The 115343-nt window shown below is 35.4% G+C and carries 107 protein-coding genes and 1 pseudogene (1 of these 108 running past the window's edge); 82 read left to right on the top strand and 26 right to left on the bottom strand.

Annotated elements, in window-relative coordinates:
* Together CIL05_RS17355 and CIL05_RS17350 are read left to right on the top strand one after the other, a co-directional pair.
* A protein-coding gene (locus CIL05_RS17355; protein WP_095656809.1) for a pyridoxal-phosphate-dependent aminotransferase family protein crosses the window boundary here: on the top strand, nt 1-931 show its 3' portion. 242 nt of this gene lie to the left of the window's left edge; 931 of the gene's 1173 nt are visible here — the last part of the coding sequence; its start codon lies off the left edge, out of view; the stop codon is at nt 929-931.
* Nucleotides 932-1155: 224 nt separating this feature from the next.
* Complete coding sequence (locus CIL05_RS17350) at nt 1156-2562, top strand: hypothetical protein (protein WP_095656808.1); 1407 nt, start codon at nt 1156-1158, stop codon at nt 2560-2562.
* A 96-nt stretch (nt 2563-2658) separates the two neighbouring features.
* Here CIL05_RS17350 and CIL05_RS17345 read toward each other — a convergent pair whose 3' ends face one another.
* Nucleotides 2659-4074, bottom strand: a complete 1416-nt coding sequence (locus tag CIL05_RS17345) for a sigma-54 interaction domain-containing protein (protein ID WP_095656807.1) — start codon at nt 4072-4074, stop codon at nt 2659-2661.
* Nucleotides 4075-4288: 214 nt separating this feature from the next.
* Between CIL05_RS17345 and pruA the strand changes: the two genes are divergently transcribed.
* From pruA to CIL05_RS17290, 11 genes are all read left to right on the top strand, one after another.
* A complete protein-coding gene (gene pruA, locus CIL05_RS17340) occupies nt 4289-5836 on the top strand; it encodes an L-glutamate gamma-semialdehyde dehydrogenase (protein WP_095656806.1) in 1548 nt (515 codons plus the stop codon).
* A 93-nt stretch (nt 5837-5929) separates the two neighbouring features.
* Complete coding sequence (locus CIL05_RS17335) at nt 5930-7132, top strand: ornithine--oxo-acid transaminase (RefSeq protein ID WP_095656805.1); 1203 nt, start codon at nt 5930-5932, stop codon at nt 7130-7132.
* A gap of 822 nt (nt 7133-7954) precedes the next feature.
* A complete protein-coding gene (locus tag CIL05_RS17330; protein WP_095656804.1) occupies nt 7955-8296 on the top strand; it encodes a hypothetical protein in 342 nt (113 codons plus the stop codon).
* Between the two features lie 171 nt (nt 8297-8467).
* Nucleotides 8468-9526 (top strand): SIS domain-containing protein, encoded by a 1059-nt coding sequence (locus CIL05_RS17325; RefSeq protein WP_165769162.1) that lies wholly within the window; start codon nt 8468-8470, stop codon nt 9524-9526.
* 24 nt (nt 9527-9550) lie between these two features.
* Complete coding sequence (locus tag CIL05_RS17320) at nt 9551-9979, top strand: PTS sugar transporter subunit IIA (RefSeq protein WP_095656802.1); 429 nt, start codon at nt 9551-9553, stop codon at nt 9977-9979.
* Nucleotides 9980-10002: 23 nt separating this feature from the next.
* Nucleotides 10003-10488 carry a PTS sugar transporter subunit IIB gene (locus CIL05_RS17315; protein ID WP_095656801.1) on the top strand — a complete coding sequence of 162 codons (486 nt, stop codon included), beginning with the start codon at nt 10003-10005 and terminating at the stop codon, nt 10486-10488.
* 25 nt (nt 10489-10513) lie between these two features.
* A complete protein-coding gene (locus tag CIL05_RS17310; protein ID WP_095656800.1) occupies nt 10514-11305 on the top strand; it encodes a PTS mannose/fructose/sorbose/N-acetylgalactosamine transporter subunit IIC in 792 nt (263 codons plus the stop codon).
* Nucleotides 11298-12116, top strand: coding sequence for a PTS system mannose/fructose/sorbose family transporter subunit IID (locus tag CIL05_RS17305; RefSeq protein WP_095656799.1), 819 nt, complete (start codon nt 11298-11300; stop codon nt 12114-12116). The genes CIL05_RS17310 and CIL05_RS17305 overlap by 8 nt, the downstream gene beginning before the upstream one ends.
* Nucleotides 12117-12186: 70 nt before the next feature.
* A complete protein-coding gene (locus tag CIL05_RS17300; protein ID WP_095656798.1) occupies nt 12187-14106 on the top strand; it encodes a BglG family transcription antiterminator in 1920 nt (639 codons plus the stop codon).
* A 23-nt stretch (nt 14107-14129) separates the two neighbouring features.
* Nucleotides 14130-14978 (top strand): YitT family protein, encoded by an 849-nt coding sequence (locus CIL05_RS17295; protein ID WP_439144847.1) that lies wholly within the window; start codon nt 14130-14132, stop codon nt 14976-14978.
* Nucleotides 14979-15345: 367 nt separating this feature from the next.
* On the top strand, nt 15346-15903 hold the full coding sequence (locus tag CIL05_RS17290; RefSeq protein WP_095656796.1) for an HAD family hydrolase: 558 nt from the start codon (nt 15346-15348) through the stop codon (nt 15901-15903).
* Between the two features lie 346 nt (nt 15904-16249).
* Here CIL05_RS17290 and CIL05_RS17285 read toward each other — a convergent pair whose 3' ends face one another.
* The 7 genes from CIL05_RS17285 to CIL05_RS17255 all read right to left on the bottom strand — a co-directional run bounded on the left by CIL05_RS17285 (nt 16250) and on the right by CIL05_RS17255 (nt 22166).
* Nucleotides 16250-17104 (bottom strand): MurR/RpiR family transcriptional regulator, encoded by an 855-nt coding sequence (locus CIL05_RS17285; protein WP_095656795.1) that lies wholly within the window; start codon nt 17102-17104, stop codon nt 16250-16252.
* Between the two features lie 282 nt (nt 17105-17386).
* Nucleotides 17387-18574, bottom strand: a complete 1188-nt coding sequence (locus CIL05_RS17280) for a M20 family metallopeptidase (RefSeq protein ID WP_095656794.1) — start codon at nt 18572-18574, stop codon at nt 17387-17389.
* Nucleotides 18575-18615: 41 nt separating this feature from the next.
* The gene (locus CIL05_RS17275; protein WP_095656793.1) at nt 18616-19470 is read right to left on the bottom strand and encodes a PTS system mannose/fructose/sorbose family transporter subunit IID; all 855 of its coding nucleotides are present in this window, start codon (nt 19468-19470) and stop codon (nt 18616-18618) included.
* 1 nt (nt 19471) lies between these two features.
* The gene (locus CIL05_RS17270; RefSeq protein WP_095656792.1) at nt 19472-20221 is read right to left on the bottom strand and encodes a PTS mannose/fructose/sorbose/N-acetylgalactosamine transporter subunit IIC; all 750 of its coding nucleotides are present in this window, start codon (nt 20219-20221) and stop codon (nt 19472-19474) included.
* A 21-nt stretch (nt 20222-20242) separates the two neighbouring features.
* Complete coding sequence (locus CIL05_RS17265; RefSeq protein ID WP_095656791.1) at nt 20243-20749, bottom strand: PTS sugar transporter subunit IIB; 507 nt, start codon at nt 20747-20749, stop codon at nt 20243-20245.
* A gap of 87 nt (nt 20750-20836) precedes the next feature.
* On the bottom strand, nt 20837-21259 hold the full coding sequence (locus CIL05_RS17260) for a PTS sugar transporter subunit IIA (protein ID WP_206207800.1): 423 nt from the start codon (nt 21257-21259) through the stop codon (nt 20837-20839).
* 250 nt (nt 21260-21509) lie between these two features.
* Nucleotides 21510-22166, bottom strand: a complete 657-nt coding sequence (locus tag CIL05_RS17255) for an HAD-IA family hydrolase (RefSeq protein ID WP_095656789.1) — start codon at nt 22164-22166, stop codon at nt 21510-21512.
* A 322-nt stretch (nt 22167-22488) separates the two neighbouring features.
* Here CIL05_RS17255 and CIL05_RS17250 point away from each other — a divergent pair, with 322 nt between their 5' ends.
* The 8 genes from CIL05_RS17250 (at nt 22489) to CIL05_RS17220 (ending at nt 28145) form a co-directional block, all read left to right on the top strand.
* On the top strand, nt 22489-22719 hold the full coding sequence (locus tag CIL05_RS17250) for a helix-turn-helix domain-containing protein (RefSeq protein ID WP_095656788.1): 231 nt from the start codon (nt 22489-22491) through the stop codon (nt 22717-22719).
* 136 nt (nt 22720-22855) lie between these two features.
* On the top strand, nt 22856-23386 hold the full coding sequence (locus tag CIL05_RS17245; protein ID WP_095656787.1) for a sigma-70 family RNA polymerase sigma factor: 531 nt from the start codon (nt 22856-22858) through the stop codon (nt 23384-23386).
* Nucleotides 23387-23453: 67 nt separating this feature from the next.
* The gene (locus CIL05_RS17240; protein ID WP_095656786.1) at nt 23454-23801 is read left to right on the top strand and encodes a hypothetical protein; all 348 of its coding nucleotides are present in this window, start codon (nt 23454-23456) and stop codon (nt 23799-23801) included.
* The gene (locus CIL05_RS17235) at nt 23782-24441 is read left to right on the top strand and encodes a DnaD domain-containing protein (protein WP_095656785.1); all 660 of its coding nucleotides are present in this window, start codon (nt 23782-23784) and stop codon (nt 24439-24441) included. The genes CIL05_RS17240 and CIL05_RS17235 overlap by 20 nt, the downstream gene beginning before the upstream one ends.
* Before the next feature lie 202 nt (nt 24442-24643).
* Nucleotides 24644-24805 (top strand): hypothetical protein, encoded by a 162-nt coding sequence (locus CIL05_RS22325; RefSeq protein WP_165769161.1) that lies wholly within the window; start codon nt 24644-24646, stop codon nt 24803-24805.
* Nucleotides 24806-24822: 17 nt separating this feature from the next.
* Nucleotides 24823-25116 carry a hypothetical protein gene (locus tag CIL05_RS17230; RefSeq protein WP_095656784.1) on the top strand — a complete coding sequence of 98 codons (294 nt, stop codon included), beginning with the start codon at nt 24823-24825 and terminating at the stop codon, nt 25114-25116.
* 283 nt (nt 25117-25399) lie between these two features.
* Nucleotides 25400-26470: a dsDNA nuclease domain-containing protein gene (locus CIL05_RS17225; RefSeq protein WP_165769160.1), complete on the top strand. Its 1071-nt coding sequence runs from the start codon at nt 25400-25402 to the stop codon at nt 26468-26470.
* Nucleotides 26463-28145: a hypothetical protein gene (locus tag CIL05_RS17220; protein WP_095656841.1), complete on the top strand. Its 1683-nt coding sequence runs from the start codon at nt 26463-26465 to the stop codon at nt 28143-28145. Before CIL05_RS17225 ends, CIL05_RS17220 begins: the two co-directional genes overlap by 8 nt.
* 204 nt (nt 28146-28349) lie before the next feature.
* On the opposite strand, the gene CIL05_RS17215 is transcribed toward CIL05_RS17220, so the two are convergent.
* Nucleotides 28350-28631, bottom strand: coding sequence for a hypothetical protein (locus CIL05_RS17215; RefSeq protein ID WP_095656782.1), 282 nt, complete (start codon nt 28629-28631; stop codon nt 28350-28352).
* Nucleotides 28632-29272: 641 nt separating this feature from the next.
* Between CIL05_RS17215 and CIL05_RS17210 the strand changes: the two genes are divergently transcribed.
* From CIL05_RS17210 to CIL05_RS17085, 26 genes are all read left to right on the top strand, one after another.
* On the top strand, nt 29273-29983 hold the full coding sequence (locus CIL05_RS17210; protein WP_095656781.1) for a GntR family transcriptional regulator: 711 nt from the start codon (nt 29273-29275) through the stop codon (nt 29981-29983).
* A 16-nt stretch (nt 29984-29999) separates the two neighbouring features.
* Entirely contained in the window at nt 30000-30488 is a 489-nt protein-coding gene (locus tag CIL05_RS17205) for a TRAP transporter small permease (RefSeq protein ID WP_165769159.1), read from the top strand.
* A complete protein-coding gene (locus CIL05_RS17200) occupies nt 30489-31787 on the top strand; it encodes a TRAP transporter large permease (protein WP_095656779.1) in 1299 nt (432 codons plus the stop codon).
* A gap of 21 nt (nt 31788-31808) precedes the next feature.
* Nucleotides 31809-32798, top strand: coding sequence for a hydroxyacid dehydrogenase (locus tag CIL05_RS17195; protein ID WP_095656778.1), 990 nt, complete (start codon nt 31809-31811; stop codon nt 32796-32798).
* Entirely contained in the window at nt 32788-33654 is an 867-nt protein-coding gene (gene dapA / locus CIL05_RS17190) for a 4-hydroxy-tetrahydrodipicolinate synthase (RefSeq protein WP_095656777.1), read from the top strand. Before CIL05_RS17195 ends, dapA begins: the two co-directional genes overlap by 11 nt.
* Before the next feature lie 23 nt (nt 33655-33677).
* Nucleotides 33678-34709: an Ldh family oxidoreductase gene (locus CIL05_RS17185; protein ID WP_165769158.1), complete on the top strand. Its 1032-nt coding sequence runs from the start codon at nt 33678-33680 to the stop codon at nt 34707-34709.
* A gap of 56 nt (nt 34710-34765) precedes the next feature.
* Nucleotides 34766-35824, top strand: coding sequence for a TRAP transporter substrate-binding protein (locus CIL05_RS17180; RefSeq protein ID WP_095656775.1), 1059 nt, complete (start codon nt 34766-34768; stop codon nt 35822-35824).
* Nucleotides 35825-36368: 544 nt separating this feature from the next.
* Nucleotides 36369-37241, top strand: a complete 873-nt coding sequence (locus tag CIL05_RS17175) for a DUF5677 domain-containing protein (RefSeq protein WP_095656774.1) — start codon at nt 36369-36371, stop codon at nt 37239-37241.
* 486 nt (nt 37242-37727) lie between these two features.
* Nucleotides 37728-37862 carry a hypothetical protein gene (locus CIL05_RS22830; RefSeq protein WP_276245355.1) on the top strand — a complete coding sequence of 45 codons (135 nt, stop codon included), beginning with the start codon at nt 37728-37730 and terminating at the stop codon, nt 37860-37862.
* Nucleotides 37863-37868: 6 nt separating this feature from the next.
* Complete coding sequence (locus tag CIL05_RS17170) at nt 37869-38099, top strand: hypothetical protein (RefSeq protein ID WP_095656773.1); 231 nt, start codon at nt 37869-37871, stop codon at nt 38097-38099.
* Between the two features lie 12 nt (nt 38100-38111).
* Nucleotides 38112-38339, top strand: a complete 228-nt coding sequence (locus CIL05_RS17165; RefSeq protein WP_095656772.1) for a hypothetical protein — start codon at nt 38112-38114, stop codon at nt 38337-38339.
* A gap of 498 nt (nt 38340-38837) precedes the next feature.
* A complete protein-coding gene (locus tag CIL05_RS17160) occupies nt 38838-39089 on the top strand; it encodes a hypothetical protein (protein ID WP_133065307.1) in 252 nt (83 codons plus the stop codon).
* A gap of 343 nt (nt 39090-39432) precedes the next feature.
* Nucleotides 39433-39951: a sigma-70 family RNA polymerase sigma factor gene (locus CIL05_RS17155; RefSeq protein WP_095656770.1), complete on the top strand. Its 519-nt coding sequence runs from the start codon at nt 39433-39435 to the stop codon at nt 39949-39951.
* 309 nt (nt 39952-40260) lie between these two features.
* Nucleotides 40261-40449, top strand: coding sequence for an AbrB family transcriptional regulator (locus CIL05_RS17150; protein ID WP_276245352.1), 189 nt, complete (start codon nt 40261-40263; stop codon nt 40447-40449).
* Between the two features lie 303 nt (nt 40450-40752).
* Nucleotides 40753-42363: a PucR family transcriptional regulator gene (locus CIL05_RS17145; protein WP_095656769.1), complete on the top strand. Its 1611-nt coding sequence runs from the start codon at nt 40753-40755 to the stop codon at nt 42361-42363.
* Nucleotides 42364-42505: 142 nt separating this feature from the next.
* Nucleotides 42506-43705, top strand: a complete 1200-nt coding sequence (locus tag CIL05_RS17140) for a M20 family metallopeptidase (RefSeq protein WP_095656768.1) — start codon at nt 42506-42508, stop codon at nt 43703-43705.
* 149 nt (nt 43706-43854) lie between these two features.
* The gene (locus tag CIL05_RS17135) at nt 43855-44904 is read left to right on the top strand and encodes a DctP family TRAP transporter solute-binding subunit (protein WP_206207799.1); all 1050 of its coding nucleotides are present in this window, start codon (nt 43855-43857) and stop codon (nt 44902-44904) included.
* Between the two features lie 81 nt (nt 44905-44985).
* Nucleotides 44986-45480: a TRAP transporter small permease gene (locus CIL05_RS17130; RefSeq protein ID WP_095656767.1), complete on the top strand. Its 495-nt coding sequence runs from the start codon at nt 44986-44988 to the stop codon at nt 45478-45480.
* Nucleotides 45477-46748: a TRAP transporter large permease gene (locus CIL05_RS17125; protein ID WP_095656766.1), complete on the top strand. Its 1272-nt coding sequence runs from the start codon at nt 45477-45479 to the stop codon at nt 46746-46748. The genes CIL05_RS17130 and CIL05_RS17125 overlap by 4 nt, the downstream gene beginning before the upstream one ends.
* Before the next feature lie 14 nt (nt 46749-46762).
* Entirely contained in the window at nt 46763-47059 is a 297-nt protein-coding gene (locus CIL05_RS17120; RefSeq protein WP_095656765.1) for a UxaA family hydrolase, read from the top strand.
* Between the two features lie 24 nt (nt 47060-47083).
* Nucleotides 47084-48283: a UxaA family hydrolase gene (locus CIL05_RS17115; RefSeq protein WP_165769157.1), complete on the top strand. Its 1200-nt coding sequence runs from the start codon at nt 47084-47086 to the stop codon at nt 48281-48283.
* Nucleotides 48280-49086, top strand: coding sequence for a sugar phosphate isomerase/epimerase family protein (locus tag CIL05_RS17110; protein ID WP_095656763.1), 807 nt, complete (start codon nt 48280-48282; stop codon nt 49084-49086). The genes CIL05_RS17115 and CIL05_RS17110 overlap by 4 nt, the downstream gene beginning before the upstream one ends.
* Before the next feature lie 25 nt (nt 49087-49111).
* Nucleotides 49112-49864 (top strand): fumarylacetoacetate hydrolase family protein, encoded by a 753-nt coding sequence (locus CIL05_RS17105; RefSeq protein WP_095656762.1) that lies wholly within the window; start codon nt 49112-49114, stop codon nt 49862-49864.
* 262 nt (nt 49865-50126) lie between these two features.
* Nucleotides 50127-50276, top strand: coding sequence for a hypothetical protein (locus tag CIL05_RS22320; RefSeq protein WP_165769156.1), 150 nt, complete (start codon nt 50127-50129; stop codon nt 50274-50276).
* A 588-nt stretch (nt 50277-50864) separates the two neighbouring features.
* The gene (locus tag CIL05_RS17090) at nt 50865-51182 is read left to right on the top strand and encodes a DUF2442 domain-containing protein (protein ID WP_095656759.1); all 318 of its coding nucleotides are present in this window, start codon (nt 50865-50867) and stop codon (nt 51180-51182) included.
* Between the two features lie 106 nt (nt 51183-51288).
* Nucleotides 51289-51540, top strand: coding sequence for a hypothetical protein (locus tag CIL05_RS17085; RefSeq protein ID WP_095656758.1), 252 nt, complete (start codon nt 51289-51291; stop codon nt 51538-51540).
* 473 nt (nt 51541-52013) lie between these two features.
* On the opposite strand, the gene CIL05_RS17080 is transcribed toward CIL05_RS17085, so the two are convergent.
* The gene (locus tag CIL05_RS17080) at nt 52014-52940 is read right to left on the bottom strand and encodes an ROK family protein (protein ID WP_095656757.1); all 927 of its coding nucleotides are present in this window, start codon (nt 52938-52940) and stop codon (nt 52014-52016) included.
* 59 nt (nt 52941-52999) lie between these two features.
* Entirely contained in the window at nt 53000-53902 is a 903-nt protein-coding gene (locus tag CIL05_RS17075) for an AraC family transcriptional regulator (RefSeq protein WP_165769155.1), read from the bottom strand.
* A 310-nt stretch (nt 53903-54212) separates the two neighbouring features.
* Between CIL05_RS17075 and CIL05_RS17070 the strand changes: the two genes are divergently transcribed.
* Nucleotides 54213-55130: an ROK family protein gene (locus CIL05_RS17070; RefSeq protein ID WP_107505460.1), complete on the top strand. Its 918-nt coding sequence runs from the start codon at nt 54213-54215 to the stop codon at nt 55128-55130.
* A gap of 83 nt (nt 55131-55213) precedes the next feature.
* On the top strand, nt 55214-56458 hold the full coding sequence (locus tag CIL05_RS17065) for an ABC transporter substrate-binding protein (protein WP_095656754.1): 1245 nt from the start codon (nt 55214-55216) through the stop codon (nt 56456-56458).
* A gap of 13 nt (nt 56459-56471) precedes the next feature.
* On the opposite strand, the pseudogene CIL05_RS23030 reads toward CIL05_RS17065, so the two are convergent.
* Nucleotides 56472-56774: pseudogene (locus CIL05_RS23030) on the bottom strand (DDE-type integrase/transposase/recombinase); the annotation flags it as partial.
* Nucleotides 56775-56828: 54 nt separating this feature from the next.
* Here CIL05_RS23030 and CIL05_RS17060 point away from each other — a divergent pair.
* The 14 genes from CIL05_RS17060 to CIL05_RS16995 all read left to right on the top strand — a co-directional run bounded on the left by CIL05_RS17060 (nt 56829) and on the right by CIL05_RS16995 (nt 72731).
* The gene (locus CIL05_RS17060; protein WP_206207798.1) at nt 56829-57719 is read left to right on the top strand and encodes a carbohydrate ABC transporter permease; all 891 of its coding nucleotides are present in this window, start codon (nt 56829-56831) and stop codon (nt 57717-57719) included.
* Nucleotides 57720-57729: 10 nt separating this feature from the next.
* On the top strand, nt 57730-58563 hold the full coding sequence (locus CIL05_RS17055; protein WP_095656753.1) for a carbohydrate ABC transporter permease: 834 nt from the start codon (nt 57730-57732) through the stop codon (nt 58561-58563).
* A 32-nt stretch (nt 58564-58595) separates the two neighbouring features.
* Entirely contained in the window at nt 58596-61085 is a 2490-nt protein-coding gene (locus CIL05_RS17050; protein ID WP_240510224.1) for a glycoside hydrolase family 38 N-terminal domain-containing protein, read from the top strand.
* A gap of 156 nt (nt 61086-61241) precedes the next feature.
* Entirely contained in the window at nt 61242-62975 is a 1734-nt protein-coding gene (locus CIL05_RS17045; protein ID WP_095656751.1) for a class I mannose-6-phosphate isomerase, read from the top strand.
* A 276-nt stretch (nt 62976-63251) separates the two neighbouring features.
* Nucleotides 63252-63938 carry a GntR family transcriptional regulator gene (locus CIL05_RS17040; protein ID WP_095656750.1) on the top strand — a complete coding sequence of 229 codons (687 nt, stop codon included), beginning with the start codon at nt 63252-63254 and terminating at the stop codon, nt 63936-63938.
* Nucleotides 63939-64045: 107 nt separating this feature from the next.
* Nucleotides 64046-65053: a C4-dicarboxylate TRAP transporter substrate-binding protein gene (locus CIL05_RS17035; RefSeq protein ID WP_095656749.1), complete on the top strand. Its 1008-nt coding sequence runs from the start codon at nt 64046-64048 to the stop codon at nt 65051-65053.
* A gap of 12 nt (nt 65054-65065) precedes the next feature.
* Nucleotides 65066-65548: a TRAP transporter small permease gene (locus CIL05_RS17030; RefSeq protein ID WP_095656748.1), complete on the top strand. Its 483-nt coding sequence runs from the start codon at nt 65066-65068 to the stop codon at nt 65546-65548.
* A 31-nt stretch (nt 65549-65579) separates the two neighbouring features.
* Nucleotides 65580-66860: a TRAP transporter large permease gene (locus tag CIL05_RS17025; RefSeq protein ID WP_095656747.1), complete on the top strand. Its 1281-nt coding sequence runs from the start codon at nt 65580-65582 to the stop codon at nt 66858-66860.
* A gap of 67 nt (nt 66861-66927) precedes the next feature.
* Nucleotides 66928-67998 (top strand): mannonate dehydratase, encoded by a 1071-nt coding sequence (gene uxuA / locus CIL05_RS17020; protein WP_095656746.1) that lies wholly within the window; start codon nt 66928-66930, stop codon nt 67996-67998.
* A gap of 2 nt (nt 67999-68000) precedes the next feature.
* Entirely contained in the window at nt 68001-68849 is an 849-nt protein-coding gene (locus CIL05_RS17015; RefSeq protein ID WP_095656745.1) for an SDR family oxidoreductase, read from the top strand.
* A gap of 41 nt (nt 68850-68890) precedes the next feature.
* Entirely contained in the window at nt 68891-69832 is a 942-nt protein-coding gene (locus tag CIL05_RS17010; RefSeq protein ID WP_095656744.1) for a sugar kinase, read from the top strand.
* A gap of 26 nt (nt 69833-69858) precedes the next feature.
* Entirely contained in the window at nt 69859-70518 is a 660-nt protein-coding gene (locus CIL05_RS17005; protein WP_095656743.1) for a bifunctional 4-hydroxy-2-oxoglutarate aldolase/2-dehydro-3-deoxy-phosphogluconate aldolase, read from the top strand.
* Between the two features lie 78 nt (nt 70519-70596).
* Complete coding sequence (yiaK, locus tag CIL05_RS17000; RefSeq protein WP_095656742.1) at nt 70597-71604, top strand: 3-dehydro-L-gulonate 2-dehydrogenase; 1008 nt, start codon at nt 70597-70599, stop codon at nt 71602-71604.
* A 110-nt stretch (nt 71605-71714) separates the two neighbouring features.
* Nucleotides 71715-72731 (top strand): zinc-binding alcohol dehydrogenase family protein, encoded by a 1017-nt coding sequence (locus CIL05_RS16995; RefSeq protein ID WP_095656741.1) that lies wholly within the window; start codon nt 71715-71717, stop codon nt 72729-72731.
* 216 nt (nt 72732-72947) lie between these two features.
* Here the strand turns inward: CIL05_RS16995 and CIL05_RS16990 are convergent, their stop codons facing one another.
* A complete protein-coding gene (locus tag CIL05_RS16990) occupies nt 72948-74885 on the bottom strand; it encodes a sucrose-specific PTS transporter subunit IIBC (RefSeq protein WP_095656740.1) in 1938 nt (645 codons plus the stop codon).
* Nucleotides 74886-75086: 201 nt separating this feature from the next.
* Here CIL05_RS16990 and CIL05_RS16985 point away from each other — a divergent pair, with 201 nt between their 5' ends.
* Together CIL05_RS16985 and CIL05_RS16980 are read left to right on the top strand one after the other, a co-directional pair.
* Nucleotides 75087-76586, top strand: coding sequence for a sucrose-6-phosphate hydrolase (locus CIL05_RS16985; RefSeq protein ID WP_206207797.1), 1500 nt, complete (start codon nt 75087-75089; stop codon nt 76584-76586).
* A 21-nt stretch (nt 76587-76607) separates the two neighbouring features.
* Complete coding sequence (locus CIL05_RS16980) at nt 76608-77588, top strand: LacI family DNA-binding transcriptional regulator (RefSeq protein WP_095656739.1); 981 nt, start codon at nt 76608-76610, stop codon at nt 77586-77588.
* A gap of 109 nt (nt 77589-77697) precedes the next feature.
* Here the strand turns inward: CIL05_RS16980 and CIL05_RS16975 are convergent, their stop codons facing one another.
* The 4 genes from CIL05_RS16975 to CIL05_RS16960 all read right to left on the bottom strand — a co-directional run bounded on the left by CIL05_RS16975 (nt 77698) and on the right by CIL05_RS16960 (nt 82351).
* Nucleotides 77698-79299 carry an extracellular solute-binding protein gene (locus CIL05_RS16975; protein WP_095656738.1) on the bottom strand — a complete coding sequence of 534 codons (1602 nt, stop codon included), beginning with the start codon at nt 79297-79299 and terminating at the stop codon, nt 77698-77700.
* Nucleotides 79300-79388: 89 nt separating this feature from the next.
* The gene (locus CIL05_RS16970; RefSeq protein WP_095656737.1) at nt 79389-80243 is read right to left on the bottom strand and encodes a Gfo/Idh/MocA family oxidoreductase; all 855 of its coding nucleotides are present in this window, start codon (nt 80241-80243) and stop codon (nt 79389-79391) included.
* The gene (locus CIL05_RS16965) at nt 80240-81295 is read right to left on the bottom strand and encodes a Gfo/Idh/MocA family protein (RefSeq protein WP_095656736.1); all 1056 of its coding nucleotides are present in this window, start codon (nt 81293-81295) and stop codon (nt 80240-80242) included. Before CIL05_RS16965 ends, CIL05_RS16970 begins: the two co-directional genes overlap by 4 nt.
* A 39-nt stretch (nt 81296-81334) precedes the next feature.
* Complete coding sequence (locus CIL05_RS16960; RefSeq protein ID WP_095656735.1) at nt 81335-82351, bottom strand: AraC family transcriptional regulator; 1017 nt, start codon at nt 82349-82351, stop codon at nt 81335-81337.
* 419 nt (nt 82352-82770) lie between these two features.
* Between CIL05_RS16960 and CIL05_RS16955 the strand changes: the two genes are divergently transcribed.
* Together CIL05_RS16955 and CIL05_RS22435 are read left to right on the top strand one after the other, a co-directional pair.
* On the top strand, nt 82771-82977 hold the full coding sequence (locus CIL05_RS16955; RefSeq protein ID WP_165769154.1) for a PfkB family carbohydrate kinase: 207 nt from the start codon (nt 82771-82773) through the stop codon (nt 82975-82977).
* 66 nt (nt 82978-83043) lie between these two features.
* On the top strand, nt 83044-83601 hold the full coding sequence (locus CIL05_RS22435) for an Ltp family lipoprotein (protein WP_206207796.1): 558 nt from the start codon (nt 83044-83046) through the stop codon (nt 83599-83601).
* Nucleotides 83602-83710: 109 nt separating this feature from the next.
* Here the strand turns inward: CIL05_RS22435 and CIL05_RS16945 are convergent, their stop codons facing one another.
* Genes CIL05_RS16945 through CIL05_RS16925 form a run of 5 tightly spaced genes read right to left on the bottom strand, consistent with a single transcriptional unit; the run spans nt 83711 to nt 88721 of the window.
* Nucleotides 83711-84892 (bottom strand): MalY/PatB family protein, encoded by a 1182-nt coding sequence (locus CIL05_RS16945; protein ID WP_095656733.1) that lies wholly within the window; start codon nt 84890-84892, stop codon nt 83711-83713.
* A 37-nt stretch (nt 84893-84929) separates the two neighbouring features.
* A complete protein-coding gene (locus CIL05_RS16940) occupies nt 84930-85940 on the bottom strand; it encodes a PTS fructose transporter subunit IIC (protein WP_206207795.1) in 1011 nt (336 codons plus the stop codon).
* An 18-nt stretch (nt 85941-85958) separates the two neighbouring features.
* Entirely contained in the window at nt 85959-86264 is a 306-nt protein-coding gene (locus CIL05_RS16935; protein ID WP_095656731.1) for a PTS fructose transporter subunit IIB, read from the bottom strand.
* A gap of 18 nt (nt 86265-86282) precedes the next feature.
* On the bottom strand, nt 86283-86741 hold the full coding sequence (locus tag CIL05_RS16930; protein ID WP_095656730.1) for a PTS sugar transporter subunit IIA: 459 nt from the start codon (nt 86739-86741) through the stop codon (nt 86283-86285).
* Nucleotides 86742-86756: 15 nt separating this feature from the next.
* Nucleotides 86757-88721 (bottom strand): BglG family transcription antiterminator, encoded by a 1965-nt coding sequence (locus tag CIL05_RS16925; RefSeq protein WP_095656729.1) that lies wholly within the window; start codon nt 88719-88721, stop codon nt 86757-86759.
* Nucleotides 88722-89426: 705 nt separating this feature from the next.
* On the opposite strand from CIL05_RS16925, the gene CIL05_RS16915 reads away from it, so the two are divergent.
* From CIL05_RS16915 to CIL05_RS16875, 9 genes are all read left to right on the top strand, one after another.
* A complete protein-coding gene (locus CIL05_RS16915; RefSeq protein ID WP_095656727.1) occupies nt 89427-90095 on the top strand; it encodes an aspartate/glutamate racemase family protein in 669 nt (222 codons plus the stop codon).
* 79 nt (nt 90096-90174) lie between these two features.
* On the top strand, nt 90175-91530 hold the full coding sequence (locus tag CIL05_RS16910; protein ID WP_095656726.1) for a hypothetical protein: 1356 nt from the start codon (nt 90175-90177) through the stop codon (nt 91528-91530).
* A gap of 175 nt (nt 91531-91705) precedes the next feature.
* Nucleotides 91706-93049, top strand: coding sequence for a hypothetical protein (locus tag CIL05_RS16905; protein ID WP_095656725.1), 1344 nt, complete (start codon nt 91706-91708; stop codon nt 93047-93049).
* Between the two features lie 55 nt (nt 93050-93104).
* Complete coding sequence (locus tag CIL05_RS16900; RefSeq protein WP_095656724.1) at nt 93105-94259, top strand: NAD(P)/FAD-dependent oxidoreductase; 1155 nt, start codon at nt 93105-93107, stop codon at nt 94257-94259.
* A gap of 25 nt (nt 94260-94284) precedes the next feature.
* Nucleotides 94285-94605, top strand: a complete 321-nt coding sequence (locus CIL05_RS16895; RefSeq protein ID WP_095656723.1) for a (2Fe-2S)-binding protein — start codon at nt 94285-94287, stop codon at nt 94603-94605.
* On the top strand, nt 94595-95806 hold the full coding sequence (locus CIL05_RS16890; protein ID WP_095656722.1) for an NAD(P)/FAD-dependent oxidoreductase: 1212 nt from the start codon (nt 94595-94597) through the stop codon (nt 95804-95806). The genes CIL05_RS16895 and CIL05_RS16890 overlap by 11 nt, the downstream gene beginning before the upstream one ends.
* A complete protein-coding gene (locus CIL05_RS16885) occupies nt 95803-96057 on the top strand; it encodes a (2Fe-2S)-binding protein (RefSeq protein ID WP_165769153.1) in 255 nt (84 codons plus the stop codon). Before CIL05_RS16890 ends, CIL05_RS16885 begins: the two co-directional genes overlap by 4 nt.
* Before the next feature lie 363 nt (nt 96058-96420).
* Nucleotides 96421-97194: a transposase gene (locus CIL05_RS16880; RefSeq protein ID WP_095656720.1), complete on the top strand. Its 774-nt coding sequence runs from the start codon at nt 96421-96423 to the stop codon at nt 97192-97194.
* Between the two features lie 122 nt (nt 97195-97316).
* Entirely contained in the window at nt 97317-99023 is a 1707-nt protein-coding gene (locus CIL05_RS16875; RefSeq protein ID WP_095656719.1) for a sigma-54 interaction domain-containing protein, read from the top strand.
* A gap of 71 nt (nt 99024-99094) precedes the next feature.
* Here the strand turns inward: CIL05_RS16875 and CIL05_RS16870 are convergent, their stop codons facing one another.
* Complete coding sequence (locus CIL05_RS16870) at nt 99095-99556, bottom strand: S-ribosylhomocysteine lyase (RefSeq protein ID WP_095656718.1); 462 nt, start codon at nt 99554-99556, stop codon at nt 99095-99097.
* Nucleotides 99557-99892: 336 nt separating this feature from the next.
* Here CIL05_RS16870 and CIL05_RS22315 point away from each other — a divergent pair, with 336 nt between their 5' ends.
* From CIL05_RS22315 to CIL05_RS16865, 3 genes are all read left to right on the top strand, one after another.
* Nucleotides 99893-100045, top strand: a complete 153-nt coding sequence (locus tag CIL05_RS22315; protein WP_165769152.1) for a hypothetical protein — start codon at nt 99893-99895, stop codon at nt 100043-100045.
* A 327-nt stretch (nt 100046-100372) separates the two neighbouring features.
* Nucleotides 100373-100528, top strand: a complete 156-nt coding sequence (locus CIL05_RS22310; protein WP_165769151.1) for a hypothetical protein — start codon at nt 100373-100375, stop codon at nt 100526-100528.
* An 84-nt stretch (nt 100529-100612) separates the two neighbouring features.
* Nucleotides 100613-101539: an LCP family glycopolymer transferase gene (locus CIL05_RS16865; RefSeq protein WP_095656717.1), complete on the top strand. Its 927-nt coding sequence runs from the start codon at nt 100613-100615 to the stop codon at nt 101537-101539.
* Nucleotides 101540-101627: 88 nt separating this feature from the next.
* On the opposite strand, the gene CIL05_RS16860 is transcribed toward CIL05_RS16865, so the two are convergent.
* Nucleotides 101628-102461, bottom strand: coding sequence for a DUF6574 domain-containing protein (locus CIL05_RS16860; RefSeq protein WP_095656716.1), 834 nt, complete (start codon nt 102459-102461; stop codon nt 101628-101630).
* Between the two features lie 21 nt (nt 102462-102482).
* A complete protein-coding gene (locus CIL05_RS16855) occupies nt 102483-103901 on the bottom strand; it encodes a TcaA NTF2-like domain-containing protein (protein WP_095656715.1) in 1419 nt (472 codons plus the stop codon).
* A 702-nt stretch (nt 103902-104603) separates the two neighbouring features.
* Between CIL05_RS16855 and CIL05_RS16850 the strand changes: the two genes are divergently transcribed.
* The 3 genes from CIL05_RS16850 (at nt 104604) to CIL05_RS16840 (ending at nt 114149) form a co-directional block, all read left to right on the top strand.
* Entirely contained in the window at nt 104604-106430 is a 1827-nt protein-coding gene (locus CIL05_RS16850; protein WP_095656714.1) for a zinc ribbon domain-containing protein YvbJ, read from the top strand.
* A 586-nt stretch (nt 106431-107016) separates the two neighbouring features.
* Nucleotides 107017-112116, top strand: coding sequence for a S8 family serine peptidase (locus CIL05_RS16845; protein ID WP_095656713.1), 5100 nt, complete (start codon nt 107017-107019; stop codon nt 112114-112116).
* 872 nt (nt 112117-112988) lie between these two features.
* The gene (locus tag CIL05_RS16840; protein WP_095656712.1) at nt 112989-114149 is read left to right on the top strand and encodes a hypothetical protein; all 1161 of its coding nucleotides are present in this window, start codon (nt 112989-112991) and stop codon (nt 114147-114149) included.
* A 677-nt stretch (nt 114150-114826) separates the two neighbouring features.
* Here the strand turns inward: CIL05_RS16840 and CIL05_RS16835 are convergent.
* On the bottom strand, nt 114827-115288 hold the full coding sequence (locus CIL05_RS16835) for an S-ribosylhomocysteine lyase (protein ID WP_095656711.1): 462 nt from the start codon (nt 115286-115288) through the stop codon (nt 114827-114829).
* Nucleotides 115289-115343: the final 55 nt, after the last annotated feature.

Here is a 115343-nt window from a genome sequence, read left to right as displayed (position 1 = left end):
CGTCATCACAGTAGGTGCTTTCGGGGATTATTTTGTTTCGATATGTGAAAAATATGGCTTACATGTCCATAAACTTGAAAAAAATTGGGGAGAAGCCTGTACCAAAGAAGAACTGGTTGAATTTTTGAAACCTTTATCTAATATTAAGGCCGTCTTTGCTACTTACAATGAGACTTCAACAGGAATATTAAATCCTGTAAAGCAATTAGCTGAAGCAGTACACGAGCATTCAAACGCTCTCTTTATCATCGATGGAGTAAGTGGTATTGGGGGAGCTCCTGCTGAAATGGACGAATGGGGTATTGATATTTTAGTAACAGGTTCACAAAAAGCAATGATGCTACCTCCAGGTCTTGCTCTTATAGCAGTAAATGAAAAAGCTTGGAAGGTTATAGAGGATAATAGTTCTACTTCGTATTATTTAAATCTATTAAGTTATCGTGAGTGGGCAGCAAAATCAATGACTCCGAATACACCAGCGATTTCACTTATCATGGGTCTATCTGCTGTGAGTGATTTAATTGAAGAGGAAGGTGGATTTTCGAAAACGATTGAGCGACATGAAGTCATGAAAAATATGGTTCGGGAATCCATGAAGGCTCTGTCAATTGAATTATTAACAAGTGATGAATATGCATCACCAACAATTACAGCAATCCGTACGCCGGAGGGATTGAACCTTGCAGCCTATTTAGGACACTTAAAGAAGAAGTATCACCTTGATTTTGCTGGAGGTCTTGGCCCACTTCAAGGAAAAATCTTTAGATTTGGGCATATGGGATATTGCTTCCCTAGCGACGTCCTTCAAGCGGTTTCTCTTATGGAGGCAGGATTACAAGATTTTTCTTATGAATTTGAACCTGGAGCTGGAGTAAAGGCAGCACAAGATGTTTTCTTATCTTCATTAAAAAAAGTAGCTTATGTAAAATAGCAGCAAGATGGGGAGGGGTTGTAAATTAGAAAAAAGGAGAATAGACTAAGCGATTCCTAATACCCTTTTAATAATTGGTTGCCCTTACCCCTGTACCCACATTTTGATGTGGGTATTCTTTTGAATGTGTGCTTGAACTGTACATTTACTTTCAAGATATTAAATACTAATTGAAATTACAAAGTAGCTTAAGTGGTTTTCAAAGATAAGAGAAAGGATCAATTATGAATTTTTACTTTCCCTTCATATTTTATTATGGTGTTCTTCTATTTCTACTTTTAAATTTTATTGAGCATATTGTAGGTTTTAATCTTCCAAATTTACAATCGTTAATAAGTTTGGTTATATTTTGTTATGCACTTATTACCTTAAGAATAAGAGCAAAACTATTCCCGATTTTATTAATTGTTTTAGCAGGTTTGATATCCTTGTTCACAAATCAAGCCAATATTTGGGAAGTATATTGGATGGGTATGTTGGAATTAGCAGATATAATTGTACTTATTCTCATTGTTCCATTAATTAGTTGGATAATTTTGCACGAAAAATATATTGATTCAATTTTCTCTAAAGCTAGTTTTATCCTAAAAACTCGCGTTAGCTACTTTTCAGGAGTAATGTTGTTTACTCAAGTTCTTTCTCACTTTTTATTAATTGGGTCTATCCCACTTATTTACCAGTTTGTAAAGGAGAATATAAAAGAAACCCATATTGGAATAGAGAAATTAAAAAATTTAAGTATTTTAAGGGGGTTTTCTTTAGGTACATTATGGGTAGTAACTATTCCAAGTTTCTCGTATTCTGTACAGACTTCTAATGCTTCAATACTTACAGTAATAATACAAGGGTTTATCTTTTCATCTATTTCAATTTTAGTATCAATTTATTTCTTTGTTCATAAATACCAATCTGCATGGGTTAACGCAGCAAGTATGATTGATAATAAAATCTCAAGCATTGAACATCAAATAGATAAAGGGTATATGAACAAATGCGTTAAGGAGTTTCTTTTACTATTTATCTTTTTCTTTGGTGTCACTGTTTTAATCCATCTGTTATTAGATTGGGACTTATTAGTCGTTATCCCTCAAGTTACAATAATTTGCGTCCTTGCTTATTTTCTTTTTAAAAAATCACTGATTTTATTAATGAGTCATAGTAAACATTATTTCTTGAATGATATTATGAGAAAAAATGAGGAGTTAAGTATTTATTTTTCTGTAAGTATTTTCATTTATGCCGTTCAAGTATCAGATATAGGTATTTATATCGCTGATGTTCTTAATCTATTAACCTCATCACCTCTGATAAACCTTTATATGTTGCTTCCATTCTTAATGGTTTTATTAGGATTTGTTGGTTTAGGTCCATTGACATCAATGGTTTTGGTAGGGGGGTTAATAAATAGCCTGTCGATAGACTTCATCCCTGAACTGCTTGTTCTTTCACTAACAGTAGGCAGTGCTATCAGCATAATGATGTCGCCTATTGGTGTCTCTGTAATTATGTTAAGCACTGTTAGTAACATTGGAAAGTTGGAATTAAGCTTAAAAAGCAACTACACCTACTGTTTATTTATCTATCTATTTTCTCAAGTTTATATACAAGTTATTTTAACAATTTCAAACTAACTTAAAAAATAGAGTATGTATTTATAAATATAATAATAACTGTAAAGGAAGAACAAGAAAAAACAGGTAAAATTCTGCCCTTTTTACTCGGAACTTCTATAACCCAAACTTCTTCAGCCGGTATTGCAAGCTTTGTCGACTAATGCCAAGTTTTGTTGCAGTTCGGGAAATATTGTGGTTATGTACTTCCAAAACTCGCTGAATATAAGCTTTTTCTAGCTCGTACATTTTTGTTTGTAATGGTTGTACCTCTTCCTTGTTGTTATCAAAATTTATTATATTTCTATCGATAGTTTGAGCGTGTTTCTTATGAAATGGATATCGCTTCAGAAAACTAATAGGTAAGTTTGCTATATCAATGACGTTTTCATCCATAATCATGTTCATCGTTCCTTCAATCGTATGCTCCAATTCCCTTACATTACCTGGCCAGTGGTGCTGATAAAGCACAGCTTTGGCAGCTTCACTAATATGCTCTACGTTCATTTCAAATAATGCATTATACTTATCGATAAAATGGTTGATTAATAGCCAAATATCATCTTTCCGTTCGTTTAATGATGGAATCAACAGGGTAACAACACTAAGCCGGTAATATAAGTCACGGCGTAGACGACGCTCATTGATAGCATCAATTGGATCTTCATTCATCGTTGCAATGATGCGGACATCTATCTTCTTTTCTTGCATATCTCCTACACGTCGAATCGTCTTTTCCTGAACTGCTCTCAACAATTTCGCCTGCAGAGCCAAGTCTAATGAATTAATTTCATCTAAAAGTAGTGTTCCACCATTTGCCTGTTCAAATAAACCAGGTCGATCAACAGCTCCAGTAAATGCACCTTTTTTTGTACCAAACAATAACCCCTCCATCAAACTATCCGGAATTGCGGCACAGTTTTGCGAGATAAAGGGACCGCTTGATCGATGACTGCCATTATGAATACTTTGAGCAAACAATTCCTTTCCAGTTCCTGTATCACCTACAATTAATACGGATGATGCTGTTCTTGTTGCTCGTTTGGCCTCCTCTATAACAGCCTGCATAGGTTCACTATCCCCAATAATTTGATCAAACGTAAAATTACTGTTCTTTTTTTGAAGAACGTTTTCTTTAATCATACGTTCTAGTTGGGTCACATCTTTCGCTATTTCAACAACTGCTACAATTTCACCTTTATTTTTAATTGGAAAGGAATCATTAATTGTTGTAATTTCCTTTCCTTTATTATTAAAATAAGTTTGCTTTTTACGTCTTTTCACTTGTCCTGTATGTAATGTTTCAATAAGTGTACTATTTTGTTTTCCATGAAAAGAAAAAACATCTAATAAGTTTTTATGAAGTACATCATCCCGATCCATCGATTCGATTTCTGCCATTTTTCTATTGTAAACTATAGTTTTGCTGTTCTTATTAATGACATGAATTCCGGTATCAACTTCATCAAGAAGGGTTTTGTATAATTTATTCATGCCCACGATGGTTTCGATATCGTATAATTTATCATTCATCACTCGGCACACTCCTTTTCCCTTTTTTATTTATTGTAATAAATAATCAATAAAGGTGCAAAATTTATTGGCGCAATATATTTTAAAACTGCAAACTAATTTTGCGGTTTTATTTCTGTTTTTATAAGTAAACCTCGCTATGATGCATTTTTAAAAGTTGGCATAATTTTTGCAACAATAAAAGTGAATAGATTAATAGCATAGGAGGAGTTACATGTTAACACCGTACAATCATGAACCATTTACTGATTTTACTGTAGAAGAAAATCGTAAGGAGGTAGTTACTGGTCTAGAAAAGATCCAACCAAAGTTGGGGAAAAACTATGACCTTCTAATTGGTGGAGAAAGAGTTTCAACAGATGAAAAAATTATTTCCTATAATCCAGGAAACAAAGAGGAAGTAATTGGAATTGTATCGAAGGCAAATCAGAAGATTGCTGAAAATGCTATCCAAGAAGCTGATCAAGCATTTCAAACTTGGAGATATACAAATGCAGTTGACCGAGCAAACATATTATTACGTGCAGCTGCAATCATACGTCGTCGAAAAAATGAATTCACTGCATTTCTTATTAAAGAAGCTGGAAAGCCATGGAGGGAAGCAGATGCGGATATTGCAGAAGGTATCGACTTTATGGAGTATTATGCACGTCAAATGATTGAATTGGATAAAGGAAAAGAAATAAATAGTAGGCCTGGGGAATATAATCGTTATCTTTACATACCCACAGGCATTGCAGTAACAATCCCACCATGGAATTTTGCCTTTGCCATTATGGTTGGAACAACGGTAGCACCACTAGTGACAGGAAATACGGTTATCCTTAAGCCTGCAAGTGCCACCCCAGTCGTTGCAGCTAAATTTGTAGAAGTTTTACAAAAAGCAGGTGTGCCAAATGGAGTAATTAATTTTTTGCCTGGTAGCGGTGCTGAAGTTGGTGATTATCTTGTTGACCATCCGAAAACAGCATTAATTACATTCACAGGGTCACGTGAAGTTGGAACCCGTCTGTATGAACGTGCGGCAGTTTTACAAAAGGAACAAAATCACCTAAAACGTGTGATTGTAGAGATGGGAGGAAAAGATACAGTTGTTGTAGACAGTGAAGCAAATATTGATATTGCTGTTGAAGCAATTGTAACCTCTGCATTCGGATTCTCTGGGCAAAAATGTTCTGCTGGATCTCGAGTGGTAGTCCATGAAAATGTTTATGATGAGGTGCTTGAAAAGGTTGTGAAACGCACAAATGAATTAACAGTGGGTGAAACGACTTCCAATGACATCTATATGGGTCCTGTAATTGACGAAAGTGCTTATAATAAAATTATGAAATACACTGAGATTGGAAAAGAAGAAGGTAGACTTGTTGCAGGTGGAGTAGGAGATGACTCTAAGGGGTATTTCATTCAACCAACCATTTTTGCAGAAGTTGATGTAAAAGCACGTATTATGCAGGAGGAAATTTTTGGTCCAGTCGTTGCATTTGCAAAAGCAAAAGACTTCGAACATGCACTTGAAATTGCTAACAACTCCGAGTACGGATTAACAGGCGCAGTTATCACGGAAAATCGTCATCATATTAACAAAGCATCCCAAGAATTCCATGTAGGTAATTTATATTTCAATCGTAACTGTACAGGAGCAATTGTTGGATATCAACCATTTGGAGGTTTTAAAATGTCTGGAACCGATTCAAAAGCAGGAGGTCCAGATTACTTAGCACTTCACATGATGGCGAAAACTATATCAGAAACTTATTAGAATAGATAGCATTATTTTAACGAAAGAATTTACAAAATAGAGTAGGATGTTACAAAACATTCTACTCGAACTATACCTTAGGGAGGAATTCGTATGACAGTAAAAACAGTATCTGAGGAAATTGTTGAATTAACCGAGCATTATGGTGCACATAACTATCATCCACTACCGATTGTTGTTTCAGAAGCGAAAGGTGTTTGGGTAAAAGATCCAGAAGGTAATAAGTATATGGACATGTTAAGTGCCTATTCTGCAGTAAACCAAGGACATCGCCATCCGAAAATCATTGCTGCACTTAAAGCACAAGCAGACAAGGTAACCCTGACTTCACGTGCATTCCATAATGAATTATTAGGTCCATGGACAAAAAGGGTTGCTGTGTTAACTGGAAAAGATAAAGTGTTACCAATGAATACTGGTGTAGAAGCAGTTGAAACTTCTATTAAAGCAGCTCGTCGTTGGGCATATGAAGTAAAAGGTGTAGAAGATAATAAGGCAGAAATCATAGCTTTCAAAGGAAATTTTCATGGACGCACATTAAATGCAATATCTTTATCCAATGATTCAAATGCAACAAAGGATTATGGACCATTTGTACCGAATATTAAAAAGGTGGAATATGGAAATGCCGATGCAATCCGCACTGCAATCACACCAAATACAGCTGCAGTCATAGTAGAACCAATTCAAGGGGAAGCAGGCATCATCATTCCACCAGAAGGTTATTTAAAGGCAATTCGTGAAATGTGTAACGAAAATAATGTATTATTCATTGCAGATGAAGTGCAAACTGGCTTTGCACGTACAGGAAAGATGTTTGCATGTGAGTGGGAAAGTGTAGTTCCAGATATTTATGTTATGGGTAAAGCTTTAGGTGGTGGTGTATTTCCAGTTTCCGCTATTGCAGCAAATAAAGAAATCATGGACGTCTTCACACCTGGATCGCATGGTTCTACTTTTGGTGGAAATCCTTTAGCATGTGCAGTCTCATTAGCTGCACTTGATGTAATTGAAGAGGAAAATTTGGTTGAAAAATCTCTTGAGCTCGGTAAATACTTTGAAAATGCTCTACGTAAAATTGATAACCCAGAATTGAAAGCTATCCGAGTACGTGGCTTGTTCATCGGTGTTGAGTATAATAAACCTGTACGAAATCTTTGTGAAGCATTAAAAGAAGAAGGTGTGTTGTGTAAAGAAACACATGAAAACACAATCCGATTTGCACCTCCATTAGTTATTAGCAAAGAAGAACTTGACTGGGCAATAGAAAAAATTTATAAAGTTCTTTCAAAATAAATTGGTGTTCAGTATGTACCGTTCTTTGATTTAAATAAAAAATATGCGCTAACTAGATCACAGAGCTTATTAAGTATTCTTGGAGACACTAAAAAAGCGATGAAGGAAGTAGAAAAAGCTATGCTCTAATACAATAATCAAGGCAATGTATGTTCATAAACTTTGACAGAGCTAAACGAAATATAGTTTAAGTTCAAACTATAACCGATAAGCGAATTTGCCATAGGGTATTCTGTCTTCTATTGTATATTTAAGAAAAGGGTAATCCTAATAATTCTAACAAAATGCTAACATTTGGCTAACGCAATCTCATGAAAAAAGGTGAAATCCCGTTAATGATATTACACCTTAGATTTCCTGAAATATTGATATTTCGCAGTATTTGCGTATATTGTTAAAGATATTACACACTCTCATCTCACGAGCGGTATGATGTAATAAGAAGCCCGAATCCCTTTAATATCAGGGTTTGAATCCTTAAGTTACTCTTGAGGTTGACATTTTCTGGAGGTCTTTCAACACTTTATTTGATGGGACCTCCTTTTTCTATTTTAAGTGAATTAGGGGAAGCAGCCTGTTTACTAGAAGAAAGAGATAGTTTTTTAATACGCTTAGTATAAGCACATTTATAGGTGCCGTCACTTCACGCTTGTGGGAACAGGCACGGTGGTCTAAATATTTTAGAAGGTTAGTTTGATGAGTCTTCTATTATCTTGGTACAACTTTTTTGAAATATGATTACTGCCACTGAAATGTACCAGTAAATGACAGGCTAATTACACTTTGCCTTCTGATTCGTACATTGAATTAAAGAGAAAATGGATGGTATCTATCCAAGCATTAGCATACCTGTCACAATTTTTACAATTGATTTCATATCAACAATACAGATACTTCAATATTATGCTTAACAGATTAGGGTACAAAGAAATTGACCCCCTTGATCGGGAATTACCAGTGCCACGGCCGGGAAAAATAAGGAGTATACTTCAATTATTGTTTGAAAAGAAATATTTATCCCTAGATGAGTTATTAAATTCATTAGAAGTTGAAATAGGCTTTTTGACGAATTTAACCGGTATAGAGGTAGTCTTTTTTAAGCAATATCAATTTCAAGGTGCTCAGGAGTTTGATGCAAGGGGACGGTTCTTGTGTTGCAAATAGTGCAACACAAGAACCGTCCCCTTGTTTATAAACCTCCCGTCAACAAGCAATTTAATATGACAATATTCCCCAATGCATTTTTTTGCACTATAAATCGTGCAAAATAGAATATGGATATTATGACTTGTCTGACTTATTATGAAACTAATAAAACATTTAGGAAGTGATTTGATGAGTTTGATGGATACAATAGAGCGTATTCCTGTCCAACTAAAGAAGATTGCCGATACCAAAGAAAATCTCAAGAATAATTTGGGAAATATTTTGGAAGCGCATACTGAGTTGAAAAGAATTGTTATTGTTGCATCTGGTACATCTTACAATGCAGCTTTTACGACAAAAAATTTCGCGGAAAATGTAAACGGTTCCCTAGTGGAGGTTATTTACCCGAATATGTTTGTTCAATATTATAATCATGATTTGTTGAGTGAAGAGAATTTATATATTTTTATTTCACAAGGTGGTAAAACAAAACTAGTATATGAAGCTTTAAAACTAGTCAATTCAAAGGGGTTTAGAACCATTTCACTTACCGAAACCTTGGATGCACCTATTGCTGAAGAAGCTGATATTTCACTAGAAATTGGTTCTGAAAATGAAGCGTATATATACAGAACACTTGGATATTCTGCAACTTGTGCAACATTATATTGGCTATACATTTCCATATCAAAGATTTACAGTAAAGTATCTGATAACGAGATTCAAGAATATGTAGAGGATTATAATTTGATGGTTGATAACTTATTTACTGTTAAACAAAACACACTTAAATGGTATAAAGAAAATAAATTCCAATTAATGCGAAAGTCTAACTTTATATTTTCAGGAACGAATGATTTATGGCCGGTAGCTCAAGAAGCAGATATTAAGTTTATGGAGATGCTGCCTATCTTTACAAATAGTTTCGAATTAGAAGAGCTCATCCATGGCCCTCAAAATGCTTTTGATGCTAATATAGGATATTTTATATTAAATAGGACCAACGAGGATTCTGTAAAAGCGGGAAATATTTCTGACTTTATTAACGAGGAAATATCGACCTGTTATTTGATTGGGGATAATTCAAAATCTGATTTTAATATTGATTCGAAAAGTAAGCATTTCAGCAGTTTGGAATACATTACTTTTTTCCAAGTGCTGGCGTATTTATTAGCAACTGATAAAGGCCGAGACTTAACTAAAGGGGTATATCCCCAAGTGGCAAATTATATTAACAAGTCAATATAACACAAACTAAGGTAGGTTATGTAAATGAAAAAAATATTAGTGGCAACACATGCTAGGTTTGCAGAGGGAATCGTTTCATCTATTGATTTGATATTAGGTAAACAAGAAAATTTACATTTTATCAATGCATATGTCGATGAAACACCTTTTAATGAAAAATTAGAAGGCTTTTTGAATGAAAATGTAATGGATGAAGATAAACTTATTATCTTCACTGATATATTCGGTGGAAGTGTTAACCAGACAACTCTCAGATATCTAACTAAGGAAAATGTTTTCGTTATATCAGGAGTAAATCTTCCAGTACTTTTAGAGGTAATCATGCTTGGAGAAGATAACGTAACCGAAGCTAAACTTAAAGAAATTGTTAACAGTTCTAAAGACCAAATTATCTTTGCAAACGATGAAATGAAAAAGCTTAATATCACCCAAGATGACGATTTTGATTTGTAATATATGAATGGAGGAATTTAAAAATGATTATAAAAATGAGAATTGACGATCGCTTACTACATGGGCAAGTGGCATACAGTTGGAAATCAGCTTTATCATATGAAGCCATAGTAATAGCTGACGATAATGCAGCAAATGATGAAGTAAGAAAAATGGCGCTTAAGATGAGTAACCCAGATGGAGTAAGACTTGCAATTCGATCAGTAGAAGATGCTGCGAAATTAGTTAAAAATCCAAAGCTTCAAGCAATGAAAGTCTTCGTTATATTTTCTAATCCGAAGGCAGCTTATGACTTTATCGAAAAGATTGATGAAAAACCTGTACTAAACATTGGTGGAATGCAAAAGCAAGATGACAAAGTATTATTGTCTCCAGCTGTTTATGTATCTAAAGAAGATATATCATATTTGGACAAAATTCAGGAGAAAAATATTGAAATTGAAGTGCGTCAAGTTCCAAATGAAAAATCAAAAAACTATACAAGTTTAAAAAACAAACTATCATTTTAAACCTTAAGAGAAGGAGGAAGCACTTATGCAAACAGCATTATTAGTAGGTTTAATCTTAGCAGTTCTATGGTTTATAGAAAAAATGTTAGGTACACCAATGGTCATTAGACCAATTGTGGTCTCAACAATTATTGGTGCGGCCTTAGGTGACCTACAAACTGGGATTTTAGTAGGGGCATCACTAGAATTAGTATTTATGGGATTTATTCAAGTTGGTGGGGCAGTTCCACCAGATGTCCTAGTTGGAGCAGGTCTAGGTACAGCATTTGCAATTATGAGTGGAAGTGGTACTGAAGTTGCTTTAGCCCTGGCATTACCAATTGCATTGTTAGCGCAATCTTTAAAGGTTATTGTATTTATTGTACGAAGTTGGTTCATGAATTTTGCAATGAAACTAGCTAGGGCAGCAAACATAAAGGGGCTAGTCACCTTAAATATGGCTGGGCTCATACTGCAATGTGCAATGTACTTTGTAGTCGCCTTTGTAGCAATTCTATTTGGATCTACAGCAGTTGAAGGATTTGTCAATAATATACCTGAAGCAATTATGAATGGATTAGAGGTTGCAGGTGGACTATTACCAGCAGTTGGTTTTGCATTATTATTATTACCAATGATGAAGAAAACAAATATCCTATACTTCCTACTTGGTTTTGCTTTATTTGCTTATATGAATCTACCGATCTTAGGAATCACGCTATTTGGTGTAGTTCTTGCATTCATCATCGTTTACGAAATGAAAGATAAAGAGGTAGAAGTAGCTGGAGCTAATGGAACTAATACACCGGCAGATGAGGAGGATTTATTTGATGTCTGAGAAAAAGAAATTGAATAAAGATGAAAAGAAATTAATGCGAGAAATATTTTGGAGTTCTTTCATGCTAGAAGCATCTTACAACTATGAAAGACAGCAGGCTCTTGGCTTCTCAATCGGTATGTGGCCAGCCATAAGACGTTATTACAAAAACAAAAAGGGTCAAGCAGAAGCATTAGAACGTCACATGAATATTTTCAATACAACACCACATGTGGTAACAACAATAACTGGGGTTGCAACAGCACTAGAAAGAGAAGCGAGTAAGAACCCATCATTTGATAAAAACATCATCAATAACGTAAAAGTTGGATTGATGGGGCCATTCGCTGGAATTGGTGATTCATTATTCTGGGGAACATTAAGAATTATCGCAGTTGGTATCGGATTATCCTTAGCACAACAAGGTAGTGTTTTAGGACCTATTATTTTCTTATTACTATTCAATGTTCCTCACATGTTTATTCGTTACTATGGTGGTGTCATTGGTTATAAATTTGGAACACAAATCATGGACAAAGCTAATAACTCTGGAATCATGCAAAAGATATCCAAAGGAGCAACCATAGTCGGGTTGATGGTAATAGGTGCTATGACCGCCTCGATGGTAAAACTGGAATCATCACTTGTATTTACAGTTGGAGAAGAAAAAATTCCGATGCAAGAATATCTAGATCAAATTTTTCCATTATTATTACCGTTACTTTATACCGTCTTTATGTTCTATTTATTGAAAAAAGGTATGAAGCCAACAACCATCTTACTTGTTACAATCGCAATTGGTATTGGCGGATCTTTATTAGGGATCATCTAATAAAAAGCTTATGTGTGATAAAATTACTGTAATCCACTGATTACAGTAATTTTATTGGGAGGGTTCTGTCATGTTAGATTTGAACAGAAGACAATTATTAATTTTAAATGAACTTTTTCAACAAGAAATTAGAACCGCAGCAAATCTTTCTTTAGTTGCAGAGGCTTCGATTAGGACTGTTAAAAATGATATTTCTATTCTTAGGGAGAAATTGAATAATCATGGAATTACTATAGACTCAAGTCCTAATAAGGGGTATCAGTTACTTTATCATGATGGTTCCTCCAAAGATTTCCTTTCAAAGTTTTTTTCACAAATAGACATAAAAAGATTGAATCTATTTAAACGAAATAACTACGAACGAATATTTTTTATTATAAGGACTTTATTATTAAGTAAAGACTACCAAAAATTGGATGACCTAGCAGACGAAATGTTTGTTAGCCGCTCTACCTTAAGCGGAGACATGACAGAAGTAAAACGTATCCTTGCAAATTATCAATTAGATATAGATTCAAAAGCTAATTACGGAATCGTTATTCAAGGAGATGAATTAAATAAAAGAATTTGTATTGCTGAACATTTCTTTCACAACAAAACAACCTTTGAAAATAGTAAAGAAGTTGATCTAAAGGTTGATGGTTTAAACCAGGCCGTCATTCCTATAATTGAGGAACAATTGAGATTGATTTGTGAACAAAATCAGATTATCTTATCTGATTTTTCTTTAAAGAACATTGCAATTCACGTCTTAATTTCTATCTTTAGAAGCAAGTCCGGCCATATGATTAATTCGTCGCAACAGTACGAGCAAGAAATAATGAGTAAATTTCCTAATATTTATTCGGCTAGTAAAAAACTATGCAGCACAATTAATTTAGTTTTCAATACCAAGTTAAATGATGGTGATATAGCATATATTGGAATGCATTTGGAAGGTAAGCAACTCTTAGAAAACAGCGGGGTTAAAGACGATAAATTAGAGGAAGCAAATCATGTTGTAAAGGATATTTATAAAGAAATAAAAAACAACTTTGATATTGATATTTCTATGGATTCAATTTTAAATGAATATCTAGCACTGCATATTCTTCAAATGGTACGAAGAATTAACAACGGAATGGTATTAAGAAATCCTGTTGTACACGAAAATCTCCAAAAATATCTTTTTGCCACAAAGGTTACTATATCTGCCACAAAAGTTATTGAAGATTACTATGATATTAAAATTAATCTGGATGAATTTGGTTACCTAGTTCTTTATTTTAATGTAGCTTTACGTAATTTAAGGAAGAAGAAAAGAACAACTATTTGTTTGGTTAGTGGACGCGGTCGTGCGGAAACAATAATGTATATCAATGAGTTAAAGGAAAACTTTCCTGAGGATGCATATCATCTAATCAACTACGATTCAATTGATGAAGCTATTGAACATATTAACCATATAGATGTATTAGTATCTTCCTATGAGATAAAAATTTCCAGACCAGTGCCACAGGTAGCGATAGAAAAAGGAAATTATATCAATAACATTCGCCAGATCATTAATAAACTTGATTTAAATAATTTGGATATCAAGAAGTATTTTAAACTTGAAAATACGAATTTCCAGTTAGAAGGGGAAAATAAGAAGAGTATTTTGCAAAATATTGTAGCCGATCTCAAACGATTAAACATAATTGAACCACATATCACTGTTGATAAACCCTTTATTTCACATGAAATTGGTAATAATATCGTTCATCTTCAGGACCTGCATAAAATATGTAGAAAGCCTGTCTGCTATATTGCAGTACTTAAGACTCCAATTATTTGGGATAAGGACATTATTAAAGTATTGTTTCTTATAAAAACTAAAAGAGATGGCGATCATAATCTAAATGTTTTATGTAATATGTTCTCCAATTGGACGCAGGATAAAGAAAAGGTTAACAGACTGATTAATAATAAAGATTATAAATTATTTATGGATGACATCCAAAACTATTAACTTGAAAGATAAGGGATGAATAAATAATGAAAAAAATTACTACTGATATATTTTTAATATTTGCTGGAGGGCTGATCTTCTCTATAGGCGTTAATTTTTTTATTATCCCAAATTCTCTTTCTGAAGGAGGGATTCTCGGCTTAACTGTAATTGCTCATTATCTATTCGGTTGGTCGACTGGATTAATCAATTTAGTTTTAAATTTATCACTTTTATTAATAGGTTATAAATTTTTCGAACGAAAGATGATGTATTATACGTTGGTTTCCATTTTCTCATCTTCATTACTTTTGTATCTTACGGAAAATAAAAGCTGGATTTTAACAGAAGATACACTTCTTTCAGCTGTTTTTGCTGGTTTGTTCATAGGAATTGGCCTTGGATTAATATTTCGTGCTGGTGGAACTAATGGGGGGACAACCGTACTAGCTAAAATGGCAAATGAATATTTGGGACTAACAATAGGAAAAGCAATGCTATTCATTGATATCATCGTCGTGTTAGGTTCTGTATTTGTTATTGGAGTAGATAAAGGAATGTATACACTTATCTCCGTATATATAGGTGCAAAGGTTATCGACTTTTTCATTGATGGTATAGATGAGAAAGTGGCTGTCTTCATTATGTCAAATCATGCCGACAAGATAGCCAATAATATCTTACACAGCATGTCCCGGGGGATTACCGTCTTAGACGGGCATGGAGGATATACCGGTGATGATAAAAAGATTCTCTATATTGTCATCAACGGAACAGAATTAGTTAGACTTAAAAAACTAATAAAAGAGATTGATGATAATGCTTATGTTACTGTTCATCAGGTAAATGAAATTATCCGAAAAGGATATAAAGCTTCTATTATGGAAAGATAATCGGGACAGGCAGCAGATATATATCGTAGTTTAATTTACAGCTAGATAGTTATTGATTTTATTTACCATGCTTTGGATTAGGTAATTGAATCGCTTCATAGTTCCCGGTATCCTATTGTCCATTATAAGGGGGGTATTCACTATCATTTCCTAAAATTTGCTGAATGAGAATACTAGAATGTAAAGGAAATTCAAAAATAGTATAGTAAATTCTGGGGTCAGTTCACCATCACGTTAAGGTGCTGAAGTGAATATATAGGGTTTTGGATGAAAACAGATTAAAGATAATACTGTATGCTTAATTTTATAGTACTAGTTACAAGATAAATGTCTAACCTTGTAATTAGAATAGTTCAGGAGGGTACTTATGATTTCATATGTCGTCTGGGATTTAGGAGAAACTATTACTACACCGCCACCTGGAGGAATGGATTTAAAACCACTTAATCAGTATAAAGAGATTAAGTTAAGAGAAAATGTAATTGAAGTTCTTAAAAGGGTAGAAAATTTAGGTTTAAAAAATGCAATTCTAAGTAATACTGCAAGAAGTGATAGTGCGGCAGTTAAAGTTATGCTAGAAAGACTAGGTATTCTTGAAATGTTTAGTTATGTATATGCTACCAAATCGGAATTAGATTCCAGTATCCCACAGAAGCCGGATGAAATTGTCTACAAAAATTTATTACAGGAGATTGGTGTCGGAGCCGAGGAAGCAATTATGGTAGGGAATACGTGGGACACCGACATATTAGGCGCAAATCATGTTGGTATGCACTCTATTTTTTTGCAAAATCCATTAGTTTCTGTTCGGCGGAATTGGGATTCTAAAGTGAATAACCCACCATGGATTATTCCAGTTTGGGACATCGATTCAGTGGTAGAAGCTATAGAACTAATTAGTCAGTCAATTGGATCCAATAGGTAGTCTATTTAATTCCTTCCTGTTGCCCTTATATATGTGGAATTCAACCGTCATAGAAACATCTATTGTTTATATAGCAGTATTTTATAAATTATTGATTCTATCTATAAAGTTCCAATGGCATATCCAGTCATAGAAGCTTCGGTACCCAATATAAGGAGGTATAGGATATATTGAGTGGCTATGGGGGTCACTAGCATCAGTGGGTTGAAAATCCATAAAATGAGAAAAGGGAGGGTCTTAATCAGACCTTATTCCCTTTTTTTACCATATGTAAAAATTATGCTACTTCTTCTTTTGCGGCTTGATGATGACTACGTTTATTATAGGATTTAAGGCTGCTTCATGTTTATAAATATTTTATGCTCATACTCCCCCGCATTTTTTGTAGTACACTCCAGCTAGATTCTTTATTTGCAATCATAACATTAACGTAAAGTGCATCAATTATTGACAGTTGTGCAATTCTTGATGACAATGCCTCTGAACGGAAATCGGTTTCTGCAGCAATAGTGTACAATGAAATGTCTGCTTTTTCGGTAAGTGGGGATTTAGTAAAGTTCGTAATAGCTACGGTTTGTGTTTCATTTTCCTCAAAAATTTGCATTAGGTCTAGAATATCTTTTGTAGAACCACTATGGGAAATTATAATTGCAAGGTCATTATTAGTCATTTGAGAGGCAGACATCATTTGTAAGTGTGAATCTAAATCGGCATTTACATTAATTCCACTTCGAATAAACTTGTGATAAGCATCCAAAGCTACAAAAGCAGATCCTCCAACCCCAAAAAATTGTATTTTTTGTGCTCCCAAAATTGCTTCAACAACTTTTGTAATCAAATTTTCGTCCTGTATACGGAGTGTATCCTCAATTGTTTTAATGTTGGATTGGAAACTTTTTCTAGTTATCACTCCAATACTATCTTCTTCATTTATTTTTTCATGTATATCTTTTACAGACGTAACGACCTCAGTTGCAAGCGAAATTTTCATATCCTGGAATCCTTTGAAACCAATTCGTCTACAGAAACGAAAAACTGTTGCTTCAGAAATTCCTAGCTTTTCTGAAACTTGATTAATTGTAAAGTGAATGATTTTATGAGGATTCATTAAGGTGAAATCCGCAATTATTTTTTCTTTCTCACTAAAATTTTTATAATTGCTTCTAATGCTTAAAAGACAGTGTTGGGTATTGTCAGACATAATTATCCTCCTATAATTTAACTATGTTTATAGTATAGTTTTTTCCTGAAAAAGTCTAAAACACTCATATTAGAGGTCGAGTAGGCGAGAACTTTCAATAGGCTTATATCCCTTTCTCTATAATAACGAGAACGAGCGAATAAAAGAAAAATTGGCTGGTTTGAGCCCTATATAATATCGAACTCAAACCAGCCAAACAGTCGCATAATTTAAAGTTAACCTCAGGGATTATCCCTGTGTTCTCTTGTCTATTCGTAATAGATGTCAAACTGTTTATTTAAATCATTCATTTTTCATTCGTTCACTCAACTCTATTTTAGCATCTTCAACTGTCTTTGGATTCCTAAATAATTCCATTGCAGTTCTTGCCATTGCTTTGCTACTTACTTGTATACATCTTTTACCAGCAGAAGAGTTGGCCAGATCCCTAAACTGTTCAGTATGATTTGAAATTTTGTAATCCGGGAAAATGGTTACATAGGGATTACAAATAGGAATTACTCTTGATACATTCCCTAAATCCTCTCCACCGTAATCAAACGGCATACCATCCATAACTGGTTCATCAATAGAATTAAGTTCTTTACGACATACTTCTGATAAGGTTTCATTTGGAACACGCCCAAGATAACCAGGAGTAAATTCAATGTTTGCTTCACATCCAGTTGCAAGTGCAGCTCCCTCTGCACATTTTCGAACTCGTTCTATATAATCTTCTAAATCATTAGATTTAAAACAACTAACAGAACCTTTAACTGAAGCAAAATTGGGAATTAAACTAGGCGTTTTTCCACCATCTTCTATAATCCCCGATAAACGTAGGTCAGATTTTGCATGCTGTCTCATCAAACCTGTGGCAACAAAATATAAATTTGCTGCACTTAAAGCGTTAATACCATTAGCAGGATGGGAAGCAGCGTGCGCAGATTTCCCTCGAAATTCAATTTGAATACTTGTAGATGACATACATTCCCCAGCTAATCTTGTCGTATCGCTTGTTGGATGCATAAACAGAATAGCATCTATACCATCCCAAGCATTTTTTTCAAGTAGTTTTATTTTTCCACCACCTGATTCTTCAGCAGGCGTTCCCATAACCACTAACGTACCAGGTATTTTTTGATCTTCCATATACTTTTTTGTTTCTATTGCTGTTCCTAGAGCAGCTGTGCAAATTAAGTTGTGTCCGCATGCATGACCAATTTCAGGAAGTGCATCATATTCAGATACTACAGCTATAGTTAAATCTCCTGGTTCATATTGATAAACTGCTTTATAAGCTGTAGGAAGCCCTCCTAAGTTTTCTTCAACTTTAAATCCATTTTCTCTTAAAAATTCGCATTGTATTTGACAAGCTTTTTCTTCTTGATAACCAAGTTCAGGATTGGAATGAACATACTTAGCAATATCCCAAAGTTCATCTAATCTTGAATCTAAGTAATCATCGTAGTACTTTTTTATCTCTTCCATTTTTAATTACTCCTTTATGTTGGATTTCTTAAGTTTTTATATTAGCCACCTTGTAAAATTCCAAAGAAACCAGTAATTAAGGAAATAACAATAATCCATCCAATAAGTTTATTGTAATGTTGCCCTATTATTTTGAAATAAAAGTAGATTCCAAAAACTGCAATAAGAGGTAATATACCCACTAAAATAGAATCTAAAATATTTTGTATAACAACTGGATCGCCATTTTTAATAGGGATTTCTAAAGGCGTTTTAATTTTTATATAAGTTGACGATAGAGCCCCCATCATAAATAACCCTAAAATACTGGCACTTTTAATAATGTTGTTTATTAAACCAGATTTCATTAATTTCATAACTGATTCTTTCCCTAATACATATCCACTTTTCATCATCCCATATCCTATTAGTATAACGGCTAAAGGAAATAAGAATGGGACAAACGCTCCTATGAAAAGCCCACTTAGTGCCAGGGAAGATGCTAAAGCTAGAATAATTGGTTTTAAAGTTCCCCAGATTAATGTATCTCCAATTCCCGCAATCGGACCCATTAAGCCTGTTTTAAACCCTGTAATAGCTTCCTCGGGAATCGGATTTTCTTTCTCTATTGCCCTTTCTTCTTCCATTGACAAAGTTACTCCGTGGATAACAGCACCAAAAGTTCCTTCTGAATTATAAAATTGAAGATGACGTTTTAATGCTTCTTTGTAACTTTGATCATCATCTTTATAGATTTTCCTCAAACTACCAGATAAAGCATTACAAAATGCTAGTGCTTGTAGGCGTTCATAAGAGTTACTTACTTCTACTGATAAAAACCACCTAGCATAAGTTCTTCTTAAATCTTTATTTGTCAAAATTCTCTCTTTTGATTCCTTCTCGGAATTTGAAGGCATATTAAGCAACCTCCTTTTTATTCATAGAGTTAAACAGGATTATGGCCGCAATCGCAAAGCCAAATGCTGCAGCTCCCATAATATCAATGCCCAGATACGCTACTGCAAAAAATCCAATAAAGAAGTAAGGGATTATATCTCTTTTCCCAATAATTAATAGGATAATAGCAAAGCCGAGAGCAGGAAGAACTCCACCAGCAACACTAAATCCGTCAATTATACCTTGTGGTAGAGCGTCGATTACAAATGTGACGGCACTGGCCCCAGTCAAAGTAATTAAAAATACAGGAATAAAAGTTATAAAAAATATAGTGATTGTTGGGTAAGTAATTGCGCAATGAAAAATCTTTCTTGCATTCATCACCTCAGCATATTTTTCTGCTTTTGATATCCAATATGAATTTGAAATTCTCCTTAACTGATCCAATAAAATTCCTAAAATACCGAATGGTACCGCAAGTCCAACGGCAACTTCTGTATCCATACCGGTTTGCAATGCAATTGGTATTGCAATAATTCCAGCTAAGGATTGGTCAGATGGCATATTGCCACCGGTAAAAATAATTCCTATATAAATAAGTTGTATTGTAGCACCAATAATCAATCCTTTTTCAAGTTCTCCATATACTAACCCTAAAATAAACCCATAAAAAATAGGAGAACCTGTTGCTTGGGTTAATCCATAACCAAGCCGACTAGTACCAATAAAGTACAAAAACCCACATAAAATTGCTACCAAAAAAGTTTCCATTTTTAGATTTTCCTCCCTTACTTAACCTTTAGTTTTTAGAGAGTGATACCGTTCTAAAGCCTTCTTTAACTCCATTTTCGATTCGTCCGGGACTTGATGTAAATACACATGACATTTTTCTTGTTCTAGCTCCTTCAGCATTTTAGAATCTTCTTCATCAAAAGAAATTGGTCCAAATACAGATATCCTTCCTGGACCACCTCCTAATCCACCAATTTGTACATCATTAATAGGTACCCCTTCTTTTATCGTTCGATAAACTGTTTCAACGTTTTTAAACAAAATAAATAATTTTCCTTTACCCATTTTTTCTTTTTTCCAATAATCAACGGCGAAATCAACTGAATAAACATTTACTTCTATACCTGGTGGTGCTGCCATTGTATATACTTCTTTCATGAAATCGTCTGCGAACAAAGAGTCATCAATAATCACGATACGGTTAGCAGATGTTTGTTTAATCCATTTGGTAACTACTTGCCCATGGATCAATCGAGAGTCAATACGTACCAATTCTATTTCAGCCATTTTAGTTCCTCCTTTTAATATATTGCTAGACTATTTTTCTCATTAATGTTTCTGTTTAATGAAATTTTATACACTGCGCTTCTCTACCTACTTATTAGCAGGATTAGATTTGGGAACTTTTAGATGCTGACAATTCATTAATGTCGCTTCTTTAATTTCATTAAGACTCTCCTCTGTAAAGGGGCGGTTTTGCCTCATCACAGCTTCAATTAACATTATTGAACTTAATCCAGATAATATATTAATGTTGTAATTTTGACTTAACTTTAATGCAACATTTGAAGTTGTACCCCCAGCAATATCGGTGATTATAAGAGAATTAGTTGGCATTTTTTTTACTTTACATTCAACTTTTTGAAAAAAATCTTCTGGTGAGTCAGAAGGATTTAAGGCAATTTCACTTACTCCTTCTATTTGACCTATTATCATTGTGAGTGTTTTTGCAAGGGTTTCACCCCACCCACCATGTGTTAGTAACAAAATTTCATGTTTGTTAGATTTAGATATCAAAATTTATCACCTCCTCGTTTCTTCGTCGAAGATATTATAATTTTAAAATAAAATAGAAATAATTAATTGGGAACGCTTTCAATATTTAAATTATTTCTAAATTCTTTTCGTGATGTTTACTTAACTAATATGTTTAATATTCTCACTATATCAATTTTTTTTTCATATTGCAATGCTTTGAAGAAATTTTTTTTCATTTCACTAAAACTACGAATCAACCTATGCTCAGTTGATTCGTAGTTTTAGTTGCTTATTTACTCTGCTCCACTATCTTTAAAACCTGTTTCAAATCCTTCTCAGCCATGGATTCCATTTTGTATTCAACTGTACAAAAATCCAGATTTTTAGTGATTTCATTTGGAACTATAACACACTTAGTTCCTGCTCTTTTTGCAGCTAAGGCTCCATTTGCAGAATCTTCAAAGACTAAACACTCATCAGTTTTTAAGTTAAGACACTTTGCTGCCTCTTTATATAGAGAGGGATCAGGTTTAACAGCTTCGACATCATTAGAGGTCTTGATGCATTCAAAGTAATGAAATAAGTTTAGTTTTTTTAAGTATTTACTAACCCACTCATATTTGGAACTAGAAGCTAATCCAATTTTCAAACCTAGGTTTTTAGCAGTTTTTAGATAGTTCTCTACTCCAGGAAGTGCTTTTTCTTTTAATAATCTTGAATGGAGATCCTTATCTAAACGTGCTTCAAGATTTTGATAGTTAACATCCGCTATACCTTCCAAATAAACAAAAGGTGAAAAACCAGAACTGGAACCAATATTTTCCTGCCATTTAGATACTGGCAATTCACTTCCAAAATCTACAAAAATTTCATTCAGAGTTTCATATAAGATAACTTCAGTATCAAGAATTAACCCATCAAAATCAAAAATTATTCCTTTAATCATGTTAACGCCCATCCCTTCTTTATGTTTAGTTTAGTTATTATCATACTACATCTCAGCATTAAAATCTGAATTATTTTACTTTAATTTAAATTATCATCTGGATTTGTATTCCATAAATTTTTCTGAAGAGTGCTACAACAAGTTAAAACTATAAAAGTCAATGTACAATAACTTCATTTGACTTTTATTGTAAGATTGGGGGGTATGCATCCGAACTGGTTTTGTGAGGAAGGAACGTAGTGGCATACAAAAACTAAAAACTATTTTAGTTTCTTTTCTCAACACCCAGATAGGATAATATGCCTATAGGGGAGGGATTGCAATGGATATAAATCAATTTACCATTGTATTAGGAAAGTCACTAAAAGAGTACAGAATAAAAATGGGACTTACGATTGGAGAGGTTGCCAATATTGTAAACATGGATGACAGTCATTTAAGCAGTATAGAAAAAGGAAAGCATATTCCTATGAGCTATACCCTGATTAAACTGGCAGCTGCACTTAATATTCCTGGAGACTTTTTTGATGATTTAACAAAAGGGGATCATTAGGATACATAAGGCAAAATCGAAATAATCATTTATTAACTTATGGAAGCCTTTTCATTGTAAAAGGCTTTCCTATCAAATATTTTCAAAAGTTACTGTCCGCGCTTCGCATTTTAAATTTAAGATAAGGAGAACATGTATGCAGAAGTTTACGTTTGAAGAAATTTATAAGCAAAACAAGCAAAGAATTCATTACCATATCCATCAACTGAACATCCACGATCCGCATAAGGAATATTATGTAGAAGGTCTCACCGCCCTGTGGCACGCCTATAAAAGGTATGATCCTAATAAAGGCCCAATGGGAACATATTTTAATTACATCATTCGTTACAGACTCATCGATAGAATCCGCAAACAAAGTCTTGAACAAACCCAATTGAAAAATTACTTATTAGCATACAGCGTATCTGAAGGTGTCGATCATTCATCGAATACCCCGCTCAGAGAGCTTCTGCTCGAAAACCCGGTTCTACGTACAAAAATAAAGTCTCATTTAACAGAAAAACAGTGGAAGTGGCTGTATTATACCATTATTCAGGACATGTCCTATAAGGCGATTGCTGCAAAGGAAAATACAACATTGGATGTAGTAAAAGGCTGGGGTCGAGAGGCGAGAAAGAAGTTAAGCAGTCCTGAGATCCGAAAAAATTTTGAAGGAAGAATTTGAATAAAAAAATTTCCGGGAAGTAAGAGCTTCCCGGACTTAAAAAAACATGATATAAGGAGAAAAAGCCATGAACTATATTAAAGAAATCAATGCCTTTCATACCCAAAATCTTTTTGAGCCATTATCCAGCTCAGCCGTTTGCCTCTGGTTTGCGCTGATGCATTTTAATAATTTATGCGGCTGGAAGAAGGAATTCAGTGTAGCAGCATCCCAGCTGCAGGGAGTATCCGGATTAAAGCCAACCTCTTTTAAGGAAGCTCGATTGGAATTGCAGCGGAAGGGGAGAATTACCGTGAGAAGTCGTGGCGGGAATCAGTCTGCTATGTACAAGATGGTGTCTCAGGAGATGGCGTTTGGCCAGGGGAGTGGCGAGGAATACATAGAGGAAAAATTCTGTGGAGAGTCAACAGGATGATTCATTACAACGGGGTAGCACTCAGAACTTAGGAAATCCGGCTGCGACCGACCAAACTACCGCCCAAAATGACGGCAAGCGCACTGGCCAAAGTAATGGCTACAGTTCCGACCGCAATTCTGGCTACAAAACCGACCACAATTCCGGCCCATTCTTTAAACAAGACAATACAAAAGAAAAGCAAAATAAAACAACAGCTACTGCAGCTGACGCGATTCAATTTTTCAAGGACAACTTTGGAGGGATTAGTCCGTTCATTTCAGGAAGTATTCAGAGCTGGGTGGATGAAACGAATGAGCAGCTTGTTTTGCATGCAATGGAACTGTCAGTGGAGCAGGGCGTTTTGAAGTGGCGTTATGTGAAGGGGATCCTGGAGGCGTGGAAGGTGAAGGGGATTTCATCCGTAGAGGCTGCGATTGCTGAGGAGAAGCCTTTGCGGGATGGTGTGCGCACTGGTGCTGGTAAAGTTGTTGGGGAGAAAGGTGGGGAGATTGTGCCGGATTGGTTTGTGAAGCGGAAGGAGGAGGAGTGGGAACTTGAGCGAAGAAAGCAGGAGGAATTGCGTAAACGGGTGATGGATCCTGTTGTTGCTGCCCGGGAGGCGGAGGAGATTAGGGAGATGATTGCTGGGTTGGGGTGAGGTGAATCTTACTCCTTTCACTAATTCAGTTAGGTATACATTCTAGAGAGTTGTGCCGTAGGCACTTTAGTGCACTTTCCAGATTTTGTTGAATCTTAGGCTATCAGTTAGTGGGAATTTTGTATATTCAAATAACAGTTATGAAGAGTACCAAATTAGTAAATGAATAGTATTAATATTTGGTGCCTTTTCTGTAGTCTTTTTGAAAAAAGTTAAAGAAGTAACTTGCGATGTACGTGGGTTCCGAGAAGAATCGATTGAACATAGGTACATGACATTACTGCAGGAAATAAAAATGACGGATGGCTATCGGAATAAAATGAAACAAGCATTTAGAAATACTGTTCCTGATGAAAACGGATAGAACAAGTCAAGGATGATATGCAGCAACTTTACCAACAGCTTTACGATGAAGTGGAGGAAGGAGAGCGGCATGGAGGTGACCCCAACAAAATAAAAGGAATAACAAATAAAATTGTGGATCTGCAAAATCAAGTCTATGACTTTGAAGATAGAGAACAACAGTGCCTTGAGGCGGAAAAAGATCTTGAATGGCTTCTTGAAGAATTGAAAGGGATTCAGGAATTTAAACCGGATAAGGAGCGGATTGAATTCCGACCGATATTTTTAGCAAGATTGTCGATAAAGGGACTGTGTGTCCTGACGGCCGAATAGTTTATGATTTAAAGTTTGGGATGCAAGTCACTACTGAACAAAATGATATGATGGCTTGGCGGTTGAGGGAGAAGGGCAAGCCCCGTAAACGAAAGAAAAAGTAATGTCTAATAATAGCAAGCCACTGGGAAATCGTATTTTTACGGATACTTGGTGGGTTTTCCTATTTAAAAAACATTCTTCCTACCATATTATATTGGTCTATGATCATTTCACTAGAAAGATTTAAATCTTAATATGTTATATTATGGATAGCAGTAATATATTCTGGTGGTGGTCTATAGTGTCTGAAGCTGATTTTTATATGAATTTGCCGTTTGACTTATCTGGCTCAAGGTCAAAAAATAGATTCCGTAATGAAATACTATGGGGATTAAAAAGGATGCTTGAATTATACAAAGAAAATGATGAATTCATAGTGGTATTTGATTACGTATGTGATGTGGAAGTCCACAAAGAAGATGGTTTGGAATTTTACCAAGTTAAGACTCAAAACAATGATGGCGCATATACTGTAGATAAGTTAATTAATAAAAATAAAACAGGCGATTCGGTATTTGGAAAGCTATATAAATTGAAATTCAATATTCAAGGCGAAGAACGTGATGAAATAAAGGTGTCTTTAGTTTCAAATGCAGCTTTTAACGATGGAAAGAGAACACATAATAACGTTGAAATAATAGATTTTAATAAAGTTGATACTGCCGCACAATCAAAAATCAAAAAGTCTGTTAAGGAAGAATTAAAATTAAAAGAAGAAATAAAGTTGAAAAATGCTAGTTTTATAAAAACGGGTATGGACCTTATTAACCCGCACACAACATTAGTGGGGGAGACAGCAATATTTTTTCAAGAAACTTTTAATTGTGAGCCAAAAAAGATTAATGCACTTTACAGATTATTATCAAGTGAAGTAACAAACAAAGCATCCTTTGAATTAAAGCTCCCAACATATGCAGAAGTTCTAGAGAAGAAGGGTGTTAGTAGCTCCTTCCTTAAGGATGTTTTAAGTAAATATACTGAATACACTGACATCGCTACAATAAAGGCAAAGGATTTTATTAGTAAGGAATATGAATCCGATTTCAGAATGAGATTGAAATTAAACCGGGCGCTGTCACAAGTTGTAGCTAACCTGCATGAGGGTAGACAATTGCAGAACATGGAAAAGGAGATTGTAAATTATATTAAGGAAAATTTAGAATCCCTTCCCAATACTGATATGGAAATAATTGAAGAAGTAAGTAAATATGTACATGGCCAAAAACCAATAGAAATAAGTAATGAAGAGGTTGAAGCGTTGGTATTATTGGTACTCAGAAGGTTTGAGGAGGGCTACGTTGGTTATGAATAAATTAGTTGTAAAAAAAATATATATTTTTGAGTTAAGCAATAAACTAGCAAAAAGAGTAGATTTTGAAGAAGGCATAAATATTATTACTTCTGATAAAGAAAAAGGGAATGATGTGGGGAAGTCTATTATTTTAAAAAGTATATACCATACATTAGGTGCTGACAGTATATTTGACGATAAATGGACATCCAAATCTAAGGTATATCTTCTTCATGTTAATATTAATACAGATGAATACTTTATTTACAGAAATGATAAAATGTTTAAGATTTACTCAGGAGATTTCAAAAAACAATTTAGCACTATAAATAGAAAGGAATTGTCAGAATACCTGGAGTGTTTATACGGATTTTCTGTAAAACTTCCAAATAGAAATGATGAAGAGTTAGAATTAACACCGCCAGTATATAGCTATTTACTTAATTATGTTGATCAAGATCATATGAATGGTTCGAAGTTTGATTCTTTTATGTCGCTTGGTCAGTACCCAAATTACAAAGAAAATGTGTTATACAATCATTTTGGGATTCTTACGGATGAATACTTTGAAGCTGCAAAGAAGATTGAAGAGCTTAAAAGGGAAGAAAAGTCACTTTTGGAAGAGAAGTTAATTGTTGATAAAATGCTCAAGAAAATAAGGGCTTATCTAGAAGGAATAGATGCGCCTGGTGATGAAGAAACCTTAAGAATAGAATTAAACAAAAGCAAAAAAGAATATACAGATATAGTTGTGAGTTTAAAAAAGGCAAAAAACAAACTAACAAAATTAAGAAATGAAAAAATTGAATTAGAAAGTACAATAAAGGACCTTTTGGACATCAAGAAAACAAGAGAACGTGGCGTTCAAAAAATAAATAAAAATGTGTGCCCTACTTGTTCACAACACATAGATAATATAGGAATAAGAATTTCGGAAAACAGCCAATTAGAGGATTTGTACATTATAAAAGATGAACTTGATGCATTAGTTTTAGAAGTAAATAGAAAACTAATGTTACATGAAGAAAAGTATCTAAACATATTAAGTAAGTACGAGCAGTTTGAAAAAAGTATAGAATTTAACAATAATAATATATCTGATGTTTTTAAACACAGAGGTTATATGGAGACACGGGACAATCTGGTGAAAGAGTTTGGAACTATAGAAGCAAAAATAAGTGATACCAATGATAATAAGAAAGAAAAGGAAAAAATAATAAAGAAATACAAAAAGTTAAAAGATCAGGCAAATTCTTTATATGAACAATATATGATTGAATCAATAGAGGAGTTTGGTCTGGAAGAGATTAATTCAAAAAGTGTTAAACATATCACAAATAATTTAAAAGCAAGAGGAAGCAACATACCAATCACGACCATTATTTGGCATTTCAACTTATTAAAAATAAAAAATGAATTGAATAAAGAGAGTATAAAGTTCCCAATAGTTCTTGATAGCCCTAATAATGTAGAGTTGGATGATAACAAGGAGAAAGCATTATTTAACTATATTTTCACTAACCGAAATAAAGATACGCAACTAATCTTATCAACGTTAGGATTTAATGCGAAGGATTATGAGGAAGTTAAAATTGATAAAATAATCGAGCTTAAAAACAAAAAATACAACCTGCTAAATCATAAAGAATATGAAGAAAACAAGGATATCCTAGAATTTGTCTTTAATAATGAATAAAGGCGAAATAATCTATGCTCATTACCATAAAACGGTGGTGGGCTTTTTTATTTTGCCTATTTTTATAAATACGTCTAATCCGTGTGGGCTATGGGGTCAGACCCATTGACCTTGCAGCAGTGGTTTGGGAATCCATAAAAGTAAAAAAATAACAGTTTGCTTCTCCTTTAAAAATTTAAAAAGGGAATGGGTCTTAATCAGACTTTATTCTCGTTTTTCCCCATATAAAATTGTCAAAAAATATGCTACGTTTCCTATGAACTCCGTCTCCTTTTTGTTAGGAATTGGAACTTTCTGTCGTCCTCTTGATGTTTTAATTTTCTTTCGATGTAATTCTTCCATAAATTCAAATGGCCAAAGTATCTTCTTCGATTTAGTCTGTAACTGCAATATTAATACCAGACCATATGCGGCTCGATAGAGTCTGTGCTCTTCGTCTTCAAATTCTACTAAGAGAATTGGCTTATCTGCATAGCTATATTTCACTTTTACGTCTCTAAGAAATCAGAAAACCTAAAATTATACATTGCAGTCCTCTTCATTTGTTTTTCTAAAGTGAAATGGGAGAAGGTCAAAAATAATCACTGTCGATTTTTAAACGTAATAATCAATATTACATCGGGGTTCTTTGATGTAGGAATATTCTTAATTGATTTGACATGGTTGTAGAAAATCAGAGAGCACTCATAATCGGTTGGTGAGTGGGAAGGTGTATATTCATGCTAATGCCGATAGGTATGGGTGAGGGGCATTCATTATGAATGAAAGTTAATGTGTGTAAAGAATATTTAAGAGATAATGGATAGAGATTCTATAATTTATAAAATATTTTAAAATAATTTGAAAATAGTGTTTACTCCCAATATTTTTTATAGTATTATATCAAATAAGAAGATTATCTATAAACATCAATTTTAAACTTTATAAAAGATTTTCGTAATATAGCATGAAAATATCTTTGAGTTTTATGCAGTTATCTAGATATGGTCACAAAGGCTATCAAATTAATTCTATAATAATAGTCTCCCGAAATGTAAGCGGTTTTATTTAAGGATCACCTTATTATTTTTTTATTTTTTAACTTAGTATTATAAGTATTACAAGTTGATATTGAAAGGATTAATTTAATGAAAAAATCTCTTTACAAGACAATTTATGAAGATATTTATTTAAAATTGCAAGATGGGACGTACAATGCTGGAGATTTGTTACCTTCTGAGATGGAATTAGAGAAAAATTATAAAGTAAGTAGAACTCCTATTAGACAAGCCTTAAAGGAACTTGAAAATAATGGATATATTTACAGACTGCAAGGAAAAGGCAGCTTTGCTTCAAATATTTCACCTAGAGAAAGATGGACGATGGCGACTGGATTCGGTAGCCAATATTCAAGAGAATGGAACAAAATATCTGCACAAACTCTTTCAGTTGAGTACATACATTCTAAAGACTATGCGGAGGAATTTGGGCTTGATAGTGAAAGTAACATTATCTATTTGAACAGAATTAGATATTTCAATAAAGAACCTCTTGTTTACATGGAACATTATATTAAACCAATTATTCCTCTTGAAATTTTTGAGAAAGATTATAAGTTCGTTTCCGCCGTTGGTAAATTAATCAAAGATGAGATACAAATTAGTTTTTCTAGCATAAAAGAAGAAGTTGAGGCTGTGGCAGCAAATGAAAAAATAGGAGACTATTTAAATGTTGAGGCTGGTTTTCCATTACTAAAAATTAGAAGGTTATCCTATCATAAAAACGATCTTATAGATATTAATATTTATTATGTAAGAACAGATAGATGGAAGTACTCTATAAATTTTGATGAAAACTAAAAAAGGGGTGAGTAGAATGGAAGCCTTAACGAAAATAAGTGATATTATTTCTTGGGTTTCGAAAATTGCAGCCAGTGTTTTGATTGGTGCTCTTACGATTGTTTTAGTTCTTCAGGTAATACTTAGATCAATGTTTAATTCTGGGCTGGCCTGGTCAGTAGAGTTTTCTACATTCGCAATTATTTGGGCGGTAATGCTTATTTCGAACGTGCTGATCAAAAATAACGAATTGATAACTGTTGATTTTTTTGATCATCTTTTATCAGAAAGGTTCAAAAAAATAAGAAACATAATTTATCAAGTCGTTTTTATCTTTTTGTTAGTTATAATGACAACATTTGGATGGTTTCAGGCTGTTGGAAGTATAGATAAATATACATCTACTTTGGGTATATCCTGGTTTTACCCCTATCTGTCTATTCCGATAGGATCGGCTTTAATGTTATATCAATACTTATATAAAATCTTTTTTAATATTGTAACAATAAAGAAAGGGGGAGAGTAAATGTCGTTTGCTTTAATCGCTGTACTTGTAACTTTAATTGCACTCCTACTTATTGGTGCGCCTGTAGTTCTAGCTATCGGTACTGCAGGTATGATGTACTTTCTTATTAAACCTGGAATGTTTGACTCAATGAACATACTTGTTCACACTTTCTTTACTGGAATGGATAGCTTTGTATTTCTAGCGATACCACTTTTTATCCTAACAGGAGAATTAATGACCCTTGGTGGCATGATGAACAAGCTTGTAAAATTTTGCCGGCTTTTAGTTGGAGGTTTTAAAGGTGGACTTGCATATGTAAATGTATTAGCAAGTATGATGTTTGGCGGCGTATCTGGTTCAGGATTGGCAGATATCTCTGCATTAGGTCCAATTCAGGTAAAGATTATGGCGGAAGATGGATATAAAAAAGAGTTTGCTGCTGCTTTAACAGCAACTTCAGCCCTGCAGGGGCCGATCATTCCACCTAGTATTCCTTTTGTTATATTTGCCAGTTTAACTAACGTTTCAGTTGGTGCATTATTTCTCGGCGGAATAGTACCTGGAATCTTACTTGGACTTACGCAAATGATCGTAATATGGATGATGGCAAAAAAAAGGGATTTCCCAAAGAATCATGAAAAAATCACATTGAAACAAGCTGGAAGTATTACAGTTGCTGCGATTTATGCATTGATGTTACCTATAATAATTTTGGGTGGTATGTTATCAGGGCTTTTTACCGCTACAGAAGCTGCAGCTGTTGCAGCAGCATATTCCTTTATTATATCTGCCTTTGTATATAGAAGTATTACAATAAAGAATTTTACAGAAGCATTAATAAATACAGCAAGAGTTTCTGGTACTATCTTCTTAATTATTGCATTTACTGGTGTTATAAGTTGGATTCTATCAATGGAAAGAGTTCCAGACTTGATTAATAATTTTGTTGCAGGTTCAGGTTTTTCACCACTTGTACTATTAATTCTTGTTAATATTTTCTTTTTACTTAACGGGATGTGGCTGTCTGATGTTGCGCAATTACTTTTATTCGCACCAATTTTCACACCAATATTTGTTGGGCTAGGTGTCGATCCAATTCACTTTGGTATCGTAATGGTGGTAAACGTAATGATAAGTATGATTACACCACCGTATGGAACAGCTTTATATTTGGCTGCAGCTATAAGTGATTCTAAATTAACTGCAATTGTGAAGGAGGTGCTACCTTTATTAGGTGCTTGTCTCATTGTATTGTTGATAATAACTATATTTCCCGAAATCGCCCTATTTATACCAAAGTTATTCGATGCTATGTAGAGCTAAAGGAGTTGATTGTATATGAAAAATGTTTTATTTATTGAGCCAACTATCCGGCCAATTGGTGTAAATTTTTTAGGAGAGAGCTTCAATGTTTTTTATGCCCCAGATGGTGAAGAAGAAAGGCTAATTAAAATAATCAATGAAGAAAATATTCATGCTGTCATTACTAGGACTGAAACCATAACAGAAAGATTAATTAAAAGTTGTCCTTCTTTAGAAGTAATTGGGCAGCATGGAGTAGGTGTTAATAATATCGATGTTAAAGCGGCTTCAAAAGCTAGTATTTACGTAGTTAACGTACCAGATGCAAATTTTATCTCTGTTGCAGAACATACAATGATGGCTGTCTTAGCATTAAGTAAGAATTTAAATAGAAATCATGAGGAGGTTAAAGATAACAACTGGAATTATAGAGAAGAAGTTTATCCTGCCGAGATATCAGATAAAAACATATTTATTGTAGGATTTGGAAATGTGGGAAGGAGGGTCGCCAACCTGGCAAAAGCATTTAATATGAATATTTACGCTTATGATCCATTTGTTGAAAAGAATTTCGATAATGTTGTAATGGTAGATTCATTAATTGAAGGGTTAAAAATTGCCGACTACACTTCCTTACATTTACCTCTATTAAAGAGCACAGATAAATTAATATCAACTGAAGAAATTAATCACATGAGAAAAAGATCCTTTCTAATAAATGTAAGTCGCGGCCGTATTATTGACCAACAAGCTTTAACAAAAGCCCTTCAAAAAAATATGATTGCAGGAGCAGCTTTGGATGTGCTAGAAGAAGAACCACCAAACCCAAAAGATCCTTTATTAAGGTTAAGAAATGTGATTTTTACTCCACATTTAGCTGGTGATACTCTGGAGGCAAAAAACAGATGTTCAAGAATTTTATCTAAAGAAGTTACCAAGGTATTAAATGGAAACCTTTCCAGTAAAATAATAAACAAAGAGATTATATCTAATCCAAAAATAGGAGGAATCAAAAATGGCATATGAAGGCATAATGACAGCTTTAGTTACCCCATTAAATAGTGAACATGAAGTGGATGAAGAAAAGTTTAGAGATTTAATCAATTTCCAAATTGATAGTAACGTTCATAGCTTGCTAGTTTTAGGTGGAACAGGGGAGTATACTTCGCTCAGCATGGCTCAAAAGAAAAAAGTAGTTGAATTGGCTGTGAAAATAGCAAAGGGAAGGATTCCAATTGTTGTTGGAATTATTGATCCCGGAATTGGCAGTTCCATAGAAATAGGGTTATATGCAAAAGCAGCAGGAGCAGATGCTGTTATGGTAGTAACACCGTATTACGTAAGGCCAACTCAGCAAGGTATTATCGAATATTATAAAAAGTTAGATGAGACCTTGAAGATGCCGATTTTGTTGTATAATATTCCGCATAAAACTGGGGTTAATATGCTCCCAAATACAGTGGAAGAAATCCTTGAGAAGACATCCAATGTGGTAGGTATAAAAGAATGTACTGAGAATTTTGGTCAGATGGTTGAATTAATTAATAGTGTAGGGGATAAAATTACTGTATTGGCTGGGGAAGAGTTTGCTGCAGTTGCATCAATGATATTTGGTGCTAAGGGCTCAGTAATGGCAAGTGCGAATGTTGTTCCAGAATTATGGGTGAAATTTTATAATTTAGTACAAGACGGTGAAACTGAAAAAGTAATTCTATTAAATAAAGAAAACTACTCTTTATTTAAAGCAGTTTTCATGGAAGGTAATCCTGGTCCATTAAAGGTAGCCCTTGAAATGAAAGAACTCACTAATAGTGAAATTAATTTGCCTTTAGTAAAAGCTTCAGAAAATACTAAAGCTGTGTTAAATAAATTGTTTTCTTAATTGTATGGTCGGAGGTGACTTTAGTGATAAAAATTCAGAAAGAGAATCATAATCAGTTAATTATTGATATATTGACAAAAGTGGGTTTATCAAACGAACAGGCTGAAATGGCCAGTAAAATAATGAATTATGCTGATATTAGAGGGATAGATTCACATGGCTTAATTCTATTAAAAACATATGTTGAAAGAATAAGAAATAAAATTATCTCTAAGGAGCCTATCTATAAATGGTTTCAAAAAACCACTGTTATTTCTTTACTCGATGGTGACCATGGTATTGGACACTTTCTTGGGAATTTAGCTATGGAAGAAGCTATAAAAACAGCAAAAAAAAACTCCTTAGGCCTTGTTTTAGTTAAGAATGCTACCCATTATGGTGCTTCTGGATATTATACAGAATTGGCTGCAAAACATGGAATGATTGGCATTACAACCACAAATACTATGCCTTTAATGGCTCCAACTGGAGGTGCAGAAAGAGTACTAGGTAATAATCCTATATCTTTTTCAGTCCCAAGAGAAGGTGAAGACCCTGTTGTAGTAGATATAGCGACATCAGTTGTCGCTGCTGGTAAGCTTATTTTACAAAACCAAAAAAATGAACCAATTCCCGAAGGATGGGCACTGGATAAGAATGGAAAACCAACAACCGATCCTTTCGAAGGTTATGAAGGAGGTGGTACTTTATTACCAATAGGAAACCATAAAGGATATGCTTTGTCATTTATTATGGATGTATTGGCAGGTGTTCTATCAGGATCTGGTTATGGTAAAAAAGTAGGTCACTCTGATATTGGTTTTATAATGATGGCGATTGATATTGAACAAATTATGCCAAGGGAGCAATTCAATATAAGATTGGATGATTTTATAACAATGGTGAAAGGTGCAAAGAAAGCCAACAAAAATAATTCAATCTATCTCCCGGGGGAAATAGAGTACTCAAAGAAAAAAGAACGTGAAAAGCACGGGGTAACTATCAATGAGAACTTGTATAAGGAACTAAAACAACTAATTTCAGATCTAGAGTTATCCGTTGATCAATACTTTTAGTTAAAGGTCATTTTAATTTTTAATTTCAGAAAATTAAAAAAAGGGGAGAGGCGTATATGTTAAAATTTAAATTTGTTAATTTTCTTTTGTTAATTTCATTTGTACTTGTTCTAGCAGCTTGTTCAGCTGATAGTTCTGGTGAGGCTTCCGACGATGCTTCCAGTAATAGTGAGGAAGAGATTACTATAAGACTTGGTCACGCAGGAAATGGTTTGGAATCAGATCCATATTTTTCATACACTGAAAAATTCAGTGAGGTTTTAGAAGCTGAAACTGACGGCAGAATAAAAGTAGAAGTTTTTCCAAATTCACAATTAGGTGATTTAGATTCCATGATGGAGCAAGTAAATAATGGAGATCTTGATATGACAGCAGGTCAAAATACAGGAACTTTAGCAACTTATGATCCAAATATGCAAGTATTGGATTTACCATACGCTTTTGAGACACTTGAAGTAGGTCAAGAAGTTTTAAGTGGAGAATTTGGAGATAAGCTTAAAGAAGGTGTAGTGGATGCAAGTAACTTAAAGTTAATGTCTTTCCTTCCTTCTTCATTTAGGCATTTTGGAAATAACATACATCCAATAACTTCTCCTGAAGATTTGGAAGGATTAACAATTCGTGTCATGGAAGTACCTGTTCATCAGGAAATGGTAAAAGCATTAGGTGCAACTCCACAGGTTGTTGCTTTTGAAGAGTTATATTCTGCTATCCAAACTGGTGTTGTGGATGGTCATGAGCAAGCACCTTATACTATGCTAATGATAAATTTACAAGAGGTTACTGATTACTTTACACTAGATAAGCATGTAATGAATACTGCTGTAACTTTACTAAATGAAGACTTTTTTAATAGTTTGAGTGAGGAAGACCAAGAGATTGTTGTTAAAGCAGAAAAAGAAGCTCAGCAAGCCTTGTTAAATCATGTTGCAGAAAATACTGAGAGCGATATGCAGGTAATAATAGGTGCAGGAGTTGAAGTAGCTGAATTAACATCTGAACAATTCCGGGAATTTCAGGATGTTGTTGTTGGACCCGTCTCAGAATACTTAGAAACCAAAGTAGACGAAGGTCTAGTCGATGAGATGCTACAAGCTATTGAAGATGCTAAATAACCTAAGGAATCATTTTATTAGGTTTGGCTGCCAGTCACTCCCTGAGTTTTGCCGAATGAATATTAGAATTGAAATTAATCAATAGTATAAAAAACACCAGCAGCAAACTCCACTTTGCTGCTGGTGTTTTACTAATTTAGAAGAAATACCGAAGCCTTTTTACCAAAATCCCCAATCCCGAACACAATCAGAAAATTTAAACTTACACATAGCTGTTCGCTGCATTTGTTTCTCTATAATGTAGTGGATACGCTCAAAGGTAGTTGCTATCCACTTTTAAATCTAATAATCGATTTTTATCTTGTATCTAATCAAAGAACAAGTTTACATGGAAGGTGTGAAAAAATGGATTTCGGATTTCGGGGTCAGACCCCCACTACGTTAATGTGCTAAATTGCACATTTTAAAAGGGTATTTTCTCTCTTCTCAATATGCGAAAACCCCACTTGCTAGTAGATAGATTTTATTTGACGCTAACAATTCATCTACATATACTAACGTTAAAGTTATTTTTGTAAATAAGCTATTTGGATTGGAGAAAATCATGACTGAAGATCAGGAATTATATGTGAATGAATTAAATAAATTAATAAACCGGTTTATTTTGCATTCAAAAAAATTTGTGGAATGGTCTGCGTTTTCCTATGGGGCAGCAGATTTGTTGCGAGTACCTGAGCCCAATAATAAGTTCACCTATGATCATGAATATTTTAACTTCACTAAAAGCACCAAGACTTTAATCAGTATACGTAGCTTATTAAAAATGAACCATAATGAAGATGTTTTAATACTTGTAAGAAGTATCTTTGAAAATTACTTGAGCAGTAGATATTTAAACGAAAATGAGGGGGATTTTAAGAACTTAACGCTAGTAAATTTAAAGTTATTTTTTAGAGAGTACGTATATGATTCTAAAGAAAATGTGATTAGGGACCGTAATGGTGAAAAGATTTCCGAAAGAATAAATCCAAGTAAATTCAAACTCGGAAATGATAAAAAATACTATAGTGTATTCTATGATTTACTATCATCTGTAGGACACAGTAATTTTGGAATTAGTAATTTTTTCGTCGATGAAAGTTTAGGTTTCACTATTAATAAGAATAATTATCCTGTAGTAACACGCTTTTTTGTTGTATTTGTTTTTACTAAACTGTTCGAACTTATTGTTACAGTAGAAGGTGAAGACTTTTATAATGATCGGGAAGAAAAGGTTTGTTATCACTTGGTCATAGATTCTCTTACATATCAGGATAACTTAATAATACAATTAATAGATGCGATCTCACGGGATACTGCTATTAATATTAATAAGTCTAAACATTTTAATAAAAAAATTATAGAAATGTTTAAAGCAATGCGCCAATCTTTAAGAGAGGAATTGGGTAGCGTAAAAAAGAATTTTCTAGACCAATGATGTAATTTAGTGCGTTATACCAAGAGGTTCTCAAGAGGTTCTGAGAATACAGGCGCCTGACCCCCGCCACGTTATATGTGCTATAGTGCACAAATGGGGTATTACTGAACCAAAGGATAGTTTTAGGGTGCCTGTCACTTCCCGGTTTATGTCAATAAATGTCGAATTTTAACTCCTCATAAAATACAAGGATATTAAGGCTGCTATGACCAATGAGAATTACTTATTATCATTGATCTTGCAGCCTTTTGATTTAAAGAAGAAAAGAATTTTTAAAATATAAAATCCGCTTTTCATACAAATTTATGAACTAAATTCTCGATATACCTGATATAAATCGATAGAAAGTAAATTTTCTCCGGATTTCTTACCATAAAAATTCAATTTCAAGCCATTTTATTACGAACGAGTGTTCTTGACTTTTGAGCTGATATAGCTTATCTTGTATCTAATCAAAGAACAAGGTTACATGGAAGGAGTGAAAAAATGGCAACTGTCGTGTCGAGTATTGGTTTAAAAGGAATTGAGGGTTACCAAGTTCAGGTGGAAGTGCAGCTGCTACCTGGAATAGAAGGAGTAAGTATTGTTGGATTACCTGATGCATCTGTTAAGGAATCTTAGACCTGAGTGATGGCTGCTTTGTATGCAAACGATTGTGAGGTGCTGGATAAAAAAATAGTTAATAAAATTTACACACATGATTTAACGAGACTTTTAGGAGTGATTGGGGCAAGTCGTCCCGAGCAAATTAAAGTTAACTGGTCAGTAGTCAGGGATTGGTCTGAAAAGGATCGTTATATAAGATATACTAATGAAGAGACAGAAGATATTTTCAGGGGCAGTCAGCGATTCTATTGAGGGGGTTTTTCAATGGATAAAAAAGCATTGGTAGACAGCTATTTTAAGAACGGTGGAAAGTTAATTGTAGCGTTGGACAATGCAAAATTTATAGTCCATTCAGCATTGTGGTTATTTGATGAAGATAGGGAAAGTTGGAGGATGATAATTGCATCTGAGAAGGTTGAACATTCAGGTCCCAGAAAAGCATATGAGGCTATAAAAAAGGTTATAGAGAGACTGGAAAAAGAAAGAAGATAATTTTGATATAACATTAGACAATATTTCAGTAGTCAGCCCTTTCAACATATTAATAAAAGATTTTGGTACTGCTATTCAGACAGGAGCTGAAAGTATCGCAGGTATAAGATTTTCAAGAAATACAATAAATAATAATTATATTGAAGATGCGTATATTTATAGAATGTAATGAAAATGAATAAGAGGGGCAGTGGAACACGCTTTGGGTGCTTATCACTTCCCGAAGTTTAGGATTAAAGATTTAATCGGGTGGGAAAAATTAAATTATAAAGTCTTTGAATTTGATAACAATGACTGGAACATCTTGTATGGAAAATGCGACAGGATAATCAGTATTTACAACAACATGAAATTAACTTTGAGTGGATTTATGGGCCAGTTTTGATGGTGGTTTAGTATCAGTTAATTATAAGGATAGAAAAGCATATAATAATAAAAATCAATTGGCAGTATTAACAAACGGTGCTGCTGAATTTTTAAAATATTGAAGGTGATAGAATGTTGAGTACAAATAATAGTTTGGAACCTCGTAATGAAATTAATCTAATCATTAATCGTATCGCCCATGAATTAATGAATGAGTTTGGTAAAAGTAAAGATGAAGCTATGAATTTAATAAAGAAGTCAGAAGTGGAAGAGTCATTAATGGCGGAAGAATGCGGATTTCATGAATCTCCATATAATTGGGCAATAAGTATACTAACAGATCACAATGATCATGAAGCATTGGAGAAATATTTATACCATTAGTAAAGGGAGTGAAGACAAATTATTGTTTTTGCTTCCTTTTTTAGGTACCTGTCACTTCTCGAATTTTGCCCAATGGGAAATCGAATTATAAAAGGAAATCAAATCTAAAACACCAGCTGCAAACGCCACTTTGCCGCTGGTGTTTTTTAATTCATAGAGATAATTATCCGAGTCTCCCACTACAAAAAAATAACTGATATTTCCATTGCCGAAAAAGAACATATGTACCATAACGCTTATTAGGGAAGAAGTTTTTAAAAAAAGATTACACCAAACTACTGCTTCTTACGATTATAGTAGTAGAAGGGTAATCAAATAAGCTGCCAGGGGGACGAGGAGAAAAATTAACAAGGAATTACAATTTACTTTCGAAGAGATTTTCAAACAAAATGAGCGAAGAATTTACTATCATATTCATAAACTGCGCATCGACGACCCACATCAGGAATTTTATCAGGAAGGGCTTTATGCTATGTGGAATGCATATAAGACATACCAGACGGACAAGGGCATTCTTTCCACATACTTTAATTATATTATTCGCAATCGTTTAATCGATTTGTACAGGAATAAGACGAAACAAAAACAGCATGAAATTTTTACGAAAAGTGAATTGGAAGCGCTTGATATACATATCGAGAAAGTGAAGGAACCATTTCTTTGGAAGATGCTTCAAAGTGAGTTAACGGAAAATCAGTGGAAATGGGTTAATTATCGCATCAGATTGGAAATGTCGGTAAAGGAAATTGCTGAGGTTGAGCATGTTTCCATTGATACAGTGAAATACTGGGGGAGGCAGGTAAGGCAGCGTTTGCGAAATGAAAGGTATAGAAAATTGCTTTTGGATAGGCGAATTATATAGTGGTATTGAAGAAGCGTCTTTTGGGAAGAGGCGCTTTTTTTATTTTATAAAACTTTTTTACACCGTTTGGGTACTTTTTACGAATATAGGAGTAGAGAGACAATTTTGATTTTTGAAAGGGTGGAAAATAGATGAATTGCGTAAAAGAAGTGAATGCATTCTAAAACGACTCGGGAACGAATCGGGCATTGCTACAGCTGCAAATCTCTGGCTGGGTGCTGATTTAAGGGGGACAAGCTTACATTTTTAAAAGGAGGAAACAGAAATGAATCAGGGTAACGAACTGAGTTTCGAGGAAAAACGTTAAGCCTGAGTACAGCAAATTTGAGTATTGCTCCTGGTGGATTATTTGAAATGGTATTAACAGCATCAAGTGTCGGAGGAGACCCAGCCATTGTTAGTGCACTTCAGTTAACACGGATATTAATTATTGTTGTTTTCGTACCTCCTTTATTAGGTTGGATTTTGAGAAAAGGTAAAGCGAGGAGTACAGATTAGGGGTACTGCCGTAGAGTTTTACAGTATTATGTCGAATAGATAGAAAGTAAAGGATCTGGCTAATTATACTTCAAAATAAAATTGGTTAATTTATTTATGGAGATAAAAAAGGATAAAATAATCTTATATAGAAGTAAGTAAATAGTAGAATCTAGTACTTTTAAGCTACTTTGACAAACAATCGAAATCAAATATCGGATTTCTTATTTATATTTTTCTGTTTTTTGTCCAAATCTATTTAAATCATTATTGTGAGTAATTCTTATGAATTATAGTAAATTTTAGGAGGTATTTGAAATCGATATGAAAGTTAGAGACATAATGGAAATGGATGAAATGAATGGAGCATATTTCTTAGCGGGATCTAACGGAAGGGATCGAATAGTAAAATCAACTACTGTTTTAGATGCTCCAGATGGTATAAGGTTTTTAAAAGGAACAGAACTTGTATTTTCTACAATGTATCCATTTTCTCATTTAGAGAGTGGGTTGGAGCTAATTATTCAAGATTTAGCTTTACGTAATGTATCTGGTCTAGGATTGAAGCTTAACCGTTATATTAGTAAATTACCTGATCCTGTAATAAAAATTGCAGATGAATACAAATTTCCAATTATATCTTTGCCGCCTGAAAAGTCATGGGCAGATCTGATGCTCCCAATTATGTCAGAAATATTAAAGATTAATAACAGGCAATTAATACAATCAAAAGAAGTTAATCATCAATTTACCAAAATGCTTCTATCCAATTCAAATCTTCAGCAGGTTGCTGAGTTGTTATACCACTATATGGAAGCCCCGGTGGGTATATTTAATTTCACTGAAAATTATGCTGTATTTTACCCAAACTCGTTTATGTTTGACAAAGAATATATTATACATCATTTGAAGTCTGAATCCACTTTCTTTGAAGAAATTGACCCAAATACTAAAATTTCTACTTTGACTGATGGTGAGATTACTCATTCCATTCTCAGTTTTGAAAATCATCTAGATTTGAAAGGAGCTATTTTGGTTAATAAAATGAAGCTCCGAATAGACTCAGAAGATATCAATACCCTCCTGCATGCAAAAAATGCTTCCATCTTAAAATTCATGCACTTACAAACAGAAAAAGAGTTTAATAAACGGTTTAAACAAGATTTTGTTTCTAAATTAATTGTGCAAAATATAGAAAAGGAAGAACTTTCCTCATTTCGCCGCAGAGCATGGGAAATGGGATTTGAACTGAAAAGTAGATATATATTGATGGCAATGACAATTTCGAATAAAAACCTAGCAGATATTTACCGGATCATAGATGATATTTATTTATTAAAAAATATAAAAGAAGAGATATTAATTGGAATGGACAAAGAAAACCACATCATATTTTTAATACCAATGGAAGAGAAGGATCTTTATAGCGAAAAGACAACCTATGTACAAATAATAGATGCGTTTGTAGAACAAATTAAGCAAATTCTTACTTTTGAATGGGCAATTGGAATAAGTCGAGTACAAAATATACATTCTATTCCGTTGGCATATAACCAAGCTGTAAAGTCATTGTATCATGGAATAAAAATAGGTGGATACAGACAAGTTCAATATTATGATAATTTAGGAATTTACCGATTGTTTTCCCATCCTGCACTAGAAGGGGAAATGAAAGTATTAGTTAAGGAATTATTAGGGCCATTAGTAGATAATGATATAGAAAATCAAACTGAATTAGTCGAGACCTTAAGAGTGTTTGTTGAGCATAGAGGAAATTATAGAAAGACAGCTGAAGTTCTGCATGTACACCATAACACTGTTCGTTACCGTATAAATAGTATTTGTGAGCTGACAAATTTTGATGTTCATAATAATCTTATGCATTTGCAATACCAGCTTGTATTTCTGTTTTCTCCACTTTTGAAAGACTTCTGATTGGAACTGTTTATCTTGTTAGTTATACATATTGTACAAACGACCGCACTAAATTTCAGAAAATTGGTCAATAGCCAAATATTTGGAAAGGTGTTACTATTCATTTATAGGATTAAGCAGATAATTAACTAAGGAGGATCTTATGAGTATTATAAGTTATATTGATAAAGTATCAGTAGAAGAATGGGTAAGTGAATATAATATTATTGAATTTTTACAGGAGTCAATAAGATGTAATACGATCAATCCTCCAGGTAATGAAATTTTACTTGCAGAACAAATTCACAAGAAATTTAAAACCTATGGTATTGATAGCAAAATTTATTTACAGGATAAAAATCGTGCGAATATAGTTGCTACTATTAAAGGAAAAAACCCCGGTAAAAGACTAGTATTTAGTGCGCACTTAGATACTGTGGATGTCGGAGAGGTAAATTGGAATTTTGATCCACTTTCTGGTGATATAAAAAATGGAAGAATATATGGTCGAGGTTCTACTGATATGAAGAGCGGCTTAGTTGGATTAATGTATGCGATGATCTTATGCAAATTAAATGAATCAATTCAATATGGCGAAATTACCTTTATCGCTACTTTTGGAGAAGAGACTGGAAGTTTAGGGGCAAAATATTTACTGGAAAATGGTCACATTGAAAGTTTTGATGCGATGATTGTTGGTGAACCAACATCTAATAAACTTATCATTGCACATAAAGGTGTTTTATGGTTAGGTATTGAAAGTACAGGAAAAACCGGACATAGTTCAATGCCGTCAGAGGGGATTAATGCTATTGAAGGATTAATTTATTTCCTGAATCAAATTAAGGAAAGTAATATTACGAAGGCCACTGACGACTTGTTAACAGATGCAACGATGGTACTTACAAATATTGAAGGTGGTAAAAGCATAAATGTTATTCCTGATTATTGTTCAGCAACCCTTGATTTGAGAACGCTCTCATCCCAAGACAATCAAGTTCTTATTGATAAAATAAAGAGTTTAGCCTTGGAAATCTCATATAAATATAAAAACTTCCCTGAACTTAAGATTAAAAGTATTAATAATATGTCTTCAGTAAAAACAAGTCCCAATTCTGAAATTGTCCAAATAACAAAACAAATCTTAGAAAAGGAATTCAAAGATGGAACCCCTCAGGGGATTAATTACTTTACTGACGGTTCCATATTTTCACAGGCGGATGACGGGGATATTATTATTCTAGGTCCAGGTATCCCGGAAATGGCTCATCAACCAAACGAGTATGTTGAAATTGATATGTTTATAGAATCGATTTATTTATACATGCAGATAGCTTCGAAGTATTTAAAACAGTCAATATAAAACATAAAATTAAGACATATGTGCACTATTTATTATCTGAATTTTCAGCTTACGGAAATGAGGAGGTGGTTTAATCAAGTGACTGATTCTTGTATCTTCAGGAAGTATTGCTACGTGGTGAACCAAAAAATGATCAAGGGGGAATTCTTTTGAAAAGGAAAAGTATTTTTGGAATTCACATATTTTCCATGTTAATTCTGGTACTTATTATTGTTGGTTGTTCAGAAGAAACTGGTAATGCTTCAGAGGATGATGGCAATAGTGAATCTAGTGAAGAGTCAAATATGGAACAGATCGTTCTTAAAGTAGGGCATGTATTTGGAGCAGATCATCCTTGGAATGTATCTTTAGAAGGTCTTTCGGAAGATGTAGCTGAAGCAACAGATGGAAATGTAGAAATTGAAGTTTATCCTAGTTCCCAATTAGGCGGGGATCGTGATATGGCTGAAGGTATCCAAATGGGGACAATTGAAATGGGGTTATTTGGGACTGGCGCTTTGCAATCACTTGATGAACGTTTAATAGTAGAAGAACTTCCATATGCATGGCCAACACGTGAACATGCTTATAATGCTATCGATGGTGAGTTGGGAGAAGCTTTAGCAGAGATATTAAAAGAACAGGGTATGCATACTATTAGTTGGTGGGAAAGTGGTTACAGACATATAACTAATTCTGTGAAGCCTATTAATAGTCCATCTGATTTAGAAGGGATCAAGCTAAGAGTTCCAGAAGCTCAACTACGTATTGATACGTTTGATGAATTAGGAGCAATGCCAACACCAATGGCTTTTTCAGAAGTATTTTATGGATTACAACAAAATGTAATAGATGGTCAGGAAAATCCATTGGCGACAATTTATGATTCTAAGTTTTATGAAGTACAAGAACACTTGGCGTTGACAGGACATATATGGGGATCAGCAGTGTTAACCATTTCTGAAAGCGCATGGAATGACATACCGGATGAATATAAGGACATTATAGCTGAAAAAGCTGAGGAATGGAAAGAGAAAGAAAGAGAAATGATTAGAGAACAAGATGATGAACTAGTTAAAAAATTAGAAGAAGCTGGTATGAAAGTAACACAACCTGATGTAAAACCGTTCCAAGAAATTGTGCAGTCTATGTGGAGCGAATATGAGGATGAATTTGGTAAAGAATTGATTGAAATTGTAAAACAATATTCATCTGAGTAAAACTGATTATCTTACATAGTTCACAAGAAATTAAGTGGGCTATGTAAGGTATTTATTACTTTGACTAAGAAGGGAGTACAAATGAGGAAAATAAAAAACATCGTATTTAGATTCTTAAGGTTAATAGTAACAATCATGTTACTAGTATTGTCAATCGTTGTTTTTGCACAAATAATCTCCCGTTATTTCTTTGAATCTCCTTTAGTTTGGTCTGAAGAGCTAGCAATTTTAATGATGGTTTGGATCACTTTCTTGGGCTCTGTTTTAATTCTAGATAAATTTGAACACATAAGTGTTGATTTCTTAGTGAATCAATTTAATGAAAGAATACAATCGATTATTTTCATAATTGGTTACTTACTCGTTTTAATGTTAAATATTGTTTTTGTAATTGGAGGCTGGGAAGTTATTCAGACGACTAAAGATTCTATACTGCCTGGGATGAAAATTTCAGTTGGCTGGCTTTATGGAGCAATATTTATAGGAGGGATATTGTCTTCCATTGTATTATTGGAACACTTATATACCAAACTTAAAAACCTGTATCTTAATCAGAAAGCAGGGGACAATAAATGACCTTTTTAATTATTTTGATCATGTTATTTGTGTTAATACTGCTAAAGGTCCCGATTGCTTATTCAATAGGAATTACATGTTTAATCTACATTATTACCAATGATATGAGTCTTGCTTTAATAGCTCAAAGAACAACAATGGGTGTTTTCTCTTATCCTTTCTTGGCTTTGCCCCTTTTTGTTTTTGCTGGAGTATTGATGGAACATGGCGGAATCACACAACGTTTAATGAGGCTTGCTAATGCTTTAATCGGTCATATTCGTGGAGGATTAGCATCAACAATGGTTGTAAGTAGTGCTATGTTCGGGGCGTTATCAGGATCCGCTCTTGGCGTTACTGCTGCAATAGGGTCTATTTTGTTGCCTGAAATGAAGAAAAAAGGAAATGACCCAGCTTTTTCAGCTGCACTTCAAGGAACAAGTGGCATATTGGGAACATTAATTCCACCAAGTTTAACAATGGTAATTATAGGGGCAACTGGAAATATCTCAATTGGAGCTTTGCTAATTGGAGGATTTATTCCAGGGTTAATATTAGCTGCAGGGCTAGTGATTGTGTCAATTATAATTAGTAAAAAAAATAATTATGGAAAAGGAGAAAGAGCTTCTTTAGGAGAAGTTGGTATTTCTTTATTACATTCTATTCCACCTCTTCTACTCCCGGTTATTATTCTAGGTGGTATTTTCAGCGGAATTGTAACAGTTACAGAAGCAGCGGTCTTAGGAGTTGTTTACGCTTTTGTATTATCGGTATTTATCTATAGGGAAGTTAAGCTATCAAAAATCTCTACTATAGCTATGCAAACAATTACTATATCAGCTCCAATACTTTTAATTATAGGTGTTTCTAACCTTTTAGGTTGGATCTTAACCGCTGAGCAGATTCCTCAGGCAATTACTGAGTTTTTCGTTAGTATCTCACCAAGTGCGATAATATTTCTAATTTTAATCAATATTTTGTTGTTGATATTAGGAACTTTTATGGAAAGTAATGCACTTATTCTTATTCTAATACCAATTTTAATGCCAGTAATTGGATATTACGATGTTAACCCAGTGCATTTCGGAGTTATGTTTGCTGTGAACTTGTGTATTGGCTCAAATACACCCCCTCTAGGTGTAACGCTGATTACAGCATCAAAAATAGCTAAAGTAGATCTGCTACATTCTTCTAAGGCAGTTATTCCATTTCTGGCAGTAATGGTTTTTGTCTTGATAATTACTATATTTTTCCCGAGCCTTTCTACTTCATTAGCAAATTTATTATAAAGGAGTGTTATTTAATGAAAAAAACAGCTATTCAAATTACTCAGATTGACCAAGTGGCAACATCTGCTGTTGATTTAGCACCAGGTGATACAGTGTTAATTACCGGAAATCAACAACTTATTTCAATAAAAGTTAAAGAAAAAATACCTAGTGGACATAAGATTGCTATCAAAGATATTGCTGAGGGTGGAGAAATATATAAATATGGAGAAGTAATTGGAGAAGCTACAGAGGCTATCCATGCGGGTCATTGGGTGCATGTGCATAATTGTTGGGGTAAGAAAGGTAGACGATTGAAAGAAGAAGTTTAAATTATAATGGAAAGGAAGATTAATATGGAAATATTAGGTTATCGACGGGAAAATGGTTCTTTTGGTATTCGAAATCATGTCTTGATAATTCCAACTGTAACATGTGTAAATCGTGTAGCTATGGATATTTCTTATCAAACAGGTGCGGTATCTTTTCTACATCCATATGGTTGTACATTTGATGCCGAAGAAAATAGAGTTACAGAAGATACTTTTATTGGTCATGGTAAAAATGCAAATGTTGGTGCGGTTCTAATTGTTAGTTTAGGTTGTGAAACTGCTTCAAGTAAAAGAATATATGAGGAAGTTAGTAAAACTAATAAACCTGTTGAAATCCTAGTTGTGCAAGATGTAGGAGGCTCCAGAACCTCTACAAGAAAGGGAACAGAAATTGTTAAAGGGTTTCAAAAAGAATTATCAAAGCAAGAGAAGGTTTCAGGGCATTTATCAGACCTAATTATTGCTTTGGAATGTGGCTCTTCAGATGCATTTTCGGGCCTAACTGCTAACCCGGCTGTAGGTGAAGCTGCAGATATTATTGTAAATAATAATGGAACTGTTGTTTTATCTGAAGTAACTGAAATGGTAGGTGCAGAGAGTGTTTTGGCACGTAGAGCTAAAGATGATGAGTTGAAAAATGATTTATTAACAATGATCAAAAAATATGAAATAGAACTATCACTTTCAACGGAAGATGATAGTGGTATCTTTATTGCACCTGGGAATATTGAAGGTGGTTTGACAACAATCGAAGAAAAATCCTTAGGTTGTATTTATAAGGCTGGAAGCAGCACAATTAATCAGGTAGTAGATTATGGAGAGACTCCATCTGAAAAAGGTGTAATCATAATGGATACACCAGGGTTTGATATTGCATCCGTAACTGGTAAAGTTGCCGGGGGTGCACAAGTAGTTTTATTCACTACCGGAAAAGGTACACCAACTGGCTCTCCAATAGCCCCTGTATTAAAAATATGTTCTAATAACAGTACTTTTAATAAATTACAGGAAGATCTTGATATTAGTGCTGGGGATATCATCGAAGGGAAAAAGTCACTTGAAGAAGTTGGTAAAGAAATTGTTGATTTAGTAATGAAAGTATCTAATGGAGAAAAGGCTAAATCGGAATATTCACTTATCCAGGAATTTTCAATTCCAAATGTAAGTGTGGTAAAGAAAGAAGCTATCCACAAAGAAATGAAGAAGAGGAGAATGGCTCAGTGAAATTAGCATATATGTATGCAACTCCAGATGTAACTCATTCTGAAGTAACAGCAGTTCAAGGAGATATGGCTGAGGTACTATTCCGAATTAAAAAAATGGGTTACACTGGAGTCGAATTTTTAGTACGTGATCCAAGAGAATTAGATCAAAAGAAACTAAGGAACATTGTAAGAGATTTGGAATTAGACGTTCCTGCGATTTGTACCGGTGAAGTGTATGGCGAAGATATGGTTTCTTTTGCAGACAGTGACTCACGTGTTAGAAAAGAAGCGATTGATAGGATGAAAGCTTGTTTACAGATGGCTGAAACATATGATTCTATGGTGAATGTTGGAAGATTACGTGGAAGGTTTACAGCTAACATTCCTAAAGAAATGACTGTAAAATGGGTGAAAGAAGCAATTATTGAATGTGCCGAGGCATATCCCCACGTCCCAATAGTCATGGAACCTGTTAACAGAAATCATGCAAATTACTTATTAACAGCAAAGGAAATGCATGCATTTGTTAAAGAAATTGATCTTAATAATGTGGGTATCATGTTGGATCTTGAACACATGTTAACAGAAGGGGAAATCTTATCTGATACTATTCAAAATGTCGAACCTTATTTTTGGCATTTTCATGTATGTGATTCTAACCGATTCCCACCAGGTGTTGGTGATTATGATTTTAATATAATAATGATGATATTAAAACAGTTTAATTATAATAAATACATTACAATCGAGAGCTTCCAAAAGCCTAATTCTAGTTTGGCTATTGAACGTAGCTATCAAACGTTAAAATCTTATTTTGAGTAATAATTAATAGAAAGGAATTCTAATAATGAAGATAGCATACTATTCGGATGGAAAAACAGAGACCTATGGGGTTGTTAAAAATAACAGAGTATATCCAATCAAAGGAAATATTTTCGAGAACTTTGAACTTGCAGATGCAGATAAAGAGTTAGAAGAAATAACTTTATTGTCTCCGGTTCAACCAAGAAAGTTAATTTGTGTAGGATTGAATTATGCCTTACATGCAAAAGAATCAAAAATGGCAATTCCTGAGGAACCTCTCATTTTCATGTGTTCACCTAGTGCAGTGACTGGTCATAATGAAAGTATTATTCTAGATAACAAAAAAGATCCGATCGATTATGAAGCAGAACTTGCAATTATTATTAAGAAAAAGGCAAAAAATTTAGATAAGGATAATTATAAAGAATTTGTATTAGGTTATACTTGTGCGAATGATGTTTCAAATCGCTATCTACAAAAAAAAGATGGTCAATTCACTCGTGCCAAATCATTTGACACATATAAACCAGTAGGTCCCTATATTGAAACAAATTTGGATCCAGACAATCTGGAAATTAAATTATGGCAAAATGGAGAGTTGAAGCAGGATTCTAATACAGATGATATGGTGTTTTCTGTAGGAGATATAATTCAATTTGTGTCTAGTATAATGACTTTAGAACAAGGAGATGTAATTTTAACGGGAACTCCAGGCGGCATTGGTAACCTGAAAGCTGGGGACCGAATAGATATTGAACTTGAAGGAATTGGTAGACTAACGAATTTTGTGGAATAGAATTATAGAGTGAGACCCCTACATTAATGACACAAAATGCACAAATAGGGTTAATTATTAATTCCTGGTTATTATTAAAACCTTGTATTCATGCTAACTTAAACCATCCTTTGGTAACTAAACGAAAGGATGGTTTTTCATGTATAATCAATTTCGTAAAAAATGCTAATTATGCTATGCTATTAGTAACTAAAGGTAACATTGCATATACATACTAAAAAAGGATGTGATGTGCATGTGTAAGAATGAGGAGGAGAAGGATATGGCAATGACTGCGGATAAATTAGCAGATTTAAGAAAAGAAATGAAATTGATAAAGAACAATTTACCAGTTCTTAAATCTGGTGAAAACGGCAAAATTGAACTTGATCCAAAAAATCCTTTACATCGAGAATGGTATAAAGGTAGGTAGGATAATACTTGGCAAGTTTTTTAGGAGACATAAGTAGCAGAAGTGTACTTACTTTAAAGGGACTAGCGGACAGTCCAAGAATCGACCTGTTTTATATAATAGATGATTCAGATGAGCATACAATAACCTTTGCTGAAATTACAACAACAGCACCAAAAGACCCTCTAAAGTATTTTGATAGGTATTGTTGATAGTCAAGTAATGGTAAATGTACTAGATAAGATAGTAAATCAATAAAACCTCATATCGGTAGGATGCTGTCATCCGATTAAAACTTGCCGTATATCAAGTCAGTGTTAGGTTATAAAATATGAGGAGATTAAAATAGCTAGAACTAATGAAAATAAATAGGTTCATTGGTTCTAGCTATTTTTTTATTTCGGATCTAATAATACATTTGATGCTTCTTTTCCTTTTGTTCGAGGCACCAGCAGTTACAAACAAACCACTGCAGGGTTCTGTGGATCAACAAGATGTTCTTAAATGGCTTGAAATAAATAGAAATGATATTATAAAAGTGTGGAATAGATGCAATACCGAAGGCGTCAGCCTAATAAAATTCCCCCTTTATACTAGGAGGTGTTAGTTATGGCATTAATTAGTAAAGTAAAAGTAGTACCCGGGCTAAAGGGTTGGTTATTGATTGATTTTGATGATGGTACCCGTAAATTAGGAAATATTAACCCAATGATGCAAGGTGTTCTGGAAAAATTAAAGAAGCAAACTTTTTTTGAAAAGGCTTTTGTGGATGAAGAATTACAAACCGTATCCTGGCCAGGAGAATTAGATCTCGATCCAGATAGCTTATACCAGTGTGGTATTGATATAGAAGTTGTTAAAAATATTGTCCAAGCAGTTAAAGGTAATGAAGCATTTTCTGATTTTATTGATCGGGGTATTATTTAGTACCACTACCCGAATTTTATCTTAGGATTAAAGATTTAATCGGGTGGGAACAATTAAAATTACCAAACGGAGCTGCTGAATTTTTAAAAATATTGGAGGTGATAGAATGTTGAGTACAAATAAAAGTTCGGAACCTCTTAATGAAATTAATCTAATCATTAATCGTATAGCCCATGAATTAATTAATGAGTTTGGTAAATGTAAAGATGAAGCTATGAACTTAATAAAGAGGTCAGAAGTAGAAGAGTCATTAATGGAGGATAGCATGGGATTTCATGAAACTGCCTATAATTGGGCAATAAGTATACTAACAGATCACAATGATCATGAAGCATTAGAGAAATATTTATACCATTAGTAAAGGGAGTGAAGACAAATTATTGTTTTTGTTTCTTTTTTTAGGTGCCTGTCACTTCCCGCTATATGCTCCCCACTAGGATCTATCTGTAAACAGAAAACAGTTGAAGCTACTTAATATAAAATAACAAATGAAATTTCAGAAAAAGGGAAAAATGCAAAGGAATTTACCGGAGATTTAATTGGGCTTATAACTTACCCAACAAATGCAGTTTACTCTGCTTCAAAGGGAGCTGTAATGTCGTGGACGCGTTGTGTGGCAGGGGCATGGGGATCTCAAGTAAGTTTAGAAAAATTGGCTGCAAATCCGGGATCCTGATTAATTTCTAAAATGATTATCCCATGAGTGAATAGCAATTGAAACGTGTGATTTATTTGACGCTTACCTAATAAAAATGTTTCGTGCAAACGACAGATTTCCGTTTGCACGAAACCATAAGCATCAATATAATGCTAAAAAATGCCAAATATTAATTAATGATCATTATTATTGAAAATTAAATCAATTCCTTTGAAAGTGTAATAAAGTTCGTCTTTCAAGGCTATTGCATCACTATTATTTTGATGAGCGACTTTTCGTAAAGGATTGCCAAATAAGTCGAAGCTTTTTGAAATTTGCCCTCCTAATACAATCTTATCTGGTTGAAAAGATTGAATATGAGGTTCTAACATTTCAGCTAGGTTATTTCCGAAAGTTTCAAAAGTTTGAATAGCTGAATTATCCTTTTCTTTTGCAAGAAGAGAAATATCTTTTACGGTATTGTAACGATCAATATCAATTCCTTTAGATAAAGCTAATTTGAGAATTCCTCTTATCGAAAAATAATCATCTACGATTGACTTTTTATAGGGTACTTGATAAAGGTACCCTTCTGGCGGGATGCCTTTTTTGTCTTTTAAAATTTTCCCTTTTTCTAAATAGGCAGATCCTAATCCTGTTCCAATTGTTAAACAGATTAATTTTTGCTCTGAAAGTTCCTCACTCACACCGATCCCAAATAAACGGCAGTCATTTTCAAAACGAATTTTAATTTGATCATTCACTGGAAGACTTGCAGCGAGTAACCTCTTTAGTATTTCTTCGCGGATATTCATTTCGTATAATGTATCAAACTTTCCTACGCCTTTTACGTAACTAATACCATTTTGATAATCAAAAGGCCCGGGAAAAGTAAACCCAATATTTAATCGGTTAATACTCTTTTTGTTGTGATCTCTTAAATATTGGTAAAAAAAATCTTCAATTATTAGTTTGAAATTGTTGAGAATTGCATCTGCATCTAGATATGAATAAGTGTGGTATTTTTTAATTGTTGACGTACGAATTTGATGATTTTCAATGATACATCCTTTTATAAAAGTCCCACCTACATCTAGGGCAAGCATTAAATGATTTGACATAATTTATTCACCTTTCTACTGAAGTTCCACTTTTAAATTATTAAAAAAGGTTTATTTATTTAATCTGATTGTAATCTCGATCTAAATTCTCCTGGAGGAATATCCATTACTTTTTTAAATACACTTGAAAAATAGTGAACCGTATCAAAGCCAACTTTTTGAGCAACCTTTTTAATAGGCAAATCTGTTGTAGCAAGTAATATAGCCGCTTTATTCATTTTTTCTGAACGTACAAATTGTGTAAATGTGACATCGAGATGTTTTGTAAATAGTCTTGAAAGATGACGATCAGAAACGTGAAGGTAGTCTGCTACTTCACTTAGCTTTAATGGTTTTGCTAAATTGTCATTTATAAACAATTTGGCATTATAAATAATCTCATTTGATTCGAGCACTTTAGAATTTTTCAGGTCATTACTTTTGAGACCTATGATTTGTTGATAGAAATTTTGAATAATGATCTTAATGAGAGTACAAGCTAAAGGTTCGATAATTTCTTGTGTAAATATTGTTTGTTGATTACTTTGAATTAAAATTTCTTTCCATAACAGCCCCATATTAAATTGATCGTTTAATAATAAGTGTTCGAAATCCTCTACACCTTCTATTCGATCGAAAAATTCCATTAATTCTTTTGACTCCGTTAACGAATCAGGTTCAAAAGCAAAAAATAACATTTTCACATTTGATTTATCTTCTAATTTATACTCTGCGTGTGGTTTTAAGATAAATAAATCCCCAGGAATGATGGGATAATCTTGTTTGTTGAAAATAAAGGTTCCTTCACCGTTTAAAATATAATACACTTGATAATGTTTACTGAAGAAATCCTTTTGTGAAAAAGTTCCTCCACCCCAAAAATGAAGGTATAAATTCATTTTTTCACTTTCTACATAATTGATTTTGTGATTTAAATAATGATTTCCTTGCTTTATTTTTGTGCTCTCAATAAGAATGTTCATAATTAACATTCATCCTTTTAGCTTTTATTAGTATTTCAGTGGATAGATAGATACTTACATTTAAGGTGATGAGATGATGTGAGTGATATTTAGCGAGAGTGTGGCTTTGGACGTGAATAATATTCAATTCTCAAAAGCAAGTAGCATATTACAGATATGATTGTAATTTTATAACTAATGATAATATACTATTTTTCAGAAGATATTCAATTCATTTTTAGGTAATGTGTCCGATTTTTATAAATACGAGGCTTAAAATTACAAATACAAATTTTAGTCAATACTATATATTTCTAGTTAGGTGGAGGATATGATGAATAATTATTTTTTAACGTTTGATGTAGGTGGACAATTTATAAAAGGAGGTGCTTTCAATCATCGAGGTGAGTTTATAAATGCTTCTTTTTCTTTTTATCCAGCTAAGAGCCGCAAGAGTGCCGAGGTGATTTTAGATAATTTAACAAATATAATCTGTAATCAAATTAATAGAATTCTAGACAAAAATTATCTAATAAAAGGAATTGGATTTGCTTTTCCTGGGCCTTTTGATTATGGAAATGGTATTTGTTATGTAAAAGGTGTCGATAAATTTAATTCTATTTATGGACTTAATATTCGAACAGAAATTTGGGAGCGCTTAACAAAAAGGGGGATATTTAATCGAATTTCAAATGATGCTATTTTCTTTTTCCAAAATAATGTAAGCATGTTTGCTATAGGAGAATGGGAAAACCGAGAACTTGACAGCAAAGTCAATCGAGGGCTTTTCTTGACTGTAGGGAATGGAGTAGGATCAGCTTTTTTAGAGAATGGTAGGATTATTACAAATCGATATGATGTGCCTCCTAACGGCTGGATTTATAATCTTCTATTTTATGATTCGATAGTCGATGATTATATTTCTCACAGAGGAATAATGAGAATCGCCAAAGAAATCGGGATTGCCGAAAACATAGATGGGATTATAGAAAAATATGAGTTAGGAGATTATAGGGCAATTGAGTTATTTAACAAGTTTGGCCGCTATTTCAGTGAAGTACTTACCATGATAAATAAAGAATTTAAATCAGATGTCATTGTTATTGGTGGTGAAATCGCTAAATTATTTAACTATTACGAAAGTGGTTTAGTAGAAAATTTAGAAGATAAAACGATGCCAATCATGTTGAGTAAACAAACAGAACTGTGTACGTTTAAAGGATTATTTGAATATTATAAACGATTTTAGTTTATTTTTTTTAAATTAAAAATCAGAATATTTAATCCATACTAATAATTTAGGATAATGGGATCTGAAAGGAGATTGTCAAGATGATGAAAAAGATATTTTTTACATTTCTAATAACTAGCATAAGTATTCTTTTAGTCGCATGTGGAGGAAGTGGTGGAAGTAGTAAAAATGCTGTCGATTATTATTCAGACTTAGCTGATGATGGACCAATTGTAGAGGAAATATCAGATGAAATTGAAGATAAAATTGATTTATCTATAGAATTTACAGGTTATTCAGATGGTCAAGCTTATCAAACTGCTGCTTCACAATCTTTAGGGAAAGAAGATTCACCCGGAATTTTTAAGTGGTGGAGTGGCTATCGCTTAAAAGATTTAGCAACCACTGGTGAAATTGCAGATTTAACAGACGAATGGGAAGAGTACTATATCGATGCAGGAATTAATCCAGAATTAGCAGATGCTTTTACAGTGGATGGAAAAGTATATGGGGCACCATTATCAGTTTTATATAATGTTGTTTTTTATAATAAGAATGTTTTTGATGAATATAATCTATCTCCGCCAGAAACATTTGATGATTTCTTAGATATTGCAGAAACATTAAAAAATGAAGGAGTTATTCCATTAGCAGTTAAAAACGATGGATGGGCTAGCTTTGTTTGGCTACAATTTTTCCTTGGCGCTAATGACCCTGATCTTTATACAGAATTAGTAGAAGGCAACGTGTCTTATGAAGACAATCGTGTTGTAGAGGCGTTAAGTGTTTGGCAATCAATGATCGAAGAGGGATATTTCGGCGAACCGGTAAAAGCTACAGACCAAACTAGACAGTTTGCGAAAGGTGATGCTGCAATGACGTATGAACCACCTATTTTTATTAAAGGACTAGAAGATGATTATGGTATGGAAGCAAATGAAGATTACGGCATGTTTGTCATACCTTCTATTGATGGTTCTACTAAACCAGTCATTTTTTATGAAGCATCTCCTCTAGTTATTTCAGAAGCAAGTTCTCAAAAAGAGGATGCAAAAAAAGTATTGAGGGAAATGGAGACGAAAGATAGCTTCGAAATTTATGCAAGAGAAACTAAAGCTGCGTTTGTAGAAGGTGTTAAGACTGGGAATGAAGTTAGTGATGAAATTAATGAAATTGCAAATAGTGATGATTATATTTTGAAATTACGTTATTACGAAGCAACACCATCGAAAATTGTAGATGCTGCAACAGAAAATTTATGGGAGTTTTTCTACAATCCAAGTGAAGAGAGTCTTAGAAAGGCATTGGAAAATATTCAGAAAGTGGCAGATGAAGCGGAGTTTTAAGTCTAGTTGGTGAAATTTGCTTTAATGGTCGATATTCTTCTGAAACGGGGTCATCAAGACCAATTACTCTAAGTACATCAGGGTCGATGCCATGTTATGCAAATAGCGTTGGGCCAAAATATAATTCCCATTGGCAACGAATTTCAAATTCTTTGGGACTTCCTTAAACTTCATTCCCACAAAAACTATTGGATAAATCATAAGGATAAAGGTCAATAAACGGCTTGGCTAGCAAAGCAACGCTATTTGCATAATTTAACACAGGTTGGCCTGTAATCTTCACTTGATGTATGACATACAACAAAGCTGCAAGTTTTAACTAAGAAACTTTACTTTTGACAATATATTGCTTAAAGAGGGAGGCATAAAAATGGAAATTGTAAAATCGAAACTTTCGATGAAAAGTAAAATAGGAAAAATAATACCATATTTATATTTAGCCCCTTCAGTAATACTGGTCGTTATTTTCTGTATCTATTCTGATTTCTTCTCTTTAATTGTGAGTTTTGCAGAGTGGGACGGGTTAAATGAGATGAACTTCGTCGGATTTCAAAATTACATTAAAATGTTTCAAGACCCTAACTTTTTATTATCATCTCTTAACACTTTAATTTGGGTTATTGGTACATTGCTCATCCCAGTTTCAATCGCTTTAATTTTCGCGATTGCTATTACACATGTAAAAACACAATCATTTTTTAAAACTGTATTTTATTTACCAAATGCTTTGTCTCAAACCATTGCTGGTATTATTTTAACAACAATTCTAAGTACTTATGGTTTACCGCATTTACTTGGAGTTCTGGGTTTTGAGAGTTTAGCTAAAGATTGGCTCACAGTGCCGTATTTAAACACGGTGATTATGGTCGTTTCTAGTGGTTGGCAAGGAATAGGAATGAACTTAATCTTATTTATTGTGGGATTGAATCAGATTCCGAAAGAGCCGATTGAAGCAGCAAGAATTGAAGGTGCGAAGGGAATTAGGCTATACACGATGGTTATTCTCCCTTTATTAAAGCCAATCATGCTCATCGTACTACTCATGTCATTGGTTAATAGCTTTAAATCTTTTGATACAATCTGGGTTATGACAAATGGAGGTCCTTTCAGAACTTCTGAAACATTGGCAGTAACGATGTATAAAGAAGCGTTTGTGCATAATCAGTTGGGCTATGGTTCAGCGATTGCAATGTTCTTGTCAGTCACTGTTTTAATCATCTCGTGGTTCTTATTGCGAGATACTTTTAAAGGTGAGGAGTGATGATACATTTATGAAATCATATAACGATAAAAATAGAAGAAACATCAATATATTTCTTTCGATTTTTGCCTTTTTATGGATTCTCCCATTTTTATATGTAGTGATAAACAGTGTTAAAACAAGAAAAGAATATAATATGGGAGAATTTTGGGACCTTCCTAAAGGTTTTTCAATTCTAGAAAATTTTGAATATATAAATGATCGCATTGATTTTATGATGGGGTTTTTGAATAGTTTGTTATACGGTGTAATCGCAACGACACTAGCAATCTTATTTGCTTCCCTAGCAGCTTATGCAATTTCAACGTTAAAAATAAAAGGAAAAATGTTTTGGTTCATGTTGATTTACAGTGGAACAATTTTTCCATTTCAAATGTATATTATTCCAATCTTTCGAATGTATTCAAATGTAGATTTATATGATACCAAGATAGGGCTTTTAGCAGTATACACAGCACTTTGTATTCCTTTTTGTTTATTCGTATTAAGAAATTACTTTTATTCGATTCCTAAAGAATTAGTGGAGTCTGCAAAAATAGATGGTGCTTCTGATTTTAAAATTTATCTAAGTATATTTATGAGAATGGCGAAGGCGCCAATAGCAGCTTGTTTCTTATTTCAATTTACGTGGGTGTGGAATGACCTTCTTTTTGGTCTAACTCTTTCTAAGTCAGCAGAAGCAAGACCAATTATGAGTTCATTGTCTTTACTCAACGGAGCAGCCGGAACAAATGATGTACCTTCTGCTTTATTAGCGGCAATTATTGCGTCCATACCAACTTTCTTTATATTTTTAATTTTAAATAAAAGCTTCAATTATGGTTTTCCAACTACTTCTAAGTAATAAAAAAAATAAGAGAAGGGATAAGGATATTTATGAAAAAGAAAATGAAAATTTTTGTTGTTCATCATTCCCATACAGATATTGGCTATACAGAACGTCAGGAAAAGATAGAGCGGTACCATGTTGATTTTATTAAGCAAGCTATTGATATTTTAAATCTTATTCATCAGGGAGATGCAGCGGAGTGGAAAGGATTTCGTTGGACATGTGAGAATACGTGGCAAGTTGAGAACTTCATGAAGTCAGTAAGTGATGAGTATATTAATGATTTTAAAAAATATATTCAAAGCGGGGAAATTGACATCTCTGGAAATTATTTAAATATGACAGAACTCGTTGACCAAGAAGTGTTAAATAGAAAATTAAAAGCTGGCGTACAACTGAGCGAGTCTTTAGGATATAAACCATCTAGTGCAATGACAGCTGATATTAATGGATATGCTTGGGGATACGCAGAATCATTATATCAAAATGGAGTGGAAAATTTATTTTCATGCATCCATCCTCATCATGGCCTTTTCCCACTTAATCAAAAGCAAACTCCTTTTTACTGGGAGTCGCCAGAAGGGAATAAAGTTTTAGTTTGGGTAGGGGATCACTATCATGTAGGAAACGAATTAGGTTTAGTTCCTAATGGTGGGACAAGTTATACAATACGCGATGAACTATCATTGAAAATGCATGCTGAACCTTTTCAAGTCGCAGAGAAAAGAATTTATAGATATATTGAAAGTCTAATTGAAGAAAATTATACGTTTAATTTCGTTCCAATTATGGCTTCAGGAGTAATCAGTGATAATGCTCCTCCAAATGGAAGAATAATAGAGTTTATTAATGAGTGGAATGAAAAACATCAAGAGAATATAGAGATTGAGATGGTAACTTTAAAGGAATTTTTCGATGTTTTACGTGAGAACATCAAAGACATTCCAACTTACAAAGGAGATTGGAATGATTGGTGGGCGGATGGTGTAGGTTCTACTCCACTTGGTGTGAAACAATTCCGGGAAGCTCAAAGAAAATATAGATTGAGTAATAAATTAGACCCTCATCAAAAGATAAGTGATGGTAAAAAAATAGAAGCATATGTAGACAACAGTATGAGATACGCAGAACATACTTGGGGATATTCAACTTCAGTTTCTGAACCTTGGGCTGGACTAGTGAATAGCTTGCAACAACGAAAAGCAGGTTATGCTACAAAAGCAGATGAATCAATTTCCGAAAATTTAGACTTGATTTTAGCTGAAAAAGGAGAAGTCTCTCTTATTCCAGATCGTAAGAGAAAGTATAAAGTAATTAATCCACATTCGGAGAAGGTTACAGATACAGCAAGTTTTTTTATTGGTCATTGGGAAAAGTTTGATGATATGCAGTTAAAAGATGAAGAACTCAATAAATTTCTAGAAGTAATAGATTCGGATACAAAAGAAGTACTTCCACATCAAATTGTTCCAACTGCAAGCAATGGATATAATTGTGAATTTCTTATTACGCTAGAATCTAAAGAAGAGAAAAATGTAGAGATTCGACAAAAAGAAAATCCGAATTACTATACGATTAAAAATCATGCACATATCGGGGCAGAAGGAATTCAAGATATTCAACCAGTAGATTTAGAAAGTCGTAAACACCATGTCTCACCACATTATGTAGAAACGTCTTATTATAAAATTACTCTTGACGAAACAGTTGGAATTAAAAGTATTATAGACAAAAGCGACAATACTGAATTGATTCGAAAAGATTTGAAATATGCTCCTTTTATTGGAATTTACGAGCAAACAGAAATAAAAACGACTCCAATTGAAGAAAGAAGAAATATGGGGAGAAACAGAAAAAATGTATCGACTAAAAGATATTCAGCAAAAATTATTGATATACAAGTACACGAAAAAGGAGATGTTTATTCATTAATTGAGCTTTATTATGCATTGGAAGGAACCAAGCATTATTCCGTTCAATTAAAGGTTTACAATGACTTACCGAAAATTTCCGTGAAATTAAAAATTCATAAAGAAAGCTATTGGGAGCCTGAAAATTTATATGCATCTCTTCCATTTACAACTGGACAGGATGAACAATTGTATGTGGAAAAAACAGGAAGTCTTGTCCGCCCAGGCATTGATCAACTCTCTTATACAAACCAGGAATTTTATCTATTACAAGATGGATTAGCTTACGTAGGGAAACAAAAAGGCGTAGCAATTGCTTTAAAAGACGTTCCTTTAATTAGTATGGGGAATCTGGAACATCATTTAATTGAATTATCAGAGTCAGGAAATGAAGAAAAGAATCAAGAGCCAGTCTACACTTGGATTATGAATAATTTCTGGGAAACAAATTTTAATGTGGATTTAGCAGGCTTTTATGAGTTTTCTTATCATATTGCAACGTCTGCTCATTACAATAATGCAGCGGATGCTATTAATGCTTGTCGAATTTTAAATGAAGGGTTAATCGCAATTAATATTAGTGATGATTCAACGAATATTCAACAAAAAGGAAAGAGTCTTCAATAAGAAACAAAGTACAGATTTTGTATAAATTTTAAAGGTGCTTACAAAAACTTGGAAGAAAAATAAAACATTTCTTCTTCCGAGTTCTTTCGATATTAAAGAAATTTTAAAATCAATTTCTTCATTTAAGTTGAAATAATAGGAGTGTGGAAGATTCGAATGACAACATTTGATAAATACCCTACAGTAATTGTTTCTGAGAATGAAAAAGATGTATGGGAAGGGTCAAAGCATATTGTAAAACAGTTAAAAACGGTAGCTTTGGATCACAATCTTATTGCAATTGAATGTTATCCGGGGATAGATGTAAAGAAATTATATCATGATGTAATACAACCTTTGAATGCTGATGAAACGATTTATGCCGCTGATCTATTTTATAATAATCATACAATTACTGAAATGATAGAAAGTAATCTAACTGAAGATGATGTGTTTGGTACTTTTTCTCCACATTCGCTAGAGGAATTCTTGGATGATAAAAAAGTAAAAGCTGTCAAAGAGAAATTGAAGAGCAATCAAAAGAAAAATATCATTATTTATGGAATGGGAGCAAGCCTATTTTCAAATGAAAGTTTACTCATTTATGTAGATATAGCAAGATGGGAAATCCAACAAAGATTGCAGCGAGGCATGCCAAATTGGAGAACGAATAATCAAGATGAACAAATTTCACGAAAAATGAAACGTTCTTATTTTTTTGAATGGCCATTAGCTGATCGTCTTAAAAAAGCACTGTTAAATCAAGTTGATTTTTGGATAGATGGGAACGATATAGAAAATCTTAAATTGATTTCTAAGGAAAAATATTTACAAGGATTATCTCAAGTTGTTTCACAGCCGTTTCGACTTGTTCCATTTTTTGCACCAGGAGTTTGGGGAGGAGAATGGATGAGAGAGAAATTCGACCTGGATAAAGATGAAGTGAACTTTGCATGGAGCTTCAATGGAGTTCCTGCAGAGAATAGTATCCATTTACAGTACGGCGATTGTAAAATTGAAATACCAGCGAACAATGTAGTTTTTTATTATCCGACAGAATTATTAGGGAATAAAGTGTACGGTCGCTTTGGACGGGAATTTCCTATTCGTTTTAATTTTTTAGATACTATAAAAGGTCAAAACTTGAGTTTACAAGTTCATCCAACTACAGAGTACGCCCATGAGGAATTTGGTGCGCATTATACACAAGATGAAAGTTACTATATCTTACACGCAGAGGAGGATGCAATAGTTTATTTAGGGTTGAAAGAAAATATAGAAAATGAAGAAATGATTAAAGAATTAGAGGAGGCAGAGGTAGGAAATAAAGATTTTGACGATGAGAAATTTATTAACCGTATGAGAATAAAAAAACATGATCATTATTCAATTCCTGGAGGTACAATCCACTCGCAAGGAAAAAACTCTGTAGTTCTTGAGATTAGTTCGACACCAAATATCTATACATTTAAACTGTGGGACTGGGGAAGAGTTGATTTAGATGGAAAACCAAGACCTATACATTTACATCATGGTTTAGAATCTATTCAATGGACAAGAGATGAAAATTGGGTAAAAGAACATTTGAGCTCTCCAAATCAATTAATAGCTGAAGGAGAAGGATGGTATGAAGAAAAAACAGGCTTACATGAATTAGAATTTATTGAAACAAGAAGACATTGGTTTTCAACAATTGTTTATCATGAAACACATGATAGCGTCAATGTGTTAAATTTGGTCGAAGGTGAAGAAGCAATTGTTGAAAGTATTAATGGTGAGTTCGAGCCTTTTGTTGTTCATTATGCTGAAACTTTTATTATACCTGAGCATATAAAAGAATATTCAATTAGACCACATGGACCTTCAGAAGGAAAAACTATTGCTACTATTAAAGCGTTTGTTAGAGTGTAAAGATTAGAAATAATAGCGAAAAGAGTATGGTCACAGTGACGCCCGAAAATTGTTGAATTTTGATAGATGTAATGAAGTGTAGCAACGGCAGAGTTGTTGCGCTTCTTTTTAATTATAATTGCCAAAGTTACAAAGTTCAATATTATTACATAAATCAACTTATAGTGACATTTTTGTATTTGTGTTAATCAATAAAATATTTATAAAATTGTAAATAGGATCTTGCATATTACCATACTACCATGGTAGTATATAAGAAATGGAGGAGATAATTTAATGTTAAATATGGTATCAATAAAGAGAAAAAATAATTATACGAGTAGGGATTATGTGTATGAATCATTAAAAGAAAATATTATTTCACTAAAATTGAAGCCTGGAACTAATATTTCTGAAAAGGAAATTTCCGAATTACTTCAAGTAAGTAGGACTCCAGTGCGTGAGGCGTTTTTAAAATTGGCTCAAGAAGAATTACTGGCAATTTATCCTCAAAGGGGTACTTTTGTGACGCTAATTGATTTGCAACATGTAGAAGAAACAAGATTTATTAGAGAACATTTAGAAAGAGCTACTGTTAGAGAGGCATGTAAAAATTTTTCAAATGAAAGTATTTTTAAATTAGAAGAAAATTTAGCATTACAGAAAATATGTGTTGAAGAAAAAAATTATACGAAGCTTTTTAAATTAGACGAAGACTTCCATTATACAATTGTTTCTGGATGTGATAAAAAGCTTATTTGGTCAGTTATACAACAAATGAATAATCATTTAAATAGAATAAGAATATTAAGGCTGGCAGATAACTTTAATTGGGATCTGATTTTATCACAGCATGAAAATATAATTTCAGCTATAAAAGATAAAAATCAAGATTTAGCAGACAGAGTAATGGAAGAACATTTAAAGGAATTAATTTTTGAACAAGAAAGTCTTAAGAAAAAGTATGAAAATTTATTTAAATAAGAATGACTTAATATTTTACATACAGTTATTTGTAAACGCTTTAATATTGCGATGAAAGTTTATAACCTACATTTAAAATTAAAAATTAAAAGAGGAGGAGTTTAAAAGTGAGGAGATTTTTATATTTAATATTGTTTATATTATTCATAGTGCTGTTTAGTGCTTGTGGTGGGGAAGCAACTAGTTCTAGTAACGGAGAAGAAGGGGAGGTATACACATTAAAAGTTGCTACAGCATTAACTGAGTCGGATCCAATTTATCAAGGTCTAGTTTCTCTACAAGAAAGTGTAGCAGAAAAAACGAACGGGGAAGTGAAATTTGAGATTTTTGGAAGCGGTTCCTTAGGAGAAGATAGCGATATTATTGAGCAGGCAAAAGTAGGAGCGAATGTTGCAGTCCTTACTGATGCTGGAAGGTTGGCAGAAATGGTGCATGAAATTGGCATCCTTTCAGCTCCATACATTGTTGATAGCTATGAAGAAGCAAGTGAGGTTGTAAAATCGGATTTATTTAAAGGATGGGAAGAAAAATTAGCAAATGAACATAATCTACAAGTTTTATCGTTTAACTGGTATCAAGGGGAACGTCACTTATTAACTAACAAGAAAATTGAAAAGCCAGAAGACTTACAAGGAGTACAATTAAGAACTGCAGGTTCACCAATTTCTCTACAAACGGTTGAAGCAATGGGTGCAAGTCCTGTTGGTATGGCTTGGGCGGAAGTATATCCAGGTCTTCAACAAGGGGTAATTGATGCAGCCGAAGCACATCATTCTGCTACTTATGGTGCAAACTTACAAGAAGTAATCGGTTACATTACGAAAACAAGGCACTTCCAATTACTAACAGGACTAGTAGCTGGGAAAGGCTGGATGGATGATTTGCCAGAAGATTATCAAGATATTATCTATGAAGAATCCTTGAAAATGGCTGAAGAGGCTTCGCATAACATAATAGAATCATCCGCTGAAGTTGAACAGCAATTAATAGATGAGGGAGTAGAAGTAAACGAAGTAGACATAGAGCCTTTTAGAGAAGCAACGGATGCTGTTTATGAAAGTTTTGAAGGATATGAAGAGTTGCGTGATGAAATTAATAAAATTTTAGAGAAATAGTGAGTGATCCAGATGAGGGATAAATTTATTAATGGTTATATTAAAAGTGAAAACTTTATATCGAATGCTTTAATGGTAGGTGTGGCGATATTTGTATTTATTGCTGCTGTCATGCGATGGGTAGGGTATCCCATCGTATGGTCAGTTGAGTTTGCCCAATTATTATTTATTTGGGTGATATTTATAGGGGCAAATCGTTGTTTAAGAGAAGATAAACATATCAGTGTAGACTTTTTTACAAAAAGGTTGCCATTTAAACTGAAAGAAATAATAGAAATTGGTATGTATTTATTAATGTTATTATTTCTTATTTTTTTAAGTTACTATGGAATTTTACTCAGCATCGAAAATTCAATGAGGTTAATCAATAATTTAGCAGTAAGTTACTCTTTAATCACTTTATCCGTACCAATTGGAAGTTTACTGATGATTATCACTGTTATTTTTAAATTAAAGGGTAAAGTGAACTCTCTAATGGAAACTCAGGCTAAATAGAAAGAAATAATTGAGTATATGGGGTGAACAAATGGTAATTGTTGCTTTAATCTTTTTTATCTTGCTTTTTTTGAATATGCCTGTAGCCTTTGCAATTGGTATAGCTAGTTTATTTTTCATTTTTTTAGATCCGAATTTACCAATTGAAATAGCAACACAACGAATGGTTGTTGGAACACAATCCTTTCCATTATTAGCAGTTCCGTTCTTTATTTTGGCTGGTAACTTAATGAATTCTACAGGGATCACAAGACGGCTTATTCGTTTTGCTAATGCCCTGACCGGACATATAGTGGGAAGCTTGGCTCATGTGTCAATTGTGCTTAGTACCATTATGGGGGGCATTTCTGGATCAGCTAATGCTGATGCGGCAATGCAAAGTCGAATTTTAGGGCATCAAATGGTACATAGAGGATATTCGGGCGGTTATTCTGCTAGTGTAATTGCTGTGAGTTCTCTGATTACCGCAGTAATTCCACCTAGTATTGGTTTGATTTTATATGGATATGTAGGGGAAGTATCTATAGGAAAACTCTTCTTGGCAGGTATCATTCCTGGTATTTTATTAATGTTTGTATTATTACTTGTTTCCTATCTAATCGCTAAAAAACGGAAGTATGACGATAACTTAAATTTAAAAAGAGCAACGTTGAAAGAGGTGTTTTCCACATTTAAGGAAAGCATTTGGGCATTGTTGTTCCCTGTAATACTAATAGTTGGTATTCGCTTTGGTGTTTTTACTCCATCTGAAGCAGGATCCTTTGCAGTTGTATACGCATTAATCATTGGGGCTTTTGTTTATAAAGAATTAAATTGGAAAACCTTTATAGAATCTATTGAACAATCTGTAAAAGATAATGCATCCATTCTATTAATTATTTCAGCTTCTTCTATTCTAGGTTTTCTAATTACATATGACAGATTACCACAAAATACGGCTGATTTACTACTTGGACTTACAACTAATTCTACTCTTTTATTAATCTTAATATTACTATTTCTTATAGTAGCAGGTATGTTCATTGAATCTACTGTACTGGTTTTATTATTAACCCCTATCTTTTTACCGATAATTGAACAAATAGGTGTAGATCCAGTTCATTTTGGTATTTTAATGATGACAATCGTAACGATGGGTGGTATGACTCCGCCAGTCGGTGTGACAATGTATACTACTACCTCTATTATGAATGTACCAATTGAGGATTATGTAAAAGAAGTAATCCCTTTTATATTAGGCGTTATTATATTATTGGCAATTTTAATTGTTTTCCCGCAGATTGTGATGATTTTACCTGATACGTTCATGTGATCTCAGTAGAATATATTATTAGATAGACCTTGTAATTGAATTTATAAAATGGATTGGTGATATAAAAATGAAGATGGTTTTTAGATGGTTTGGAGAAGGAAATGATCATGTTCCTTTGTCCTATATAAAACAAATTCCTGGTACTACAGGTATTGTATGGGGGCTTCATGATATAGAAGTAGGAGAAAAGTGGCCACTAGATAAAATTCTAAAAGTTAAAAACAAAGCTGAACAAAATGGTTTGAATATAGATGTTGTAGAAAGTGTGAACGTACATGAAGATATTAAGCTTGGACGTCCCACAAGAGACCATTATATAGAAAATTATAAGGAGACGTTGAAAGAATTATCAAAAGTGGGAGTAAAAGTTATTTGTTATAACTTTATGCCAGTATTTGATTGGATTAGATCTGATTTATTCAAAAAGTTAGAAGATGGATCCACAGCGTTATTTTATGAAAAATCAAAGATTGAAAATATGGATCCTACTGAGCTTGTAAACGACTTTTTAAAGAACGATGAATTTACGTTACCAGGATGGGAACCCGATCGTTTGGGGAAATTATCTGAGTTATTTGATGCTTATCAAGGAATTAATGAAGAAGATCTATGGGATAATTTAAAATACTTTTTAGAAAAAATTCTGCCTATCGCTGAAGAATGTGATATTAAAATGGCTATTCATCCAGATGACCCACCATGGTCTGTATTTGGATTGCCTAGGATTATCACAAATAGGCAAAGTATTCGTAAGTTATTGAACCTTGTAGACAACCCATATAATGGAATTAGCTTTTGCAGCGGCTCATTAGGTGCAAATGAATCTAATGATTTGCCAGCAATGGTGAAGGAATTTGGAGATAGAATATATTTTGCACATATACGTAACATAAAGCGTTATAAAAATGGAGATTTTATAGAAACATCTCATCGAACAAGTGATGGATCAATTGATATATACGAAATTGTACAAGCATATCATGAAATTGATTATAAATGGTATGTACGGCCAGACCATGGTAGACATATATGGGAAGAAGAAAGCCGTCCTGGATATGGATTATATGATCGTGCTCTAGGAATTATGTATCTGTGGGGTATCTGGGATTCCCTTGAAAGAATTAAAGGAGATGTATAAATATGTTGAATCTTAATAAACATCTAAAAGGAAAAGTAGCAGTGATAACAGGTGGTAGTGGTGTCCTCTGTGGTGCAATGGGTAGAGAACTAGGAAGGCAAGGTGTGAAGGTAGTCATTTTAAATAGAAACCTAGACAAAGGAAAAATAGTAGAAGAGGATATAAAAAATGCTGGAGGAGAGGCTCTTGCTATCTCATGTGATGTATTAGATCAAGCCAGCGTAAAAAAAGCAAAGGAAATAGTAATAGAGGAATTTGGAGAGTGCGATATTTTAATTAATGGGGCTGGTGGGAATCATCCTGAAGGAATTACCACGAAAGAAACATTTAATTTAGTGGATATAGATGAAAAGGATTCTCTAAGCTTTTTTGATTTAACGGTAGAAGGATTTGGTTTTGTTTTTGATTTAAATATACTAGGAACTTTAATACCTACTCAAATTTTTATGAAAGATATGGTAAATAGAGAAGGTTCCGTTGTTATAAATATGTCGTCTATGAGTGCTCCATCTCCAATGACAAAGGTTCCAGCATATAGTGCTGCAAAGTCTGGAATAGAAAACTTTACAAAATGGCTTGCAGTTCACTTTGCAGAAACAGGAATACGGGTAAATGCAATAGCACCAGGTTTTTTCTTAACCGAACAAAACAGAAATTTATTAACAAATGAAGATGGTTCTTTAACAGAGAGGTCCGAAAAAATCATTAGCCATACGCCAATGAAAAGATTTGGGAAGCCTGAAGATTTACTAGGGACGTTACTATGGTTAGTTGATGATAATATGTCTGGGTTTTTAACGGGTGTAACCATCCCAGTTGATGGTGGATTTATGGCTTACTCAGGTGTTTAAACAATATAAATTGTTTATTTATAGTTGGAGGGGGTTTTAAAATGGATGTCGTAACAATTGGTGAATCAATGGTACTATTCACTCCTGATTCGGTTGGTTCGTTCATATATACTGAAAAGTTTAATAAAACAATAGGCGGAGCAGAGTCAAATGTAGCAATTGCTCTCTCAAGATTGGGTCATGAAGTTGGTTGGGTGAGTAGACTTGGCACAGATGATTTTGGATTATATGTTCGAAACTTTATCAGAGGGGAAGGGGTGGATACTTCCAATGTCCTATTTGATAATACGCTTCAAACAGCTGTTTTCTTTAAAGAAAGGAAAGATGGAGAGGAACCAAAAGTCTATTATTATAGGGAAAATTCTGCAATAAGTCATATGAAACCTGATGACCTTAATGAGGATTATATAGCAAATGCGAAGTATTTACATCTCACTGGGATTACGCCTGCATTAAGTGAGTCTTGTAAAAAAATGATATATCAATCCATTCATATTGCAAAAAAACATAACGTGAAAATTATATTTGATCCGAATATCCGTTTGAAGCTATGGTCAAAAGAAGAAGCAAGAGAGGTAATTAATGATATCGCTAGTTTGTGTGATGTTGTGTTACCTGGTATCGAAGAAGGAAAAATCCTAACCGAAGAGGACGAACCAGACAAAATTGCAAAAAAACTACTTCAGGGTCAAACCTGCACTGTAGTTATTAAATTGGGGAAAAAAGGGGCGTATTTTGCTACTAAATCTGAAGATGGATATGTGGATGGTCAAGTAGTCGATAATATTGTAGATCCAATTGGAGCAGGGGATGGGTTCGCAGCGGGCTTTATTTCAGCAATGATTAGAGAATGGCCGTTGAGAAAGTCTATTGATTTGGCAAATAGAGTTGCTGCTTTTGCTCTAACTGTTCCTGGGGATGCTGAGGGATATCCTTATTGGTCACAAATTGAATCAAATAGTCAAGATATAATATTACGTTAAGCTAAAAGTAATGGATGGTGACTAACATGATAGAAAAAATAGAAACAATGATGAAAATACGGGAAAATGGAATTATTGCTGTGATTAGAAGTATTCCAGAAGAAAAAGTATCTGATTTAGCTGATGTGCTAATTTCAAGTGGAATTAAAGCCCTAGAAATTACAGTCGAAAATAAAAATGCGCTTTCTATAATTGAATATTTGTCAAATAAATATGATGATCAAATCATTATTGGGGCTGGTACTGTACTTGATAGTACTTCAGCGAAACTTGCAATTAGCAAAGGTGCTGACTTTATTCTTAGCCCGAATTTGAATACAGAGGTTGTAAAAACGACATTACGTTATGGAAAAGTTTCCATACCAGGTGTTATGACACCAACAGAGATGTTACATGCAATAGAAAATGGTGCAGATATGGTAAAAGTTTTTCCTGCCTCCGTCCTTGGTACTAATTTTATTAAAGATGTGAAGGGGCCTTTCCCGCATATACCAATTATTCCTACAGGTGGAATAAACCTAGATAATGTGAAGTCATTTATTGAAGCGGGGAGTGAGGCAGTCGGCATAGGAGGAAGCTTAATAAATAAAGATGCGATAAATAGAGCTGATTTTGATTCAATTAAAGAAATAGCTTCTCAATATGTCCAGGAAGTCAAAAAAGCAAGAATCAGTTTGGATAAATAAAAGGATTGCATATTGAATAAATGAAAGTCTCAATGAGGAGAACATGATACCCAATCAAACACGAAGGGATGTAATAAAATGACAAGGATTTCGTTTGAAAAAATGAAAAGTGAAGTTAAAAGAGCTTTTATGTCTGCTGGTATGAGCGAACAAGACGCAGATGTATGCGCACAAATACACACGGAAACTAGTTGTGATGGCGTATATTCTCATGGATTAAATCGTGTTGCACGATTTGTAGATTATGTGGAAAAAGGATGGGTAGATGTGCATGCAACCCCATCGTTAATTAATTCTTTAGGGGCTATTGAAGTATATAATGGAAATAGGGGACCAGGGATTTTAAATGCATTATTTGCAACGGACAAAGCGATGGAAATCGCAAAAAAGCATGGGGTTGGAATTGTAACATTAAAAAATACTACCCATTGGATGCGTGGAGGAACCTATGGGTTGAAAGCTGCTGAACAAGGGTTTATTGGTATTTCCTGGACAAATACTGAATCATGTATGCCAGCCTGGGGAGCGAAAGATACAAGAATAGGAAATAATCCTTTTGTCATGGCTGTCCCTAGAAGCAAAGGACCAATTGTTTTAGATATGGCAATGTCTCAATATTCATATGGGAAGCTACAAACTACAAGACTAAATGATGATTTGTTACCATTCCCAGGTGGTTTTGATGAAAATGGTGAGTTAACTCGTGAACCAGCGCCAATTGAGGAAACAAGAAGAATTTTACCTATGGGTTACTGGAAGGGGGCCGGTTTCTCTATTCTTCTAGATGCAGTTGCAGCCATTATGTCTGGCGGTAATTCTACAGGTGAAATTGATAAAATAGATGCAGGAAGCTGTGGAGGGTGTTCACAGGTTTTTATTGCAATGGATCCTTCGCAAATTAATGGAGAGGATTACACCGATAAAATTGCTGATAATATAGTAGGGTATTTAAGAGAATCTGAGCCTGATAAAGAAGGTGGCGAAGTTTCATATCCGGGAGAAAATTCACGTAAAAGACGACAGGAGAATTTAAAAAATGGAATACCTGTTGATGATGATATCTGGAATGAAATCTTGTCATTGTAAATAATTAAGAGAAGTTGGGTTTGGTAGACAATACTAAATAAATTAAATATAAAATGTATTAGATAATTATTTCTAAATCATATAAGTTAATTTTCTGAAGGAGCGTATATATGAAGGCGATTTATGTTATTGAGCCTGGAAATATCGAGATTAAAGAAATAAAAGAACCACAAATACTTCATTCAGATGATGTAAAAATAAAAGTGAAAGCTGCGGGTATCTGTGGGTCAGATGTTCATATTTACCATGGAAATTCAGCCGTAGCAACGTATCCAAGGGTAATAGGACATGAAGTAGTAGGGGATATTGTAGAAGTCGGTGAAGGGGTTAGGAACTTTAAAATAAATGATAGAGTTGTAGTTGATCCAATAAACAATTGTGATCATTGTACCAATTGTAATAAGGGAAGACCAAATTTATGTACCAATTTAAAAGTCAGAGGAGTTCACGAGGATGGTGGATACAGAGAGTTTACTGTTGCACCAGAACGGAGCATTTACAAAATTCCTGATTTTATTTCATACGAAGAGGCTGTTATGATTGAGCCCTTTACCGTCGCAGCACAAGTGAATTCAAGAGGTCAGGTTGAAAAATATGACTCTGTATTTATTATGGGGTCAGGTCCCGCAGGGCTTAGTGCATTAAAAGTTGCTAAAAATAAAGGTGCGAGATGTATTGTTTCGGATTTAGTTGACGAAAGACTTGAAAAGGCCAAACAATTAGGTGCGAATTATGTAATAAACCCAAAAAAACAAGATGTCAAAGAATGTATAGATTTTTACACGAATAACGATGGAGCGAATGTTGTCATCGATGCGGTAGGAACCGCAAATTCATTTGAACAAGCAATGGAAGTTGTTAGCAAAGGAGGACGAATCGTTGTATTAGGTTTTACAGATAAAGCTTCTCAAATACCACAACTATTAATAACGAAAGATGAATTAGATATCTCTGGTTCAAGATTGCACAATAATAAATTTCCTGAGGTAATCAAGTGGTTTGAAAATGGAGAAATTAATGGAAATGATTATATTTCACATATTTATCCATATTACAAAATTCAAGAGGCTCTTAATTTTATTGAAACAGAGCCGATGAAGGTGTTTAAGGTTGTGTTAATGTTCTAAGATTAAGTAATACTTTTAGTTACTTATATAATGGTTGCGTAATTTAAAAAGTGAAATAGTCAGGATAGTATTAGTACTATCATTTATTTTAAGCTTAATTTTAAATCTGCACTTTCCTATGTTACCCAACGGAATTGTTTTTGCTTCTTTTTTTAGGTGCCTGAAGACTTGGGAATGGTTCTCTTGTTTCATGAAACGGGAGAACCGTCCCCTTGTTTACCTCAATCGTAACAAATCATCGCCTTCAGCGATTTCTTTCTGATTCACCGTAGATACTTCAGCATAGTCGCCTGTATTGGTTATGATGACCATTACAGTAGGGTCATAACCGGCTTTTTTAATCTTATCGATGTTAAAGGTCCCTAAAATATCACCTTTTTTCACTAGCTGTTCTTTACTTACTTTTGAAACGAAACCTTCTCCATTCAGATTTACTGTATCAATACCTATATGAATCAAGATTTCTGCTCCTTGATCTGTATGAATTCCAAAAGCATGCTTTGAATCATAAGTGACTGTAATCTTCCCATCTGCCGGAGCTACAATTTGCTGGTTTTCCGGATAAATAGCTATCCCTTTTCCCATCATCTCGGAAGAAAACACCTGGTCATTGACGTCTTGTAACGGAATGAGTTTTCCGGTTAGTGGTGAGCTGATCGTCACTTCATCTGCTTTGCTAGATGAAACTGCTGGACTTGTTTCATTTGCTGATTCTTCTGGACTTTTATCATATTCTGGTATAACTAATTTTCGCTTACCGTAGATAAAGGTTAATGTAAAAGCAACTGTCATACTTATTAAGATACCGACCATAAACATCGGGATAGACCTAGGTGCAATTGAAATGAAACCAATAACACTTGCTGGTCCCATTGCTACAGCAAGGACATTGAAAAAGCCAATAAATGCTGAAGCAATTCCTGCTCCAATCATTCCACAGATAAATGGGAATTTTAGTTTTAAGTTCACACCGAAAATTGCTGGTTCTGTAATTCCCAGCATGGCAGATACACTGGCAGAAGAGGCAAGTCCTTTTTGCTTTTTATTCTTTGTAACAAGGAATACCGCCAGACAAGCCGCGCCTTGTGCTACGTTTGCCATCGAAGCTACCGGAAAGATAAAGGAACCGCCAGTTGCATCTATATCAGCAAGAAGCATGGTTTCGATTGCCGGGAAGCTTTGATGTAATCCAGTAATAACAATTGCGGAGTAGAACGTACCAAATAGCCCTAAGCCAAATCCTCCCGTTGCCTCATATAACCAAACTAGCCCTTCCGTTAATCCATCAGATACAGATCGCATTACTGGTCCTACGAAAATAAACGTTATAAACCCTGTGATAATCACTGCTAACATAGGTGTGAAGGTAAAATCAAAAGCATTTGCCATTCGTTTATGGAAGAATTTCTCGATGTTAGCCAAAATCCATGATACAGCCAATACAGGCAATACAGATCCTTGGTAACCAGCTTGAGCCACGTCCAGACCAAAGATATTCCAGTAGCTCATTGTACCGTCTTCAATTGCATTTGCTACCGCATACCCATTGACTAAATCAGGCATAACCATTGCCATCGCCATTGCTGCACCCAAATAGGGGTTACCACCAAATCGTTTTGTGGCGGAGTAACCAATCAAAATAGGTAAAAAGGCAAATGGTGCAGATGCTAACAGATTAATAATACTAGCTATATCCTCAATAGCGGGAAACATCTCCACAACAGATTGGGGACCGAATAAATCCGGAGATGTTAAAACATTATTTAACGCCATTAATAAACCGCCGGCTACTAATGCCGGGATAATCGGAACAAAAATATCAGACAGCAATTTAATAAAGGACATAATCGGATTTTGTTTTTTCTTCCCTTCTGACATCCCTTTCAAATTGTCTTTTGATACTTCTTGGATCCCTGTATCATCTGTTAATTCTTTATATACTTTATTTACATCACCAGGTCCGATAATAATCTGAAACTGGCCGTTTGATTTAAATGTTCCTTTGATATCAGGATGATCATCTAATCCTTGCTGGTCAATATTTTTATCATCTTTTAAGACTATACGCAAACGAGTTGCGCAATGCGCAGCAGCTTGAATATTATCTTCACCAAGCATTTTCAGGATATCTTCTGCAACTTCCTTGTGATTCATGTTAATTCCTCCCTTGTAACCGCTTTTTTTTATCATACAAATAAAAATAATATATGTCAATCGTATATCATAAATTTTTATTTAGGCTTTATAGATACACATCATATAAGCATTGGTATTGTGTTTTACGTTTGACATATATGTTATTATTGCATATATTCTCTGTAGAGGTTTTAATGAATAGAAGAGAGTTGAGAAAGTATGAAATTAATAACAGAATGGACAACGCCTTTGCGTTATAAACCTTATCATCAGTGGTCCACTGACTATCTGGATCTGCTTGAATCGGTGATACAGAAATCGAGCTGGAGGCAAGCATTTCACATTCAACCGAAGACAGGTTTATTAAATGATCCAAATGGCTTCTCGTTCTATAATGGGAAGTGGCATCTATTTTATCAGGCTTATCCATTTGGACCTGTGCACGGCGTGAAATCCTGGTATCATATGGTATCTGATAACTTAGTTGACTGGAAGCAGCATGATTACGCTTTATTACCTGATTCTCCTTACGATAGTCATGGTGTCTATTCAGGCTCTGCTATCACAGTGGGAGAAAAACTTTTTCTTATGTATACGGGTAATGTGCGAGATAAGAACTGGGAGCGCCACTCCTATCAACTGGGAGCTTGGATGGACTCCGAAATGCAAGTAGAAAAGATAACGGAAGCCTTAATAGAGAATCCGCCAGCAGGATATACAGAAGAATTTCGTGATCCACAGCTATTTCGTTATCAGGACAACTGTCTGATGGCAATTGGCGCACAAACAGAAAGTGGAAAAGGTGCTGTATTGGTTTATCAAAGTAAGCAGTTAATAGATTGGGAATTGCTTGGCGAACTGGATTATACGACGGAAGATATGGGATTTATGGTTGAATGCCCTAATTTAGTTTTTGTTGATAATCAGCCAGTGCTGTTGTTCTGTCCGCAGGGACTAGACAACGAGATAACACCGTATCAGAATATCTATCCAAATATGTATGTCATTGGGTCAGCATTTAATAAAGAAACGGTTTCTATAGAAAACACTTCGGATTTAATAAATTTGGATGAAGGATTTGATGTCTATGCGACACAAGCTTTTAATGCGCCGGATGGCCGTGTACTGAGTGTAGGCTGGATTGGGTTGCCCGAAATAGATTATCCTAGCTTTGAAGAAGGCTGGGCTCACTGTCTCAGTATAGTTAAAGAATTGTCTATCAAGGATCAGCATTTGTATCAAAAACCAGTTATAGAAATGCAGGAATTACGCCAACATCATGAGGTATTGAAAGGGTCTGTACAGGAAGAGAATTTGTTATTAAGCTCTCCCGATAAAAATGTTTACGAATTAAAATTGGAACTAGATTCTCGTGCATCAGGTTCATTATATTTATTTGCAGATAAGCAGAATAAAGAAGGACTGAAGCTTTCTTACAATGCAAAAGATGATACAATAAGCATGGATCGCAGTAAGGCAGGTATCCCATTTGGGGAAGGCTATGGTTCCATAAGAACTGCTTCACTAAAGAAACAGGATAAGCTGACATTGCACATTTTTGCAGACCGTTCTGTCTGTGAAATTTTTGTTAACGATGGCTACTGCGTCATGACTAGCCGTATTTTTATGAAAGACCCTCAGCAGACGCATATCTTTCTTCAAGGATTTGAAGGAGACTATACAGGAGATTTCTGGACATTAAGGGAAATGAACGAGTAATGAGTAAAGGGAGAGAACATGATGGGGATTAAATTGACAGATGTAGCGAAAAAGGCAGGCGTCTCTGCAACAACCGTTTCGCGGGTGATTAATAATTATGGCTACCTTAGTCAGAAGACCATTGATAAGGTGCACAAAGCGATGGAAGAATTAAATTACCAGCCGAATTCGATGGCCCGTTCGCTGCAAGGAAAAAACACACAATTGATTGGTCTGATTTTCCCTACTGTGTCCCATCCCTTTTATGGAGAAATTGTATCCAAAATTGAAACAAAGCTATTTGAAAAAGGCTATAAAACAATTCTCTGTGACAGTGCCAATAACAAGGAAAAAGAGCGGGACTACCTGAGGATGCTGATTGCAAATAAAGTAGATGGCATTATCGCAGGCGCGCATAATCTGGATATTATAGAATATAAAAATGTTGGATTACCTATTATTTCATTTGACCGTTATCTGGCGGAAGGAATCCCAATTGTCTCCAGTGACAGCTATCAAGGTGGGCGCTTGGCAACGGAGCAGCTATATCAAAGGGGAGGCAGAAAGATTGCCATATTTACAGGAACGAATGAATCAGCTTCGCCAACTAACCAGCGTCTGAATGGTTATCTGTCTGTGATAAAGGAGCATCATTTGGATCCAATGGTTTATCACTTTCCCCTGGAGTACTCTCCGTTTTTAAAAGCCACCGAGATTCGCCAGATTTTGTCCAGAGATAAAATAGACAGTGTTTTTTGCACGGATGATTTAACTGCGATTTTGGTTATCAATAAAGCGAAAGAATTAGGACTTGAAATCCCGGAACAGTTAAAAGTTATCGGTTACGACGGGACTGAATTTGTTCAAAACTATTTCCCACAGCTATCGACAGTACTACAGCCAATGGATCAATTCGTCGATCTTTTAATTGATTTACTAATGAAACGGATAAATAATGCTGATGTGGAGTTAGATAACCTTTATCAATTATCTGTGAAGTTTATTCAAGGACAGACTAGCTAAGGCATATCGGCGTAATCATGACGACCCCCACCGCTTTCAGAGAGAGGTAAGGAGAGATGTGGGGACGGTTCTCTTGTTTCGTGAAACAAAAGAACCGTCCCCTTGTTTCTTAATTGTTCTCAAATCTCTCAAGTGCATCGTTCTGAATTTCCATATATTCATCTAAATTCATTTGTTTCAAAGTCTCGACATAGTTATCCCATTCTGAAAAAGGGATATCTCCAGTAATGAATTTTGCCTGCATTTCGTCAACATATTTACTTATATCGGTTGCAATAGCTGGTAATTTCCTGTTCTCTTCTTCCGTAAAAGTAAATGGAGGCAAACCTCTTTCATCACTTAAATATGGCTCTATTTTTTCTACGGCTTCCAATGCGGTAGGTGCAGTTTCAGAACCCTTGAAGTACTTTTGTTTCTGAATCCCTGGATCTGGAAGTGGAGTCAGATAATGTGCATGTCTTCTCAGCGCTTCCTCTGTTTTTAGTCCATCTGGATTATTAGTTATTTGTTCTGTCAGTTCAAATTCTCCGTCAGATGTTTCCTCAAAAGAAACACCTTCCTCTCCCATAAATCTCAGTTTTGCGCCTTCATCACTATAAAAATAATCGGCCCATTTGATTGTAGCAACCGGATTTTCATTGGTATTTGTAATAACAAATGTGCCTATATTAAATACATAAGTTGTCAGTGTGAGTTGTTGGTCGCCATTTGGGCCGGCAAGTGGGATAGCGCTTTCAAAAATTTCACCAGCTTTTTCTCCAAGTACTGTTGTAGGGTCATAAAAGACTGTGCTTGCGTATTTCCCTTCTGCAGCATTAGCTAGGTACTGGTTCCATTCAATTGTATAAATGCTCTTGTCAATGAGCCCTTCCGTATACAATTTGTTAACGTACTCCAGCATTTTTTTGTAATTATCTGTTATCGGTTTAAAACGTAAATTTCCTTCAGAATCCTTATCTATGAGTGATCCTCTGTTATTTCCAAGACCAAATGATCCCTCAAGCCAACCAATCAAAGTGTACATTCCCGTAGAGCCAAAAGGAGTGATTTCAGGATTTTCTTCCTTTATTGCTTTTAGGTACTGATAAAATTCTTCTGTCGTTTCAGGTTTTTCCATTCCAACGGTGTCAAGTGATTCCCGATTAAAATACATTAATGGGAACGCCTGTGCTGATATGAAATCTGGTGACCTGAGATATGGTAAAGAATAAATATTTCCATCAGGATAGGTAATTGCTTTTCTGACATCAGGATATTCCTCTAAGATCTTTTTCAGATTTGGTGCATGCTCCTCAATTAAATCATCCAATTTAATAAAAGTACCCTGTTTAGCATATTTAAAAATATCAGAAGGGGGTAAATTTGCTCCATAAAATGCATGAGGTAAACTGCCGCTTGCAAGTGCTAAATTTCTTTTTTCTTCTACGGAGTCATAGGCGATTTCCTCCCAATTAATATTTATATTGGACATTTCTGTATATTGTCTCATGGAGCTAATTTCATTCAGATCACCTTCTACGCCTGGGTTTAAACCTACAAAGAAATCGAGTGTAATTGGTTCATCTACAATCGGCATGCCAGATTCATTTACGTTTTCAAGATTTTCTTCATTCGCTTGATTTTCTGCATTATCTTCCTTATCACTGCATGCTGTAATTAACAACATTGTTGCTACTATTACAAACAGAAATGGCAAAGTTTTAACCTTCACTAAAATTCCTCCTTAGTTGGTGGAAACAGGGGGACGGTTCTCTTGTTTCGTGAAACGGAAGAACCGTCCCCATGTTTCACACCCTTGTTTCACAATATAATCCATGTATCACGATTCTTCATTGCCTTTTTACCTGCATCAATCAGTGACATAATTTCTAAAGTCTCTTCCTTGGGTACTGGTGGTATGCCGGTTTCAAAAAAGTCTAGCATCGAATTAATCAGTCGTGTAAACATATCAGAACACGCTGGGATGTATCGTCCTTCTCCATTCTTTAATTGCAAATTGACTTGGAAGTCCGCATGCTGCATCTGGGAAAATGATGCTTGTCGTCCATCGTCATATTCAATGACTAACAATGAACTGTTACTTGTTGATAAGCTTTTGATTCTTTTTGCACCAAGCCCCATTTGTGAAACAATTATTTCATATTGATGAACCGAATAGTTATCGTATGTGCCAGGCCCCGTAGTCGCGATATATTCTAATGTTTCACGATTCACCTCACTGTTCGGATAGTCTGACAGTTCTTTTGCAAAACGTAACGCCGAACTCGAGAATAGCGGAGTACCATGCTTATCAGCCAGATCGAACATTCGAATCCCCGAATTCAAATTGGATGAAAATGTTTTATCTATATAAACAGGTTTACCTGAGATAAGCGGGAGATGTGTAAGTCGTTCGTGATGTTCTGGATGATCAGGAGAAAGAACTACAATATAATCAGACTTCTCCACAAGTTCTTCAATGGAGGAAAGCTTTTGAACCTGATTTTTCCTGCACCAACTATCTGTATCTAGCCCACTTGGTTGATCAATCTCTGCCCACGCATAGGTAACATCACAATTTCGTTTTGCTGCAGCTGCATTTTCTCTGATCCATTTAGGGTAATTATTGGCGTGCCATTCATCAAGATAATAATCTATGAACCCTATTTTCTTCATAGCTCGATCTCCCTTCCTTTTTCGGCAGACAGATAAATGGCCTCCATCACCTCGGAAGTGACAATCACATTATCGATATGGGATCTGCCTTTCTTCTGGTTAATCACGGATTGAATAAAACCATCAATTTCCCCGTAAAACGCATCTGATGTCGTGTAAGTTGGGGTTGTTTCATATAAGTTTCCATTTTTTGCAGAATATATTTTGAAGTTCCCCCCATATTGAAGCTTGATACCAGCTTTATCACCTAGAAATTCTACAAACATGGCTGACTCGTCAATATTTTGCGCCCATGCCCCGTTTAAGCTGATGGTCGGTCCAGTCGTCCTGATTAGACCTGTAACGAAATCTTCTACATCATATGTTCCATCATATACAGGTGGTCCAGCCCACATATTGATGTACGTATAGTCCTTCATGTCCTTTGCCAATTCACTGTGGGTGGCACCTGAAACAGTTAATACTTTCGGTTGATTCAGGCTGTAAAAAATTAAATCAAGAAAATGGACGCCCCAGTCAATCAATACCCCACCACCTGCAATATCCTTGGTTGTAAACGGTCCCCCAAGACCAGGAATCGATCGGTGCGAACGGAAAGAGCAGTAAACATGATAAACTTTTCCAAGCTCGCCATTATCAATTATTTGTTTGATTTTATTTACCGCTGTATTGTACCGATTGACAACGCCAATGTTGAGAATCCGATTGTTCCGTTCTGCAGCCGCTTTCATTTCACTGACTTGTTTCATATTAATCCCTGCAGGTTTCTCACAAAGCACATGCTTTCCTGCGTTCAGACACTCGATTGCTATAGGTGCATGTGTATTGTTTGGGGTACAGATAGAAACGACTTCTACTTCTTTATCATCAAGTATTTTTTTAAAGTCCGTTTCCGTATGTGTGACACCATATTTTTGCGCTTTTTCTACGGCACTTTCTTGGCTGATGTCAATGAGATACTTGATTTCCGTTAATTCATTGTTGACATAAGATTCCATATGATTGTCAGAAATCGTACCACATCCAATTACCGCAACTTTAATTTTGTTCATCTGAGCTAACCTCCAATCACTTTGATATATTTAAGCTTATCAAATTTTCCAAAGTGATGGTTTATCCTTTTTTACTGTTGTGTTGTTCCTTTTTTGTGTTGTGAGATGTGGGACGGTTCTCTTGTTGCGTGAAACGGAAGAACCGTCCCCTTGTTTCATTAATAAGGTTTGATATCCAGTTGGAGATACACCGAAGTTTTGGCGAAAGGCTTTGCTGAATGCATGAATCGATTGATATTGCAGCTTTTCCGCGACCTGGGTCACATTCAGTTCTCCGCTCTTCAGCCATTCAATGGCCTTCTCGAAACGTTTGCGGTTGTAATAATCCTTGATGGTCAGTCCAATCTCTTTGGCGAAAATACTGGACAAATAAGAGTAACTGTAATGCAATTCTTCGGCAATATCGGACAATGCTTTTATACGGTAGAGGTTCGTATCGATATAGTTAATTACTTTGTACACGATTTGTTTTGTCTCGCTATCTTTCATACCAGGCCTATATTTAGTTAACCAGTTATCGCAAAAACTGCGGTAGGCTAATACCACAATTTGATGAAGATACATTTCTATCATGTACGTAGAGTATTTTTCGAGGTTGATCAGCTCATTGAAGATCTGGACAAAGGGAACTTCAATGTTTTGCTTATTCGATACAACGGACTGTTGGAGTTGATCAAATAGCTTTTTGATATGGGAAAGTGAATTTTGTTCATCTGCACCGTTTACAAAATTGAAGCCAACATAGAAATAGCGGAATGGGTTATCATCATCCGCTTTGCCGCCATGAAGCTCTCCGGGAACATTAAGAATGATATCCCCTTCCCCGACCCGATAGCAATCGTCCTTATTCATAAAAATACCGGTACCAGAAACGATATAGCTAATTTCATAGCACAATTGCTTGTGCTCAGGAACAACATAGCCACCCTTGCAACTTAAATCTCCAATCTGATACAACATGATGGACTCAAACAACTGAGGTTCATTGAAATAGCTATTATCAAAATGAAAGTTTGTGCCTTTTTTGATAGATTCTTTTGACCATTCCTTTTTCATGATTTTATCTCCTTTATCGGTTTCCTTACAAAGTGATCCAGTTTCTCCAACTATTCGCCCAAAGGCAAGATGTATGCCAAGATTTATAAACAGTCTTTTTGTTCCTCGTTAACTGGCAGTAATACCACCACTGAATGAAGTTTTACATTATTAGATAGGATTTCACTTGAAAATAAAAAAAGAATCCGTTTCTTCAAGAGTTAAAAGTACAACCAAATAACCTGCAGAAAGGATTCTTATAATGGCTACTTTACCGCAATTATCACTAGATTTCAATCGGGTAAACGTGGGGACGGTTCTACCGTTTCACAAAAAATAGATTTTAAATTTGAAACGTGGGGACGGTTCTCCCGTTTCATAAAGCCTCGAACTAACATCACCCAGTGTCCAAATTTAGCCCGTAAACTATTAGCCGGAAATTGGGAGAACAGGATTGTCTCATTGTTACTTCAGACAGAACCGAAAAAGCCCCTACCTTTTCCGTTGAGAAAGTCGATGCCATTGGTGCTGGTGATTCATTTACAGGAGCATTAGCTGTTGCATTTTTAGAAGGAAAGTCTATCATAAAAGAAGCGGAGTTTGCTAATTTAATTGGCTCTAATTGTAAGAAATATGATCCAGGATAATAGTCTTGCGATATCTTAGCGGATATATGATAATATACCCATGATATTACATATGGGGGAATAACAATGAAAAAGATGTTAGTGTTGATGTTGTCATTACTTGTTGTTTTTATTTTGGCAGCATGCGGAGAAACAGAAATAGATAATGTTGATTCAGCAGAAGAAGATCAAACAGAAGAAGTAGCGGAGACAGAAAAAAACGAAGAAAAAGTTGAAGAAGAGATTGAGGAAGTAGAAGAAGCCGAAGCGGAAGAAGTCATTGAAGAAACGTCAGAGGAAGAAATAGTAGAAGAAGTGGCTACAGAAGAGGCTGAGACTGTAGAAAACCCTGATGAAACATTATCACAAAAAAATGCAGTAGATATGGCTGAAGGCTATTTAGACTATACAGCTTTTTCTGAAAGTGGTCTAATAGAACAATTAAAATTTGAAGGATTTGATGATGAGGACGCAACTTATGGAGTAAACCAAATAAGTGTTGATTGGCAAGAGCAAGCAGTAAGTATGGCTCAAGATTACTTAGACTACTCAAGTTTCTCAAGAAGCGGTTTAATAGAACAGCTGGTGTTTGAAGGCTTTAGTAATGAAGACGCTACTTACGCAGTAGATGAAATAGGACTTTAAGATACAAGGGGACGGTTCTTGTGTTGCAAATAGTGCAACACAAGAATAGATATTAGTTCTACACAAAACTGAGTGAAACGGGAGAACCGTCCCCACGTTTCCACCATGTTTACCCAATTGCATCGATAGATTTCTTTAATCTTTCCAAGCCATCTCTCAGTTTTTTTCTTGGACTGCCAAGATTCATGCGCAGAAATTTGCCATTATTTACTTGGTAAACTTTGCCTGACATGATACCTACATTTCCGATATTTACAAGGGCATCTTGTATTTCATCTTCTGATGCGTGTAAATTTGAGCAGTCAATCCATGCAAGATACGTAGACTCTGGTATGTTAAATGCTACATTTGGAAGTTCATCTTGTATGAAGGAAGAGACTAGCTTCATATTGTCATATAAGTAAGCAATTAGTTCATCTACCCAATAGTCAGCATGATTGTATCCTTCAATAATGGAAAGCACACCAAATATTGTTGCACTTGATAGGCCATCACGCTGTTTCATGATTGCTGAAAATTGTTCTCTGATCTTTTTATCTGGGATGAATGTATAGGAACCACCCAGACTTGGTGTATTAAATGTTTTACTGGCGGATGTGCAAATAAATAGGTTATCCTTATTTGCTGCCATGCTCGTAATGGGTGTATACCTATGATTCTGATAGACAATATCCATATGGATGTCATCAGAAATGATTTTTACATGATGTTTTTCACATAAGTCCACGATTTGTTGTAATTCATGATGGTTCCAAACCCTTCCAGTTGGATTATGCGGGTTGCAGAAAAGCAGTACTTTCGCTTTCGGACAGGATAATTGCATTTCCAGCAAATCGAAATCTATTGAATATGAACCATCTCTATAGATTAACGGATTTTTAACCATTTCCCTGCCCGATGAAGTTATCTGTTTAAAAAACGCATCATAGCCGGGTGTCTGTAAAATGATTTGGTCGTTTTCTTCTGTTAAAATTTCGATTAACTTAGAAATGGAATAAATGACACTTGGACTGTAAACAATCCACTCATCAGGCATATGCGCTGAAAAACGTGATTTGTACCAATGTGTAATAGCTGACTTATATGCATCATGATTCCATCTCGTATAGCCGAATATACCATGTTTCGCATGCTCATCAATGGCCTGTAAAATCTCAGGAGGGCTTTGGAAATCCATATCCGATATGGAAAAAGGGAGTACATCACTTTTGCCAAAACGGTCTTTTGCAAAATCCCATTGTGTGCAATAAGTTTCTTTTCTATTAATTATTTTGTCAAAATTAATACTCAAAGAAACACCTCCTTTAGAAGTAAAGATTTATTATTTATTAAAATGATAATCCTGCATCTTCTGAGTCATCCACGTCACTTTCTTTACGCAGAATTCCTACTGTTAATGCAATAATGATTATTGCAACAAGAAGACCAATTAATAACATAAATGGGCCATTTACAAATGGTAGCCCCCAGATTCCAATTGCTGCAGGGATAGGAGATTCTGCTCCCAGCATTAATGCAATTCCTCCGCCTATGCCCGAGCCGATTGTGATGACTGGAATAACTTTTAATGGAGTAGCAACAGCGTAAGGAATAGCACCTTCCGTAATTCCTAATGAGCCCATTAATACTGCGGGAATTGCATTACCTTTTTCTGATTTAGAGAATTTTTTTGGGAATATTAGTGTTGCTAAAGATAATCCTAATGGAGCAGCCATAATACCAATCCAGCATGCTGCCATCGGAGCATAGATTCCTTCAGCAAGTGTAGCATAACAGAATGCTAAAGCGATTTTATTTACTGGACCACCCATATCGAATGCCATCATAGCGCCAATAATGAATCCTAAGATTAATAGATTATTGCCTTCCATAGAATTAAGCCAATTTTCTAAACCAGTCATTGCTGGAGCTAAAGGAATTGATATCAGCCACATGAAAATGGCGGCTGCTCCAATACCTAGCACAGGGATGATCATGATTGGTTTAATTACTGCGATATTTGGATGCAGCGGTATTTTCTTTAATTGGTTCGTAATCCAACCCGCGAAGAAACCAACTAAAATACCACCAATGTAACCAGTTCCCAGTTCAGCTGCAAACACACCACTGGCAAGACCGACAGCAATTCCTGGCCTGTCAGCAATAGAATAGGAAATATAACCTGCAATCATTGGTACCATCAAACCTAAAGTCCATACTCCATAGTTAACTAATTGTTCACCCATCGAAGTTTCTTCGCCAATAATTACTCCCAGTGAAAGTAAAATTCCACCTGCGACTACGATAGGAATCATGTAAGAAACACCTGTCATGAGATGTTTTTTAGCTTCGTTCCACATAGTTTTCACTCCCATTTCCTATAGTTTAGCTGTTGCGTCTTCAATTACCTTAGCTGCATTTTTAACTGCTGCTGCAACTGGAACTTCGTGAATGGTTTTACTGTCAAATCTATTTGCTTTTTCGATTTTTGTATCAATTGCCAGAATGACTAAATCAGCTTTTTCCAAGTCCTTGGCTTTGATTTCATTTTCAATTCCCATTGATCCTTGCGTCTCTACTTTAATCTTATGTCCCAGTTTCTTAGCGGCCTTTTCCAGTCCTTTTTTTGCCATATACGTATGAGCTACCCCGGCTGGGCAAGCAGTTACTGCTAAAATATTCATGATTGATTCTCTCCTTTGTTATTTAAAAATACTAGTGATTGTTTTAAGGATTTCTTCCTTAGTATTTGCCGATTGCAATGAGTCAACGAAATCTTCTTCCATTAGGTTCTCTGATAATTTAGCCAATAATTTTAAATGTACAGTTCCTTCCTGCTTCTTCGGAACGGCTAATGCGATTAGTAACTGTACAGGCTTATCATCCATAGCATTCCATTCAACAGCTTGTTTCAGCTTTATTACACTAATGGTAGGTTCAAGAACTCCATCAACTTTGGCATGGGGAATGGCAACTCCGCCACCAAATCCAGTTGTTGAAGTGTTTTCTCTTTCCAGCATTCCGTTCAAATAACTTTCTCCACTTTCCAAGCGTCCGGCATTATAAGCTATATTGGCAACTTCTCTTAATGCCTCATTTTTTGTTTGTGCATGAACATTTAATTCAATTAGACTTTTATTAATTAATTGTGAATTATTCATAGGTGATTCTCCTTACTAAATTGAGTCAATGATTTCCAAAAATTCATTGAAATTTCCTTTTTTGCACAAGCTCTGAACATTTTCAGATGACTGGATAATCTCATATAATGATTCGAATATCTCCTGGAACTTTGCTTGCCATCTTTTTTCCAATACTATAATCATTACCAGTTCAACTTCTTCATTTGGGGACCATTTTACTTGCTTGTCTAGAATTGCTGTACATATAAATGATCGTTCAGAGACCATATTCAATGGATGTGGTATGGCAACCATATTTCCAATAGAGGTTGGAGATATCCGCTCTCGTTCCATGATGGACTTTTGAATTTCAGTGTCTATATAACCCTGCTGAATCATTTTCCTTGTCAGAAAATCCAGCGTTTCCTCTTTTGTCTTCGTTTTTAAACCAGAAAAAAACATTTCTTTACTGAAAAACTGACTGATGATTTTTTTCCTATTATGATTTTTTTCTAGTGAGCTTTGGATTACCGATACATCTTTGTCATCTAGAATTGATGGCACATGAACAACAGGTATATCCAGCGCTCTTTCAATTGGAACAGTGGTCAGAATAAAATCAGGATTTTGTTTTAAAAGTTCATCCAGCTGATGCAAAGCATATGCACCGATAAGGTTATAGGTATTGTCCAGAAAATGAGAAAGCTTTGTTAAGAGCAACTCTGATGTAGCCATACCTGAAGCACATACTAATGCGACCTTTTTCTTGGATATTGATTTTATTCGCTGTCTTTCAATCGCTGCGCCAAAATGTAAAGCCAAAAAACCGATTTCATTCTCATTCACCTTAAAACCTGTTTCTTTTTCTACACAATGAGCTGCAATGACTCCTGTTTCAAAGGCAAGAGGATACTTGATTTTTATTTCGCGAACCATGGGGTTCCTAATATTCATATTAAAGGTGAGTCTCGTTACTAACTGCTTCAGATGTAAACCAAGGCTGTAAATCAGTTCCTCATCGTCACTGATATTCAATCCTTTCAGGCTAATTCTTGTTTGTTCAACGATATCAAGCGATAATTGGAAGGTATCTTCACCTAAAAATAACTTTAAATCAGATAGTGAAATATTCCCTTTTTGCCCAAGTCTATTTCCAACTAAGTGCAGCGTGGTATAAGCGATTTCCTGCTCGGGGATCTTGATGCTATATAGGTTTTCAATGGATTCATTAATCCTTATAGCAATTCTGTACTCACTTTCACCTTTTAGGGATTCCATGTTGCTGATTGAACTGATGGGCTGTCCGCTTTTAATTCTTCCAATAGCGATAATAATATGGAACGCGATTTTATTTAATGTATTATCTGTTACTTCGATATCGTTTTTACTTAATTCATGGAGAATGATTGTTTTTATTTTATTAATATCTTCATCTGAGAAGTGATAGCCAAAACTACTGACTAGTTTAATAATTAAACTGTTATCGATTTCCTCACTGTGTATAAAATAGTCGGAAATGCAGAATCGCTTGTTTATTTCATTACCCTTGGCTTGTATGCCTTTGTTGTCATTAACAACTTTAATGTTGTATTTATTTAAAATTTCCTTTACTTTTTTCAGATCGTTTTTTATCGTTGAATCGCTTACATATAATTCGTCAACAAGTAACTCAATCTTGATACTTTCATTGGAATATAATAGCTTTTTGGTAATAAATCGAACCCTGTCTTCCGGTGTAACTGAATTGACCTCAAGCGTAAGTCTTTCTGTCTCAACTTTATTCAGTAACACTTTGAGTTGTTCTTGAGACGCAAGGGGAACTTTATAACCTTTGCTTTTTTGAGATAAGATTTCTACTCCATACCTATTAATTTCGTGATTAATTATCTTAATATCTTCTCGTATTGTTCTGGACGTCACCCCCAGTTTTGTTGCGAGTTCTTTACCTGTAACAAATTCATTTGCTGAAGAGAGTATCTTAATAATTTCTACCATTCTGACGGTCAAATATAAGTGCAATTTTGTACCCCCTTAAGTTTATTATAATTAATGGGTCGAAAGTTTCACAGGGACATTTTTTCCTTTACTAAGAGGAAGTGTATTGTTTTGATACGTGATAACAGTAAGATGAATTATTCCTTTGCCATAATAACATGTGGCATGTTATCTTGCTCTTATTTCATCAACTATATTTTTAGTATGAATGAATTTCATAATATTAGCCCTGATTTGAAAAGCCCCACCAGTTATCAAGCCGACTAACACAATTCCGATTATTATTATTTTAAACAATGACGTAAAAGTGGGTGCTAACCAAAGTTTGATTTTATTACATATTATATAATTTATAAACATTTTATTGGGAATTTTATATATTTTCACTTATTTGTCTTTCCCATATTTTTAAATTAAGTTGCTCAATAGCTCTATGAAGAAAGGATTTATCCTCTAATACTCCCAATCCCATTTTAAATTACAATTTTTGGCATGGTTTTTGCATATTGAATTGTAAGCGTTTTCTCTTTTGGCAATATACTAATACTGTTTAAAAAAGTAAAAAAGGGCTATCTAGAATAATTCAGCTAACAATTACTATAAATAGTAATAGTTAGCTGTTAAGGTGTCCTCATTCTAAAATGTTGAAATGAAGTGAAACGGGAGAACCGTCCCCTCGTTTCCAAAGGAGGTGAAATATACTGTTGGAATTGCGCAGTTATTACTAAAATGAACAAAGCAAAAATAGGAATATTAATGTTGGAGACGCAGTTTCATAGACCAATAGGGGATATTGGCAACAAAGATACATTTTCTTTTCCTATCGCTTATAAAATAGTGAAGGGGGCAAGTATTTCCCGGGTCGTCAAAGAAGGAAACCGTGATTTAATAGAACCATTTGTTCAGGCTGCAAAGGAATTTGAAAGAGAAGGAATGAAAGCAATTACTACAAGCTGTGGGTTTCTGGCTTTATATCAAAAGGATATCCAGCAGCAATTAAACATACCATTTTATTCCTCCAGTTTATTGCAAATACCGATAGCTAGTATTACGGCAGGTGGACCGGTGGGGGTTATTACCGCCTCGAAGTCCAGTTTGAAACCGGCACACTTTGAAGGAGTCCATGCTGAACAACATCATGTGATTGTAAAAGGGATGGACGAAATGCAGGCGTTTTCCGGGACTATTATTAGAGAAGAAATCGCATTGGATGAGGCTGCTGTTAAAGCGGAAATGAAAAAGGCGACTGCCGAATTTGTTGCAGCGCATCCGGAAATAAAAGCAATCATACTGGAATGTACGAATATGCCGCCATATAAAAAAGTAATCCAGGAAGTGACTGATTTGCCCATTTTTGATAGTACGACGCTGGTAAATTATATTCATTCAACCATCTAGAAGCGCATAACCAGTGCTACGTGAACCACGTGAAACGGGAGAACCGTCCCCCCGTTTCACCAAAAAAGAGGGGGATTTTATGATTGAAATTGTGATACCGCTTTTATTGTTATTTATAATTGCTTTGGTAAAGCAGATACCAGTGATCGGTGGGAATATAAAAGTTGCTCTGCTCGTAGCGGCTGTTTCTTCAGCGATTATTTCCGGACTTGGCCTAATTGAGACTTCCTTGGCATTTATTGATGGTATTGATCGTTTGTCTTGGGTAATCATGCTGTCGCTTTTTGGATCGTTATATGCTGAGTCTCAAGTAAAGCTTGGGGCGATGGACACAACATTAAATAGTCTCAGGTCCTTATTTGGGGATTCGCCAAAGGGGTTAATTGCAGCTATCTTTATTACATTAATTATTGCCGGGTCCTTTTTGGGTGATGCCATTGCAGCTGCAACGGTTATTGGGTTCCTGGTTATTAACTCGCTCCATGAGTTAAAAGTGAAACCTGAACAAATTGGGATGATTATTTTAGTTGGTGCATCGATAGGTTCCATTATGCCCCCGATTACCCAGGGAGTTTTTCTTTCATCTTCTTTAATTGGTACTGATCCGGATCCGGTTATCAAAATTGCCTATATCACGGTGACGATTGGTGGTATTATTGCTATTTTGGAATCATTCCGGTTTGTGCGTGGCAGAAAGATGCCGGAACATTTAAAAACGACGCAGTCTATTTTTCAAATTTTAAAAGAAAAGTGGATGACGTTAATCCCACTTGCTGTTCTGGTTGCTATTGTTATTGCTAATACGCTATTTGAATATAATATTTTCACAGAATGGGCTTTCTTTGCCGCTATTTTAAATCCATTAATGGAAATCCCGATTTTGCAAGGGGTCACATTTCAGGTGGTATCGGCCATTATCATTGCCATCATCGTCAGTTTCCTTTTCCCAGTTGTTCGGAAAGAAGCAAAGGGAGTATTTAAAGGCGGGCTGGCAAAAGTAAGTCAAACTGTACAAATTCAGCTTTGTGCCGGGGTTATGGTAGGGGTGTTTTATGCATCCGGTCTCATTGATAAAGTTGCCCTGATGACAGAAGGGCTCGCTGCTTCCATGGTGAAAATCGGTGGAGCCATATCCATTGTTGTTGTTGGGATGCTCACAGGTTCCCAAACCACAGCCCAATCGGTTAACGTTACTTTTTTGGGACCAATCTTGGAAAATATGAATGTGGATCCGAGTATGATCGCACTCGGTGCATCGCATATCGCGGCAGCTGGTCAGAATATGCCGCCAGTTGGTTTGACGGCATTCGTCGTATGTGGATTGATCGGTGGAATTTTAAGTAAGGAAGTGGACCCACTCAAAGTTATGATGCTTGCCTTGCCAAATTCCCTTTACTTTTTACTGATTGGATTAGTTGCATGGTTTATAGGATAAGCGGGTGATACAGGGGTGATACAGGGGGACGGTTCTTGTGTTGCAAATAGTGCAACACAAGAATAGATATGACTTCTACACATGAAACGGGGGAACCGTCCCCCTGTTCACACCCCCATGCCACAAAACTAAGTGAAACGGGGGAACCGTCCCCCCGTTTAGGGAGATATCCGTCTTGAATATGTTATCTAATGGTGTCATTGTCATATTAATTGTTACCTTTATCATTGGCCAACTTTTTCCCAATCCATTTTTCTTTGCAGTTTACACGATTTTAACTGCGGTGGTAGCCATCATCGGTGTGTTCTATAGCAGGGGGCTGCCGAGAATATTCGGGCTTATTATGGTGGTTATAGGCTGCAGTGTATTTTTTTATCAGCAGCAGCCGTTGGAAATTTGGGCAGAGGGGATTACGAGAAACCTGCCGCTTGTTTGTTTGATTGTTGTGGTTCCTGTGCTGGGTATTCCAATTGGTTTAGGAGATTATCATCGTCATCTGGCAGGAATAACTTCCCGTTTCCAACAAAAACCGCAGTTTATGTATTTGTTTATTTCCGGTCTTTTTTCGCTAATTGCTCCCATTACGAATTTGGGTTCCATGTATATTATTCACGCCATGCTCCAGAAGTTGAAGCTGCCTGACAGGTTGTTGGGAAGGGTATATGCGCGTGGATTTACATCGGTTCATACCTGGTCACCATATTTTGCGTCTGTATTTTTAGTTGTGTACTCCCTTAACATTCCCATTTATCAGTACTTGCCATATGGGCTGCTGCTGAGTATTTTCCAACTTTTTGTTGGGTACTATCTGTTCAAGTTTATTGAAATGCGGAATATAGAATTGATGATCAGAGACAGTGTAGTGAACCCAAATTACAAAAAAATGTATGAGCTTTTTGCCGTCCTTTTTCTGCTGACCGGATTTATTTTTGCGCTTGAACCATTTATCCAGCTGAGTGTAAGTGTACTAATCACGTTAACCGTATTTTTCTTTGCGTTCTTATGGACGGTTTATTTGCGATATCCCGGTCATTTTTTTAAAGAAGTAAATGAATACAGGAAAATTATTATTCCGAGCAGGGCGAATGAAGTGAACCTGCTTTTGACAGCCGGGTTTTTCGGCCTGGTGCTGACGCACACACCAGTTTCTGGCTATATTCAGAATGTGTGGGGCGGGATGGCGAATATATCCATATTCTTATTAATCGTCATGACAATCAGCCTCATTACGCTGCTTTCTTTTATCGGAGTCCACCAAATTGTAACGATTAGTGCTTTGGTAGCAACCGTTTCCTATGATGAATTGGGCATCCATGTCATGGTTATGGCAATGATGCTGTTGAGTGCCTGGTCAGTGGCGGCGACTATTTCACCAGTCTCGCCGGTTGTTATCAGTACTTCGGGTCTAATAAAAACAAATGTATTTCAAATCATTCGCTGGAATTTGCCGTATGCAGCCGTGCTTTTGCTGGTACATTCCGCAGTTATATATGGTGTTCATGTATTTTTATTCAGTTAGGGTACCAGTTCTACAATTTTTAAATCATAGATAATGAGTTTTGAGGAGGGAATAGGTGAGCTATAAGGTGATTGTGGCAGGCGGAGGTCTTATTGGAACTTCCATTGCCTACTATCTAGCAAAGTCAGGAGCAGAAGTTACGTTAATCGATTCCAAAGATATTGCTTCAGGTACTTCGGGATCCTGTGATCGTGCCATTATGATCCAATCGAAAAAGCCTGGTCCAACACTGGATCTTGCCATTAAAAGTGCAGCATTATATCAGGATCTGGAAGAGGAACTGGAAGTGGATCTGGAATATAGAAAAAGCGGCGGAATGATTATCATTGAAACAAAGGAAGAGTTAAAGGTAATAAAGGATATGGTCGCCCTCCAGCAAAAATCGGGGGTAGATGTTAGGCTTATTTCCGGTGATGAGGCCAGAAAACGTCAGCCTGGATTATCAGAAGATTTATTAGCTTCCACATGGTGGGAGCATGATGCAGAAGTCAATCCGTTAAAGGTTTCGTTTGCGATGGCAAGTGCGGCCCGAAGACTGGGAGCTGTGATCAAACTGGGCTCGCCGGTGAGAAATCTTATGACAGAAAAAAACCGGGTGATTGGAGTAGAAACATCAGAGGAGGAGTTATATGCGGATGCCGTTGTTGTGGCTGCGGGAGTGTGGACGCCACAATTACTGAAGCCGCTTGGAGTGGATGTGCCAATCATTCCAAGACAGGGCCAGATCCTTGTCTCCGAAAGACTTCCCCCGCTTCTTCGTACAGGTATACTTAGTGCTTCCTATATCACGAATAAATTAAGGAAGGGAGCGTCCAGAGAAGCTGCCGATCCTTTCGGGGTGGGGTTAGCTATCGGCCAAACTCATAGTGGATCATTGCTAATTGGTGGTTCCCGGCAATTTGTCGGCTACAATACAGAGACGAATCCGGAGGTCACTCAAAAAATTGGGGAAGTAGCAGTCCGTGCTTTTCCTCAGCTGGCAAAGGTCCGGATTATCCGTACGTTTACTGGACTCCGCCCTTATACCGCTGATGCCAAGCCTATTCTCGGAGCCGTGCAAGGTATGGATGGGATTTATATAGCTGCAGGACATGAAGGAGATGGCGTGGCACTGGCTCCTATTACAGGGAAAATCATGGCACAGATTGTATGTGGGGAAGAACCTGAAAAGGATATGCGTGCATTTTCCTTGAGCCGATTTAAACAGTAAACAAAGTCACGAAGGGAGTGAATAGATGTTGTCAAATTCCTACAGATTGGATCAGACAGAACAAAAAACAATCGAATTCTATTTTAATCATGAAAAATTAATTGGCTATGATGGGGAACCTATTGCAGCTTCTTTGCTTGCCAATGGCATCAAAACAATTCGCACCTGTGAAATTACCGGTGAAAACCGTGGGATTTTTTGTGGGATTGGTCATTGCTATGAGTGCCGGGCTGAGGTGGACGGTGTTCCTAACGTCCGAACCTGTCTGACTCCAAACAGAGAAGGTATCGAGGTTTTCTCCTCCAACCCATCTCTAAATAAGGGAGAATTAGAAAATGAAAGTTGATGTTGCCATCATCGGGGCCGGGCCTTCCGGTTTAACCGCTGCGATAGAAATGATTGAAAATGGTTTAACTGTTGCTGTCATTGATGAGTATTATCGTCCTGGAGGGAGATTGCTGGGACAGCATTATGAGGATCCCAAAGCTGCCCCTGATCAGAGAGTCTGGAATGGAAAGAACATTGCAGATCAATTGGAGAAAAAGGCAAGGGGCCTTGGTGTTCATATCTTTACAAATGTTACAGCGTGGTCAGTGAGTGAAAAATGGAAAATACATTTATCTCACCCGAAAATTAATATGATAGTGTCAAAGGTGTTACTATTGGCAACCGGTTCAGCAGAAAAAGCATTGCCGATTCCCGGTTGGACTTTACCCGGCGGAATAAGCATCGGGGCTGCCCAGACATTTACGAATTTACATCGTGTAGCAGTGGGGGAAAAGGTGCTCATTGCAGGGATAGACCCACTCTCATTATCTGTAATGATCGAGATGAAAAATGCCGGTATCGATGTAGCGGGTATGGTCCTGCCACCAATATCTCCTGCTTCTGGCAACCATCATACCCCTGTGCAAACCGTTGCAAGACTTAAAGATGTTGCGGGCCTTGCACCCAATTCTTTCATCCGTACATTTGGAAAATATGCACTGGCTTGGTTTCCCCGATTAATCGCTCATGCACTAAGATTTAATTTTCTTAAGGTGAATGGTGTACCAATCCATTTGCGTAAATCAATCGTTAGGATAGAAGGCAGTGAACAGGTCGAAGCAGTAATACTGCAATCTGTATCCGCAGACGGGAAGCCCGTTGGACAAGCTGAGCGAATGGAAGTGGATGCCGTCTGTTTATCCGCTGGGCTGTACCCACTAGTGGATCTTGCAGAGACAACAGGCTGTACGCTGGTGGATATTCCTGAATTAGGAGGAGTGATTCCATTACATGGACCGGATATGACCACAACGATAAACGGTTTATTTGTAGCCGGGAATATTACCGGAATTGAAGGAGCAAAAGTTGCCATCGCACAGGGCCAGCTTGCAGCGGTTTCAATTCTGAAATCATTGGGAAAGAATGGCTCGATTACTGTTCAAGAGGCAAAAATGGAAATGGAAAAAGCGCGGATACAATCTCCACTCCGTTTTTTACCAAATATTGATGAAGGCCGTACGAAATTGAATAAGCTATGGGAGAAAGAAGGCGTTATATGAATGACATGATTATTTGCCGGTGTGAAGGTGTTTGCTTATCGGAAGTTCTGGACGCAGTGGAAGATGGTGCCAACAGTGTACCCGGAATTAAAAAGAGAGTAAGGGTTGGCATGGGGTATTGCCAGGGCAGGGTCTGCCAGCCAATAGTACGTGATATTCTGGAATCGAAATTAGGTAACGGAACAAAGCCTCACCTACAACGTGCACAAAACCCAGTCCGACCAGTGATACTAGGTGACATTGTTAGGTGAGACGTGGGGACGGTTCTCTTGTTTCATGAGACGCAGGGGGTGAGACGGGTGAGACACAGGGACGGTTCTTCCGTTTCATAAATTAATTTAAAAATGATAGAAAATAGATTTTGACTTAATAAATCTGGGGGATTATTTAATTTGATCCCTCTTTTCTGTTGTAAAGAGTAGTTTTAGCTGAAGTAAGGGAGCATAAAATTTAGTTTTCAGGGGTTCATGCGTTTTTGACTATTTTCTATTAATTATTTATCTTGTATATATGAACTCGAAACAGAGGAAACGTGGGGACGGTTCTCCTGTTTCGTGAAACGAAAGAACCGTCCCCACGTTTCCCTCCCCAAATATTTATAAAGTGGTGATGATATGCCTCGAAAACCTAGAACTAAGAGTCGAAGTGGTATTTATCATGTTATGTATAGAGGTGCCAACCGACAAGAGATTTTCCACGATGAAGCAGACAACATGAAGTTTCTTGAAACTATCCTCAGATATAAACAAACCTCCGAGATGAAAGTTTTTGCGTGGAGTTTGATGAATAATCATGTACATTTATTGTTGAAAGAAGGGAATGAGCAATTATCGTTGACCTTAAAACGCATTAGTGTAAGTTTTGTTCATTATTATAACGCTAAGTATCGTACAACTGGTCATTTATTCCAGGATCGTTATAAAAGTGAGAATGTGGAATCACGAAGATATTTATTCACGGTAATTCGTTATATACATCAAAATCCTGTGAAGGCGCGGATTGTTCAGCAAATTGATGAATGGAATTGGAGCAGCTGTCATGGTTATTATGGTGAAAATAGCTCCCCAGAGGGCTTACTAGACTATGATTTTGTCTTAGGATTAGTTTCTAATGATGTAATACAAGCGAGAGAGAGATTCAAAGAATTTAATGAGCGTAAAAATAGTGATACTTGTTTAGAGGATGAAAATAAAGTGAGGATTACGGATGAAGAAGCAACTTGGGCTATCAGGGATATCTTAGGTATAATTGAGATTGCGCAAGTGAAAAGTTTGCCTAGAATGCAAAGAGATAACTTATTAGGGAAAGTGAAGGAATTAGAAGGTATATCACAACGCCAGGCAGCAAGGATTTTAGGAGTTTCAGCTAGTTTGATTAATAGAGCATGATACAAGGGGACGGTTCTTGTGTTGCAAATAGTGCAACACAAGAATAGATATTAGTTCTACACAAAACTAAGTGAAACGGGAGAACCGTCCCCCCGTTTCCCCGTTTGAAAGGAGGAATCAGGATGGCATTACATACTGCGTTATTCGTTTTGGTTATTGGCTATCAGCGGGATATACTGGATCAGCTGATTGGCTGGAATGAGAAAAGGTGGATCTCCCTGATGGGGGTGCTCGATCCTATATTTGATCAAAACAGTTATAAAGGAATTCAAGTCTATCATTCTAGAGAACAGTTGGGTGAATCGAAAGCTGATATCATTTTGATTGCCGGAAAAGAAAAAGCATATTGGGAAGAAGCGGAAAAGATAAAGAGAACAAACAGCGTAATTATTGAATTAGATACATTTTGGATTTTAGAAAAAACCGTTCATCAAATCAGCGAAATTCAATCATTAACTAGGAGGCAAAAAGTTTTTCAAACCATTTTAACGCATTCACATGAAGGCGTGCAGTTTATTGATTCCAACGGTATTGTACGATTTGTAAACCCTTCCTTCTCCAGGATTACGAATATCCCTCCGGAGGAAAGGCTGGGAAAGCATATAGATGAAGTTTCCCCGGATGGATCGTTAGCCAAAGCCTTTAAAACCCGGGCTGCCGTGCTAAGTCATACATCTTCCAGTCTGGGCTCAAATGTAGAATCCATTGCCAATGCAGCTCCAATTTTCAGTGATAATAAATTTATCGGCGCAGTTACCACGTTCCAGGATGTTACCGAAGTAAAATACTTAACAGAAAAACTGATGGAACATGAACAGAAACAGAAAGTTCGTGATCAGCAAACAAGTGGCGGATATAAATCTAAACATTCACTTGATCATATTATTGGGGAAAGTGAAGCGATTAAGGAAACATTAAACCAGGCTAAGAATGCAGCACGATCCAGGTCCACTGTATTAATCACTGGAGAAAGTGGAACTGGTAAAGAGCTTTTGGCTCATTCCATTCATACAGAAAGTAATTTTAGTGAACAACCATTTGTCACTGTAAATTGCGCAGCGATTCCTGAAAGCTTACTGGAAAGTGAGTTATTTGGCCATGAAAAAGGGGCTTTCACGCATGCAGTAAAACAAAAAGCAGGAAAGATTGAATTAGCTGATGGGGGAACTTTATTTTTAGATGAAATAGGGGACATGGATCTTTCCTTACAGGCGAAAATGTTAAGAGTATTGCAGGAAAAGGAATTTGAAAGGATCGGCGGATTAAAGAAAATTCATGTGGATTTTCGGATTATTGCAGCCACAAATGCTGATTTGGAAAAATTAGTTTCAGAGGGTAAATTTCGTGAAGACTTATATTATCGCTTTAATGTTATCCGTCTTGAAGCACCTCCATTGAGAAAAAGAAAAAAAGATATACCTTTATTGGTTCAGGAGCTGTTAAACAGGATAGGGCAAAAAGTAGGATTCAATCCAATGGAGCTTACAGAAAAGGGAACTTCGTATTTACTCGAGCATGAATGGCCAGGAAATATCCGGGAGCTTGAAAATTTTCTGGAAAGAATAATGAATGAAAGCACCTCCTCGGTCATCCCGGATGCTTTGGTAAAAAAACATATGTATAGAACGCAGGTTGCTTCCATAAAAAGGGGCGGAAAGAATTCCAAGATCCCTTCGCTTTTAACCCTGAAGGAGATGGAAAAAGATCATATCCAACAAACATTGGATCATTATGGGACTTCGATGGAAGGCAAAAAAAAGGCTGCGCACTCTTTGGGTATATCCATTTCAACACTTTATAATAAAATCAGGGATCATCAATTGGAATGAGACGTGGGTGAAACGTGGGGACGGTTCTCTTGTTTCGTGAAACGCAAGAACCGTCCCCACGATGCACCTCCTTAAAAAACACTATTCCATTCATCTTTTTTCGCAAGCATTTCGTGAGCCAGCTCTTTCGCACCTTCCAGGCTGTGGCTTGCTGCCCAGCCACATTGTACTTCATTACATGCAGGAACTTCTTCAGCTTCCAGCACGTCTTTCAATGTTTTTTCGACTGTATCCAGAATTCCTTCATAGCTGTCGTCATTCAGTACCGTTAAATAGAAGCCGGTCTGGCATCCCATAGGGCCTAAATCTACGACACTATCATGATGGTTCCGGATTAATTCTGCCGTCAAGTGTTCTAGTGAATGCAGTGCGGGCATTTCCATGTGTGCTTTGTTCGGCTGTTTGAAGCGCAGATCATATTTGTGGATCACATCACCTTTTGCGCCCTCTGTCGTACCAGCCAAGCGGATATAAGGTGCTTTCACCTTTGTATGATCCAGGTTAAAACTTTCAACATTCATTGTTTTTACCATTATAAATACACTCCTTATCTTTTAATCTATTTTAACATATTTTAATTACTGTTCATCTTTTTTAATTTCTGAAAACCAATAAGATCCGTTTCATTCTATAAATAGCAAGTGCGAAGTCGTGCACCCCTTGACCTAAGCTGTGCACCATCGACCAAAATCTGTGCACCCCGTCAGGAAAGCCTTGCACCCTTGGCCGTAGGCAGTGTACTATCGTCAAAAATCTGTACACTCTCACCGCAAAGCCGCACACCCCTGCCAAAAGCTGTGCACCTCATTTGCTGATAATTTAAGCGGAATAGCAGAAATAGACGATTTGGACGCTGGGGATCTTATGTTATGTATGGACTCAGACGAGGCAGCGTAATTCATCATACTGCAATAATTATGGTTGATCCCCATGATGATTTCTATGTTGCAACTGTAGTGAATAGAGGGAAAAAGTTATTTATTATACGACAAACCCTGACTATAGCGATGATTTACCAATAACAATTTCTAACTGGCTACCGGAAATTTTTATAAATAATATTGAAATGAATTATAAAGATTTATAAAGATAGTTGCTCAGAGGTGTTAGGAAAAGCAATTAAGGTATAACTGTCAGCTTGTAGAGAAAGCGGTTGTTTTTCTCTGCAAGCTTTTTTGATTTTGTTCCAATAAAAATTAACTATGAATATATTGTAGAAACTAGTATAATAGTTCTATATGAATTATTATTAATCAATTAGGTCTTGTGACAATTACAAATGAAAATAGAAGATTATAAGAAATCAACGAAAGTTTTATCTAAATATCAATATAAAGGTGGATATTAAATTGAGTGAGCAGGTAGCGTATACAAGCATGTTACAAAAAATGATTAGTGAGGTAGAGCACCATAACATTCAGACGGCCGGAGAGTTAGTCCAAATATTAATTGATGAGTTATCATCTAAAAACTTAAATGAAAACAATCATTCACTAGCTGAATAATGAAGGTTTATGAAACAACTGAAAAAATAGGCGTATATCATTTTTATTTATGATTTATTTGAATGAACATGAAGGGGAATTTTTATGAAACGATCAGAAATGAAGAAAAAACCCAGGAAATTATGGTTGAAAATACCACTGATTATTATCCTTTTATTAGGAGTAGGAATTGGTGTTTATGCTGTGTCCGTTTATAATAATGCAAAGACTACAGTTAATGAAAAGATGCATGAACCGGTAAATTCAATTGAGCGTGAGGTTGTTAAAAAGAAAGTGAAAGCGACGGAGCCTTTGAATATTTTGTTGCTCGGTGTAGATGCTCGTGCAGGCGATAGGGGAAGATCTGATGCATTGATGGTTCTTTCTTTAGACCCAACATCTGATTCCATGCAGTTGGTCAGTATTCCGCGTGATACACGGACAACAATAATTGGAAAAGGGTTTGACGATAAGATAAATCATGCCTATGCATATGGTGGCGTAGATATGTCAGTCGCTACAGTTGAGAATTTTTTGGATATCGAATTGGATCATTATGTACGAATGAATATGGAAGGCCTGGAAGAATTGGTCGATGAGCTTGGTACAATTTCCGTAAATAATGAAATAGCATGGAATGATGGGACGTATGATTTTGGAATCGGTCCGGTAGAGATGGGTGGAGACAAAACGATGCATTTTGTTCGTATGCGTAAACAGGATCCAAATGGTGACTTTGGTCGTACTACACGACAACGCCAAGTGATCCAGGGTATTGTAGAACAAGGTGCTTCCGTTGGTTCCATTACCAAAATAGATAGTATGCTAGCTATTCTGGGAAATAATATGGCAACAAGTTTAGATTTTGCTGATATGAAAAAATTGTTAACTGGTTATAAAGATACAAGGAAGAACTTTGTCAGTTATCAGATGACAGGAAGTGGAACGAATATTGATGGAATTTATTATTTCATTGTGCCGGACGAGGAGATTGCCAAGGTACATGGGATGATAAATGAGGTAAATTCATAATATAATCTTAGTTTTTTATTAAAACTAACAAAAGTAAACTCCCTATTGGAAGCTTGAAAATACTTCGAATAGGGAGTTATATTTTAATTTAAAAAGGGAAGGAGTTGAAATTACGTTCAAGATCCTCAACCATGTTGGTGAGTATAGATTCTCCAAAAATGTAATAAATTAGGCTGATTAATAGAATAGTTGCAAAAGCAAAATACACCTTCTGCCCCTGATTATTGATTTTTGAAGCTTTTTCATAGACAAATAATACTGGCAAAAATACTAATGATAAACTGGTTGAAAGAACCAGTGGAAATACAGTTAATTGAATGGAAGCCATAATCCCGCCTACCATTGCAATTATATTCAGTGCTGTAAATGGAACAAATAAACTTCCATACTGGGCAATAATTGCTTTAAAGGATTCCTGATTTTTGACCGTCTTAATCATTATAAATGCACTACCAAAAGAAATTACCAAAGCAATAATCGCAACGAACACTAATCTGGAGTTTACTGCAAAAAACGGGAGACCCGTACTCATAAAACCTCCAAGTGCTGCCTTCATGAAAGAGTTTGCCAGTAAATACAGGCTTAAAGAAAATGTAATAGCAAATAATACTAGTGTTACCAATCCGTTTACAAAATGGTTTTCATTCGAGTTAAAAGCTTGTGTTGGATTTTTGATTAAACTTAAAAAATAAGCCCAGTATTGAGCAAGCCCACTCTTTAGGGCTGTAGTTGTCTGTTGGCCTTGCTGTTGCTGGTTAGTTACTGTAGCTGCAGCTTGGTTCACAGTAGAATTGACAGGTGCCTGCTTTATTGATTCATTACCTGATACTTCACTATTTTGTACAGGCTGTAATGTTCCCCCACATACGCCGCAAAATTTCCCGGATTCCTGTTGATTATTACATTTTGGACATATTAGCATGATAAATTTCTCCTTTTTCACTTAATTATCTCTGTTTGTTTCAACATAATCGATCGTCGTTATTTTATAGGTGTCATCTGACAGGATTAGTGTGTAGATTTTCTTGCGGTCATAGTCTATTTGTTCATCAAGATGATTGGTAAATGTAAATATTTCATTTGTTGTAATTTCCATCTTGGTGTCACTAATAGAATCAACGCTTAACACTTCGTTAGCTTCAAAATCATAGTGATAATCAGTATTTTTTAAATCGCCGATATAGATGCGAAGTTCTTCATATGCTTCACTTTCTATCTCTAAATATGGCTCTATCAAACTGAAATCCTTTGAGTTTAATGCTGATTCATATGCATCACGGAAGTTTAGTACCATTTTCTCCGGGTCATTATTTTCAAAGTCAGATGAGGCTACTTCTGTGTCGGGCTCATCTTCTACACTGCTTTCATCAAAGTAAAACGAAAGGCCATACCAATCTGTTGTTTCTCCAAGTGTTAAAACGTCGGATTTAATATTATCCCCGTTTGGACTTTTCCATTCAGCATGCATTTCGAGATCACTATCATTTGGGATAGGCCCTAAAAAGTCGAATTCACTAAGTTTTTTTTCGGTATTTTCCCCATTCAAAAATAAATAGGCATCCATCTTGTTCGTGTCGATAGGATAGGTTTCTCCAGAAAACTCAATATCTAAATTTGCTTGTTCTGCATGCTGTACTTCAAGATCCTCATTGTACTCAAATGTCCCGAAAATGTTTTCTGCGCTTGCATTTACCGTGTAGTCACCAGGGTAAATTTGAACCAATTCATTCGGTTCAGTATCTTCCAGTGTATTGGCTACATCGTTTATGATGACTTCAGTTCCTTCAATATTTGTAGATGCCATTAGCTTTGTTGGTATTGCTTGGAAAGAATATTTTGTATAAAGACCTAGTAAAACGGAATCTTGCTTCATGGTAAATAGCTTATCACCATATTGACTTGTAATTAGTTGATTTAATTGATAGTTATTTTCTTTTTGCCCCTCTACAAGCTGAAGAAACTGATTTTTCACTGATTCCCATTCGAAATCTTTTATGTATTGAAAATAACCTTCCTCGTCCAGTAATGCAGCATCATTGAAATGAATCAAGCTGATAAAAGTATTTGCATCGTCACTGGATATTGCTTGATCCATTGTTTTTAAATCCTTCATTGGATCAAAATACGAAGCTAAGAATTGGTGAGCACCAAAAAGAATAATACATACGGAAGCAATAACGCCTATAAACCATTTCGTCTTTTTAGAAATTGGCTTTTTTTGTGGTTGATGTACGCTTCTTTGCTGCGAACTTGTAGTTGTAACAGCAACAGGTTGCTCAGGCTCCTCTTGTTTTGCCCCACACGCTGTACAAAAATGAAGGCCTTCTTGTAATTCATTTCCACATTCTGTACAAAATTTCATTTACAATTCTCCTTTCTTTTAAATAATTTGAACTAAGCCCATAGAACTATAATGCCATATTATGAAGAAAATACCAATACAAAATTAATTATAGGTATATAGATTCAAATATATATATATTGTAAACAGGGTAGAGTTTATAAAATACTTATATAAATATGTGGGCGTATGATAGAGAATTTAAGGGGGGAGGCAGCGTGCCTCTGCCTTTTGTAATGTGTAGGGTAATTTTACATAGCCTGAGGGGCAAGCTGTGGTGGTTGAGAGATAATATAAAAAGCTGAGAGAAGACCTCAATTAGTTGAGAGATAAACTTAAAAGTTGAGAGATAACAATGAAAACATCGGATTTCTCTCAACTTCAGCATGCGATCTCTCAACTTCACTGGCCTGTCTCTCAAGTTCAGCATGATTTCTCTCAACTTCAACCCGTTATCTCTCAACTCCAGGGTATGAAGTTTCATTTTATGCGGATTGGTTTAGAAGAACAGGAACATTGAATCTAAGCCTATCAAATTGGGTATATCGAATTAATTACATTCTATAAATAGGAAAATAGACTTAACAAACAACAAAGAATAATCTATAATATTTTTAGGTGGATAATTTGGAGAATTATGCCAACTGGCAATCTATTTTTTTACAACAAGAAATGCTGAAGTAGGATGTATATAAAATTTACATAAAAAGAGGGGCATTAACGATGAATAAATTTTGTGAAGAATGTGGGAGTCCGATAACTCCGTCTTTGAATTTTTGTCAGCAGTGTGGACATCAATTAGAGCAATCAAAACAATCGAATCAGGCTACAGTTCCTACTACGGAAAGGCAGCCGAGGAAATATTCAAAAAAGCAAAAAATAATAATGAGTGCTGCACTTACGTTAGCTGTTATTCTTGGTGGTTTCTACATATGGGGGAATTCGTATACTTCCCCTGAAAACACGGTCGAAAGATTTGTTAAAGCGTTGCAGGATGAAGACCATGCTGCTATTAGAAAACTAACTGGTTTAGCAAACGGCTCGTCACTCTCTGAGACTGAGGCAAAAGCATTCATATTACTGGCTAAGGAGAAAAGTGATTCTGTTCATTTTAATACGCTTAACCTTGAAGAGTTTTCGTCTGAAAATGAACTGTTTTACATCACCAAAGACGGAAAATGGATGGGGATATTTGATCAATACAGCTTTGTTTTAAAGCCTCAATATGTTGAATTATTCCTTCCTTTTGCAGATGTAGAGAATACATTAAATGGAAAGGAATTTCCGATATATGAAAATGAAGATAACCGCATTGTATATGGCCCAATTGCTCCTGGGATATATCAATTAAAAAGCAGCTTCAGTGGTGAGTATACGAAAGTCGATTCAGAAGAAAAAGTCATTGTTGCGGATACATCCAGTGATTGGATTTCACATGATGTCGAGCTATCTGCGGATTATGTAACGCTGGAACTTTATAATGTGAATGGTGTACCAATTGAAAATGCATTTATAGAAATAAATGGTCAAAAAGTTATGTTTAATGAGGATTTAAGAATTGAGGAACTTGGTCCCTTGGAATTAGATGGTTCCGTCTCAATTACACCAACTATTGAAACAAAGTGGGGGAATGTAGAGTCCGACAGTTTCTCTTTGGAAGGAAATTTTCATGAAATAGAAGTTAATACAGTCAGTGAAGCACTGATGGGTGAACTTTCTGATGTGATTTTGTTATATGGGGAAGAATATGTACATGCAAATGCTAGCTACGACGAAAAAGTATTTACATCGATTACAGATGAAATGAGAGAAGATTTTCAATCGAATTTTCAGTATTACAGAGAAAATAATGAACACTTTTCAGGTCAATTGGATTCAATAGAAATCAATTTTGACGAACTACAGTTTACTGACGGTTCACATGCTTCTGTTCCAGCTAAGTTTTATTTTACATCTGACATGCATCGTGCGGATGAGCAAGCTGATGTAGATGAAAGAATAGATCATTGTGATGTTGAAATCTTTTTTGATGCGAATACAAAAGAGTGGCTTGTAAACTCCAGTTATTCTGTTGGCGGCTGGTATAGTAATGAGTTTCATGCTACGAAAACAATAGAAGGTTCCAAGGAATTCTATGAGGCTAGCATAAAAGCATCATCTTCCGAATCAGAAGTGGCAAGTATTCAAGTTTCAAATGAAGAATTAGACAGTTTAATTGAGCAGGTAACACTGGATTATGTCTATCAATTGGTTGAGGCGATCAATTCGAATGATTATGAAAAAGTAAGTCAATATATTAAAAAAGGCAGTGCATTGAATGATATGCAGAAAGATTTAGTTGAGCGCCTAAGTGATGAAGGAATGACCCAGGAGGTAATAAATGCCTCTGTTACAAGTATTGAAGAAGTAGATGGTAAATGGATCGTAACCACAGACGAAACAATTAAGTTGATATACGAAAGCGGGAAAGAAACTACCAATGATTATACTTGGAAATATACAGTGGAAAAAGAAGGGGAAAGTGTGGCATTGGTTGATATCGGAGATTGATTGTTGCAGGGTTTGATTTTCCCGAATTTTGCCGAATATATTACTGGAACTTATAAAGCTGTTGGTTTTAATCACTGATTTAATGGTGATAAAACTGGCAGCTTTTTTGTTCTGTCTCTCATTCCGTGAAGTAGAGAGAGAGCTTATGGAAGTTGAGAGACCCTGGTGAATAGTTGAGAGAGAAGTTCTAAAAGTTGAGAGATCCCTGTGAATAGTTGAGAGATAACTGTATAATCTTGATTCTCTCTCAACTCTGTGGCATAGTCTCTCAACTTCGGGAGATTCTCTCTCAACTTGGGCGATTCTCTCTCAACTCCCTAAGAATAAGGGGCCTGGTAATGATTTGCCAATGATCAAACTTTAGAAATAGCACCAAAGTACCTGAATCAACTAACCCCGCTTGCATTATACATACTATTCTACTATCTTCACATAAAATCCCCTTTATTCGACATTTTCCGACAACATCACAATATCATGTTTGTTATAGTAAGTGGATACTTATATAAAAATTTTGAAAAGGATGTGAATTTATTATTTTAAAGTGAAACATGACAGGTGAAATCTGAAAAGTGGAGGGGTGCAATTGAGGGAGATAAGAAGAGATTTTTGTAAAAGGTTAAGTGTAGTTACGTCAATTCTTTTAATAGTTTCATTAATTATACCTGGATTTGCAGCTGCGCAACAATCAGAAGTTCCATATCAATCATTAAAAAATAATAGTTTAGATACAACAGCTAAAATAAATGATAGCGTTCTTGAACAGTTTGAAAAGGAAGAAAAAGTTACCTTTTTAGTTAAGTTTAAGGGAAAAGCGAATACAAAAGAAGCTGCTGAACAAGCGATTCAAAAAGCAGAACAAGAAAACTTAACACAGCAAAAACAAATTTTCACCCAACGTTCTGCTGTGGTTACTGAATTGAAATCAACTGCCAAAGAATCACAGCAAAATGTTGAAGTATTTCTGGAAGAAGAAAAACAAACGGGAAATGTAGAGGATGTTCAATCTTATTTTATCGTTAATGCCATGGCGGTTACTGCTACAAAAGAGATTGCAGAAAAAATTGTTGCATTTTCAGAAGTAGAAAAAATACTTAAGGATGAAACGCGTCAGCTAATTAAACCGGAAAAAACGGAAATATCAGAAGAAACTGGTGATACGGTTGAATGGAATATAGAACAAATTGGCGCACCTGATGTATGGAACATGGGTGTAGATGGCACAGGAACGGTTGTTGCCACAATTGACTCCGGTGTCCAATGGGATCATCCGGCACTAAAAGAAAAATACCGGGGATATAATTCCCAAACAGGAGAAGTAAACCATGATTACAGTTGGTTTGATGCTACTGCTGGTCTTGAAGAACCATATGATGATCAGGGTCACGGTACCCATGTTACTGGAACCATTGTAGGTGGAGAGAGCGGTGAATTAAATCAAATCGGTGTAGCCCCGGGAGCAAAATACATCGCTGTTCGTGCATTTACAGCTGAGGGTGGTAAAGATAGTGACCTTTTGGCTGCTGCGGATTGGATTATGGCTCCAACTGATTCAGAGGGAAATGAACGAATTGACCTTGCTCCGGATATTGTCAACAATTCATGGAGTGGAGGACCCGGGAAAGACGAATGGTATCGAGAGGTTGTTCAAGCTTGGAGAGATGCACAGATTTTTCCTGTGTTTGCTGCCGGGAATGCAAGCTTATTAAATCCGGGTGGTCCGGGATCGATTGCCTCACCTGCAAATTATCCGGAATCATTTGCAGTAGGTGCAACTGATAGTACCAATCAGATTGCGGACTTTTCTTTTAGAGGGCCGTCTCCTTATGACGAAATTAAACCGGATCTTGTTGCACCTGGAGTTGCTGTTCGTTCAGCAGTACCAGGAAATGGTTACGCTATTAATAATGGAACATCAATGGCTACACCTGCAGTAAGTGGGGTTGCTGCCTTATTAAGATCGGCTGATCCTTATATTCCGGTTTCTCATATTGAAGATCGTTTAATGGAAACAGCCACTCCTTTAACAGATGAAGAACACCAGGATTCACCAAACCATGCTTATGGAGAAGGATTAGTAAATGCTTTTGAGGCTGTAACATCCGTAATTGATGGAACAGCAACAATAGAAGGAACAGTAACCAGGATAGGAGAAGATGAAGAAAGAATTACTTATAAACATGACCCTTCTTTAGAAGCATATCAAGATACAGATTTGGAGATATCAATAAGGGTTATGGATGATGTTGCTGTAACAAATGTTGAAGTTGAATATCAGGATACTGAGGGCAATTGGCATTCATTTAATCCTGCTACCCAAGTTTCCGGTGATCATCGTGATGGTGTATATACGTTTACGATACCGGGAGAACATATCGGAGAAGGGAAACTAAAATATTATTGGTGGATGAATGATTACTCAAACAAAAGTGTTCTGACCTCTTCACAGACTGTGGAAGTAATTCCTGGTGAGTCGATTGGTTACTCCGAGGACTTTGAGGATTCAGCAAAAGGATGGTTCTCGTTTGGTGAAAATGATACATGGGAGAAAGGCAAACCAAAATCGGGACCTGAAAATGCTGTTTCAGGCGATCATGTTTATGCAACTAACTTAGCTGGAGAGTATAAAAATGATTCCGATGCTACTTTAGTAATGCCGCCGGTAGTGGTGCCTGAAGATGGGGCACATCTCCATTTTAAACAATGGCATAATTTGGAGTTATTCCAAACCTCCGGTAACCCGTATGATTTCGGTTATATAGTTATTTCATCCGATAAGGAAGAATGGACGAAAGTAGCTGAGATGGATGGTTATACAGATGGCTGGGAAGATGTTGCTATTGATCTATCTGAATACAGTGGTGAAAGAATTTATATAGGATTTAACCTATATTCCAATTCTTACACGACAGAAGAAGGCTGGTACATTGATGATGTATCTATTTCAGATAATCTGGATAATGGTATAACCATGTCAAATCGTACTGCAGATAAAGGGGAGATAGCGGTTGAAGAAGGACAGTTGCCATTAGATGCTACCGTCTCGATTCTTGAAACTGGGCGAACTGCTCAAACCGATCCATTGACCGGGATGTATTCTTTCATTCATATTCCGGGAACGTACACATTAGTGGCTGAATCCTATGGTTATCAGTCTAAGGAACAAACAATAACAATCGCTGAGGATGAAGAAGAAGTTTCAGCGGAATTTATATTAGATAAGCTGCATCAAGCAACAGTAAGTGGGCAAGTAAAAGACGAATCGGGTATTCCAATTGAAGATGCAACCCTTTACGTTGTAGAGGATGCGAATATTAGTCCAATTGATACGGATAAATTAGGTTACTTTGAAACAGATCTTTTTGAAGGGGATTACACGTTAAAAATAGTTGCTCTTGGCTATAAGAGTACAGAAATTGATGTTGACGTTGTAGAAGAAGATGTCGATCTCTCGATAGAATTAGAAAAATTATACACCTATCCTGGAGATGAAATTGCTTATGACGATGGAAATGCTGAAAATGCACGTGTCTTTTACGATGCAGGGAGTGGCTGGGCTGTAAAGATGTCCTTACCGGATGATAAGGAGTCTGCCGTAGTTACAGATGGTGTTTTCAAATTCTGGGGCGAGGAATTTCCTAATCCGGGAAGAAAGGCATTTGCTGTAGAAGTCTGGGATGCATCCGGTGTGAATGGCCTCCCTGGTGAAAAAATTGCCGGCCCAATTGAAGCAGAAGCAGTAAGAGATCAGCATGATTGGACAGAAATAGACTTGAAAGAGCATAATATAGTCGTCAATGATGATTTTTATATGGTATATATCCAAACACAAGTTAACCCATATGCACCTGCATTAGCGGTTGATGAGGATTATCCATTTGCTGAAAGAAGCTATCAGCTGGTAAATGGTACATGGTCACCTGCCCCGGTGGAAGATGGGAACTATGTGATCCGTGCTAAGGTAGATTACGAGGTGGATGTACCAACTATTGCAGCACCATCAGAAGGTACTATTACTGCTGAGTCAAATGTGACAGTAGAAGGTTTTGCTTCTCCATCTACTACAATGAAAGTAATGAATAATGGAGAGGAAAAAGGAATTACAGAAACCTCATCAGATGGTGAATTTGTGATGGATGTTGAATTGCAGGAAGGGGAAAATGAACTCCAGGCGATAACAGTGATAGATGGAGAGGATGCTAAAGCATCGGATCCTGTCTCGATTGAATTAGATACAATAGCCCCTGAATTGACAATCGATAGTCCGGAAGATGGTCATGAAACAGACCGTGAAACGATAACAATAGAGGGTACAGTTTTAGACGAGAATTCTACCCAAGTAACAGTAAATGATGAAACAGCATCAATAGAAGATGAAACATATTCTAAGCGAATCATTCTGGAATCGGGAGAAAATATCATCGATGTCGTTGCTGTTGATGAAGCTGGTAACAGTTCAGAAGAAAAGATTACGGTTATTTCAAAACAACAGTCTGATTTGGAAATAGAAGACATACAGCCTGCCAGTGATTTATATGTGTATCCAGGTGATGAAGTAGAAATTTCATTCACAAGTAATCTGGAGAATGGTATTGCAAACTATGCATTAAAATTACCAACAGAAAATGGATTATCATCTACAGGCAATATGGAAGAAGTAGAACCAGGTGTTTATAAAGGAACATGGAAAGTACCAGCAAATATGGAACTTGATAATGTGTCAATCGAAGTTTCGATAACAGATGAATATGGAAATACAATAGCAGAAGAAGCAAAAGGGAAATTGTTCATTTCATCTGAACAGGTAGAGCGAATTTCCGGTGACTTACGCTATGACACCGCAATAGAAATTAGCCAAAAAGGCTGGGATAGTGCAGATACAGTAGTTTTAGCTCGTGGGGATCAATTTGCGGATGCGTTAACTGGTGTACCACTGGCTCATAAGCTTGATGCACCAATCTTATTAACGCCAAGTAAAAAAATAAATTCAGCAACATTAACAGAAATCGAACGCCTTGGTACAAGCGAAGTCATCATCCTTGGTGGTACAGGAGCTATAAGTGAGGATGTGGAAACTGAGCTTCATGCAGCAGGCGTAGACGTTCGTCGAATTGCTGGAGAGACTCGTTTTGAAACAGCAGCATTTATTGCTGAAGAAGTATCACCAGGAGGAGCAGATCAAGTTGTCATAACGAATGGCATGGATTTCCCGGATGCCGTGTCTGTTGCATCACATGCAGCAAAAATTGGTATGCCGATTCTATTAACATATTCGGATCGACTACCTGAAGCAACCGCGGATGCATTAGAAAATATTAGTGCAACAGAGACAATTGTAGTCGGTGGCTATGAAGTAGTTGAAGAAGAGGTTTTCGCTGAATTACCAGATGCACAAAGACTTCGCGGCCCTGATCGCTATACAACGAATCTAGCAGTCAATCAACATTTCGATGTGAATAACAACCATCTTTATGTTGCAACAGGTCAGGAATTTGCAGATGCTTTAACAGGAGCTGTACTTGCCGCAAAAAGTGATAGTGCGATTGTGTTAGTAGGAAATACAGTACCTTCAAGTACGGCTGAATTCTTAATAGAAAATGAAACCAGCCGACTTACCATTTTTGGTGGAGAAGGTGCGGTTAGTCAAGAATTAGTAGAAGAACTGGAGAATCATTTAATTCAATAATAAATAGTGAGCTTACCTTGTGGATTTGGGGGTGAGCTCAAAGGGTGGTTTGCAAAAAAACAACCACTACCCTGACGGTAGAAATTGCGAGGAGAAGTGTTTGCTGCACTTCTCCTTTTATTTATATCTATTATATGTAATTTATAATTATTTCAAATTTCCGGTTGTTAAAGCGTTAAATGGTTTTTGTTATTAGATTTTGGTTTCAGTCCTAATACTTATTATTATTGATCCTGCAGCCATTTAATTTAAAATAGAAAGTAATTTTAAAATATAAAATCCACTTTTTATACAAATATACGAACCAAATTCCTGATTTATCCGAAATAAAACAATAAAAAGTAAATTTTCCCTAGGTTTCATACCGTTAAAATTCAATTTTAAGTTATTATATTACGAACGAGCGTTCTTGACTTTCGAGATGAAATAACTTATCTTGTATCTAATCAAAGAATAAGATTACATGAAAGGCATGAAAAAATGACAATTATCGTGTTGAGTATTGGCTTAAAGGAATCGAAGGCTACGGTTTCCAGGTTGAATTTCTGCTACATCCCGGAGATGTTAAGGATACAATTCCAAAGGGCGCTGCTTCCATTATCACTTGATTGATCCATCAAACCTGTAGATGGCATGTTGCCAATGATTATTGCTACTAGAAAAGAAGATTTCAAGATTTTATATTTACCACATATGTAAGATATTCCAATTACTGTCAGGCACGAGAATTTCGCTTTGTTCAAACGCTTCATGAGGTAGAATCTTTCTCTGGTCAGTTAACTACATTTTCATTCATTTCAATCAACCCCTCAGAAAATACAGAAGATTTACTACCAATCATTAAAAATCTTATTATTTTAAGGAGATTATTTATGGATCAAAAAAAGGATAGCTATTTTCATTTGTCTTTGGGAAGGTTGTCGCAGGAAACAGATCCTGTTATTCATTATCTGCAAAAAGAAAAGAGAACACGGGATGCGAATGGTAATTGGTTATTATATTTATGTTTACAGCCATTAAAAGATATTCCGAATCTTACAAGAGTAATTAAGGGCTTAAAGAATATCAATTTAGCCGCTATACCCATTGCCGGTACTGTAACAACTATAGTTTGTGCTAATCTTTTTACTTCATGGGAATTAGCTTGGCAAATCCTTTTAACTATTATGGTCGCAATTATTCTATATTTAATAACATTGCCTTTTTATTTACAAAAGATGCTCACATTTTATGACAAGTCATTTCATTATCAAGCCTATATAAAATTCAGAGCCCAGGAATTTCATATAGTTAGCTATGCAGTGGAAAATAACATGTCCTTAAAGTCTTTATATGATTTTATTACAGGGGTCTTAACGAAGCAAGATGAAAACAGCAAACTAGTGGAAATGATAATTGCAAAATTTGAAAAGGAAAAAGAAGAATTGAAAACTGAATGGGATAATGATAAAGCGATATTGGTGGATACAATGAACGAAATGAATGAGGAAATTGAATCTTTAGTAAATGAAATATCAAATAATGAGGATCTTATTCGATATTATTCGGAACTACTTAAAGACGTTAATATTCTACTTTATCGATATTATAATGGTTTATTAGGTTTTTCAGATTTAAAATTTATGTCAGGTATTACACTGTATAAAGCTGAAGGTGATGTACTTAAAAAAATAGCAGATGAAGGTACTACAGGAAAAACTAAATCTATCATTAAGATTGATGATGAAAGATATAAGCACTGGGCAGCCATCCATGCATTTAAGGCAGAAGATAATAAACCAAGGGCAAATGAACCGAGAAAAGGATACTTTGTCGTTTCCTATAAGATTTTAATGTCAGGGGAGTCAGGAGAAAAAACTACTTGGTTACTAAACTTCCATGTGGATAGTGTAGTGAATGTAAAAGCATGGAACTTATTACTAAACGATGATATACTTGATACAAGTGAAACATATAGATTGTTTCACGGAATTTGTTTATTACTACTGAAAAATTTGGATGAGAAAGGACTTGATCAGCATGTCGGTAACTAAGGCACAGGAAAAAAATACTGATAAGGTGAAAGTGATCAATTCACTATCTCAAAAAGAAATAAATGCGCAACGAAGAAAAATTCGTAATAAAAGAATTCGTACTATGAGAAATCGGGTTCAATCCGTTTTAAATGAACAAGATAATAATAAGAGCATATTATGATTCAAAACACTTATCAATATCGGTAAGTGTTTTTTGTTATCCAAAAACCCTACAAGCTGGATAACGTTGCTCAAACTAACCATATTTTTCTAGTACAGATTATACGTGCCTTCATATTAGGACTCTTCGTGTTTAAAATTTATACCGCCTGCATATAATGATACTAACCTAAGTAAAGGTTGGTGATTCAAATGGATAATAAAAATAATGTAATCGAACTAAGTAAGTATCCAAAGAAGGTAAGATCCCAAGATATTGACAAATTGATAGAAAAACGGCGTTTGAATAGAAATGAACGTCTTAACAACCTAAGAAATAGATGGAGTGAAATGTTGAGTAGTGTTAGGAATAAATAATTTGGGTGCCGCCAATGAGTAGACTCCCACCACGGTAATTCTATTTTAACAAAGCACCAAGGACGAACCCGCACCCTAATGAATTACAAATTCCACTTAAAATCGTCAAATAAAAAAGCGAACAGGGCACTTACCACTGTTCGCTCTCATCCTACCCCCTAAAAAACACTATTCCATTCATCTTTTTTCGCAAGCATTTCGCGAGCCAGCTCTTTCGCACCTTCCAGGCTATGGCTTGCTGCCCAGCCGCATTGTACTTCATTACATGCAGGAACTTCTTCAGCTTCCAGCACGTCTTTCAATGTTTTTTCGACTGTATCTAGAATTCCTTCATAGCTGTCGTCATTCAGAACTGTTAAATAGAAGCCGGTCTGGCATCCCATAGGTCCTAAATCTACGACACTATCATGATGGTTCCGGATTAATTCTGCCGTCAGGTGTTCCAGTGAATGCAGTGCGGGCATTTCCATGTGTGCTTTGTTCGGCTGTTTGAAGCGCAGATCATATTTATGGATCACATCACCTTTTGCGCCCTCTGTCGTACCAGCCAAGCGGATATAAGGTGCTTTCACCTTTGTATGATCCAGGTTAAAACTTTCAACATTCATTGTTTTTACCATTATAAATACACTCCTTATCTTTTAATCTATTTTAACATATTTTAATTACTGTTCA

The organism is Virgibacillus profundi (genome assembly GCF_002287375.1).
In the GTDB taxonomy this organism is placed as follows: domain Bacteria; phylum Bacillota; class Bacilli; order Bacillales; family Amphibacillaceae; genus Virgibacillus_K; species Virgibacillus_K profundi.
The sequence above is the reverse complement of the archived record's forward strand: the minus strand, read 5'-3'. Positions and strand labels throughout refer to the sequence as shown.

Coding starts and splice junctions, on each gene's coding strand:
- CIL05_RS17285 (WP_095656795.1), bottom strand. CDS start 17,104: ATGTCTGACAATACCCAACACTGTCTTTTAAGCATTAGAAGCAATTAT.
- CIL05_RS16980 (WP_095656739.1), top strand. CDS start 76,608: ATGGGGATTAAATTGACAGATGTAGCGAAAAAGGCAGGCGTCTCTGCA.
- CIL05_RS16985 (WP_206207797.1), top strand. CDS start 75,087: ATGAAATTAATAACAGAATGGACAACGCCTTTGCGTTATAAACCTTAT.
- CIL05_RS17315 (WP_095656801.1), top strand. CDS start 10,003: ATGATTATAAAAATGAGAATTGACGATCGCTTACTACATGGGCAAGTG.
- CIL05_RS16970 (WP_095656737.1), bottom strand. CDS start 80,243: ATGAAGAAAATAGGGTTCATAGATTATTATCTTGATGAATGGCACGCC.
- CIL05_RS17265 (WP_095656791.1), bottom strand. CDS start 20,749: ATGGCTGAAATAGAATTGGTACGTATTGACTCTCGATTGATCCATGGG.
- CIL05_RS17205 (WP_165769159.1), top strand. CDS start 30,000: ATGGAAGCCTTAACGAAAATAAGTGATATTATTTCTTGGGTTTCGAAA.
- CIL05_RS17040 (WP_095656750.1), top strand. CDS start 63,252: ATGTTAAATATGGTATCAATAAAGAGAAAAAATAATTATACGAGTAGG.
- CIL05_RS17245 (WP_095656787.1), top strand. CDS start 22,856: ATGCAGAAGTTTACGTTTGAAGAAATTTATAAGCAAAACAAGCAAAGA.
- CIL05_RS17255 (WP_095656789.1), bottom strand. CDS start 22,166: ATGATTAAAGGAATAATTTTTGATTTTGATGGGTTAATTCTTGATACT.
- CIL05_RS17200 (WP_095656779.1), top strand. CDS start 30,489: ATGTCGTTTGCTTTAATCGCTGTACTTGTAACTTTAATTGCACTCCTA.
- CIL05_RS17005 (WP_095656743.1), top strand. CDS start 69,859: ATGATAGAAAAAATAGAAACAATGATGAAAATACGGGAAAATGGAATT.
- CIL05_RS17015 (WP_095656745.1), top strand. CDS start 68,001: ATGTTGAATCTTAATAAACATCTAAAAGGAAAAGTAGCAGTGATAACA.
- CIL05_RS17050 (WP_240510224.1), top strand. CDS start 58,596: ATGAAAAAGAAAATGAAAATTTTTGTTGTTCATCATTCCCATACAGAT.
- CIL05_RS17325 (WP_165769162.1), top strand. CDS start 8,468: ATGAGTTTGATGGATACAATAGAGCGTATTCCTGTCCAACTAAAGAAG.
- CIL05_RS16915 (WP_095656727.1), top strand. CDS start 89,427: ATGAACAAAGCAAAAATAGGAATATTAATGTTGGAGACGCAGTTTCAT.
- CIL05_RS17345 (WP_095656807.1), bottom strand. CDS start 4,074: ATGAATGATAAATTATACGATATCGAAACCATCGTGGGCATGAATAAA.
- dapA (WP_095656777.1), top strand. CDS start 32,788: ATGGCATATGAAGGCATAATGACAGCTTTAGTTACCCCATTAAATAGT.
- CIL05_RS16865 (WP_095656717.1), top strand. CDS start 100,613: ATGAAACGATCAGAAATGAAGAAAAAACCCAGGAAATTATGGTTGAAA.
- CIL05_RS17290 (WP_095656796.1), top strand. CDS start 15,346: ATGATTTCATATGTCGTCTGGGATTTAGGAGAAACTATTACTACACCG.
- CIL05_RS17330 (WP_095656804.1), top strand. CDS start 7,955: ATGGTATCTATCCAAGCATTAGCATACCTGTCACAATTTTTACAATTG.
- CIL05_RS16990 (WP_095656740.1), bottom strand. CDS start 74,885: ATGAATCACAAGGAAGTTGCAGAAGATATCCTGAAAATGCTTGGTGAA.
- CIL05_RS17280 (WP_095656794.1), bottom strand. CDS start 18,574: ATGGAAGAGATAAAAAAGTACTACGATGATTACTTAGATTCAAGATTA.
- pruA (WP_095656806.1), top strand. CDS start 4,289: ATGTTAACACCGTACAATCATGAACCATTTACTGATTTTACTGTAGAA.
- CIL05_RS16885 (WP_165769153.1), top strand. CDS start 95,803: ATGAATGACATGATTATTTGCCGGTGTGAAGGTGTTTGCTTATCGGAA.
- CIL05_RS22830 (WP_276245355.1), top strand. CDS start 37,728: ATGGCAACTGTCGTGTCGAGTATTGGTTTAAAAGGAATTGAGGGTTAC.
- CIL05_RS17140 (WP_095656768.1), top strand. CDS start 42,506: ATGAGTATTATAAGTTATATTGATAAAGTATCAGTAGAAGAATGGGTA.
- CIL05_RS17125 (WP_095656766.1), top strand. CDS start 45,477: ATGACCTTTTTAATTATTTTGATCATGTTATTTGTGTTAATACTGCTA.
- CIL05_RS17335 (WP_095656805.1), top strand. CDS start 5,930: ATGACAGTAAAAACAGTATCTGAGGAAATTGTTGAATTAACCGAGCAT.
- CIL05_RS16875 (WP_095656719.1), top strand. CDS start 97,317: ATGGCATTACATACTGCGTTATTCGTTTTGGTTATTGGCTATCAGCGG.
- CIL05_RS17030 (WP_095656748.1), top strand. CDS start 65,066: ATGAGGGATAAATTTATTAATGGTTATATTAAAAGTGAAAACTTTATA.
- CIL05_RS16870 (WP_095656718.1), bottom strand. CDS start 99,556: ATGGTAAAAACAATGAATGTTGAAAGTTTTAACCTGGATCATACAAAG.
- yiaK (WP_095656742.1), top strand. CDS start 70,597: ATGACAAGGATTTCGTTTGAAAAAATGAAAAGTGAAGTTAAAAGAGCT.
- CIL05_RS16930 (WP_095656730.1), bottom strand. CDS start 86,741: ATGAATAATTCACAATTAATTAATAAAAGTCTAATTGAATTAAATGTT.
- CIL05_RS17060 (WP_206207798.1), top strand. CDS start 56,829: ATGGAAATTGTAAAATCGAAACTTTCGATGAAAAGTAAAATAGGAAAA.
- CIL05_RS16890 (WP_095656722.1), top strand. CDS start 94,595: ATGAAAGTTGATGTTGCCATCATCGGGGCCGGGCCTTCCGGTTTAACC.
- CIL05_RS16835 (WP_095656711.1), bottom strand. CDS start 115,288: ATGGTAAAAACAATGAATGTTGAAAGTTTTAACCTGGATCATACAAAG.
- CIL05_RS17115 (WP_165769157.1), top strand. CDS start 47,084: ATGGAAATATTAGGTTATCGACGGGAAAATGGTTCTTTTGGTATTCGA.
- CIL05_RS17045 (WP_095656751.1), top strand. CDS start 61,242: ATGACAACATTTGATAAATACCCTACAGTAATTGTTTCTGAGAATGAA.
- CIL05_RS17145 (WP_095656769.1), top strand. CDS start 40,753: ATGAAAGTTAGAGACATAATGGAAATGGATGAAATGAATGGAGCATAT.
- CIL05_RS17210 (WP_095656781.1), top strand. CDS start 29,273: ATGAAAAAATCTCTTTACAAGACAATTTATGAAGATATTTATTTAAAA.
- CIL05_RS17180 (WP_095656775.1), top strand. CDS start 34,766: ATGTTAAAATTTAAATTTGTTAATTTTCTTTTGTTAATTTCATTTGTA.
- CIL05_RS22435 (WP_206207796.1), top strand. CDS start 83,044: ATGAAAAAGATGTTAGTGTTGATGTTGTCATTACTTGTTGTTTTTATT.
- CIL05_RS17105 (WP_095656762.1), top strand. CDS start 49,112: ATGAAGATAGCATACTATTCGGATGGAAAAACAGAGACCTATGGGGTT.
- CIL05_RS17025 (WP_095656747.1), top strand. CDS start 65,580: ATGGTAATTGTTGCTTTAATCTTTTTTATCTTGCTTTTTTTGAATATG.
- CIL05_RS16960 (WP_095656735.1), bottom strand. CDS start 82,351: ATGAAAAAGGAATGGTCAAAAGAATCTATCAAAAAAGGCACAAACTTT.
- CIL05_RS17160 (WP_133065307.1), top strand. CDS start 38,838: ATGTTGAGTACAAATAATAGTTTGGAACCTCGTAATGAAATTAATCTA.
- CIL05_RS17070 (WP_107505460.1), top strand. CDS start 54,213: ATGATGAATAATTATTTTTTAACGTTTGATGTAGGTGGACAATTTATA.
- CIL05_RS17305 (WP_095656799.1), top strand. CDS start 11,298: ATGTCTGAGAAAAAGAAATTGAATAAAGATGAAAAGAAATTAATGCGA.
- CIL05_RS17120 (WP_095656765.1), top strand. CDS start 46,763: ATGAAAAAAACAGCTATTCAAATTACTCAGATTGACCAAGTGGCAACA.
- CIL05_RS16860 (WP_095656716.1), bottom strand. CDS start 102,461: ATGCTAATATGTCCAAAATGTAATAATCAACAGGAATCCGGGAAATTT.
- uxuA (WP_095656746.1), top strand. CDS start 66,928: ATGAAGATGGTTTTTAGATGGTTTGGAGAAGGAAATGATCATGTTCCT.
- CIL05_RS16995 (WP_095656741.1), top strand. CDS start 71,715: ATGAAGGCGATTTATGTTATTGAGCCTGGAAATATCGAGATTAAAGAA.
- CIL05_RS17065 (WP_095656754.1), top strand. CDS start 55,214: ATGATGAAAAAGATATTTTTTACATTTCTAATAACTAGCATAAGTATT.
- CIL05_RS17010 (WP_095656744.1), top strand. CDS start 68,891: ATGGATGTCGTAACAATTGGTGAATCAATGGTACTATTCACTCCTGAT.
- CIL05_RS16965 (WP_095656736.1), bottom strand. CDS start 81,295: ATGAACAAAATTAAAGTTGCGGTAATTGGATGTGGTACGATTTCTGAC.
- CIL05_RS16840 (WP_095656712.1), top strand. CDS start 112,989: ATGGATCAAAAAAAGGATAGCTATTTTCATTTGTCTTTGGGAAGGTTG.
- CIL05_RS16940 (WP_206207795.1), bottom strand. CDS start 85,940: ATGTGGAACGAAGCTAAAAAACATCTCATGACAGGTGTTTCTTACATG.
- CIL05_RS17350 (WP_095656808.1), top strand. CDS start 1,156: ATGAATTTTTACTTTCCCTTCATATTTTATTATGGTGTTCTTCTATTT.
- CIL05_RS17300 (WP_095656798.1), top strand. CDS start 12,187: ATGTTAGATTTGAACAGAAGACAATTATTAATTTTAAATGAACTTTTT.
- CIL05_RS16895 (WP_095656723.1), top strand. CDS start 94,285: ATGTTGTCAAATTCCTACAGATTGGATCAGACAGAACAAAAAACAATC.
- CIL05_RS17085 (WP_095656758.1), top strand. CDS start 51,289: ATGTTGAGTACAAATAAAAGTTCGGAACCTCTTAATGAAATTAATCTA.
- CIL05_RS17250 (WP_095656788.1), top strand. CDS start 22,489: ATGGATATAAATCAATTTACCATTGTATTAGGAAAGTCACTAAAAGAG.
- CIL05_RS17075 (WP_165769155.1), bottom strand. CDS start 53,902: ATGAACATTCTTATTGAGAGCACAAAAATAAAGCAAGGAAATCATTAT.
- CIL05_RS17055 (WP_095656753.1), top strand. CDS start 57,730: ATGAAATCATATAACGATAAAAATAGAAGAAACATCAATATATTTCTT.
- CIL05_RS17240 (WP_095656786.1), top strand. CDS start 23,454: ATGAACTATATTAAAGAAATCAATGCCTTTCATACCCAAAATCTTTTT.
- CIL05_RS17220 (WP_095656841.1), top strand. CDS start 26,463: ATGAATAAATTAGTTGTAAAAAAAATATATATTTTTGAGTTAAGCAAT.
- CIL05_RS17165 (WP_095656772.1), top strand. CDS start 38,112: ATGGATAAAAAAGCATTGGTAGACAGCTATTTTAAGAACGGTGGAAAG.
- CIL05_RS16880 (WP_095656720.1), top strand. CDS start 96,421: ATGCCTCGAAAACCTAGAACTAAGAGTCGAAGTGGTATTTATCATGTT.
- CIL05_RS17090 (WP_095656759.1), top strand. CDS start 50,865: ATGGCATTAATTAGTAAAGTAAAAGTAGTACCCGGGCTAAAGGGTTGG.
- CIL05_RS17275 (WP_095656793.1), bottom strand. CDS start 19,470: ATGCCTTCAAATTCCGAGAAGGAATCAAAAGAGAGAATTTTGACAAAT.
- CIL05_RS16850 (WP_095656714.1), top strand. CDS start 104,604: ATGAATAAATTTTGTGAAGAATGTGGGAGTCCGATAACTCCGTCTTTG.
- CIL05_RS16855 (WP_095656715.1), bottom strand. CDS start 103,901: ATGAAATTTTGTACAGAATGTGGAAATGAATTACAAGAAGGCCTTCAT.
- CIL05_RS16910 (WP_095656726.1), top strand. CDS start 90,175: ATGATTGAAATTGTGATACCGCTTTTATTGTTATTTATAATTGCTTTG.
- CIL05_RS17320 (WP_095656802.1), top strand. CDS start 9,551: ATGAAAAAAATATTAGTGGCAACACATGCTAGGTTTGCAGAGGGAATC.
- CIL05_RS16935 (WP_095656731.1), bottom strand. CDS start 86,264: ATGAATATTTTAGCAGTAACTGCTTGCCCAGCCGGGGTAGCTCATACG.
- CIL05_RS17230 (WP_095656784.1), top strand. CDS start 24,823: ATGCAGCAACTTTACCAACAGCTTTACGATGAAGTGGAGGAAGGAGAG.
- CIL05_RS22320 (WP_165769156.1), top strand. CDS start 50,127: ATGGCAATGACTGCGGATAAATTAGCAGATTTAAGAAAAGAAATGAAA.
- CIL05_RS17130 (WP_095656767.1), top strand. CDS start 44,986: ATGAGGAAAATAAAAAACATCGTATTTAGATTCTTAAGGTTAATAGTA.
- CIL05_RS22315 (WP_165769152.1), top strand. CDS start 99,893: ATGTATGGACTCAGACGAGGCAGCGTAATTCATCATACTGCAATAATT.
- CIL05_RS17175 (WP_095656774.1), top strand. CDS start 36,369: ATGACTGAAGATCAGGAATTATATGTGAATGAATTAAATAAATTAATA.
- CIL05_RS17270 (WP_095656792.1), bottom strand. CDS start 20,221: ATGGAAACTTTTTTGGTAGCAATTTTATGTGGGTTTTTGTACTTTATT.
- CIL05_RS17310 (WP_095656800.1), top strand. CDS start 10,514: ATGCAAACAGCATTATTAGTAGGTTTAATCTTAGCAGTTCTATGGTTT.
- CIL05_RS17080 (WP_095656757.1), bottom strand. CDS start 52,940: ATGTCAAATCATTTAATGCTTGCCCTAGATGTAGGTGGGACTTTTATA.
- CIL05_RS17195 (WP_095656778.1), top strand. CDS start 31,809: ATGAAAAATGTTTTATTTATTGAGCCAACTATCCGGCCAATTGGTGTA.